The organism is Pseudoalteromonas sp. SCSIO 43201, assembly GCF_023716725.1.
Lineage (GTDB): Bacteria > Pseudomonadota > Gammaproteobacteria > Enterobacterales > Alteromonadaceae > Pseudoalteromonas > Pseudoalteromonas peptidolytica.
In genome coordinates, this window is the sequence record NZ_CP072683.1 from 2,866,871 (window position 1) to 2,982,213 (window position 115,343).

Sequence of the window (115,343 nt, forward strand, 5' to 3'; positions counted from 1 at the left end):
TAGGTAGCAGTGACTCGTTATTCGTTAACGCGTCAAGCTGGGGGCTATTAGTTACCGGTAAAATGGTGAACTACTCAGACAAAAATAAAGAAGAGCAATTTGGTGTGCTTAAGCGCACAATTGGTCGTCTTGGTGAGCCTGTTATTCGTAAGTCTGTGAACTACGCGATGAAGATCATGGGTAAGCAGTTTGTAATGGGTGAAACCATTCAAGACGCCATCGTTCGTGCAGCTGATAAAGAACAAAAAGGATATGTATACTCGTACGACATGCTAGGCGAAGGTGCACGTACGATGAAAGATGCGGATCGCTACTTCCAAAGTTATATGAGTGCAATCCACGCTATTGGTAAAGCGGCCAAAGGTCGTGGCCCGGTGAAAAGCCCAGGTATCTCAGTTAAACTTTCAGCGATTCATCCACGCTACGAATTTACACATCGCGATCGCGTGATGAGCGAGCTTGTGCCTAAGTTAAAAGAACTTGCCGTTGCCGCTAAACAATACGATATTGGATTTACGGTAGATGCTGAAGAAGCCGATCGCTTAGACATCTCATTAGATGTAATTGAAGCCGTATTCTCAGACGAAGCGCTTGGCGATTGGAACGGTTTTGGCCTTGCGGTACAAGCATACCAAAAGCGTGCTATTTTTGTAGTTGAGTGGGTTGCCGAACTGGCACGTCGCGTCGGCCGTAAATTAATGGTTCGCCTTGTAAAAGGTGCTTATTGGGATACTGAAATCAAAACCACACAACAAGATGGTCTTGAGCACTTCCCTGTTTTCACCCGTAAAGCAACTACAGACGTTTCTTATAAAGCCTGTGCTATCAAGCTACTAGAAGCCCGCGATGTATTGTTCCCACAATTTGCAACACATAATGCGTATACCGCTGCGACTATCTTAGAAGTTGCCAAAGGCGACAATAAGGGCTTTGAATTCCAGCGTCTACACGGCATGGGTGAGTCTCTTTATGATCAAATCGTCGAAAACGAAGGTATTCAATGCCGCGTTTATGCGCCGGTTGGTCAGCACGAAGATCTACTCGCGTATTTAGTGCGTCGCTTGCTTGAAAATGGTGCTAACTCATCATTCGTAAACGCGATTGTTGATACATCTAAGCCTGTTGAATCATTGCTCCCAGATCCTGTAGAAACACTGCAAGGTCTACGTAACCGTTATAATACACAGATTAAATTACCAATTGAGCTGTATGGTGATGAGCGTCCAAATTCAAAGGGTAAAGATTTAACCGACATCAACGATTTAGCGCCGTTCAAAGCAAACCTAGACAATTGGTTTAACGAGCACCTGATCGACGAAGCTCAAGTACCTGACGGCCATCTTGCAGTAAGAAATCCAGCCAACCACAAACAGGTTATTGGTGCTGTGCCTTTACACGATGAAGCATATATGCAGAGTGTATTAACAAATGCAGATGCTGCATTTGAAAGCTGGTCACAGACACCTGTAGAAGAGCGTGCAAATTTACTACGCCGCACGGCTGACATTCTTGAGCGTCATCATGACGAGTTAGTTGCCATCTGTATTAAAGAAGCAGGTAAAGTCACTCAAGACAGTATCGATGAAGTGCGTGAAGCTGTTGATTTTTGTCGCTACTATGCAGCCCGCGCTGAAGAGCTGTCTAAAGACGAGCGCTTTGAAGCCCGTGGCGTGATTTTATGTATTAGCCCATGGAACTTCCCACTGGCAATCTTCTTAGGTCAAGTGGCTGCGGCTATTGTGACTGGTAACACCGTTATTGCAAAACCTGCTGAACAAACCAGTATGATTGCACTACGCTGTATCGAGTTGATGCACACTGTTGGCTTACCTCAGCACGTGGTACAGCCTGTTATCGCTCGTGGTAGCGAAGTAGGTAAACATATTGTACCAGATGAACGTATTCAAGCTGTGATGTTCACCGGCTCAACTGAAACTGGTACGCTTATCTCTCAGATCCTTGCTGAGAGAAACGACATTCAGGTTCCGTTGATAGCGGAGACCGGTGGTCAAAACTGTATGATCGTTGATTCAACTGCACTGCCAGAGCAGGTTGTGGATGATGTGATTTCTTCAGGTTTCCAAAGTGCGGGTCAACGCTGCTCTGCCCTTCGCGTGTTGTTCTTACAAGACGATGTTGCCGACGGCATCATTGAAATGATCCAAGGCGCGCTTAAAGAGCTACATATCGGCGATCCATCGCTATTATCTACAGACGTAGGTCCAGTAATCGACGAAAAAGCACTGACGACATTAACCAAGCATGCAGAATACATGAAGGCTAATGGTAAGTTATTGTTTGAAGCGAAAATACCAGACAATAGTGAAAATGGCGCTTATTTCTTTGCTCCTCGCTTATATGAGATCTCTGATTTATCCGTATTGAAACGTGAAGTATTTGGTCCTATTGTTCACATTGTGCGCTTTAAGGCTGAAGACTTAGATAACGTTATCGATCAGATCAATGGAACCGGCTACGGCTTAACCATGGGTGTTCATTCTCGCATCGAAGAGCGCTGCGAATACCTAGCTAAGATGTCGCGTGCGGGTAACGTGTATGTAAACCGTAATATGATTGGTGCAATAGTAGGCGTACAGCCATTTGGTGGCCGTGGATTATCTGGTACGGGTCCAAAAGCAGGTGGTCCAAACTACCTACTTCGCCTAGTAAAAGAGAAAGCATCTCCTGACAACGTACAAATGACCGACCTCACACCGGATGAGCTGGAGATCCACCACTTCCCAGGTGCGGTTGAGCAGGTTGAAAAATTAATGCGAAACTCTATGCGTGACGAAAAAATTTGGCGTCGTACCGCATTGAATGATCGAGTTTCTGCGGTACGTCAGTTACTTGCCAAGGTAGCAACTGTCGATATTATCGACGAGTTAGCTGATGACCTTGCGCTAACCCTGTCTGATGCACGTGCTCAGTTGAACCGTTTAGAAAAGCGTATGCGTACTTACACTACACTACCGGGTCCTACAGGTGAATCGAATACCCTTCACCTTGAGCCTCGTGGTTGCGTTGTTGTGTATGCTGACAAGAGCACTTCATTTAACTTCTGGGCAATCTCTATTATCACCGCGCTTGCTGCTGGTAATACGGTTATTACCGTTGCATCAGACTTATTCTATGAAGAGGCATTAGCATTTAGAGATAAGTTTATCTCTACTGGTGTTGCTGAAGGTGTTTTCCAAGTAGCGAAGCAAAATCAGCTACAAGCAATCTTGGCACATCCGCACCTTTCTGGCGCAGTTGTGGCAGCACGTTCTTCTCGTTTAGGTTACTTCTCACAGCAACTAGCTGAGCGTAAGGGCGCAATTCTTCCAGTGATAAGTGCCGAGTATTACGATACCTTAATTAATCGCCTTGTGACTGAGAAAACCATCAGTATCGATACCACAGCCTCTGGTGGTAACACGTCACTGATGACACTCGTTGAAGACGAAGAGTAATACAGTGATCTCAATCGCTATGTCTACCATAGCGATGTCACCTACCGAAGCCAGCGAAAGCTGGCTTTAATTTTTTACGCAGCTGTTGCTGTTCTTAGCCCCACAATCACATGTACGATATCCATTAAATAGACATCTTCTACCAAAGCAACGACGTCGTTCCACTTAGGATTGTATTCATTATTTTCCCAGCGTCTTAATGTGCGCTCTTCTATACCATAGCTTGCCGCTGACTCTGCCTGAGTAAACCCGCGACTTTTACGGGCAAATCTTAAGATAGCTGCACCAAGTGGTGCACGTTCAGAAACTAATGGTTGGCTCATTAACATCACACTCATTCCTTAAAATATTGCGCAAATAAGCCAAAATAAAACTAATCACTTATTTACGCAAACACTGACTAACTGCATCAAATGCGTAATTTAATGAAGATAATAGATCCATTTTTTACGCATTACAACTAATAAGTGGATCTTTTTTGCGTCACAAATGATTTTACTTCGTAAAAAATAGCTCATATAATGAGGGACATGTATTATAACTAAAGAGGCAACGCATGGAACAAAGTCTCATGAGCCTAGCTGAGCGCGTAGAATATGCGATCAAGCCAGACAGCATTAGAGCTTTTGCGTTAAAAATTGATGTATCAGAAGGGACGCTGCGCAGAATATTAAAAGGCGAAGATCCTAAATTAAGTGTTATAGAGCGCATTGCAACGCAAGCAAATGTTGACCTAATGTGGTTAGTCACTGGCGTACCGGTTGACTGCAAAACGCCATCTCCAGTCATTCAGCAACATATTTCTCTAGATGAATTCAATGAAGACTTCGTTATTGTCCCTGGGTATCACGTTTCTGTTAGTACAGGACATGGTGCATTTAACCAAAGTGCAGAAGTCGCACGTTATCTCGCATTTAGAAAAAAGTGGATTGAATTTAAAAATCTCGACAAGTCACAACTCGTCGTGGTGTTTGCCAAGGGCGACTCTATGGAGCCCACCATTCATAACAACAACACTATACTAGTCGATCTCTCAGATAAAAAGCTCAGTGAAGGGCTGATTTACGTGGTGCGACTTGGTGAAGAGCTTTATGCCAAACGTTTGCAACAAAACTTTGATGGCTCAGTGCGCTTGATTAGTGATAATAAAGAGTACAAAGAGCAAGTCGTGATGCCGAATGAATTAGAGCAATTGGAGATCCTCGGCAAAGTGGTATGGATTGGTAAGGATCTCATATAACGATAAGCGCTATGATGCTAAACCCTGAATACTTATTCTCATTCTTAATCGCCAGCACCGTGATTGCCGTTGCGCCAGGCCCCTCTAACGCATTTTTGATGGCGCAAACTTTTACTAATGGCCGTGCTGCTGGCATGCAAAGCGCATTGGGCTTTGCACTCGGTGGCGTGATCCACACCATTTTTGCTGTGGTAGGTTTGTCAGCACTACTAAAAGCCTCAGAAGCAGCCTATACCACAGTACAATATCTCGGTGCAGCTTATCTTGCTTATCTTGGCATCATAACGATTAAGGATACGTTAGGCCAAGCCCAGCTGGCCTGTGAGGATAAACCGCATGTAAGCACAAAAAAGCCTAAAAATGTAATGCTGCAAGCCATGATGACTGAAGTGTTAAATCCAAAGGTTGCACTTTTTTTTATCGCTTTTATTCCTCAGTTTGTCGATAGTAATTTAGCAACTTCAACCACGATGCAGTTGGCGATGTTTGGCTTACTTTATCCTATCTTAGCCTTTCCAATAGACTGTATGTATATCTATGGCGGCGATAAAATTGCAGGATATTTTCGACAACACCCAGCCGCGCCCATTTGGATTGATCGTATTTCAGGATTAATTTTTATTGCGCTAGCTGTCAACTTATTACGCTAATTGATGGTACTTCTCGTTTTTAGGGGCTGTCATACCTATTAGCATTAATAGTTGCTCAATTTGAAGACGTAACACTGACGCTAACTGCGTTAAAAATTTCCTATTTAGAACAGCTAAATAGCAAAGTTTTCGCCTTGCCTACATCCATGTCGGCAAGGAAAGCTTCTTACCCCAAGTTCAGGTAAATACTAAGACACATTGATGGCCGTAAGCGTTACTTAAATATTTTATCCGCCCACTTAGTTAACCCTGCCGTCACACTGCCAAAGTTGTCACCGTTAACCATCTCAATATCACCAATTTGCTGCGCAAGGGTTGCTTTAAGCAATGGAGACTGCGCACTACCACCGGTTAAATAGATCACATCAGGCTTTGCGCCTGCTTGGCTTATCGCTTCTTTGGCAAGCGCTCCCATTTGCTCAAGATTTAACATCACGGCGTCAGCAAAATCTTGCTGTGTGATAGTTTGAGTTAAGTGTGCTCCAATAAAGCTCAGATCGGCGTTGAACTGCTCCTGCTCAGATAGCGCTATTTTGCCAAGCTCACCTTCGCGGACAACTTGATGGGTCAACTTATTTTGTTGAATGGTCAGTAAACGTGCCAATTTGTCTGGCTCGGCAACGTCACGAAGCATGCTTTTTAGTTCACGTGTTAGTTTATCGCTATAAAAATCTAGTTGTGACTGGATGTCATTAATTTTACATGCCTGCCAGTATAGTTGACTCGGCATTGGCAGGCCTGAATTCATCTTTGAACCTAGCCCGCATAGCGGCATTAACTGATGATAAGCAAGAGCAATATCTAAATCATTACCCCCTACACGCTTTCCCGTGTGTGCCAAAAAGTCCTGTTGTCGCTGGTCGTTGTCGCGATAGCTCGGCCCCATACGCACAAAAGAGCAGTCGCTAGTACCACCTCCAATATCGACAACTAACACCAACTTATCGCGCTCAAGGCGACTTTCATATTCAATTCCCGCAGCTAAAGGCTCAAACAAAAAATCTACCGCTTGAAATCCAGCCCGTTTGGCTGCTGTAGTTAAAATGCTGATAGCCTGCTGATTACTCTCTTCGCCTCCGACGGATTGAAAGTTAACCGGGCGACCGATAACTGTATCAGTAAGTGTTTGTTGTAATTGAGATTCGGCTCGCTGCTTAATCTCTAACATCATTGCCGTTGCGATGTCTTCAAAAAATGCAACTTGTTGTGGCTTGAGGCCAACAGCACCAAAAAAAGACTTGGGAGATTTAACGTAAAAACCTTCTTCGGGAAATTCAATGTATTCGTTAATGGCTTGCTGGCCAAAAAAAACGCCAGTCTCTTGCGCGGTAAGATCTAAATCACGTTTTGCCTGCTGAGCAACACTCAGTAAGCCTTGACGAGACTGAGCATAGTCGGTATCCGCAATAGCAGCGTGGTGATGCACAAAAGCGGGGATAAGTGCATTGTGCATAGCATACATAGTTGAAGGTAGGTAATGTTTATCTTGCTCAAGACGCAGTAATTCTACTTCACCATTTTTCATGACGCCCATTGCGCAATTGGAGCTACCGTAATCAAACCCGACTTTCATTCTCTACCTCGAACAACTGAAAAGTCGCGAAGTGTACCATGATTGAGGTTATTGTCAGATGAATTTATTAGCGCTGATTGGGTTAATGTTACACTCTAATTCATCTTGTTGAAAAATAATACACAACCCAGAAAACAGCGTCTGCGAAACAGAAAAGCATTTGACGAATCTCTATTAATTCCTATAATCGACAGCGCAACACTTTCCATGATGGAAGGTCATAACATAAATAAGGATGAATATGTCTTTCTTTAAAAAAGCCCTTGGGGCTGTCGGTATTGGCGCAGCAAAAGTTGACACCGTACTGGATCATCATCAAGCCGCTCCTGGCGAAGAAATCTCTGGCATTGTAAAAATCATTGGTGGCAAAGTTGCACAAGAGATCAACAAAATAGATCTAAAAGTAATGTGTAATTACACCGTTGAAAAAGAAGACAGTGAAGGTGAGACAATAACGGTTACTAAATCGCATACTCTCGCTGCATTTCATATAGATGAACAATTTACCATCGAACCTGGTGATGAAAAGCATATTCCATTTGCGCTCGATTTAGCAGAAGAGACTCCACTGACCGTGGGTCAATCTAAGACGTGGATTGCAACCAACCTCGACATTGATATGGCACTTGATAAATCTGACCGCGACTATCTGCACATTGTGCCTTCTGAGCTACAACAAGCCGTAATCGATGCGATGGAAGCCCTTGGTTTTAAACTTTATGAGTCTGATTGTGAAGGTATTGATGAAGTATCCTTTTCACGTCTTCCATTTGTGCAGGAGTTGGAGTTTAAAACCATCACAGGCGATTTTCACGGTCGCTTTGATGAAGTCGAGATGGTCTTTTTTACCCGTGGCGAACAGCTAGAAGTTATTTTCGAAATGGATAGAAAAGCTCGAGGATTAAAAGGCTTTTTTGCTGAAGCCCTCGATCTTGATGAGTCTAAGTCAAGGCTATTAATAAGTGCAGAAGACATCGAAGCACTTGAAGACATCATCTACGACATGCTCGAGCAACATAGCTGAGCGAGTTGAGTAACAAGCAACCTCAGGTTAAATAGGCAGTAGTAATATCAATTTGACTTAATACTTGCTCAATTTAAAGGAGTAAACCTAACGCTAACTGCGTTAAAAATTTTTTATTTAGAACAACTAAATAGCAAAATTTTTGCCTGGTTATCGACAAGATTTTTTCGCCTCAAAATAGACCACTTAATTAAGAAAATTGGTATAACCTAATAACTACTGCTTTTTTGCCATATTAACAACAATACTTATAACAATAGAGTCTGTATGACGATAGGTTTTACTGTAATGCCATGCGCTTGTCATAATCAGCTGCTTAATTGGACAATATTGATGTTAGGAGTATAAGTTAAGAAAACCCTCTCTCTGACTTATTGTTACAATTTAGGGCTTGGTATTATAAAGCTTAATAGTTGACTTAAAGGCAATAAGGCAGCACATTAACACGAATGGTCAAGGTAGATTAGGTGACATGAATGTCCAACTTTAAAATTTGGCAATTAGTTAGCCTGCTGTGTGTAATGAGCTTTCTGCTAGGCTGTGAATCAAAAGAAGAGCGCCTCCAGCAAACCATCACACATACACTTCAAGACGCCTCAACAGCGATTAATACGTTGGGTACTGCGCTTGATAAAAAGCAGCTAAGAAATGCCAACCTATTGATTGAGTATGGCAAAGTACTCGCTCAGCAAAAACCTCAACTTAGTGAAATCGCTAAAATCATCGCACAAGATGCAACGAGCAGTGGCACACTTTATCAGAGTTTATTGACTCGTTATCAATCCCTTAAATCTCCAGCTCCGACAATGAGCAGCGACGATATCATTAACCAAGCAATACTGTTAAAAGAGGCAGCCTCAATTAGTCTGTTTAATGATGCACTAACCGATCCTATCAATGTGTTAGCGGATATGTCTGATGGTAAATTAGCCCGTGTCGGTGCTATCAGCCAACAGGCAGAACACATAACAAACAATGGTCAGGCAGCGGTGGGTAACCAGCTTGTCGGTAATGCAAACTATGGTGAATGGCAAACTGACTCAAATGGAACAAGCTTTTGGGTGTGGTATGGTGTTTATCGCATGCTTGGCGACATTGTCGGCGACGTCGAATATGGCCGCTGGAGTAAACATCGGAGATATAGCTATTACAGCGACTATGGTCGCCACAGATATACCAGCTATAAGAGCTACAAACGCCAAACTGAATTAGTGAAACGCACTAAGCAGTCCTATCAACGCCAAGGCAAACAATTTACTAGTCCTTATGCGAAGAAAAAAGCTGGCGCATCAGGGCTAAGCCGAAGCAGTAATACCCCCTCGTCGGTTACGCGAAGCAGCTATTCAAGAGCTTCCAGTTCAGGCTCAATTCGCAATAGCTCAAGTAGAACCTCCCGCGGCGTAAGCCGGGGCAAATAGCGCATATATAGCGGAGTTAACACATGTATCAATTTAACGGATTAACAGCTTGGACTTTTCAAGCATTGCTAATAGATATGGCGGTGATCGTCGCGCTATTTGTTAGCTTAAAATATATTAAAGGCTTGGTGTCTAACCTCCACGCCAACGACGAGATCACAGAAAGAGACAATTTTGCTTTTGGCTTGAGCTTTGCAGCTGGGTTAACTGGTTTAGCTATCGTTATCTCAGGCATAACCAGTGGCGCATTTGCCAGTTCACTTGCTCAAGAAGCGATTCAAATGGCAGGTTATGGCATCGTGGGGATCGTACTGATTAAACTTGGTCACTTTTTTCAAGACAAAGTTGCGCTGCGAAAGGTCGACCTACATGATGAGATCATCAAAGGTAACGTCACAGCTGCACTTATCGACTTTGGCCATGTGGTAAGTGTTGCCATTGTGATACGCTCAGCCTTGTTATGGGTGCTTACTGAGGGATGGTATGGCTTACCCATCGTCGTTGCCGCTTTTGTTATCGGGAACATCTGTATGCTATTGGTAACTCAGTATCGTGTACAACTATTCAAACGCACCAACAAGAGTGGCGACTGCTTACAGCAGGCAATTAAAGACAACAATGTTGCTGTGGGGATCCGTTACGCTGGCTTTTTAATCGGCTCTGCTTTGGCGCTTACCGCAGCTTCGGGTATCGCTCCTTATGTTGCCGACGATATCAATGCTAGCCTGCTATATTGGAGCCTTTGTGCCCTTGGCAGTGTGCTGCTTTTTATTGTTCTACACTTGGTGATGATCAAAATCATCCTTGCTGGCAAAGATATTTCTGATGAAGTAAATAGACAAAAGAATGTTGGTGTTGCAGCCATTTCAGCGGCACTCTCTTTTGCGATTGGCTTAACGATGGCAAGTTTGCTAGGTGCCTAACTCTTGAGCGAAACAGCACCACAAACTTCAACAAAGGTGGCCGGCAACTGGTCGTTGCTCGGTCACGACACATTACTTATCGGCGTAATGGCTATTTTGGCTGGTTGCGGCCTTATTTACGAATACTTACTCTCCCACTATGCTGGACGCGTTTTAGGCTCTGTCGAAAGTGCAATTTATGCAATGATAGGCACCATGATAGTTGCCATGGGTATTGGCGCTTTCTTAGCTCGTTGGTTCAAGGATCCTTTTACAGCCTTTGCTTGGCTTGAAAGCTTAATCGCACTGCTGGGAATGAGTAGTATTTTGATCATTGCCAGCGTCATCGCGCTCACCTACACGCTGCCCCATACGTTATCTAGTATCTACAGCTTGCCGACAGACAGCCTGCTTGATGGCATGCCATTTGAGCAACTACAAGACTTTGCACGATTTCTTCCCTATGTATTTGGGTTAATCTTAGGTATTTTTATCGGCATGGAAATTCCACTGATAGCGAGGATCCGTCAACAAGTATATGGCCGTTTTCTTGAAAATAACGCTGGTACTATTTATGGCGCAGACTACATCGGGGCAGGCGTTGGTGCAGCGATATGGGTGACCATTATGCTGGCACTGCCAATCATGCAAGCCGCGGCATGGACAGCACTTTTCAATATTATTGCTGGATTGATTTTTTTATGGCGCTATCAAGCCCATGTAAAGCTATCTAAACTACTTTTTGTCTGTCATTTTCTGTTACTGGGGATCTTTTTTATCATCTTAAATAATGGCTCTATTTGGATGAAAGACCTAAGCAATGTCTTGTACAAAGACAAAGTAATTTACTCAGAAGCAACCAAGTATCAGCATGTTGTTATTACCGAGCGTTTGAGTCGCACACAGCCGACTCCCATTAATGACTTATTCCTAAATGGCCGACTGCAATTTTCGTCTGTGGATGAGCAAATCTACCATACCATGCTCGTCTACCCTGCCATGCTTGCTTCAAATCGTCGTGAAAATGTCTTGATCATTGGCGGTGGCGACGGGCTCGCATTACGCGATGTATTAGAATGGCCCGTAAAAAGTGCCACCTTGATAGATTTGGATGGGCAATTACTGTCACTATTTGGCTTGGCGGATCAACCGTTTCCTCAAAAACCAGAGATCACAGCCAAACTGACTACATTAAACAAGGGGGCGTTAAACGATCCGCGAGCTACTGTCATTGTTGCAGACGCATTTTTAGAAGTTGAAAAAATGCTCGATCAAGGGCGGCAGTTTGACACTATCATTATTGATTTACCCGATCCAAACCACCCTGATTTGAATAAATTGTACAGCGACTATTTTTACAACCATGTACGTCAGTTACTCGCACCAGACGGCGCCTTGGCAATTCAATCAACTTCGCCCTACCATGCTAAAAAAGCTTTTATTAGTATCGCTAAAACCGTCAAGCATGCAGGCTTCACCCATGTGGAACAATATCAGCAAAATATTCCCTCATTTGGCCAGTGGGGTTGGACAATTGCAACCAGAGCAGGACAACCAGCAAGTGAAAGAATTCGCATTGTCACGACGTTGCCTGTGGCAAGTAATTGGATCAATAAAAATTATTTATTGTCTACTTTTGCATTTCCAAATCACTTTTTTGATGACGCAAAAGATATAGAAGTCAATCAGTTAGGGACGGGAAAGCTCTATGATTACTATCGCCAAGCATGGCAAACTGAAGATGAGTTGTACAAAAATTAACGCGCGACCATTGACATAATATGTCTTACGTGCAAATCTTAACTCAGACATAATATGTCAATACGAAAAGGTAAATGAAGATGGAATTAAATGAACTATCAATCAAATTAGCATCATTTGAAACTGAAGGTGCTAACTTCGAATCATTCCTAATCGCTAATGAGGGCGAGCAGGATGTATTGCAAGTGATTGTTGACGGAAATGACGAATTACCGATTTTTGTAACTCAGACTGAAGAGCAACTAGTGTGTATTAGTTACTTGTTCAACGAAAATGAAGTGAAACCTGAGTTACTCAACGAGTTAAATGAAGCATTATTAAAACTCAATGTGCCTATTCCTCTGAGTGCGTTTGCTAAAATTGATGAGCAGTATGCAATATTTGGTGCTCTAGCTGTTTCCTCCTCAATTGATGAAATCACGCACGAACTTGTCACCTTAGCTGATAATGCCATTGAAGCTTTAGATGCTGTGACTATGTATTTGAATGATTAGTATTGGAGTTGTGAAATGAGTATTTTAAAGAAATTATTTACCGCGGTCCGTGGTGGTGCGAGAGAAGTTGGTGAATCAATTGTTGATGCAAACGGCATCCGTATTTTTGAGCAAGAGATTGCAGATGCTAAAAACGCGTTAGCCAAAGCGAAGAAAAGTCTTACTGAAGTGATGGCTAAAGAAATGCAAACTAAGCGCAAACTCGCATCGCTTGAAGACAGCATCATTGAACATGAAAACTACGCAGGTGAAGCACTAGAAAAGGGTAATGAAGCGCTTGCGGTTGAAATAGCAGAGAAAATCAGCGAATTTGAAGATGAGCGTGCAGAGCACCAACAAGTGCTAGATGGCTTTAGTAAACATGTAATCTTATTGAAGCAACAAATTAAAGAAGCCGAAAAGTCGATAAAGGAAAATCAACGCCAATTGACTATGGTTAAAACCACAGACAGCGTTCAAAAAGCGACCATGGCAGTGAACAGCACACTAAACACCAATGAGTCATCAATGGTAAATGCCCGTCAATCTCTTGAGCGTATCAAGCAGCGCCAACAAGATAGACAAGACCAACTCGCCGCAGCGAAAGAGCTAGAAGCAGCTGCCAGTGGTGCTGATTTAAAAGCAAAAATGGCTGAAGCTGGAATTGGCTCTACGCCAAAGAGCAACGATATTCTTGAGCGCATTAAAGCGAAGCAAAACAAGTAAACTTGCTATTTTTTAAGAAGGGAGGCCTAGCCTCCTTTTTATCATTTTTGATAACCCTATAGGTGCATCATGTTTGGTTTCTTTAAATCTAAAAAAACACCTGAGCGACAACTTGATCATGCCAAAGATCTAAAAGTTGGAGACATGCTCACTATCATTGATTCATTTGCATACCCAAGTTGGCTAAAAGGCAAAACACTCAAAGTGATTGGGGTGCAAACATACCAATATGAACGAAGTGCCGAATACGAATTTGTGCTTGAAAGTGATTCAAGCAAGGTTACTTTTTTACAGATAGAACAAAGCGATGGTGAAGAGTACGCCAACTTCTCAATCAAGATCCAACGAGAAGATGTCGACGCGATTTTCAGTCTTGATGAGTTCGCACGGATTTTTGATGAAGAGTCGCTGACTCACATTAATACCCAAGCCACACCTGAGCCGTTGGAACGATTTTTAGGAAAAAGTTATCAGCAAAGTGAAGCTCCCTATGTTTGCTATTTTTATGACAGCGATTATCGTGACCGCGCCTTACCACGCTATCAAGATGAAAGTGGTGAAGCCTGTGAAGTCATAGAGCTTATTTCAAGCGATGAAAAATATGCTATCAACATCGAAGTCTGGGATGGTGGTGAAACGGATGTATCACTGACCATGTGCCGACCACTTAGCGATATTATAGATTTGTTTCCTGGAGCCAACTCGTGACTGACAGAGAGAGTAAGTGGAAACGTCAGGAAGTTGCATTAAGGGCCACACAGATGGCCTTTGACTTAACCACTGAAGTGCAAAAAAGTATCAAAAAACAAGCAATAGATGAAGAGCTAACCCCATCGGATATGATAAGGAAGATCCTCGGTTTAGAAGTAAAATCTAAAAAAACGAGGCAACGGTTATCTTTCAATCTAACTGATGACGAAATCATGCTATTAGCTAAACGCTTTGATGTCGACCCTACCGATAAACGGGCCGTGAAGCAGCAAGTGGCCAGCATACTATTGAGTCGCTACACACAGAGCAAAACCAAGTAACTTGAGCTTTAGCGCTAACGGTGTTGGGCTCAGTGTCAATTCCCCGCTGTTGGTGCATAGACTCGCCTTGCCTACATAATGCAGGTAAATCGCATTCCCCACTCAGACCTCAGATTAATACCAATTTGACTTAATACTTGCTCAATTTGAAGGAGTAAATCTGACGCTAACAGCGTTAAAAATTTCTCATTTAGAACAACTAAATAGCAAAATTTTTGCCTAGTTATCGACAAGATTTTCTCGCCTCAAAATAGACCTCTTAATTACGCAAATTGGTATAAATAATGATTCGCGGCGCTTTTTATCAAATGCCCCAAAGAAAATAAGCCAGCTGTCTCATTTCCACGTCTAAACCTTAAATTGGCAACGACTTTATCTCTGTTACTCTTTTTGACACATATCTATCCAATTTTAATACTTTACGATCAGGTTCAGACTAAAGTCTAAGACGTACCTATATTTTCTTAGTTAGATTAGAGTGTGCTGGGCTAGATAATCGGAGCTTCAGATAATCAATGCCTTTCTAGCAGCCAGCAAAACAACAATACACATGTAAAGGACATTATAATGAAATCAATCAATTTAACTGCAGCCGCTGTGGCGGTAGGCCTTGGTATGAGTCAGGCACAAGCCATCACTTGTGATGGTATCAATACTTACCCTGACTGGCCACAAACAAACTGGCAAGGAGTCCCAACTCATGCCAATACCAATGATAAAATGCAACATCAAAATAAACTCTATCAAGCCAACTGGTGGACGCAGTCAGAGCCAGGAACCAGCTCGGCATGGCAATACTTAGGGCGTTGTGATAGCAATACTCGGATCACGCCTTTTGAACGTCATGGACAGCTTTCAGTTTGTGATACTGGGCTTTGTAACGAGCGCCAAGAAAAAATTCAGTTACGCGGTATGAGTAGTCATGGACTGCAATGGTATGGACTGGGAAAATGCTTAACAGATCTATCATTCGACACACTTGCTGTTGACTGGCAAGCGGATATTATTCGCCTAAGCATGTACGTGCAAGAAGGCGGATATGCTACGAATCCAGAGAAGTTCACGGATGAAATGAATAAACTGATTGATATGGCCAGTCAACGTGGCTTGTATGTATTAGTAGACTGGCACCAACTTACACCTGGCGATCCAAACGCTAACCTTGAGCTTGCAAAGCGATTTTTCACCGATATAGTGACAGCAAACAAACACCGTAAAAATATCATCTATGATATCGCGAACGAACCTAATAACGTCACATGGACTGCGGTACGTGAATATAGCGAACAGATTATTCCTGTGATCCGTGCCATTCAATCAGATGCTATCGTACTTGTTGGCACTCATGGCTGGGCAACCTTTGGTCATTCTAGCGGCGGCAGCGTTGAAGATGTGCTCAATGATCCGGTTCCATTCAATAACATCATGTATACCTTTCACTTTTACGCAGCATCACACCAAGACAGTTATCGCTCAGTCCTTGATAAGGCGTCAGATCTGCTGCCTGTATTTGTTAGTGAGTGGGGCGCACAAAACTATGACGGAGATGGTCCCAATGACCGAATTAGTACGCAAAAGTATATCGATCTGATGAAGCGCAAAAAGATCAGTTGGACCAACTGGAATTATTCTGATGACTTTCGCAGCGGCGCTATTTGGAAAAGAAATACGTGTGCCAATCAAAACTTCGTGGATAGTCAACTAAAAGAGTCCGGTGTCTGGCTTAAAGACTGGATTGGTGAAGGTAGATAATTGCCGCATTAAGTAACTCAGGTATACGCAGTGCTATGCGTATACCTTTATGATTGTAACCTTATTACTCTACCGCTAATAACTCGACTTCAAACACCAATAATGAACCGGGTTCGATTTTACCTGCAGCACGGTCACCATAGCCTAAATCAGGGCTAATCCAAAAGCGATATTTATCCCCTTCTGTCATCAGCTGCACCCCTTCTGTCCACCCTGGGATCACTTGATTAAGTCCAAAGCTAATTGGTTGGTCACGCAAAACAGAACTGTCAAATACGGAACCATCAAGTAAGGTGCCATGATAGTGCACTTTCACTTTGCTCGTTGCACTGGGTTGTTTGCCGCCTTCGGTTTGCGTAATGATTTCATACTGAAGACCTGAGTCAGTTTTATGTACTTCAGCACGCTTCTCATTCTCTTTTAAAAAGTCTATGGCTTGAACCCGATTAAGCTGGGCAAGTTGCTTTTGCTTTTGGCCACCTCGAAAAAACATTACCGCAATGACCAACGCTATAATAACAAGGATAATATTAGTTGTTGTCATGGCTTTCTTCTCCTTTGTCATCATCGCCGTTTACCACTTTTGCAATACGCTCTAGCTTCGCCATTGCAACCGCATTGATACTGTCTTCAGGATAGCCTTCTTCACTCAGCTCTCCTGCGGCTTTATTCATTAACAAACTAAGCGCTTCATCCACAGTAGCTACGGCATACACATGGAATAAGCCTTTTTCCACAGCGGCAATCACTTCGTCGTCTAATACTAAATTCACTGTATTTGACTCAGGAATGATAACCCCTTGCTTACCAGTTAGGCCGCGCATTTTGCAGAGTTTAAAAAAGCCCTCGATTTTTTCGTTGACACCACCAATAGCTTGCACTTCACCGTGTTGGTTAATAGACCCAGTTAGCGCCAGAGATTGATCGACCGGTAATTGCGTCACCGCCGATAGCAGCGCACAAAGTTCAGCAAGGGATGCACTATCACCATCGATAAAACCATAGTTTTGCTCAATGGCAATGTTTGCACTAAGCGTTAAACTAAAATCTTGCGCGTATTTATTACCTAGATACCCCGTCAGTAACATTACCCCTTTTGAGTGAATTGATTTACCTAAATCTACCTCACGTTCAACATCAATAACGCCATCTGCACCGGCGTATACCGTAGACGTAATACGAGCGGGAGTACCAAATGCGGTATCGCCAATATGCAGTACGGTTAGCCCGTTAACCTTACCGATAGCCGTACCTTCGGTTGCAATTAACGTATGTCCTTCTTGAATATCACTGAGCATATTTTCACTCAACTGACCTGTTCGATACTCTTTTCCAGCTATCGCCTCATCAATATGATTGGCAGCTATCTGATTGACACCGTCTTGTTTAGCATAAAAACTCGCTTCAGCCACCAGCTCTAAAACATCAGCAAAACGTGCAGAGAGTTTGCTATGATGCTCCGCTTGACGATAACTAAACTTGAGCATTCGTGCCAACGCCGAAGAACTCAGTTCAATCTTCAAAGTCTCATTACAATACTCCATCACTTTGGTGATGAATTGGTACTGCATTTTATCTGAACTCGGTAAATAGTAATCAAAGTCAGCCAATACTCTAAATAGCTCTGCAAACTCTTCATCGTATTCACCTATGGTGTAATACAAATCTCGCGAGCCAAGCAGGATTATTTTTACATCTAATGGTATCAACTGCGGCTTTAAGGTAAAGCTGCTACCAACAGAGTTATCTTGATATGGTAAATCATTTTTAATTTGATGGGTTTTTAGCGAGAGCTTGAGGCCATCCCATACTTGCGCGTTGGCCAACACTTTTTCCGCATCCATGATCAAATAGCCACCATTAGCGCGATGTAAGGCACCAGCCTGTATAGAGCGATAGCTGGTGATCAGGTTACCCTGAGACGTTGCGTACTCTACCTTGCCAAAGATATTGCCAAAGGTAGGGTTTGGCTCGTATACAACAGGAGCAGGATCGTCTTCTTTAAATTCAACCAAAATATTGGGGGCAAAAAAGTCTGTTAGCATCCCTTTTGAATCAAAGTCATCTTTATTTTCATCATTACTACTGTCGTCATCTAACCAGTCTAGTACCGCGTCAACAATTTCAACTTTGAGATCTTTGAGATAACGCAGCACACCGATGTGTGCGGCATACTTGTGCTCAAGGGCTTTTAAAAGTGGCTTGGTCGCCATTTCAATGGTGGTCTTTTTAAGATTACGCAATCGCTCTGAAGATTCACGCTTCCACCTTGGCAACTCAATAAGAGATTCAATTAACGCATCTTCTAACGTTTCTATCGCTGTCAAGAAATGCGCTTGAACGTGCTCATCTAGTGCCGAAAACTCTGTATCGCTGAGTTGCTTACCCTCGACCACAGGCGCAAAGCCCACTGTACCTGTGTCTTCAATCAGTGCCACGCTCATATTGGTAGCTTGCTGCTCAACAGCAGTGATCGCAGCATCGTATTTTTGCTCAAACTCTTTATCTAATGACTTTTTCTTGCGTTGATAACCTGGATTGTCAAAAGCGGCTGGAAAAGTATCTAAGATTTCATCAATAAATGCGTCTATATCAGCTTCAAGCTGCTTACTCTCACCTGCTTGCATAAATAGTGCAATTGGCTCGCGGTGGTCGTCGTAATTATTAACGTACAACCACTCCTTAGGCGTTGGCTTTGTTTTACTGTGCGCTTCTAATTTATCTTTTACCATAGTAAACCGGCCTAATGCCGCCTCACCCATCACATAGACATTATAACCTGGTAACTCCATACCCAGAGCAAAGTCTAATGCGGTTTGAGCGCGCTGTTGGCCAATAAAAGGAAGTGCCTCTGGATACGGATTTTGGATACAATTTTCAATGTGATTCAACGAAACCGATGGTGCAAGCTGGCTTGCCTGTAATGATTTTTCAGACGACAATTTGGATTTGGTCATTCTAACTTCTTTGTATTGTTCGCATACGTTGGTCTGCTCAGTTCAGGGCAACCAAGCTAAGCGCCTACTTTTTAGGGCGCTAATGCTTTTCTAGTATATTCCCCATGCCCACATTCACTGCACGCTGGGATCTTGATGGCATAATAAACATCTAATTTATAGCCACAATTCTTACACACTAATTGTCCCAATGCTATCCATTCGCCCTCTTTATAAATGCCTTGATGCTCAAAATCTTTTAAAAGGGCAGACCACTCAAGCTGCGTTCTATCTTCTAATTGAGATATTTCGAATAAGATATTGGCCTTGAGCTCACTCCAAGCTGCTTCATCATAGAAGGATTTGTTTTCAAGCAAATGTTCTAGGTCACGCTTTAAATAGTAGCTGTAATCATCAAAGGTCTGCTTGGTGTAATCTTTTAATGCCCGTTGCACCTCCCAAAATCGCTTGGATAAGTCATCCACCTCGTGTTCTTTTACATCTTTTAGCCAATCAGAGAATTGATCTAACCATTCTTGATAATCCGCCATTACTGCGCTCCTGTTTTTGCCTTTCATTTAAGTGTAGACCAGATATATCAAGCACTGTATCGTCTATTAGCCCCTCCAGCAGGGCAAGCAATATATTGGTAGCTTATGAACGTAGGCGGTTGTAATTAATCATCTTAATCAGTGGCCTACTTTAAAGCGAGAAAACCCTGTCGTTCACACCGCTACCGCGTCCTGCTCACGCCGATTTAGCTTCTGTAAATAAGAAGTTTTTAGTGCAGTTAACGTCCGATTTATTCCTTCAAATTGAGCAAGTATTAAGGCTAGTTGGTATGATGTTAAGCTTACGTTTTAAAGACCTTCACTAAGGCTTGTAACTTAGAGGCTAACGCCTTCATGTCATCAGAGTATATTTGTACCTGCTGAATTTTAGACATGCCCCCCTGCCCTGCTGTAACGGCTTCATTTATATTTTTACTTAACGCTTCAGCAACCGTACTTTGCTCCGATACAGCGGATGAAATATGGCTAGACATGTGCGTTATCGACTCAACAGAGCCTGTTATGCTCACCAATGACTCGCTTGCTAAATTAGCAGCTGACATACTTTCAGTGCCTTTCCCTTTACTCTTTTCCATTACCGCAACCGCTGATTGGGAACCGTGTTGTAACTGATTTATTGTATCGTGGATTTCGGCCGTACTGGATTGGGTTCGGCTTGCCAAAGAGCGCACTTCATCTGCAACCACCGCAAACCCTCGCCCCTGCTCGCCCGCTCTTGCAGCTTCTATCGCAGCATTGAGCGCCAGCAAATTAGTTTGTTCTGCAATCGATTGAATCACATCTAAAACTGAAACAATGCCCTGGACACTAGACTCCAGTGAACTTATTACGGTTGCAGCTTCGTCAAGTTGCTCGACAAGCTCTTCAATCGCATGAATCGATTGCTGAAAAGCCTCTCTTACCTTATTAGCTTCGGTATTTGCAGTCTCGGCGGACTCAAGAGTTAATTTTGCATTATTTTCAATCTCCAATGCAGAAGAGGCCATTTGCGTAATTGCGGTCGCTATCTGATCCGTTTCTGCCTGCTGTGACGTCAAAAAGTCAACGCCTTCGGAACTCACACTGTTGATGTTTTCCGATACAACAAAAGAATCATCAACCGACTTTTTAACATGGTTTATCAACTCGGCAATTTTGTGTTCAAATTCATTAAAGGATGAAGCCAGTCGGCCAATTTCGTCATCGCGTTTTACGACTATCTGTTGCGTTAAATCCCCCTCACCGCTGGCGATTGTCGCCATTTTTTCAGCCACTTCATTCAACGGTGAGACAACCAATCGTTGAAAAATGAACGACAGCACGGCAACAAGAATGGCTGCCAGTAATAAGACCTTTATAATCGAACTAAAGGCAAGCCCTCGTAACGCATCATCAATAGAGTTTGAGTCAACGTAGACAGTGAGCCAGCCGACTTCATTCTCGCTACCGCCATCATCAAATATCAGTTTGCTTTTCAACACACCGGCCGTTTCTGTACCTTCAGTTTGCGCAAATGTTGCGCCTTCCATATCGCTCACAACAACTTTGGAAATTTTGTCAGACTTTGCCTCTGCCTCTATAAACTTTTTAACTTGCTGCTCTTGAAAGTTCCAAACGGCGTTAGGCAATGCTAAGCCCATTCTCTCTTGCGCTAACGCAACATCAGTATCCAGTTTTTGTTTCAGAACCATACTTTGATTCACATAATCATATACTCCGAATAACAGCAAAACCGTTCCCATTGAAAGCAAGGTTGTCAGGATAAGACGGAACAATATTGATCGAGTCAAAGTAAGCCTCCTAGTTTAAAAACTTAGCCATAATACTCTGCACATCTATTTTCTTCAGGCCAGAGTTATAGATTTGCTGCCACTTTTTACCCTGTTCATCATTTCTAAATGCAATATATAGCTGCTTCTCTTGTAACAAGGTGGCATTCATTTCCACCGCGTCTTTAAAGCGTGCCAATGAGCTGTCTGTTTGCAGCAAATAGCGCAACACATTGGCATCAATCACCGCTGCTGGGATCCGTTTCGCCCCCACTTTTTTGACATTCAATACATCTGACGGCACGGCTTCACCTACAATCGCACCACTGGCTATCATGGCATCTAGCTCTTGTGTATTCACATAATCTTGTACAACGCCTATCTTCATTCCCTTAAGGTCATTTACTCCAGTAAAACTAATTGGCGCGCTTTTGTTTTGTACTAACCCAAGCGGCCCCGAACCCATTGGCTCAGAAAACACAAACTCTTGGGTGTCATAATAATACTCAGGAAAATAGCCGACGTATTTAGAGCCGGACGAGGAAGCCGTTTTAACCGCTCTCGACCATGGAAAAAACTCCACCTCCAACGTGTGTCCTTCAGCCGCAAATGCCGCTTTTGCAACGGCCACCGATGCCCCCTGCTCTTGTAGAGATTTATCTGAATAGGGTGGCCATGATAATGATGTCAGATAGACTGTTTCTGCGGTAGCAAGCCAAGACAAAGTAACGGCAAAGAATCCGATAATTAGCTTCATATTTCATCCCTCAGAAATTAAATGTTCTAGATACGGTCGCCAAAATAGTTGAATCACCCTGTGTATCGAGGTCGGTATCTTCATACCCTAACGACAAGTTCCACCCTTCAATGGCGTAATTAAACGTAGCCCGCCAATGGAGATAATCATCCCCAGACTCCCACTGCCATTTATCTTCATCGTGACTCATTGAGTAATCCACGCCGACACCAAACGATAAGCGCTCTGTTAACGGAAAGTCATGAGTAAGCATCACAATACTGTGCCCGGCTCCTGTTCCAAAGTAGTCCCAAGCATGCCAAAAGTTTAAATTCGTATTGCCGTAGTTAAATTTAGCGTACGCCTCTGCATAATTATAATCATCGCTAATGTCGCCGCCATGATAGGTATATTGAGCAATACCTATATCTATATTAATTGACGAAGTTAACGCGGTGTAATAGCCAACGTAGCCGTCAAACTCGATATCTGTATCATCACCAAAATCAACGTTAGAAGCCCATACACCTGCGTACAAGCCAGAGTCACCAGCCCAATCAAAGCTCGCTTGAAGCGCAGGGTCTTCACCTGTTTGACTTACCCCGTTAAAGAGATAGTCAGATACTAATGTTACGGTGGATGAAGTCGCAGCAGATACGCTAAAACAGGTAAACAGAGATGAGCACAGCAATAGTTTTTTCATATTTCCTCGCACAAAGAGCAATAAAAAATATTTAAATTAATGCTAGTACAGTTTTTTGTGATGTAAAATTTTTACAATTTCTGCCCTGTTCGAGTGAGCGTCGTTATATCCATTGCTGTAACGGTATAGTGGATAAAAATTAAGGTATTTTGGTGCTGTGATTGCAGGCTAAATTCGGGTATGCTATCGGGCAATTTTCTATTAAATTTGCCAGATGTTTGGAAACCTAGATGCAAGAGCAATATAACCCGCAAGATATCGAAGCCAAAGTACAGTCGTACTGGGAAGAAAACAACACCTTCAAAGTTGTCGAAGACGAAAGTAAAGAGAAGTACTACTGCCTCTCAATGTTCCCATACCCAAGTGGCCGCCTCCACATGGGTCACGTACGTAACTACACCATTGGTGATGTGGTTTCTCGTTTCCAACGCCTTCAAGGCAAAAACGTAATGCAGCCTATGGGTTGGGATGCGTTTGGCTTACCAGCTGAAAATGCGGCAATCAAAAATAACACTGCACCAGCTAAATGGACATATGAGAATATCGATTACATGCGTAACCAGCTAAAACAGCTTGGCTTTGGTTATGATTGGGATCGTGAAATTGCCACTTGTCACCCAGAATATTATAAATGGGAGCAGTGGTTCTTCACTAAGCTTTATGAGAAAGGCTTGGTGTACAAGAAAATGTCGACAGTAAACTGGGATCCAGTAGACCAAACTGTACTGGCTAACGAGCAAGTTATTGATGGTCGTGGCTGGCGCTCTGGTGCCATTGTTGAGCAAAAAGAAATTCCACAATGGTTCATTAAAATTACTGACTATGCTCAAGAGTTACTTGACGACTTAGACAAGCTTGAGCATTGGCCTGAGCAGGTTAAGACGATGCAGCGCAACTGGATCGGTCGCTCAGAAGGCGTCGAAATCGACTTTAAACGCGCTGATAATAACGAAAGCTTCACGGTATACACCACTCGCCCTGATACATTTATGGGTGTGACTTACGTCGCTGTTGCAGCAGGCCACCCTATCGCTCAGGAAGCTGCGAAAAACAGTGATGCAATTTCTCGCTTTGTTGAAGAATGCAAAAACACCAAGATTGCTGAAGCAGATATGGCAACAATGGAGAAAAAAGGCATCGCGACAGGCTTTACCGCTATTCACCCACTCACAGGGCAAGAAGTACCTATTTGGGTTGCTAACTTTGTCTTGATGGATTATGGTTCAGGCGCAGTCATGGCGGTTCCAGGCCACGACCAACGTGACTATGAGTTTGCAACCGCTTACGGTCTTGAGATCAAGCAAGTAATTCAGCCACTAGCAGGCGCTGAAGCAGAAGCAAACCTAGCAGAAGCAGCGTTTACTGAAAAAGGCACGCTAATAAACTCCGGTGAGTTTGATGGCTTAGATTTCGGAGCTGCTTTTAATGCTATTGCAACTAAGTTAGAAGCACTAGGTGTTGGTAAACGTAAAGTCAACTTCCGCCTTCGTGATTGGGGTGTGAGTCGTCAGCGTTATTGGGGTTCTCCTATCCCGATGTTAAACAAAGAAGGTGGTTCTGAGCTTGCAGCACCGGCTGATATGCTACCTGTTCGTCTACCTGAAGACGTGGTGATGAACGGCGTAACATCTCCAATTAAAGCAGATCCTGAATGGGCAAAAGCCACTGTAAATGGCGAAGCGGTATTCCACGAAACTGACACCTTTGATACCTTTATGGAATCGTCTTGGTATTATGCACGTTACTGTAGTCCGCGCTACGATGAGGGCATGCTTGAGCCTGGCGCTGCAAACTACTGGTTACCAGTCAACCAATACATTGGTGGTATCGAGCACGCTATTTTACATCTACTGTACGCACGCTTCTTCCACAAACTACTGCGTGACTTCGGGTTAGTAAACTCAGATGAGCCATTTGAGCGCCTTCTGTGTCAAGGTATGGTACTTGCCGATACTTACTATCGTAAGGACGAAAAAGGTGGAGACGTATGGATTTCACCAACTGACGTATTAACTGAGACTGACGACAAAGGCCGCATCACTAAAGCGTGGCATAAAGAAGACGGCGAGCCAGTATTCTCAGCAGGCATGAGCAAAATGTCTAAGTCGAAGAACAATGGTATTGACCCGCAAACGGTTATCAAACAATACGGCGCTGACACGGTTCGCTTATTCATGATGTTTACGGCACCACCTGAGCAAACACTAGAATGGTCTGACTCAGGCGTTGAAGGTGCACATCGCTTCCTTCGTCGTATTTGGAAATACGCGGTTGACGTAAAGCAAGCAGGTACTGCCGAGCTTGATTTAAGCAAACTAAATGCAGCGCAAAAGACGCTACGTCGCGACATCCACAAAGCCATTGCAAAAGTGACCGACGATATTGAGCGTCGTCAAACGTTTAATACGGCAATTGCGGCGGTGATGGAGCTTTCAAATAAGCTTATCAAAGCGCCACTTAATGATGAGCAGGACATTGCACTAGCAAACGAAGCACTAGAAGCTATGGTGATCATGCTTGCGCCTATCACACCGCACATGTGTCACGAGCTGTGGACTGAGCTTGGCAAGGCTGGTGATATTCTTGATGCGGCATGGCCCATCGTCGACCAAAGCGCACTAGTTGAAGATGAGAAGCTTATCGTGGTGCAAGTAAACGGTAAACTTCGCTCTAAAATCACCGTAGCGGCAGACGCAACACAAGAGCAAGTTGAAGCCATTGCATTTAGTGAAGAAAACGTTACTAAGTTTACCGACGGTAAGACCATCCGCAAGGTGATCTACGTCCCAGGTAAACTACTTAATGTGGTTGCAAACTAATATGCGTAGCCTGTTTTGGCAATTCAGTAAGCTAGCAATTTTGCTAGCTTGCTTCTTCGTAGCCAGCTGTGGTTTTCACCTCAAGCAAGCTTCTTATCTGCCTGATGACTTGAAAGAGATCACGTTAAGCGCGGATGATAAACGTTCAGCCTTGTTTGAACAGCTTCACAATGACTTGGTGCGCGCGCAAGTCTCTTTAACACCCAAAGACTCAAAGCAAGCCGCCGAGTTATACTTATATGCCGATGCACTCGAACGTCAAACACTGAGTTTGTTTAAAAATGGCCAAGTTGCGCAATACGAATTAGCCTATCGCGTTTCATATCGTTTAAGTCGACCTGGACAAGCGCCTGTAGAGCAAATGTTTGAGTTGTATCGTAATTATCAAGATGACCCTGATAACGCACTGGCAAAAGCCAAAGAACTTGAGCTTATTTTGACTGAAATGCGCCGCATTGCGAGTCAACGGATCATCAGAGAGTTGTCACAGCTGTAATGCGTTGTTATGCCAATCAACTATCCGGTTCTTTAGCAAAAGGGCTCGCTCCTTTTTACTTAGTTTTTGGCGAAGAACCCTTCCAGCAAGGTGAGTGTGTACTTGCTATTCGAAACGCCGCGAAACAGCAAGGCTTTGATGAAGTTATTAAATTTTCATTGTTGCCCGGGTTCGACTGGCAAGAATTGAGTGCACAGTACAACAGTATGTCACTGTTTAGCGCTCGTACCTTGATTGAGTTCGATTTCAATGAGCAAAAAGTCCCAACTCAGGGGGTCGCAGTACTAAAATCACTTGCAGAACAGGTTAACCCTGACGTCATTGTGATTTTTAAAGGACTGAGTGCAGGACAAGATATCCAACGCACAGCTTGGTTCAAAGCAATAGAAGCAAAGGGTTTGTTTGTACCTTGCTATGCGCTGACTGGTCGACATTTAGAGCGCTGGTTTGACGATGAGTGTAAGCGTTTAAAACTCACCATATCCCCACAAGCAAAGCGTGCTCTGCTAGTTGCAACTGAAGGCAACCTGCTTGCGACCCATCAAGAACTTGAAAAGCTTTCACTACTATTTGGTAAAAGTTCTGTTGACGAACAACAAATATTAAGCGGCCTGTTGAATCAATCTAAATTCGATATTTTTGATTTAAATACGGGGCTGCTAAACGGTAACTCAAAACAAATCATCAAGGTACTAAATAAGCTTGCAAGCGACAATGTAGAGCCTGCTAGCATTTTGTGGACACTACAAAATCAGGCTCGCACTTTATTAGGGGTTAAATCGCTTTGGCAAGCAGGTACAGCACTGCCAGAAGCCTTTAAAAAGTACAATGTCTGGAAAAATCAACAAGCACTTACGCAACGTGCGTTAGATAGGCTAACGATTGAGCAAATTAAGCAACTATTGAGCTTGATGGCCGATTTCGATAGCGCTTATAAAGAAGCAAGGATCACAGCTCCGTACCAAGCGCTTGCTCACATAGCACTGGCTTTTGCGACACCACTTATCATACCCTTGCCAATCAGTCAGAGCGAACATCTATGATAGCACTCTTTGGTGGCACCTTTGATCCGCCTCATTTAGGCCACCTAAATATGGCTGCTCGTTGTATTGATGCGCTGGGCCTTAACCAATTAAAACTGCTCCCTTGTGCTATTCCCGTACACAAACAGCGTCCTAAAATCAGTGATGAACACCGCCTGTCTATGCTTGCTAAAGTTATTTCTGGTCATGAGAAAATGACTATCGATACACGTGAGCTGTTACGCCAAGGGCCTTCATATACGTTATTAACATTGCGTGAGCTTCGCGCAGAGCACCCAAAGGCGGCGATTACCTTTTTAATGGGGATGGATTCGTTCAACAACTTACATACTTGGTTTGAGTGGCGTGAAATTACTACACTGTGCCATCTGGTCGTTTATCAGCGTCCCGGTGAAACATGTGCGCCAAGTGCCGAGGTTGCAGCCTATTTAACCAAGGCAACTACAACGGACACAAGTAAGTTACACACAACTCTTGCTGGCCATTGCTACTTCCTCTCTGGAGAGCAAAAAGACATTGCTTCAAGCACGGTAAGAGCGGCAATTTCACAACAAAACGTCGCATATTTGGAACAATGGCTACCAAACTCGGTCATAGACTACATAAATAGCCATGGCTTGTATGCTGATTAAGCCTATAAAGCGTGTTAAAATCACAGATTATTTAAATAACAGAGATAGAAATTTGGATTCACAACAGTTAGTAGACTTCGCGCTGGATAAAGTAGACGATATGAAAGCCCGTGACATTGTTAAACTTGATGTTCGCGACACCTCCTCAATTACCGATTACCTCGTTATCTGCACAGGCACTTCAAAGCGTCACGTTCAATCAATTGCTGATCACGTTGCAAAAGAAGCCCGTCACGCAGGTGAGTCGCCACTAGGCCATGAAGGACAAAACGTTGGTGAGTGGGTGCTGGTTGATTTAGGCGATGTTGTAGTCCACGTGATGCAAGATGAAACTCGCGGTTTCTATGATTTAGAAAAGCTGTGGGGTTAACGTGAAAATCCAACTCATCGCAGTAGGTACCAAAATGCCAAAATGGGTTGAGACCGGCTTCACTGAGTATCAAAGGCGCTTTCCTAAAGATATGCCTTTAGAGCTTGTCGAAATAAGTGCAGGCAAACGCGGGAAAAATGCAGATATAAAGCGTATTTTGCAACAAGAAGGGGAAAGAACCCTAGCCGCAATCCCCAAAGGTAACCGCATTGTGACACTCGAAGTGACAGGTAAACCATGGGATACACACCAACTTGCGAGCAATATGGAAAAGTGGCAACTAGATGGCCGCGATGTCAGCCTCCTTATTGGTGGACCAGAAGGTCTTGCTCCTGAATGTATTGCTGCTGCTGAGCAAAAGTGGTCTTTATCAAACTTAACGCTCCCCCACCCTTTAGTACGAATAGTGGTTGCCGAGAGCCTGTATCGCGGCTGGAGTTTAAATAACAACCATCCTTATCACAGAGAATAATAATGATAAAAAAACGGCCGACGATTAGGGATCATTCTGCCGAGGCGAATCTCTTTGCAAGAAGAGCCTTTGTCGGCTTTGTTTTTGTTGTTGTTATCATCGGTATCTTGTTTCACAACGTGTATAAGCTACAAATTGTTGAACACGAAACTTACCGCACTCGCTCCAATGATAATCGTATCAAAGTGATCCCAGTGGCTCCTAATAGGGGCTTGATCTACGATCGAAATGGCGTGCTACTTGCTGAAAATCGCCCCGTGTACAACCTTGAAGTGATCCCTGAAGATGTTGACGATCTAGAGGTAGCACTTGCCACGGTGCGCCAGCTGATTGATATCTCTGATCAACAGATTGAAGACTTCAAAAAAGAGATCCGTCATAACCGCCGATTCAAAAGCCAAGTATTAAAAGGCAGGCTAAATGAAGAAGAAGTTGCTATCCTCTCCGTAAACCAGCATCGCCTGCCAGGGTTTAGTGTTGAGGCTCGACTCTCTCGTTATTACCCTTATGGCGACACACTAACCCATGCGTTAGGTTATGTTGCTAAACTCAACAAGCAAGAGTTACAACAATTAGAGCTTGATGGTAAAGCCACCAACTACCGTGCAACCCATGACATCGGTAAGCTCGGAATTGAAAAGTTTTACGAAGAGACGCTTCACGGTACCGTAGGCTCTCGTCGTGTTGAAGTAAATAATCGTGGTCGCATCATTCGCACCCTGAGTATGGAAGCACCGCAGCCAGGCAAAGATTTAGTACTTACCTTAGACATTGGCCTGCAACAAATTGTTCAGCACGTCCTAAAAGATACTCGTGGTGCAATTGTGGTAATGGATCCAAGAGATGGGGGCATTTTGGCGCTATACTCAAACCCTAGTTACGATCCTAATCTGTTTGTGCACGGGATCAGCTCAAAAGATTACCGCGCGTTGCTCAACCCTAATAGACCACTTATTAATCGTGCAACTCAAGGTCGATACGCCCCCGCTTCAACAGTTAAACCACACTTAGCTATACTCGCACTAGAAGAAGGCATTGTCACCGAGACGACCAAAATTTGGGATCCAGGCTTTTTTCAAATTCCTAATGTTAAACACAAGTGGCGAGACTGGCGCCCATGGGGACACGAACATGTAGATGTTTACAAAGCCATTGAACAATCATGTGATACCTATTTTTATGAAACAGCCTATAAGCTTGGAATAACCAAGATCAGCGACTTTATGACTCAATTTGGTTTTGGTGAGTTATCTGGGATCGACATTCACGAAGAAACCTCCGCAATTTTACCCTCTGTTGAATGGAAACGGGCACGTTTTAAGGAGGCTTGGTATCCAGGAGATACTATCTCTGTTGGCATTGGCCAAGGTTATTGGACAGCGACCCCAATGCAAATAGCAAACTCACTGAGCATTCTTGTGAACAAAGGCAAGCATAAACAGCCACATCTGGTGCAAATTTCTAAACAAGATAGCGAAGTCGAACAACTGTTTACCGAAGAAAAAGCGCCTGTAGAGCTGCAAAATCCCTACCATTGGGATATTGCGCTAAAAGCCATGCACAATACAGTAAAAATCGGTACTGCAAAAAGTGCCTTTGAAGGCGCGACGTACGACCATGCAGGCAAAACTGGTACAGCTCAGGTCATCAGTATCGCTCAAGGTGAAAAATATGATGCCAAGAAACTAAAAGAAAAACATCGAGATAACGGTATCTATGTTGGCTTTGCTCCTTTTGACGATCCGCAACTTGTGATTACTGTAGTTGTTGAAAACCAAGGTGGTGGTACCGCCATCGCAGCTCCGATGGCACGCCAAGTAATGGACTATTACTTTTCTGCCTATCCTCTCGAACAGGAGGTACAACCATGAGCCCCCTAAACAAACCGCGTTCGCTACTCGAAAAAGTCCATATAGACTTACCATTATTTGCTGCATTAATGACGATGATGATTGCCAGCCTCGCCATTGTCTATAGCGCAAGTGGACAAGATATGGGGATGATGATGCGTCACGCAACCCGAATGTTTGGTGCAGTTATTGCTATGGTATTCGTGGCTCAGTTTTCACCCAGTACGCTAAAACGCGTGGCTATTCCAATCTACTTGGTGGGCCTTGGGATGTTGATAGCCGTACTTTTTGTCGGCGTCAGCAGCAAAGGAGCGCAGCGCTGGTTAGATTTAGGTGTTACCCGCTTTCAGCCCTCAGAAATTATGAAATTAGCTGTACCTATGACCGTCGCTTGGTTTATTGGTCGCTCTCATCTGCCTCCTAGTATACTAAATCTCATCACTGGCTTTACCATAGTGTTAGTACCAACTATTTTAATTAAAGAGCAACCAGATCTCGGCACCTCTATCCTCATCGCCAGCTCAGGGATTTTTGTACTTTTTTTAGCTGGCCTTAGCTGGCGTCTAATCGGTTCGGGGATACTGTTGGCAGTACCAGGCGTATATGCGTTTTGGCACTACGGGATGCATGCCTATCAAAAGCAGCGAGTGCTGACATTTCTTAATCCAGAGAGCGATCCACTAGGATCGGGTTATCATATTATTCAATCTAAAATCGCCATTGGCTCCGGTGGAGTTGAAGGTAAAGGTTGGTTGCATGGTACTCAGTCGCAGTTAGAGTTTTTACCAGAGCGCCATACTGATTTTATTTTTTCTGTTCTCAGTGAGGAGTTTGGCTTACTTGGTGTAACCATGTTACTCAGTTTGTACTTGTTTATTATTGGCCGAGGTTTATATATTGCAGTACAAGCGCAAGACGCTTTTAGTAAGTTGCTAGCAGGCGCACTGACATTAACTTTCTTTGTCTACGTTTTTGTTAATATTGGCATGGTGTCTGGTTTACTCCCCGTCGTCGGCGTCCCACTTCCGCTTATTAGTTATGGTGGTACGTCTATGGTGACGCTGATGGCTGGATTTGGCATTATTATGGCAATCGCAACAGATAAGAGGATGCTGTTAAAATAATGACTGCACGTTTTCGCTTTATTTATAGAACCATCATGACCCTAGTCTTGGCTAGTTTATTAACGGCTTGTGGTAGCCGTTATCATATTCGCCATGACAAAGCGCCATTGCGAGAACCAACCGCACTCGAAATGCAAGACGCCATCGTCACTAATGAGAAAAAAAGTGTCAGTGCTAACCGCCCCTATACCGTACTTGGTAAACGCTATACCCCTATTTCTGACGAACGCGGTTACCAAAAAGAAGGGATAGCCTCATGGTATGGCAGAAAGTTCCACGGTTACCATACCTCAAATGGCGAAATATTTAACATGTTTGATATGACGGCTGCACACAAAACTTTGCCACTACCTAGTTTCGCTCGAGTCACCAATCTTGAGAATGGCCGCACAGCAATCGTTAGAATCAACGATCGAGGACCATTTCATGAAGATAGGCTAATTGACCTATCTTATGCAGCCGCCTATAAGCTAGGCTATCATCTCAAAGGTACAGCCCGTGTTAAGGTCGAAGCGATTACTCTGACGCGCGAGTCTCCAAGGCTAACCTATGTACAAGTCGCAGCAGGTAGCAACCTCGAGAACATACAGGTTCTCGCAAACCAGCTACAACAAGAATTAGGACTAGGTACTGCGATCACCTTTGAAGATGACTTGTACAAACTGAGAGTCGGTCCTATTACCGATGACAATCAAGCACAATCTTTGCTAAAAACCTTACAACAGGGTCAATTTAGTCGTGCTTTCTTGCTTTACAGTGAGCAGGAACTTTAGAATAACCGTAATGAATGCCGATAATCAAAAAAGCGAGCATAATGACTTCTATCAAACCAAAAATCGTTAAAAAAGTCCTTGGACTAGTGTGCACTTTCTCTATCATGAGTGCCAGTGCACAAATTATTCCTTCACCGCCTCAAGTTAGTGCAAAAGGCTATTTTCTAATGGACTTTACTACAGGTAAAGTGATAGCTGAAGGAAACGCTGATACAAAGCTTGCTCCAGCAAGCCTGACGAAAATGATGACTAGCTACGTCATTGGTACTGAAATTGAGGCTGGAAATATTTCCCCGACTGACATGGTTACCATTAGCGAAAAAGCCTGGGCTAAGAACTTTCCTGGCTCTTCGGTGATGTTTATTGAAGTCGGCAAACAGGTGAGCGTCGATGACCTTAACCACGGTATAATCATTCAATCGGGTAATGATGCCTGTGTTGCTATGGCTGAACATATTGCTGGCAGTGAGTCTGCATTTGCTGACTTGATGAATGCTCATGCCAAAAAGCTGGGAATGGATAATACTCACTTTGTTAATAGTCATGGCCTTGACACCGATGAGCATTTTACCACACCAAGAGATATGGCAACCCTTGGAGCTGCACTTATCAGCGATGTGCCGGATGAATACGCCCTATACAAGATAAAATCATTTACCTATAACGGTATCAAACAATATAACCGTAACTCTCTTCTTTGGGATGCAAGTCTTGAAGTCGACGGCATTAAAACAGGCCACACCTCGGAAGCGGGCTTTAGCCTTGTTACTTCTGCTGTAAAAGACGATATGCGCTTAGTTGCAGTGGTTATGGGTACCGAAAGTGAACGGGCGCGAAAAGTAGAGAGTAAAAAGCTACTTAACTATGGTTTCCGCTTCTTTGAAACGATTACTCCGTATCAAGCTGGTGATGCGTTTGCCGATCAGCGCGTATGGATGGGCAATAAAGAAACGGTTTCTCTGGGCATTATGGAAGATACGCCTATTACTATCCCTCGTGGACAAAGCAAAAACCTAAAAGCGAACTTTGAGCTAGACAAAACACTTGAAGCTCCGTTAGCTAAAGGAACAAAAGTGGGCACATTATTTTTGCAGCTTGATGGCGAAGACATTGCACAATATCCACTTGTTACGTTAGAAGAAATTCAAGAAGGTGGCTTCTTCAGTAAGATTTACGACTACCTACGTCTACAGATCTCACAATAATCCATATCAGAAATGCCAATCAGTTATTGCGCACTGGTTGGCATTTACCTCCTCAAGGCAATAACTGCCAAACTCTATAAATTTTATCCCCGTACTGAAGCCCTCCACTTTCTAGCTGCGGCTGTAGAAAGGCGGAGCGCTAGTTATATGCTTATTTTTAGCAGCTATTTACCGTACTTGAAGCATATCTCAATGATGGATATTTTTACTGCTGATTAAAGTAGTTTACAGATCTCACAATAACCCCATTTTATGTAAGTGAACGCCCAGGGATGAGGCGTTTTTTTTTGCGCTAAAAATGATAGAATGCGGCAATATCGTAGTGCCCGTAGGGTTTCGGTGTTTTTAGATAACCGAGGAATACCGATGAGTCTTAAATTTAAGCGAATTGGTATAACTCGGCAAAAGCACATGCAAGTAGTTTGTTGTGAGGATGCCGTCATGGTAAAACCAGTAAAAAACACTAAGTTTGATGAATACTTAGAATTTCCTTGCCCATTTACATTCAAAATTATGGGTCTAGCCAATGTCAATTTGACGGATCAAATCCTAGCTAAGTTGCAAGTAATTGCACCAGGTGATTATGCACCTAAAGTAAAGCCAAGTAGTAAAGGTAATTATGAAGCGGTTTCTATTGTTGCTACCGTCACTAGCAAAGAACACATAGAACAGATTTATACCGAGATCGGTGGCATAGAAGACGTCCGTTACATACTGTAACCAGTAAGGATCCCCAATAATGGAACCACGTAAGTTAATCGTGCGTCAATTAGGCCTTCGTGAGTACGAACCTATCTGGCATAAAATGCAATCTTTTACCGATGAGCGGGACGATAGCACAGCAGATGAGCTTTGGCTGGTGGAACATGAACCTGTGTTTACCCAAGGTCAAGCTGGTAAAGAGGAGCACCTGTTAGCACCTGGAGATATTCCCGTTGTTAAAGTCGATCGAGGCGGCCAAGTCACATACCACGGCCCTGGTCAACAAATGCTCTATGTTTTACTGAACTTACGACGCTTGAAAATTGGGGTGCGAGAGCTTGTTACTTGGTTAGAACAGAGCATTATCGACTCACTTAAAGAGTACGGGATAGCTGCTTACGCTAAAGCCGATGCGCCAGGCGTATATGTCAACGATAGCAAAATTGCATCATTAGGACTAAGAGTCCGCCGAGGCTGCTCATTTCATGGTCTAGCCCTTAACGTAAATATGGATTTAAGTCCATTTTTACGAATTAACCCATGTGGTTATGCTGGTATGAATATGGTGCAAAGTAGCGAAATCAATGGACCTCAAACCGTCGCTGATGCGGGGGCTGGTCTGGTAAAACACATGCTAGAGCGTATTAAAGCCGAGCATGTTGAATACACTGAAGGGTTTGAAAACGAATGAGTAAACCAGTCAAAATGGAGCCAGGGGTAAAGCTCCGCGATGCTGAAAAAATGGCATTGATCCCTGTAAAAGTCATGCCAACAGAACGCGAAGAGATGCTAAGAAAACCTGAATGGTTAAAGATCCGCTTGCCTAAATCAAGTGAGCGTATCGACGGGATTAAGCAGGCAATGCGTAAGCATGGGTTACATTCTGTATGTGAAGAAGCATCTTGCCCGAACTTGTCTGAATGCTTTAACCACGGTACAGCCACCTTTATGATTTTAGGTGCTATTTGTACTCGTCGCTGCCCTTTCTGTGATGTTGCCCATGGTCGTCCATTAAAGCCAGACGCACAAGAACCTGAAAAGCTCGCGCTGACTATCAAAGACATGAAATTAAGCTATGTCGTTATTACTTCAGTTGACAGAGATGATCTTCGTGACGGCGGCGCGCAACACTTTGCCGACTGTATACGTGAGATCCGTAAGCATAATCCAGGTATTACAATCGAAATTCTGGTGCCAGACTTTCGGGGTCGTATGGACAGAGCACTAGAAATTTTAAGTGAAACACCGCCTGATGTCTTCAACCACAACCTTGAAACTGCTCCAAGGCTATATAAATTAGCGCGTCCTGGCGCCGATTATAAGTGGTCATTAGAATTGCTACGCCGCTTCAAAGAAGCTCACCCTGAAGTGAGAACAAAATCTGGACTCATGGTTGGACTTGGCGAGGAAATCTCTGAGATAGAGGAAGTATTAAGAGACTTACGCGAGCATAATGTAGACATGTTGACGGTAGGCCAATATCTACAGCCATCAAAACACCACTTACCAGTAAAGCGTTATGTCCCGCCAGCAGAGTTTGACGGTTTAAAAGCTTATGCTGATGAGATTGGTTTTAGTCATGCCGCCTGTGGTCCATTTGTACGCTCAAGCTACCATGCAGATCAACAAGCAGCAGGAAAAGAGGTAAAATAAATTAGCCTCTGTCGCTGCAACTCAATGCTTGCAGCGACTATCTCCTCATCATTTTACAAGTCATACCCATACAGTCAGTCATTTCAGTTCTTATCACCATTAACAGCAAAACGGTTTCATTTCCATGCTATTCGTTATATCTTGCCTCACCAGATAATAATAATGAGAGGCTAAACGTGCTTAAGAATAAAACTTTGGGTAGCATGCTAATTGTCGCTGGCACCACCATTGGTGCGGGCATGCTAGCACTTCCTATTGCATCAGCAGGGCTAGGGTTTTCTACCGCTATCGTATTGTTAATGATAACTTGGTTACTCATGACATATACCGCATTACTCATGCTTGAGGTGCATCAATATGCAGACCAAGACGCGACATTAAACACACTGGCAAAAAGCCTACTTGGTAAAACAGGTCAATATGTCGCTAACTTCTCAATGGTGTTTTTATTCTACGCTTTGTGTGCAGCCTATATTGCAGGGGGAGGCGCACAACTTCAAACAAAGCTCGTTGGCGTACTTGGTGAGGAGATCACCCCGCAGTTAGGCTCTGTATTACTGGCTGTAATTATTGCCACAATAGTTACTTTAGGTACCAGCACCGTCGATAAACTCAATCAGCTACTGTTTTCAATTAAAGTCGTCGTATTGGCAGGCTTATTTTTTATTCTTACCCCTTATGTGCACGGGCAGCACCTAATTGACATGCCAATTGAACAAGGTCTAATTATCGCCGCAATCCCAGTAATTTTCACTTCATTTGGATTTCATGGCTCGATCCCATCTATCGTCAAGTATGTAGGTGTAGATATTCATCAATTGCGAAAAGTAATGATGTTTGGTGCATCTTTGCCACTTATTATCTATGTATTTTGGCAGTTATTAAGTCAGGGAGTCATGGGACAAGCAAACTTAATGGCAAGCGATGGACTACCGGGGTTTGTCGCCAGTATTTCATCGATAGCACACAACAACAACGTTCAGGTATTTGTCACTGTGTTTGCCGACCTTGCACTCGCAACGTCATTTTTAGGGGTCAGCTTGGGCTTATTTGACTTTTTTGCCGATGCGTTGAAACAAAAAGATACCAAGAAAGACCGCATTAAAACGGCATTCATTACGTTTTTACCACCGCTAGGATTTGCACTATTTTATCCTGAGGGGTTTATCATGGCACTTGGTTACGCAGCCATTGCACTTGTGGTGCTAGCCGTCTTCCTACCGGTTGCAATGGTCTGGAAACAAAGAAAGACGCGAGTGGGTAATGGTTATCAAGTAAAAGGGGGTAAGTTGGCGCTTGGATTAGCAACTGTTTTTGGTGTCATGATAATTACCTCTCAGCTGATGCAAATGGCAGGGGTCATACCAAGCTTAGGATAGTGTTAAATAATACTTGTGGGTTAGCGCTTAATATCAATTTTTTATTAAGTGACATATTTTGAAGCGAAAAAGTCTTGCCGATAACACAGCGACTCGCTCTGTTATCGTCAAGGCGGTTGAATACTTGTAGGTAAGGCTAAAATTCGCTTAGGTAGTTGTTCTACCCAAGGAAGTTTTTGATGTGGTTAACGCGAATTCATTACTTAGAATTGAGCAAGTAAGCATCAAGAAAGCTGATACAGTCCACATCAATAACACTAGAGTAATTCTTCCCGTAACTTTCTATGTCTCAATTGAAAATAGCCAACAACAGGAACAAACGCTAAACACAGAGTAGCGAAATTGATGATAGGAATAACGGTGACATATAAATAAGAAGAGTAACTAAGTTCCATCAAATGCCTGTCAACTAAGCGGAACATTTGCAAAATAGGGGCTGGTATTATGATGAGCTGTGCAACCACACTTTGCCACATATAGACTTTATCTTTAATCGCCCAAACAGCAATGATAGCCATAAACAGAATATCATTGAAAGCCCAAAATATATAACGATACACTCTATCACTGTCCACTGCTCTGACGATATCACTTGTGAAGTGACCGATGATATAAAAAGCAGCAATCAAAATTGCATATCTAGCGGCTTTAATATCCCGCAAAAATACGCAAGAAAATACAGCAACCAATGAAAGTGGTATACTGTATTGAATATAAAAGAGTCGTACTGACTCCCAAGCGTCTAACATATCTTCTATGTCAACGAGTTATGAAGGCTTCTTCTCAGCTTCCTCATCACCACCCTCGCCGTTACCACCGGGAAGTCTAAAGTTTTGAGGTTTTTTTACTAAAATCATTCTATTTCTCCTTTAAGTAGAACCAGCAGGAACAATAGCGAATTCCCTGTAATTTGGCAACAAACTCTCACTAATTTTCCCTCACTTCAATGGGATCAGACTCTTTTGGTTTTCCCTGTAAAATAGAGATTTCAACGCGCCTGTTGCGGCGTCTATCGAGGTCACTATCATTCGGTACTAGCGGTCTAGTATCAGCATGCCCTACGACTAACATTCTATTTTTATCAAAGCCTCGTACTTTTTCCATTACAGTCGCCACGGCTACAGCCCGAGTTGCTGACAGATCCCAATTGTTAGAGTAAAGCTCATTCGTTACCCTAAAATCGTCAGTGTGACCGGATACCGTGATCTCTCCTGGCACATCCTTTAACAGCTCTGCTATTTCTTCAATTACAGGCTCAAATTTAGGCTGCAAAAATGCACTACCCGCAGGGAAAGAGCCATTCTCTTGAATGCGAATGATGATTTGTTGTCCTAAAGACTCTAGTTCGATAGCACCGTCCATGATTTGCTTTTCAAGTTGCTGCGCTATTTTTTTGACTAACTCATTTACCTGCTCTTGCTCTGCTGAAGCAATTGCTTGAGTCGATGCCATTTCTTGCGCTGTACTGGCTGATTCACCACCGCGCTTATTACCACGCTGCTCCTGCCTTCCCCCCGCAGACGCTTCGTCTCCAGCTTGGAACTCAAGCATTTGTTGTGTCATTTCGACGGTTTGCTGCTGGATTGTTTCAATTGGGGTAGGCTCTGGTTTTCCTGGTGTGAATTCCATTGCAATCACACTCGTACCTTTGGGTATATCTTTGACTTCAATTTTATTTTGTACGCCGAATGCAAACTTCATAGAGCCTGCAATTTGTTTAAATTTGAGTACATCCATCTCGGAAAAGGCGAGCAGCAATACAAAGAAGCACATGAGCAGTGACATCAAGTCAGCAAATGTTCCCATCCAAGCGGGCAAACCTGGCGGGGGACATTTACATTCGTTCTCATCAGACATGATTATTCCTCAGCTTCTGAACCACGTTTTGACTCAGGTAGATAGTTTTTCAAAATGCCCTCGATAACCTTGGGGTTTTGGCCATCTTGAATGCCCAAGATAGCATCAAGTATTAACCGCTGATTACGCTCCTCTTCGTCTTTACGTAATTCGAGTTTTACCTGTATTGGAATAGCCACAACATTCGCTAAGAATGCACCATATAGCGTTGTTAAAAGTGCAACAGCCATCGCTGGCCCTATCGCTTTCGGGTCATCCATATTTGATAACATGGCTACTAAGCCGATAAGTGTACCTATCATCCCCATTGCAGGGGCTATATCGGCAAGCGATTTGAACAGGCCAGCGCCAAGTTCATGGCGAGATGAGGTAAGTGCAATGTCTTTTTGCAAGGTGGCTCTCACAACATCAGCATCATGACCATCAACGAGCATATCCACGCCTTTGCGCATAAATTGATTTGGAATTTCAGCTTCTTCAAGCGCAAGAAAGCCGCCTTTACGCGCTGAATCAGCAAGTTCTACCGCTTTTTCAATCAGTTCTTCAGGTGTTTCAATTTTAAACATGAAGGCCTTTCCGGCCACTTTCCCAATCCCGAAAAATTGTCCAAGTGTAAAGTTAGACAATACAATGAAGATTGAACCACCAAATACGATAACGACGGACGGCGTGTTATAGAACATAGCGATCTGGCCATCACTACTTAATACCATAGACATTACAATCAGACCTATGGCACCCAGGATCCCTATTACCGTTGCTAAATCCACATGTCCTCCGAGGGAAGTTATTTGTGATAAATCACGCAGTTATTGTTGTTTGAGTTATCGGCAAGTTTTTCTACAACTTAACACTATTATATTAAAAAGTGTTTAAAATGCGAGTTTATAGCAGATCTTGCAAAGCTGATACGCTCCGTTGTCAAAAACTCGCTGGTTTTTTTGACCTTAGCCCTCAATCCCCCTAAAATTGCGTCACTTTTACTTTTCGAGTCAACGTGACATATGGCAGTAAAAAAACCTGATAACTTAAGCTTTGAAGAAGCAATGCAAGAGTTAGAACAAATCGTAGCAGAGATGGAAAACGGCAGTTTAGCGCTAGATCAAGCCCTTAAGCAATTTGAGCGTGGAATAAAACTTGCCAAAGCATCGAACCAAAAACTTCAGCAAGCTGAGCAACAAGTCGCAATTTTGATGGGCGAAGGTGAGCAAGCACAATTACAGCCATTTGATAACGAAGCCTAATGTCAGCAAAATTAAAAGAACAACTGCAGCATGCTAAAACGCGGGTAGAAACCACGCTTTTACGCAGCTTTGATAACATGCTAGACACAGAAGAAAATGTCTTAGCGGCAACTCGCTACAGCGTAGAAAATGGTGGCAAGCGCTTACGGCCTTTTCTAGTCTACTGTACCGGAGAACTCTTTGGCGCAGCAGCAGCAGATCTCGATAACGCAGCTGCGGCCATCGAGTGTATTCACAGCTATTCTTTGGTACACGACGATTTACCAGCGATGGATGATGATGAGCTAAGGCGCGGTCGACCTACGTGCCATATTCAATTTGATGAAGCTACCGCAATATTAGCGGGCGATGCGCTACAGACTCTGGCTTTTGAGCTGCTAAGTACACCAAACTTTACCATCAGCCCACAGTCCCAGTTACAGATGATAAGTGCCCTAGCAAAAGCTTCAGGATTACAAGGGATGGTAGGCGGTCAAGCGCTAGACATTGCCGCAACTGACCGCACCGTAACACTCACAGAGCTTGAGCGTATACATAAGCTCAAAACAGGTGCGCTTTTAAGTTGCGCAATTGAATTAGGTATGTTGTGCGCACAACCAGAGCGCCTCACTGATGAAACGCGTCAAGCAATGCGAACTTACGGTCAAGCCATTGGACTTGCATTCCAAGTACGCGATGACATCCTAGATGTCGAAGGCGATACGGCTGTACTTGGCAAACCTCAAGGCTCAGATGTAGAACATAATAAATCTACTTATCCAGCATTACTTGGTTTAACGCAGGCCAAAGAAAAAGCCGAACAGTTAATACATGAGGCGCTCAACGCGCTAGAAACGATCAATGGTGATACAGAAGTGCTTGCCGATTTAGCAAAATACATCATAGATCGAGAACATTAAGTGTGCGTATAACCTGTATACGCCAAGCTAAGAAAATGTTCACAAGTACTTTGTAAAAACTGGCTAACATAATATTATGACCAGTTAGTAAAGCATTTTAATAATTATGAAGTGAGCTGCGTAACGAACTTACGCTGAGATTCACTTAGGACTCTGATAAATAACATGAAACTTGATAGTAGCAAGTATCCTTTACTCGCGTTAATTGACGAGCCAAGTCAGCTTCGTCAATTACCCCAGCACAAGTTAACCGCCTTTAGTGATGAGCTTCGCGAATATTTGCTGAACTCAGTCTCTCAAAGTAGCGGTCATTTTGCGTCTGGCCTAGGCACTGTAGAGCTTACCGTGGCCTTGCATTATGTATATAACACACCAAATGATAGATTGGTGTGGGATGTAGGTCATCAAGCATATCCTCATAAACTACTGACAGGTAGAAGAGAGAGGATGCACACTATTCGTCAAAAAGACGGGTTACACCCTTTCCCTTATCGGGAAGAAAGTGAATACGATACTTTTAGCGTTGGTCACTCTAGCACCTCTATTTCTGCTGCACTTGGTATGGCGATTGCAGCCGAAAAAGAAGGAATTGGGCGTAAAACCGTCGCTGTAATTGGTGATGGCGCGATGACCGCAGGAATGGCATTTGAAGCCATGAACCACGCAGGTGATGTCAACCCTGACATGCTCGTTATTCTCAATGATAACGAGATGTCGATCTCCGAGAATGTAGGTGCACTGAATAACCATTTCGCTAAAATTCTATCTGGAAGTTTTTATACCAATATTCGTGAAGGCAGTAAAAAACTGCTGTCTGGCGTCCCCCCGGTCAAAGAGCTAGCAGGTCGTATGGAAGAGCACCTGAAGGGTATGATAATCCCAGGCACCTTCTTTGAAGAGTTAGGTTTTAACTACATTGGTCCAATTGACGGGCATGACGTAGATACCCTAGTAGATACGCTGCGCAATATGCGCAACTTAAAAGGACCTCAACTACTTCACGTTAAGACCCAAAAAGGAAAAGGCTATAAACCAGCAGAAGCCGACCCTATCGGTTATCATGCAGTGCCTAAGTTTGACCCTAACGTGCACAGCTTACCTAAATCAAAACCAAGCGCACCGACCTTCTCAAAGGTATTTGGTGATTGGCTATGTGATATGGCAGCACAGGACAATAAACTGATGGCAATCACACCTGCAATGCGTGAAGGCTCAGGTATGGTTCGTTTTTCAAAAGAATATCCAGCTCAGTATTTTGACGTTGCTATTGCTGAACAGCATGCAGTTACATTGGCAGCAGGCTTTGCATGTGAAGACTTAAACCCAGTTGTGGCAATTTATTCAAGCTTCCTACAGCGGGCGTATGATCAGCTTATTCATGATGTTGCTTTACAGAACCTACCTGTACTATTTGCAATTGATCGCGCTGGCGTTGTTGGCGCTGACGGTGAAACACATCAAGGCGCTTACGATCTCAGCTTTTTACGTTGTATTCCAAATATGGTGATCATGGCACCAAGCGACCTAAATGAATGCCGTCAAATGCTCTATACCGGTCACCGTCTTAATCAACCAGCAGCGGTCAGATACCCAAGAGGAAGTGCAGGCAGTGCTGAAATTGCAACTGAAATGACCGAGCTAGAAATTGGTAAAGGCAAACTAGTCAGAACAGGTGAAAAGCTTGCCATTTTAAGCTTTGGAACGTTACTTGAGAGCGCTGCAGTGGTTGCTGAGCAGCTTAACGCGACTTTGGTTGATATGCGCTTTGTTAAGCCATTAGATACTGAGTTAATTGAGGAGTTAGTGGTCACTCACGAACGTTTTGTGACGCTTGAAGATAACGCTATTGCTGGTGGTGCAGGCTCGGCCGTTAGTGAGTATTTGGCAGCTCAAGGACACTTGAAGCCAATTAAATTACTTGGTTTACCTGACGAGTTCATTAAGCATGGTTCACAAGCTGAAATCCACGCTGAGCTTGGTCTGAGTAGCGAGGGTATTGCCCAACAAATTAACGACTGGCTTAAATAAACAGCCGGAGGTTACTTCTCAAATTTATGCGTTAATAGCCAATTGTAAACAAATTTAACGCGATAATAAAAAAGGCTTCTATCAAGAAGCCTTTTTTGATCTTATACCAATTACCTTATTTAAGTGGTCTATTTTGAGGCGAGAAAATCTTGTCGATAACTCCGCTACCGCGTCCTGCTATCGCTAAGGTACCTACATCCATATAGGCAAGGCAAAAATTTTGCTATTTAGTGGTTCTAAATAAGAAATTTTTAACGCGGTTAGCGTCAGATTTACTCCTTCAAATTGAGCAAGTATTAAGGCTAATTGGTATTAGACCAATCATCTTAATTAACTGGTCTATTTTGAGGCGAGAAAAGCAGTAATAAAGGCGTAAATCATCCTTAACGTAAGGGTTATCTCATCCACACATTTACTTCAGCCAGTCCATTGCTTTGCAATAACTGTAATTGTGACTCGATATTTGCACTTTGCTCAAACTCGAACGCATCAAGCTGTTCATCAAAAATAATTGTTGCAGCGCCATCACCACCACGCTGTTTAACCTGATGTAAGGCAATATCGGCCAGATTCACCGATGATTCCCAACCAATCACTTTGCCGCCGAGTAACGGCAATGGATAGTACGACCACCCCATAGACACGGTCAGATTAGTGGTTTTACCGTTAGGTAAGCGATATTCTGTCTCAGCAATTGCTTTACACAAGTCACTCACATACTCTTCAATATAATCCCTGCTGAAGTCTCGCAGCAGCAATAAAAATTCATCTCCACTCCAACGTACAACATAATCAGATCCTTGAGTCCGAGTATTAAGTAACGTGGCCAACTGCTGCAAGCAACTATCACCACCAATTGGGCCGTAGGAGTCATTGATTTTACTGAAGTCATCAATGTTCATTATCATCAACACTAGGCTTTTATTCTGCGCCTGTAGTGACTGAGCATTACGTTGATAATGCTCTACATCTTTTGGTAGCTGATCAAACAAGAAGCGGCGGCTTCGCAGCCCTGTTAATTCATCAGAGTGACTCACCAACTTCAGCTGTGTATTCACTTGATTGAGTTTTTCATTCGCTTTTCTAAGCTCCGTGGTACGCTCAGCGATGAGACTTTCTAACGCCGCCTGCTTTCTTCTTTCCTGTGCTCTGAACACCCAGAAAATTAAATAAAACATGAAGATAAAGGCACATGTAATAAATAGCCTAAAGTAAATTGTCTCATCAAAACGACGCGGTAGTGTAACCGGTAACGCCAGTGTTTTTGCTTGCTCCCAGTCTTGCCCTTGACGTTTCGCTTCTAAAATAAACGTAAAGTTTCCTGGTGGTAAATTAGTATAAATTGCTTCTCGACGAGACTGCGCATCACGCCACTGATTATCATGCCCTTCAAGCATATATCTAAACTCGATGCTTTGCGGTGCATAGAAATCAATAGCCGTATAGTTAATCGTCAAATCTCTTTCTGACGTATCGAGTGAAATAACCTGATTCAATGAATCAGCACTAAACACTCTATCGTGGGTTGTGAGCGATTCCAAACGAGGCTGTAATCCTCCCCCTCCGAATAGCTGTACATTTTTAGGGATCTCTACCACCCCTTGCAAACTTGGATAAAAAATCGCAGATTCAGTTTCCACAACCGCATCATGCCCAAGCCCAGAGCAGCACTGACTCGGCCTACCATCAAGCTGCTTGTCAAACGGACTTATCACTTGCTCAACTTGCAAACTCTCTATCACATGAGAAAACTGTGCCACAGGCATCCTGTAAACACCTTTCATCGTACTTACCCAAATTAATTTATTGAGTTTGTCAAAATGTAACGAAAAAATGGAGCCGTATGGCAGGCCATTGGAGGCATCTAATTGATACCAATCTCCAGCCGATGTTCGATAAAATAGGCCATCATTTAGTGAGCCAACTAACGTCGTCACAGTGTCTAGGTGCAAAATACTCGTGACATAAGCTGAATCGAGAGACGTTTGTGAGCCTATTTTTTCAATGCCCTTGTCATTGTACCTGTAAGCCCCTTTGTTAGTACCAAGAAAGCCATACCTTGGAAAATCTTCAACAAAAGTCACAAATTGGCTGCCTAAGAAGGCATTGTACGCAAAGGGTGTAATACCTTTATAATCGAGTCTATACAATCCTCGCCCCGTACCAAACCACATGCCACCTCGGTTTGAAGGGCTGAGCGAAAAAACAGGATTCTGTCTCAGCTCTCGCTCATTAATTTTTTGCAAAGTACCATTTTCGTATAGTAGCGCACCGCGATCGGTGCCCAAAATTAACCTGTCGCCAATAAATTCTAAGTCATGAATCACCGAGCGGTTTAATTGGGCACTGGTTAATACCGGTTGATAGCTATCCTTTAAACTGATAATTCCCAACCCCTCACGGCTAGCCACCCATAATTTTCCGTTAGGCCCTTGAGTAATGGCGGAAATAGCTTGGTTAGTTTTTAAGCCTATATGATGACGCTCAACTTTCCCCGCATGGGCAAGCCATAACCCTTCATTTAGACTAGCAAGCCAGATATTATTATCTTTGTCCAAAAAGATGTCGGCAAACCAAATACTTTGATCTAACTGAATGGGTTCTACAGCCTGCCACACACCATTATTTTGGCGGTACAATAAACGCCCATAAGTAGAAACCCACAGCCCACCTTCCTTATCATTAAGAAACTTATAGACCGCATTGTTTCCTACTTCTTGATAGCGCCGAAGTACTTCATCAAAATCAAGAAAGTAAGCTCCCAACTCTGAGGCTAAATAGAGCTTTCCATCGACCCAAGCTAAATCGTGGATAATCGTTTGAGCCAGTTGCTCTGGCATAGAGACCTTACTGGCCAGTTCAAGCCTTACGCCATCGCCGTTTCGATTACTAGATTCACTGATTTTTAGTAAGTGACGTTCGTTCACTAACCAAATGCCATCAGGAACTAATGCCATTTTGGTAACTGAGCCAACGATCTGATTGATCTGAGTTACATCTAATGTACTTTGCTCGATATGATTTGCTGCAAGCGTAAGCTTTTTGGCGGATACATAGTACAACCCATTTGCTGCAATCCAAATACCACCATCTTTATCTTGTAATATATCTCTTACTGGGCCTTGTAGGTCAAAGCGTCTGGCTTCCAACGTTTTTGGATTAAGTCGAAGTAAGCCACGGCGGGTGCCAACCCAAAGCATACCAAAACGATCAACGATGAGCTTATTGATGGCATTACTATTTAAAAAGTCAGCATTTTGGGTGTTAAAATTTTGAAATTGGTGACCGTCAAAGCGACTCAAGCCAAATTGTGTACCAAGCCAGATATAACCTTGATCATCCTGAACCACACTTTTGACACTCTGTGATGGCAATCCACTTTGGATATTCCACTGTTTAACGACGTAATCATCAATTGCCGCATGAGTCATAAACGGTAACAGCAAAGTGAAAATGAAAAACAATAGCCTTGTCATCTTTATTCCATCACATCAGTATTATTAGACTAAGATGCCAGTTTTAAACAAAGCTTGCACGCAAATCAATGAAAAAACACCAGCTAATACATCATCTAACATAATTCCAGACCCACCATGTAAGCGTTTATCTAGCCATCTTATTGGTCCGGGCTTAAAAATATCGAAAAAGCGGAACAATATAAAACCAACAACTAAAGATTGCCAGCTTATCGCCGCACCAATCATTGTGATATAGAAGCCTGCGACTTCATCCCAAACGATTGCGGGATGATCATGTACATTAACATCGGTTGCAGTTTTTCCACATAGCCAAATACCAAGCAAAGTCATCACTATTGCCACCAAGCACTGCAACCAAACAGGTGCACTTTGGGTGAGCAAAATAAATGGTAATGCGGCAAAAGTCCCTACCGTGCCGGGCGCTTTTTTTGCCAGCCCTAACCCAAAGCCTAACGCCAAAAATTGGTGTGGCTTCTTTAAATTAAATTTGTACTGCTTAGCCAAACCTACTCCTAGCTAAAGTGCTCAAAACCTTGGCCACTTAATTGATAAGGTTGACCTTTATTAACCAATTGAACTTCACCATTATGCGCCGTAATTTGGCCAATACAAACAGGTTCAACACCATATTGTTTTAGCCGAGTTTCAACTGCATTTTTATTGTTATCATTAACGGTAAATAATAACTCATAATCATCTCCAAAACTGAGCGCTAACCGCAGTCGAGCAGCTTCATCTAGACTAGCACGTAAAGCATTCGACATTGGGACTTTATCAACGTGAATTTTGGCACCGACTAATGAGGCCTTTAAAATATGCTGTAAATCAGCCAATAAGCCGTCGGAAATATCTATTGCTGATGTCGCCAAACCACGCAACACTTGTCCTGCGGCCACACGTGGGGCTGGATAATGAAACTTATCAAGTGCTGCTTTATAATGCAGAGGATCCAGCATCAACTCCTGTTTGCGAGCTTCGATCGCTAAACCCGCATCGCCCAACGATCCGGTGACATATATCCAATCACCAACACGCGCGCTCGAGCGTTTTAAGGCTTTACCATTTGGCACTATCCCTTTTGCACACACAGTAATAGTCAGCGGCCCTTGTGTCGTGTCGCCACCAATTACTTGTACATTGTAGTACTCTGCAATTTCATGCATGCCTTCTGTAAAAGCTTCTAGCCACTCCATATCAGCTGTCGGTAATGTCAGCCCCAAAGAGATCCAGGTTGGTTCCGCTCCCATTGCTGCCAAATCACTAAGATTCACTGCAATGACCCGATGTCCTAATGCTCTTGGAGGAATGTCTTCAAAGAAATGAACGCCAGAAACCAGCGTATCAGTAGTCACTGCTAGTTGGTGACCAGTAGGTACAGATACCAGTGCACAGTCGTCTCCAATGCCAAGTTCCACATCTCGACGAATAATACCACGTCCCTTAAAATAACGATTGATTAGCTCAAATTCTTTCATACACAAAAAAGCCGGCCTAAGCCGGCTATTCCTATCGTAAAACTTATTTACGAATAAACTTAACCGCTTTGTCCAGCACACCATTGACAAACTTGTGGCTCTCTTCTGCGCCAAACATTTTTGCCAACTCTATGCCTTCATTGATCGCCACTTTATATGGTACATCTTCACGGAACTTAAGTTCATAAGCACTAACACGTAGCACAGCCAACTCAACCATATCTAATTCTTCAAGTGGACGTGCTAAATGTGGTTTGACAGCTTCATCAAGCTGCTTTTGATTAACCACTACGCCACGAGCCAAGTCTTTAAAGTACTCAACATCCACTTTAGATACGTCATTTTCGATCAACATCTGCTGTTCGATGTCGGCAATTGGGTTACCACTTAACTGCCAAGAATAAATAGCTTGTAAAGCAAGTACACGTGCTTTGCGTCTAGCTGCTGGTTTCACTGAGATTCCTCTTAAATTTGCTCTAGCACGTTCACCATTTCTAGTGCACCAAGGGCAGCTTCACCGCCTTTGTTACCCATTTTAGTGCCCGCGCGCTCTATAGCTTGCTCAATGCTCTCAGTAGTTAACACCCCAAAAGCAACTGGAATATCATAATCTAATGAAACACAAGCCAAACCTTTGTTTGACTCATTCGCCACTAAATCGAAGTGTGGCGTACCACCACGGATGATCACACCTAAGGCAATGATTGCATCATGCTCTTTTTTCATTGCTATGCGCTTTGCTGCTAGTGGTAGTTCAACCGCTCCCGGTACATACACTACCGTGATGTCCTCATCACTAACACCACCAGTACGCTTTAACTCATCTACCGCACCCTCAAGTAGGCTGCTACCAATGAAATCATTAAAACGTGAAATGACAATGGCAAATTTTTTGCCAGGAGCGTACTTATTACCTTCGATTACTTTCATTAGATGTTCCTAATCTGTATGAGCAATTGCCAAATTGAGGCGCATGATAGCACAGTAATATGGTAATCGCCTACTATCTGACTATAGGCGATTACAATCAATTTGGCTTTTTGAAATTAATTTGGTTCGACGTATTCAACGACTTCTAAATGGAAGCCTGACAGAGCATGGTACTTTTTCGGAAGACTCATTAGGCGCATCTTCTGAATACCTAAATCAGCCAAGATTTGAGAGCCAATACCAACGGTACGTGATGTGCCTTGGAATTTACGATAATTAACTTGCTCTCCAGCATCTTCTGCGGCAAAAGCTTTCACCAAGGCTTCCATATCTTCGCTGCGCTCTTGTTTACCAAGGATCACTAAAACCCCATCATTTTCAGCGATATGCTTCATAGCGCTTTGCAGCGTCCAACTTCTATCCGCGCTGCGATCAGAATGGAGAATATCGTTAAACGTGCTTTGTAGATGCACACGTACCAAGTTTGCATCTTCCGTTTTAATGTCACCTTTGACCATTGCATAATGAAGTTGATTATCAATAGTATCTTTGTAAGTTACTAAATTAAACTCACCAAATTCAGTAGGTAATCGACATTCCGCCACTTTTTCAATGGTAGTTTCATTTAAGTTACGATATTCAATTAAGTCTGCAATGGTACCGATTTTTATATCGTGCTCTTTGGCGAATACTTCTAGTTGTGGGCGACGTGCCATGGTGCCATCTGGATTTAGAATTTCAACAATCACAGAGGCAGGCTCCAGTCCTGCCAAACGCGCTAAATCACATCCAGCTTCAGTATGACCTGCGCGCGTTAAAACGCCGCCCGGCTGCGCCATAATTGGGAAGATATGACCTGGCTGTACAATATCCTCAGGTACTGCACCTTTAGCGACCGCAGCTTGCACGGTACGAGCACGATCAGCAGCGGAAATACCTGTTGTTACGCCCTTCGCAGCCTCAATAGACAAAGTAAAGTTGGTAGAAAACTGAGCACCGTTAGTTTTCACCATCAATGGTAAGTTAAGCTGCTCACAACGCTCTTGCGTCATGGTCAAACAGATTAGCCCACGACCATACGTTGCCATGAAATTAATTGCATCTGGTGTAATGTGCTCTGCTGCAACGATCAGATCACCTTCATTTTCTCGGTCTTCATCATCCATCAAAATAACCATTTTACCGGCTTTAATATCGGCGATGATTTCCTCAGCACTATTCAAACTCATAGTTTTCCCATTTTTACTTTGTCTGTGGCTACTTTATAAAGCCAGCTTTCGCCAATAGACTTGTTGTGAGAGTGGTCTCGCTGGCAGCGCTTGGCTCCCCCTGAATTAGTCTTTCGAGGTAGCGGGCGATTTGATCGACTTCAAGATTTAATTCTGAGCCAACTTGAAACCCTGCAATCGTAGTTTCTTGCGCCGTATGCGGCACAATCGTTAATTTAAATCGATTTTGTTCAACTGCGTTAACGGTCAAGCTAATACCATCAATGGCAACAGAACCTTTATAAGGTATATATTTCATTAGTGATGCGGGGGCAGATAACCAATAGTCGGTCGCTCTAGCATTCGGGGTTATCTCTACCACTTTAGCTATCCCATCAACATGGCCGGACACTAAATGGCCGCCCAAACGCGATGCCGGTTGTAACGCCTTTTCAAGATTGACCGTTTGCCCTTTTTTATATTCGGCAAAGCGCGTCAAACTTAAGGTTTCATTAGAAACATCAGCTTTAAATCCATCTTGAAACTTCTCAGTTACAGTAAGGCAAACACCATTGGTTGCAATACTGTCCCCTAAGTTTACATCACTCATATCAAGTGACGATGAGCTCACTCGGACAACTAAATCACCACCCTTTGGCTGCAATTGAGTTAGTGTCCCTGTCGCTTCGATAATGCCTGTAAACATGTTACTTCTCTTTAGTCGCAGTAATTTTAAGGTCAGGCCCCACTGGCCTCACATCGTCAAATACCAATTCAGGTATTTGCGCCATCGACTGTAACGGCACGGTATTAAACAACCCGCTCCCTGAGCCAATGATTTTTGGTGCTAAATAGACAATATACTCATCAATCAGCCCCTGCTCGTGCATCACTCCGGCAAGGGTTGCTCCGGCTTCTAACCACACATAATTATGTTGTTTTTCAGCCAATGTGCTAAGCACCGCTCGTAGGTCGAGTTTGCCATTAATTTCAGGTACGACTACTTGTTCTACGAAATAAGGCCAATCTTTTGAATTATCAATAGTACGGCGAAAAATAATCACAGGAGATGTAATGCTAAATAGTGCAAGGTCAGGAGTCAGTCGATTTTGAGAATCAATGATTGCGCGTACAGGTTGACGTAACTCTGATTGCGGGTAATCGCAGTCTTCTAACAGCGCCTCACGCACATTCAGCCTTGCATTATCGACAATTACAGTATCGGCTCCGCTCAGGACAACACAACTTTGCGCGCGATGATGCTGCACATCCAAGCGTGCTGCGTCAGAGGTGATCCACTTGCTTTGACCATTATTTAATGCTGTTTTGCCGTCAATAGAGGCTGCAAGCTTACAGGTTACGAACGGCAATCCCTGTTCCATTCGTTTCAAAAAGCCATTATTTAGCGCTCTAGCTTGTGGTTCTAGCAAACCAAAGGCCGTTTCAATACCCGCAGCTTCTAGCATTGCCAATCCACGCCCTGCAACTTGCGGGTTAGGGTCAACCATAGCTGCAACCACTTTACTGATACCTGCGTCAATCAGACCTTTTGCACACGGTGGCGTTCTACCGTAATGACTACAAGGTTCGAGTGTTACATAAGCCGTGGCACCAGCAGCTTTAGCTCCAGCTTGCTTAAGCGCATGTACTTCAGCATGGCCTTCACCTGCTTTTAAATGCGCGCCTTCACCAACGATTTCACCGTCTTTTACGATCACACAACCTACGTTGGGGTTTGGGGTTGTGGTGTATTTACCGCGCTTTGCGAGCGTGATAGCTCGGCTCATATATTCATGATCTTGTGATTTGAACTGGCTCAATCCCCCAACCTCGCAATCTCTTCACCAAACTCACGAATATCCTCAAACGAGCGATACACTGAGGCAAATCGCACGTAAGCCACTTTATCAAGTTTTTTGAGGGCTTCCATAATACATTCACCAATCATGTCACTTGGAACTTCACGCTCGCCTGTACCACGAATTTGAGATTTAATCTGATGTACTACTTCTTCTATTTGTTCTGTACTAACAGGGCGCTTTTCCAGCGCTCGGTGCATGCCATTAAGCAGTTTGTCTTCGTTGAACGGCTCTCTGGTGCCATCTTGTTTTATTACTCTTGGCATCAGAAGTTCCGCGCCTTCAAAAGTAGTAAAGCGTTCGTGGCATAAAATACACTCACGGCGACGACGGACTTGATGGCCGGAAGCAACCAATCGTGAATCTATCACTTTGGTATCTTTGGCTGTACAAAATGGACAATGCATAGACGCTCTCGTTGAGTTAAAAACAAAAAAGGCCGCTTGAATGCGGCCTTAATCATAACAAAAAACTGCTTTTTTGTGAGCGAAATTATGCGTAAACAGGTAATTTAGCGCAAATTGCTTTTACTTTTTCTTTCACTTGTGCTTGTACAGACTCATCATTGATGTTGTCTAGTACATCACAGATCCAGCCAGCAAGCTCTTTCGATTCAGCTTCTTTAAAGCCACGACGAGTGATCGCAGGAGAACCGATACGAAGACCTGAAGTAACAAACGGTGAACGAGGGTCGTTTGGTACAGAGTTTTTATTTACTGTGATGTTTGCACGGCCAAGCGCAGCATCTGCATCTTTACCTGTGATGTCTTTGTCAATCAGGTCAAGTAGGAACAGGTGGTTTTCAGTTTTGCCAGAAACCACTTTATAACCACGTTCCTGAAGTACCGCAACCATCGCTTGTGCGTTTTTAACCACTTGCTCTTGGTAAGACTTGAACTCTGGCTGTAGTGCTTCTTTGAACGCAACTGCTTTCGCAGCGATAACGTGACATAGAGGACCACCTTGGCCACCAGGGAATACGGCAGAGTTTAGCTTTTTGTAGATCTCTTCATCATCACAAGCAGAGATGATAAGACCACCACGAGGACCCGCTAGCGTTTTGTGCGTTGTTGTTGTTACAACATGTGCATGAGGCACTGGGCTTGGGTAAATACCAGCAGCAACGAGACCTGCAACATGCGCCATATCAACAAGTAGGTAAGCACCTACTTTGTCAGCGATTTCGCGGAACTTAGCCCAGTCAACGATACCTGAATACGCAGAGAAACCGCCGATGATCATTTTTGGTTTGTGCTCAAGTGCTAATGCTTCAACCTGAGCGTAATCAATTTCGCCAGTTTCTTCGTTTAGACCGTACTGGATAGCATTGTACGTTTTACCAGAAAAGTTTACGTGTGAACCGTGTGTTAAGTGACCACCGTGAGCAAGACTCATACCTAGCACTGTATCATGTGGCTGAAGTAGCGCTTGGAATACCGCCGCATTTGCTTGTGAACCAGCATGAGGCTGAACGTTTGCGTAAGTCGAACCAAATAGCTCGTTGGCACGGTCAATGGCAAGCTGCTCAACCACGTCAACGTGCTCACAACCACCATAGTAACGCTTACCTGGGTAACCTTCAGCATACTTGTTTGTTAGCTGAGAACCCTGGGCTTCAAGTACACGTGGGCTACAGTAGTTCTCAGAAGCGATAAGCTCGATGTGCTCTTCTTGACGTGAAGTTTCTGCTTCAATCGCTGCAGACAATTCTGGGTCAAAATCTGCAATATTCATGTTACGTTCTAACATGGTTTCTCCTAGGTAAACGTAAGGGTATTTTTAAAGACAAACTAGCGCCGGTAAGTGGCCAGTGTGTCTATGAAATCAGCATGGGTATATTTAATCAGGGATTGAATTTATTTCACACCCCTATCGCGATGATATTTTTTTATTTAAACATTAATATTTTAAATGAGACAACCTAAGTTGCATTTGAAAAGCTAATATAGTTACGAAATTGAACATACCTAAGTGAGCTATTTACCCACTTAGGTCCCCGTTCTGATCTAGTTCAACTTTGCCAATATCGCCGTCTTCAGGGCGTTATAATCGGCACTAAGTGACTCAGCTAAACAGGTCTTTTTCAGCGCATCAGCCAACGGTTTCGGCATATCAAGCTTATGATTTAAAACATCTTCTACAGACTCTTTGAATTTTGCAGGATGTGCAGTTGCAAGGAAAATCCCGGTTTCATCCGCTTGAGAGTCAAGCGCTAATCCCTCGTAAGCGATCGCTGTATGCGGTTCAGCCAAATAGCCTTTGTCATGTAATTCTTGCATGACTGTTTGAGTGCGCGCTTCCGACACTGAACGTGAATAAAAGTCATGTTTGTTAAAATCACCTCTTTCCAACATGATTTCAACTCTAGGCCAGTTATTAGGTTTGCTCACGTCCATCGCATTAGAGAGTGACTCCAACGTATCGTTTGGCTGCCACTCACCTGATGTAACATAACGAGGCACAGTATCATTCTGGTTTGTCGTCGCACTTAGCTTAGCGATCGGTAATCCTATTGCTGCCGCTATCATCGCTGCGCAAACATTACCAAAGTTACCACTTGGCACTGAAACATGCACTTTATCACGCTGCGACTTAGGTAATTGTGCTAGTGCTTCAAAGTAATAACACACTTGCGCCACTAAACGGCTGATGTTGATTGAGTTTGCCGAATTAAGACCAAGTTTTTGCTTCACCTCGTCATCAAGAAATGCAGACTTCACCATCGCTTGGCAGTCATCAAAGCTACCATCTACAGCATAGCAATGAATGTTTTTCCCAAGTGTTGTAAACAGCTTTTGTTGAGCAAGTGAAATTTTGCCATGGGGATACAGGATCACTACATCAACGTTTTCTTTTTCGTAAAAGGCATGGGCAACGGCAGCACCTGTATCACCACTTGTCGCTGTGAGGATAGTTACACGTTCACCTTGATTAAACATGCTGATACATTCAGCCATAAAGCGACCGCCAAAGTCTTTAAACGCTAACGTTGGACCATGAAATAACTCTAAGCAATACTGGTTGTCAGCAACCTCCACAAGCTTAGCTGGAAAGTTAAATGCGCGCTTTACCATGTCATCTAGTGTGTCTTGTGGTAATTCATCACCGATAAGGTGGTGAAGTACTCTGGCACTGCGCTCAGCAAAAGGTAGTGCAAGTAATGCGTCAATATCCGCAATACGCTCAAAAGATGGTGGAAAGAAAACACCCTGATTGCGACCTAGGCCAATTTTGACCGCTTCGACGAATGAGACGACCTGCTGCTCGTCCTTTAAATTTACTAACTTCATTATTTCTGATCCTTTAATTCTCTTGTACCTTGCGTATCTAGTCGGCAAATATGGCTAAACCCTGCATCATTAATATAGTGTTGCTGCAACCATTGCTGTACGGCATTTGCCTGTTGCTCAGACTTACAAATTGCAAATAATGTAGGTCCTGCTCCGGAAATACTCACCAGCTCGGCTCCTAGGGCTGGTAGCGCCTTTTTCGCTTCGCTAAACCCGGCAATGAGTGGCGCTCTCGCTTCCTCGGCAATACTGTCTTTCATCATCGACAGTGCGTTATCAAATTGCCCTGACTGCATCAGTAAACAAAAACCAGATAGTCGCTGGGCAAATTCCACCGTATCATGCAATGAAAACTGCTGCGGTAGTGCTTGTCTTGCTTTTGCTGTGTTTAGTGCAAAGCCTGGATAAGCAATGACATAAAACCAGTTTTCATCATACGCAACACTGATTGCTTTGCTCGGAATGCAGTCCGCAGTCAGTTGCAGTCCACCAAGGTAGCATGGCGTGATGTTGTCGTAGTGACGACCGCCACTGACCTTAGCTTCAAAGTCGGCCATCAGTTCAATAAGCGCCTCTTGGCTTAATTGCGTATCGGCAAAATCATTAAGTGCAGCAAAAGCAGCAACTACAGAGCATGCGCTTGAACCTAACCCAGAACCAACAGGAAGACCTTTATATAAAGTCATGGCAACCGCTGGCATGTTTGGTGCTACATGCTGCTTGAAGTGCAGTAAACACTGAAACGCCAAATTGTCCTTGGGATCGGCTGAGAGCTTTTCAGCATATGGGCCAATACAATTGAACGTATCATACTCTGCAGCTTCAACACTGACCTGATCACCCAGTAAACTGCCATCAATGGGTTCAAGTGCGGCGCCCAGTGCGTCAAAGCCAACACAAAAATTTCCGATAGATGCAGGTGCATAAAATGTTTTCATCATTACCCCTACCTCGACAGCGTTTTTAGAATATCTGTAAACACGCCAGCAGAGGTCACTTCCGCACCGGCGCCATACCCTCTGATCACAAAAGGTTTTGGCTGATAGTACTGGCTTAAGATTGCGAGTGCGTTTTCACCATCACGAATATCATACAAAGCGTGCTCCTTATCTACGGCTTCAATACCAACGCGGCATTTGCCATCAACAATTGAACCAACATAGCGTAGCACTTGGTCTTGTGCTTTTGCCGCTGTTATACGGGCTGAAAATGCGTCATCTAATTGAGGTAATTGCGCCATAAATTCATCAACACTGGCACCCTCTGCAAACCCTTCAGGCAACACTGACTCAACTTCAATATCGTCCAGTTCCAATGGCAATCCCGATTCGCGGGCAATGATGAGCAGCTTACGCGCGACATCCGTTCCAGATAAATCATCGCGTGGATCAGGCTCTGTAAAGCCATTTTGTTTGGCTTTCTCTGTTGCTTCCGATAGCGATAAACCATCTGATAATACGCCGAAAATATATGACAGCGAGCCAGACAAAATACCACTGAATGACAGCAGTTCATCTCCTGCGCCAAACAGCAATTTAAGGTTGTCTAGTACAGGTAGACCTGCTCCAACGTTAGTTTCATATAAAAAGTGACGGCGCTTAGCTTGTGCAGCTTGTTGCAGCGACTGATAATACTCATAACTGCCTGTATTTGCTTTTTTGTTAGCCGCAACGACATGAAACCCAGCATTTAGAAAGTTTAAATAGTTGTCTGCGACAAATTGGGCAGCACTACAATCGACAATCACAGGGTTTATTAAATGGTTTTGCTTAACAAACTGGCTAACGTGTTGTAAATCAAAACCCGATTCAGCTTTTTCAAGTGCCAATTCCCAGTTATCAAATGGCACACCTTCAGGGTCTAAATAACATTTACTCGAGTTGGCAATACCATAGAGATTCAAGCGAATATTACGCTTTTCGAGCCATGCTTGCTGTTTATGAAATTGCTTCATTAATTCTTGACCCACTAAACCACAGCCAATCAAGAAAACATCAATGGAAGGTACGTGCGTGAAGAAGTTTTCGTGACACACCTTTACTGCATCTTGGCAAAGCTCACCATCAACCACCGCCGAAATTGAACTTTCTGTTGAGTCCTGCGCGATGGCAACAATATTCACCTGGGCTTGAGCGAGCGAAGCAAAGAATTTGGCAGCAAGACCTTTGTGCGCTCTCATGTTGTCGCCAACCAAAGTAACGATAGCAAGATTACGCTGCACTTCAATTGGGTCGATTAACCCAGCTTGGGTTTCAAGCTCAAATGCCTGTTCCAGCGCAGCCAGCGCGAGACTTAGGTCTTGCTCATGGACACAAAAACTAATACTAAATTCACAAGAAGATTGTGTAATCAGTACGATAGAGACATTGTCTGCTGCCAGTGCAGAAAAAACCCGGGCAGCCATGCCTACCTTGCCTTTCATTCCAGGCCCTGCCACAGTTAACATAGCCAGTTTGTCTAGACTCGAAAGCGCTTTTACTGGAGCCTCGCCACCACCTTGTGCACAAATCAGTGAGCCGGGCACTTCTGGGTCATGAGTATTTTTAATTTCGCACGGCACATCCGCTTTGGCGCAAGGTAAAATGGTTTTTGGGTGCAGCACTTTAGCGCCAAAATAAGACAATTCCATTGCTTCTTTATAAGACAGCACATCAACTTTAGTTGCCTTTTTAATAAGACGAGGATCGGCACTATAAACACCATCAACATCAGTCCAGATTTGGCAGATTTCGGCTTCAAGACAAGCTGCTGCAACTGCCGCAGAATAGTCAGAACCATTACGACCAAGCGTTGTCAGCTCACCCGCTTCATTACTGCCTGTGAAACCCGCCATAATATAAAAACGCGATGCGTTGGCACGAACCATCTCTGCAAAACATAATTTACTCAACCTAAGGTCAACTTCCGCATCAAGGTATCCGCCTTGTGTTTTTACGCACGCTTCAGCACTTAACGAAACCGCATCGGATTGCAGCATGGTATCCATTAGCGCGACACTTATCCGCTCACCAAAGCTAATGACATAAGCTCTGGCTTGACTTGGGCAGTGCCCCAGTAGCTTTGCACCATCTAGTTTATTCTTCAGTAATTCAAAGTCAGGCCAGCCCGAAACACTACCGTACACAGCTTGTACTTCATCGTGTAAGCCTTGGCTACGAGATGCAAATGACTGCCATTGAGTGTCAAATTCAACTCCTTGCCCTGCTAATTCAGCAAGCTCAACTAATTGATCTGTCATGCCACCAGGGGCGGAAAGCACGACGAGTGCTTGTTGTTGCCCATGATCTTTAATGAGCTGTCTTACTCTTTGTAAACAGGCAAAATCTTTGAGGGAAGACCCTCCAAACTTTAGTACTCGCATCATTTTTCCTCATTCCAAAAACAAAAAAAGCCTGTGTTCTTAGTGAACACAGGCCTTTTTTAAACTCGCACTGACCTATGCCACTATCCAGTTAGGATGGTGGTTGTAATAATGGTCGTAGTGATGATATTCGTTTTCATAAAATTAGATTGCCTGAAGTGTAGTCATACTGTCAATACGAAATAGCAAAATAGATTATGCAAATTTCTAATAGTGGCATTTGTAATCTGCATAGATAAGTTATCTTATCCCAAATTTATGCAATAGTTCCAAAAGCTGTTCAGCTTTGGCTGGCTTTTCTAGAAACCCCAGCGCGCCCAAGCTTGCAACTCTTTCTTTCATTTGCGCCTGAATATCGGCTGAAATTACCACTACATAACATTCAATTTTATTGGTTTTTATTGCTTCAAGCACACCAATGCCGTCTAATATTGGCATGGTCAGATCAAGACACAACAAATCGATTTGTTGTGCTTGCAGTATCTCCATTGCTTGTTGGCCATCCTTTGCTTGGTGCAACACGATATCTAAATTGCTCTGCAAGTGTTTTATTACTTGCTTTCGGGCTACAGCCGAATCATCGCAAACTAAGACGGAATAACTCATAAAGTGGCCAGTCTTGTACTTAATAAAACGGTCATTGGATAACACTAACTTATAACACATTAAACTTTGCTTAGTAAGGCGCTAAAAAACATATTTAATTAAGATATTTATTTATTTTTAACCATTTATTGGCTAACTTTAAAGGCAGATTATACAAAGGCGATGAACTAACCGTAGGAGCTCAGCTTAATTCATGCTGCAAAAAAGCCTCTCAAAAAAATTGCTCACTAATGTGTTGTCGGTTTACTTCCTTCTAACCTTTGTCGTCACATGCGGTCAAGTGATTGCTGAATACGTCAACACAAAAGACTATATTCGTAATGAGCTGACGATGTTACAAAAAACATTCAGTAGGAGCCTGACGCGCGCTATTTGGGAACTCAACACCAAACAGACAGTCACCACAGCTGAAGGCTTGCTGGCAATTCCCATGATTGAAGGGATCATTGTACGTGATGACAGTGGTGAAATTATTTCTCAGCTTGGACGTTCGCTGGATATTCACGAGCTTTACAGTCAACAGCTTGTTCAAGAAGAAGCAATAATTGAGGACACACCGTCAGGTCTATTCGGTTACACCTTTCCGCTGATATTCGAGTTTTCAGGTCGCGCTACACAGGTTGGAGATGTGACGTTATTTTCAAGCCGAGAAGTCGTGCTTAGTAGGATCATGATATCGATTTACTTCTTAATCGGTAACGCCATGATTAAAACCACCTTTTTGATTATTTTGTTCTTAATTGCATTTAGAAAGCTGCTGACTGAGCCGCTGAGTGAACTTACCGAACAGATAGAAGAGTTCGAAATAGACAATGTTGATGGCCATAGAATAGACATTGGAACGAAGGAGCGTAACGAATTAAAGATAATGGAAGAAGCGTTTAACAAGTTGATCGATAAAATTTCTGAATACCGTAAAAAATTAGACCAAACACAAAAAGAGCTCATCATTAGTAATGAAAAGCTAGATCAACACAACATCCAGCTTGAACAAGAGGTCGCGCGTAAAACTTCTAATCTCAGCCAAGCGATGATGGATTTACAACAACAAAAATACGAGTTAGAAAAACAAAAGCTAACACTGACCGAAGAAATTGATCTTAGAAAGCAAACAGAAGAAGAGCTGTTAACGAAACAAAAAGAGCTCGAAAAATATGTTGATGAGCTAAACATGGCGCAAGAGCGCTTAGTGGGTTCGGAAAAAATGGCCGCGCTTGGTGGACTTGTCGCGGGTATTACTCACGACATCAACACCCCAGTGGGAATAGGCGTTACTGCCACCTCGTTTCTACAAGAGCGATTGGATCAGCTAGAGTCTGCTTATAATGCCAAGACCCTTTCTCCTAAAGCATTAGAGGAATTTATTAGCGAAGCCAAACAGAGCGCTAGCCTGCTTACCACCAATTTAGATAGGGCATCTGAGCTCGTTGCAAGCTTTAAACAAATTGCCGTTGACCAAGCCAGTGAAGCGATAAGAACGATTAATATGAAGCAATACCTTGGTGAGGTTATTCGTTCTTTGCACCCAAAACTGAAAAAAACACATCACCAGGTCAATATCGAATGTCCAGAGGACATGACGCTTAACTTACCAGCTGGCGCAATTAGCCAAATTTTTACTAACCTTATTATGAATTCGCTGATCCATGGCTTTGAGAATCAAGATAAAGGTAATATCGATATAAAAATCACCGAAGATAATGGTGCTGTTAATATTGTTTATCAAGATGATGGTAAGGGCGTGACAAAAGCACAACTTGAGCGCCTGTTTGACCCATTTTTCACTACCAAACGTGATCAAGGCGGTAGCGGATTGGGCACACATATTACCTTAAACTTGGTGAAACAAACATTGAATGGCGATATTGAAGTAACAAGCGAAGAAGGAAAAGGCTTGACTTACTATATTAGCTTTCCCAAAGATCTTCAAAAACCAATGGCTATGTTCCACTAGCCATTGGTTTTTGGCCCTTGCCAAGCAGGTACAACAGTTGAACGGCTGCCACCAGTTTTGTTTTTTTAGAGCCTCGCAGAAATGTACACTATCCCCTTGTACAAATACCAAACAAACCAACGTAAAAAAGATTTTAAGGTAAATGATTTCGACTTATACCAATTACCTTAATGTAAGTGGTCTATTTTGAGGCGAGAAAATTTTGTCAATAACCCCGCTACCGCGTCCTGCTATCGCCACAGTACCCACATTCGTGTAGGCAAGGCAAAAATTTTGCTATTTAGTTGTTCTAAATAAGAAATTTTTAACGCTGTTAGCGTCAGATTCACTCCTTCAAATTGAGCAAGTATTAAGTCAGATTGGTATTATATGAATTGATTAGCGAATATCTTCTGGAATACAAGCTTACGCCTTTTTGCTATGATGAGCGCAATTTAATTCCAAATGAGCTTAATTCTATGTGGTTCAGTAACTTAATCTGCTATAAATTCAAACAAGATGTCAACTACACACAAGAGGACTTTGAAAAAGCGCTAGAGCAGGATATTTTCCGCCCATGTGGCAGCCAAGATATGACAACTTTTGGCTGGACAAAAGCTTTTGGTAAACATGGCCAGATGCTTTCGCATTTTTCACAAGACAGCATTTTAGTCTGTGCTAAGCGTGAAGAAAAAGTGCTACCAGCAGCCGTTGTCAATGAAATGGTTGCAGAAAAAATTGAGCAAATAGAACAGCAAGAAAATCGTCCAGTAAAGAAAAAAGAAAAAGACGACATCAAAGAAAATATTCTTGCTACGTTATTACCTCAAGCGTTCAAAAAATCTAGCTTACAGTTTGCTTTTATCGACCAAAAATCAGGTTGGGTGATTGTAAATAGCGCCAGCTTCAACAAAGCAGAAGAGCTACTTGCGCTGCTACGTAAGTCTCTAGGCACACTCCCTGTTGTACCAGCGTTTGCGAACTATGATTTAGACTTACAGCTAACACACTGGCTAACCGAATTTACCGCGCCCGAAGGCTTTGCAATAGGCACCGATGCTGAGTTGCAAGAGCCTGACGACAACGGCGCTCAAGTCAAGTTAAAACAACATGACCTTTCATCAGATGAAATCAAAACGCATTTAGAAAACGGTAAACGTGTAACTAAACTCGCATTAGATTGGCGTGAGCGTGTGAAATTCGTCTTACAAAACGACGGTACATTAAAACGTTTAAGCTATGCAGAGGCACTTAAAGACCAAAATGCGGATATTCCAAAAGAAGATCTAGCCGTTAAACTGGATGCTGACTTTATTTTGGTATCAGAAGAAATCAAAGAGTTGTTAGAAGACCTAACCAAAGGTCTTGGTGACGACGAAGGCCTAGAGTCTTAATTTTAGAGTCATCATCTAGAGCTTGTTGAGCTTTGGATACGAAAAATTGATAGCGGATATGGCTATCAATTTTTCTTTATCCAGTTCAATACTCTATCTTCACAAGGTTACTTTACGCCAATAGCGAACGGACGGCACGCTCTCAAATGCAAGCGTTTAGTTACTGGCTGGCCACCTTATTTGCACTAACCAACGCATTTGTAGCGCTTTATTTACTCTTCAATGGCATGATAGGAGCTCGGCTTTGGCAGTAACGCTTTGCTAACCTGAATTTCAGGCCTTGAAGACAATTTACATCAGTAGTCCGATACCCGAAGCAGTAATAAGTACAATTAAACGGAGTTTGACGCGCGTGAATGTAAAAAGCATTTCATTGGCTTTAATAGTAGTGATAATTTGGGGGCTTAACTTTTCGGTCATTAAATTTGGCCTAGCAGAGCTGCCTCCTATTTTATTCTCAGGCTTGCGTTTTTTGGTAGTCGCGATCCCTGCAGTATTCTTTATTCCTTTTCCTAAAACGTCGATATGGAACGTACTCAGTGTTGGGCTATTTTTAGGTGTGCTTAAGTTTAGCTTGCTGTTTATTGCGATGGAATCAAATGCGTCAGCTGGCATTGCTTCTTTGCTGCTTCAAGCCCAAGTTATTTTCACGATTTTGCTAAGTGTTTTGTTGTTAAAGGAAACCATGAATCGCTTTCAAGTGGTGGGGATCAGCATCGCAACGTTTGGGTTTAGTTTGTTTTTTATCAACTCGTCTGGGTCAACGACAATATTGGGCGCGGTGCTCATTCTGTTCGCGGCATTATTTTGGTCGTTTTCAAACCTCATCATGAAGCGCCTGCAAAACGTTAATTTACTCCATTTTATTGTTTGGGTAAGTCTAGTGCCGCCATTGCCACTTTTTACACTGTCTTATTTTATTGAAACAGACTCTCCATTGACCTTACTAATGAACACCACAACACAGTCTTGGTTATCCATTGCCTATGTGGGTTATATCTCAACACTGATTGCATTCGCAATATGGGGTTGGCTACTTAAAAATCACAAGGCTGCAGCAGTAACGCCTTTTGCCTTATTAATCCCTATTGTCGGCATTATAGGTTCAGCCTTATTACTTAATGAGCAGTTGATGCTAATGGAAGCTATTGGGGGTGGTTTTATTTTATGTGGCTTAACGATTTCTGTTACAGGTGCTCGGATAAGCAAAATATTTAGCAAGCCCCGAGCCGATGTTTTGCCCTAAACGCCAAAGACCTCGACAGAGGCCTTTGTATTCACGAGAAGCAAAAGGAGCTAAGCAAACATTGTTTTGACATCTTCGAGCACACTTAAATAAGTGTCATCGGCAAACATACTCACTTCCTTAATTATTCCTTTTTCTTCATATTGTTTTAATGCTGCAGACTTATCAGACACCTGTAAAATACCTTCTACGATTGCACCCACACGAATAAAGTCGACATAACAGACATGTTCTGGTCGGTAATTTGGATTTGCCCAGCTTTCTGCGACTTCAACGAACTCGTCGGTAAATTCCCACTCACGCATTATCGCTCCCCCAATTTTGCCACCTAATTTCTGGATGGCATGGGCCAAAAAGCTTGGATTGGCAAACACTTCGGGGTGACGCTCGGCCTCTGTCAAAATAGGCAAAACACCGATATTAAACACCAAAGAAGCTAACGTGATTGTATCTCTGTTGAGCGAAGTGTGCTTATTGACGCGAAGATAAAAATCCATCGTTGTTATCGCTTGGCAAGCGACTTTTAACGTCTTCTGCCAAGCTTTGTCCATGTATGTTTTTATGAGCTTATTATTAGAGACAAATAGCTGCTCCATGGCCATCGCAGTTGCAATATTCTTGATTTGTCTTAGACCAATTCGCGTTACCGCTTGGTTTAAGGTATTGACCTTAACCGAACGCCCCATAAAAGCGCTGTTAGCAACTTTAATCATACGCGCAGCGAGGGCTGGGTCATGAGAAATAACGTCTGACATCTGCATCAGGTTAATTTCAGGGTCGTCTGCCGCTTGCCTTACACGCACTGCGATTTCAGGTAATGTCGGCAATACCAAGGTATCGTTATTGATCCTATCAGTTAGAATCGTGAGCAAAGCATTTTCTGTAGACATGAAACCAAATCCCTTAATAACTGAATAAAAGACCCGACTGCAAACGTAAGTTTATAATAAAAGTAGGCACTGCGCTTGCTGGTGGTCACACTGCTGATTTTTAGTATCTATGACATAAGTATTGTCTAACTTTCGGATAAAGTTAAGAAAATCTAGGAAAATAATATTTTATTTATATACCCCCAATAATTAGCAAGTTAGAATTCAAGGTATACCGTACTTTGCGGCTAGCTTTAACATAAAAATATTGGAAAAAGCCCACATCTGGGCATAAATGGTAACCCTTCACATTAACTGCGACTTGAATACCACATATCAATTTAGGTTAACTAGGCACAGTAATACAAAATCGTGTAGGGTAATCTCAACATAATCAGGATCTGTTTATCTTTTAAGTTTGTTTTTGGAGTAGTTTGATTGGTATTTATACAAGGCAGAGTCTGCGTAGCATAGTTACTCTATGTCAGTCAGACGATAAAGACTTTGTAGAAATGCCAACCAAACGCTGCTCTAGGGGTTCACCTAAGTGCGACTTGCTCATTGTTGCTCAACTTTTGCCTAGCTCACTGGGCTGAAAGCCGAGCGTCGCGATCAAAACATACTCAGGAAAACAAAAGTCAAACAGCAAAGGTCAACAGACCCAAGAACACAGACAACAAGGGAGCATTATGAAACACTCTACGATTTCAGTTGCAATCGCGCTTGCAACAGGTCTCACCCTCACTGGCTGCTCTGAGCCATCAACCTCTTCTGAAAAACCTAGTGCACAAACTGAGCAAGCCCAAGCTGATAACAAACAATCAGGCTACAAGCTTGTGAATGCGTCTCAAGACCGACTAAATATTTATACCCCAGTAACGCTAGAAACAGACCTAGGTCACCTAAGTGATAACCAGAAAAAAATGCTGGCTTTACTTATCGACGCTTCCGTTATTATGGATAATTTATTTTGGCAGCAAGCATTTGGCGAAGACAAAACAACCTTCCTAGGCAAAATCTCAGATGAAAAAGTGCGTCAGTTCGCCGACATCAACTATGGGCCTTGGGATCGTTTGAACGGCGACCAAGTTTTTCTTTCTGGTTTTGAAGATAAAGCGCTTGGCGCGGAGTTTTACCCAAGCGACATCACTAAGGATGAGCTAAACAACGCTGAAGTAAAAGACAAAACAGGACTTTATTCTCTTATTCGACGCGATGAAAATGGAAAGCTATACAGTATCCCCTACTCTTCAGCCTACAAAGCCGAGCTAGACCAAGCCGCAGCGCTATTACGCCAAGCAAGTAAACTGGCACAAGACAAAGAGTTTGCGCATTACTTAAACCTACGTGCAGATGCCTTGGTGAACAACAGCTATCAAGCATCTGATTTTGCGTGGATGGACATGAAAAATAATCCAATTGATGTGGTAATCGGCCCGATCGAAACCTATGAAGATCAACTATTTGGCTACCGCACCGCTTTTGAATCTTACGTTCTGGTTAAAGACTTGGCGTGGAGTGAACGCCTCGCTAAGTTTGCCGCTTTCTTACCTGAGCTTCAAACAGGCTTACCTGTTGAGGATAAATACAAGCAAGAAGTGCCAGGCTCTGATGCCGACCTAAACGCATATGACGTCATTTATTATGCCGGTCATTCAAACGCAGGTAGTAAAACCATTGCGATTAACCTGCCAAATGACGAGGAAGTACAACTACAAAAAGGTACCCGTCGCCTGCAACTTAAAAACGCAATGCGTGCAAAATTCGACAAGATCTTAGTGCCAATCGCAGATCAACTTATTGTCCCTGAGCAACGTAAGCACATCACCTTTGATGCTTTCTTTGCTAATACCATGTTCCATGAGGTGGCCCATGGCCTAGGCATTAAAAATACTATTACGGGTAAAGGTACTGTTCGTCAGTCACTACAAGAACACGCCAGTGCGCTTGAAGAAGGTAAAGCCGATATCCTAGGCCTATACATGGTTGAGCAACTACTTAAAAAAGGCGAGATCACCGAAGGTACGCTTGAGGATTATTACATCACCTTTATGGCGGGGATCTTCCGCTCAGTACGCTTTGGTGCATCTAGTGCACACGGTAAGGCGAATATGATCCGATTTAACTTCTTTAAGCAAGAAGGCGCATTCTCTAAAAACACGGACGGCTTATATCAAGTGAATATGGAGAAGATGGGCGCAGCGATGGAGAAACTGTCTAACCTTATCCTAACGCTACAAGGTGACGGTGACTATCAAAAAGTCGATCAACTAATCGCAACGCACGGCGATATCAAAGCGGAACTACAAAAAGACCTAGATAAGCTCTCTGAAGCAAACATTCCTGTTGATGTTACCTTTAAGCAAGGTAAACAAGTACTTGGACTCTAGTACGAACTAGAACACCATGCCATAGTGACTGAAGCGACAAGCTGAAAGCCTATGGCATGACTTACCGTATCACACAACTGGTTGAATAAAAGTCGCGAAATCACCTAAGGTAAATCAAAAGCAAGGCCGATACATATTAAACATTGTGTTGAAACAAAAAGGAGTTTTTATAACAATGAATTTTCGTATCCACTCTGACTCAGTGATTTTCACACCTGTGAAAACACCATCTTAAGCAGACAACCCCAAGAGAGATGACTTACAACAACAGCCCGACGAATCAACAACTATCGCGGCGTATATTGGTGATACGCGTAACAGCTCACCACACAGTGCGCTACTAAATCCCGATGGCTTCGACTTTGATAACATGTCTATTAACGAATTTACCGGTATTGTCGATGCTATTCGAACTTTAGAATCGGATATGGCTCGCGCTAGCGGATATTCGGGTAGCTTGCGTGACACTTTTTGGGATGATGTGATGGGCGTTAAAGGAGCACTAGATAATACTGACTTTTCTGAGCTTGATTACCGCGCTGATGATAAGATAGAGATCAGCGATTTTTTTGCCGAAAGTGTAGAGAGAACAGCCAAGATGGAGCAAGAAAATTATCGCGCATTTCATGGTTCACATGGCATCGCCCAGCAAAAACAACAAACAGTAGCCAAAATCACTTCCGAACCCTTCCTTCGAGAGTACCAAGAAAAAGCGGTAGCATTTTTAAAAACTCGTGAAACCCAACTAATTGATAGGCAGGCTTAAGTGACCTGCGCAATATTGAGTACCTATTGAATTAATTCTTTCGGTATTCGTAACGTACACCACCGCAAGTGGTAACCTCGCCTCCATGATTCATTAACGCTACTGGGTAGCTATCACGGAGTAAATATCTACACAAAATTTGCTTTTATTTTTGCAATTTCTTTATCTTCATAAGGCTTTGCAGAAAACAGCCCCCAAACAGGTTTCGGCCAAGCAATATCAGTTTTAAATCGTGCGATGTGGTGCACATGTAATTGCGGCACCATATTACCAAGCGCTGCTACATTCAATTTATCTGGCGTAAAGGTGTCTTGTAACAAACGACTCAGCTTGGCCGACTCTTGCCAAAACTGGATTTGCTGTGGCTCAGGTAAATCAATAACTTCTTTTGCTCCCGCTACTCTTGGCACTAAGATAAACCAAGGATATTGTGAGTCATTCATCAATAATACAGTACAAAGCGGCCATTCTGCCATTAGAATACAGTCTCGCTGTAATTCTTTCGCTAATTCAAACATCATAATGCACTTCTTTAAATCCGATTTACTCGGCACTCTATCCGAATTTGTTGCTATTGCAAAGTAGCTTCATTACCATCCACAAAGACTTTAAAAATACAACAAGGTGGCTACCGTGCATTCTCGCATTAAACACTACACAATAGCCCTTCCGTTAGCATTTGCATCTGTTGCCGCTAACGCAGAGCAGCTAACTCTTGAGCGACTTTTTGACGACCCATCCCTATCAGGTAAAGCGCCTGTAAAACTGCAATTTTCTCCTGACGGTTCTCGTGTTACTTACCTTCAAGGAAAAAAAGAAGACTATAACCGTTACGACCTTTGGGAATACAATCTAAAAGACAATACCAACCGTTTATTGGTAGACTCAGCAGCGCTATTTTCTGGCCCAGAGAACCTCTCAGATGAAGAAAAAGCACGACGTGAGCGTCAACGTATTTTTGGCCGTGGTATTTTAGAATACAAATGGTCAAAAGATGGCAAAGCGCTACTTTTCCCACTCAATGGCGACTTGTACTACTATGAAATCGCTTCAGGTAAGAGCATAAAGCTAACAGAAACCGAGGCATTCGAAACCGATGCTCGCTTCTCACCAAAAGGTAACTTTGTTTCATTTATTCGTGAGCAAAACCTCTATACCATCAATCTCAAGTCAGGCAAAGAAACGCAATTAACTAAAGACGGCGGTGGCGTAATTAAAAACGGCATGGCTGAGTTTGTTGCCCAAGAAGAGATGAGCCGCATGACGGGCTACTGGTGGTCGGGTGATGAGCAACAAATTGCTTTTACTCGCATTGATGAAAGTCCAGTTCAAGAAGCCATTCGTAACGAAATCTATGCCGAAGAAGTCAAGCTATTCAATCAACGATACCCATACACCGGGACTGCCAACGTTGAGATTGAATTAGGTGTTGTAAAAATCAATGACCAAAAGGTGGATTGGATTGATCTAGGCGAAGATAAAGACATTTACATCGCCCGTGCAAACTGGTTGAAAGACAACAAAACATTGTCATATCAGTGGCAAAATCGCTCGCAGCAAAAACTAGAACTGCGCTTTTACGATACCAAAAGCAAAAAACAGCAAGTTGCCCTAACCGAAACCAGTGATACCTGGATTAACCTGCATTTTGACCTTGAGTTCTTAAAAGACAAAAAACACTTTGTATGGGCTTCTGAGCGCGATGGCTTTAAACACCTTTACCTATACAGAACCAATGGCCAACTTGTGCGCCAAATCACTAAAGGCGAGTGGATTGTTGAAAGCCTTCAAGGCGTTGACGAAAAAAAGGGTATTGTATACTTTTCAGGTCGCAAAGACACGCCGCTTGAGAGCCACCTATACAGCGTGCCACTTTTCAAAGAAGGCGATGCAAAACGTATTACCGAAAAAGGTAGCTTCCATAAAGTAGTACTTGCAAAAGATAACCGTACTTTTATTGATAAAGCGTCTTCAGTCAATCGTCCACCAGCTGTTGCACTGCGCAAAGTAAACGGCGAATTTGTCACTTGGCTTGAAGAAAATGCTTTAGACAACCAGCACCCGCTTACACCGTACTTGAGCAATCTAGCCACGCCAGAGTACGGCACACTGAAAGCTGAAGATGGTCAAACCATGTATTACCGTTTATTTAAGCCAGCAAAGCTTGAAAGTGGTAAGAAATACCCTGTGATTGTAAACGTTTACGGTGGCCCTCACGCGCAGCGTGTTACCAACAGCTGGCGTAGTAAAAACTTGTACTTCCAATATCTAGCACAGCAGGGTTATGTGATTTTCCAGCTTGATAACCGCGGCTCCTACAACCGAGGTAAAAAGTTTGAAGACCCTATCTACAAACACTTAGGTGAAGTAGAGGTGGCCGACCAAATTAAAGGCGTTGAATTCTTACGTACACTGGACTACGTAGATCCTGAGCGTATCGGTATTTACGGTCACAGCTATGGTGGTTATATGGCGCTGATGACAATGTTTAAAGCAGGCGACTACTTTAAAGCCGGTGTTTCTGGTGCGCCAGTAACCGATTGGGCACTGTATGACACCCATTACACTGAGCGTTACCTAGGTCACCCAGATACAAATGCCAAGGGCTATGAACAAAGTGCTGTCTTCCCTTATGCCGATGGCCTAAAAGGCCCGCTGATGATCTATCACGGTATGGCCGATGACAACGTACTATTTACCCATGCAACTAAGTTATTTAAGCAGTTGCAGGACGAAGTTAAGCCATTTGAAATGATGACTTACCCGGGCTCTAAACACAGTTTACGAGGCAAAAAAGTACAAACCCACTTACACCAAACCATTACTGACTTCTTCAACCGTCACTTTGACGTTGACCCTAAGTAAACACTTAATCACGCCCAGCCTCGCTGGCTGGGCGTGATGACACTCTCAAAGTAATTTGTCTCTACTCCTTTAGTCTAATTGTTTATTCTTATGGACTACGAAAAACTACAATTATTATGCAAGCGCGATTTACGCCAGTTAGCTTGCTTATTGCCTGTGCAACCAAAGCCTAGACAAGGAATGACTAGCCAACTTTTTAGGCTACTTTTACATTATTCTTTTATCTAGTTACAAGCCATTGGGATATCCAGGCTAAGCAATTTTACTGTTTTGAAGTAAGTCACTTTTAACATAGCGAGCATCAGGTTTGCACTCTTGGAGTACTTGAGCTGTAAGCCCCACGCACGTTTTGTTACTTACGTATTCGCGCCTAGATTCTTTCGACAATAAGAACGACATAAGGATCACATTATGTCCAAGCAGTTTTTAAGACATCTCACCATTTTTCAGCGGCTCGCATTATTAATCATTGTGGTTATTATCGGTGTTATTTTGCAAAGTGTTGTCAGTTTAACCCAGCAGTATGAAGCGTTGGAAAAACAACAATATAACAAAACCCAAAGTCTCGTAGAAAACGCGTACAGCTTAGTTGCTTACTTTCATCAACAGTACGCTTCAGGTGCGATAACCGAAACGCAGGCTAAACTAAATGCACTGGATGCCGTTGCAGCATTGCGCTATGAGGGAGACAACTATTTTTGGATTAATGATTACCAACCCAAAATGGTGATGCACCCGTTTAAACCCGAGCTTAATGGCAAAGACTTAAGCCAATCTAAAGACCCTAATGGTAAGCGTCTTTTTGTTGAAATGGTGAATGTTGCAAAAGCCAGTGGTTCAGGATTTGTGCCTTATTTATGGCCAAAACCAGGCAAACAAGCTCCGGTAGAAAAGATCTCGTATGTTAAAGCATTTACACCATGGGGGTGGATCGTAGGCTCCGGCGTATACCTTGATACCATAGATGCAGAGTTTGCAAATATTCGCAATCTCCTGTTAATTGAGTTAGCGCTCCTCATCATTTTATTATTCCCTTTCAGCGCCATAATTAGCAAAAGTATTATTGACCCTATCAATCAAGCAAAGGACATGATGAAAGATATCGCTCAAGGAGAGGGAGACCTTACCCGAACATTAAATGAAAGTGGTAAGGATGAAATAACCGCTTTGGCAAAATATTTTAACCTTTATACCGAAAAAATGCGCCACTCCATTGCCACAGTAGCGCACAATGCAAAAGAAGTAGAAACACTTGCCAACCAGGTAAAGTCAGCAGGTGAAGAAAATCTAGCATTCATCGAGTCACAAAATGACAACAGCCGCCAGGTAGCTACCGCTGCTGAACAAATGACCATGCAAGTGCGAGAAATTAGCAATAATGCAGATACAGCTGAGCACTCAGCAACCGATGCCCGCAATTATAGTCAAAAAGGTAAGCATACAATTTCTCAAACCATTGCCGCCATTAAAAAACTATCAGAGCAGATCCAATCCGTTAGTATGACAACCTCTAGCTTAGATCAAGAAAGTCAGCATATTGGCTCTGTACTGGATGTGATCCGAGGCATTGCCGAGCAAACCAATTTACTTGCATTAAATGCTGCAATAGAAGCCGCACGAGCTGGCGAACAAGGGCGCGGATTTGCTGTTGTCGCTGATGAAGTACGCACGCTGGCCAGTCGTACAGGACAGAGCACGGATGAGATCCACAACATGATTGAACGTCTGCAAAAAGAAGCACAGCAAGCCGTCGCAGCGGTAAAAATTAGTCAGCAGATCTCAGAGCAAACCGTAGAGCAAGTGCAATTAGCCGATACCGCCTTAACGGAAATTGAAAAACTTATTGATGATATTTCTGATATGAATACGCATATTGCCAAAGCCACTGATGAACAAAGCCTTGCAGCACAAGAGGTCAATGAGCGAATTGCACAACTTTCAGACTCAACTCATCACTCTCTCGATACCACTCACTCGTTGAATAAAACCAGTGAGCAATTAACCCGTGCTAGTCATGAGCTCAGTGACATCGTTGAGCGCTTTAAAGTATAAGACCAAGCAGGCAGAGCATCATCAGCACGCTCTGCCTCATACCATCTATAGATGATTAATACTATTTATCTTGTCGATAAAAATAATCCGTGCGTCGGATAATTAACGCCTTTCTAACTACCAGGTTTAGTACTAACTGCTCGGAATTCTCTTCCAATAGCCAGCTATTGGAAGAGAATTCGCCTTATTATCACCAAAATACTCCAGAGAACAAAAGCTAGACCACAAAGGTTAACAGACCTTAGTTTGTAGTAAATGGTTTCATTATGGTTATACTTGTATTATCTGTAATAACCATAAAGGCGTTCTTTTGGATCAACAGGATATTGAGATACTCACCGATACATTAGCAAATTTAAGACTTCAAGCAGACATTAATCTGGCACCTAAATTTCCCCATTTTGCTGGTAAACCTTATCCACTAGGGCGTTGCCTAGAGATCCGCGATGAAATGTTTACACTCATTACAGCTGAGTTTAAGTCAAACACTCAACGTTTAGCCATACTCAAAAATTATATGCGCACAAAACGTACTGAACTAAAAAAAGTGTGGGGGTCATTACGCGATGAATATTTCCAAAATGCCATACTAGTTGGTGATTGGTATATTGACACTGCAAATGATACTGTAAATGCCAATAAGCCAAGGGTAGAAATTAAGCCAATTTCTCAGTCAGGTTTTACTGCCATCTCGCACTTTGAACAGTTTGTAAAAATTGCCAGGTCTTACTGGCAAGTTGATATATATAGAAACACTGCTTTTCCTGCTATTGCCCCATATTTACCGCTGATCTGTGTAAATGAACAAGGTGCTACATGGTTAGCAGCTGCCAATGATGACATGATAAAGGTCGCAACCGAGAGCCAGTTTTTGTTATCTGAAGATATTCTTAAGCAGCTACCAGAGCCCACTGAATCCATAGTCTCTCGCTGGCAAAACACCCTACTCACGCTGCATGAACCCGACGAGTTGCTATTAAAAACGGGAAGTCCGCAAGCATACTGCAAAAAGTACAGAGATACCGAGAAAGCAGCGGATATTGTTTTTAGAGATAAGGTTGTTCGCGCTTACATGAGCTTACCAAAAGGGGCATAATTAGCCTTGCTCTATTCTAGTCAAACTGACGTTAACTAGGTTAAGCGCTTTGAGGGTCACCCTGAATGTCAGGGGGACTCTCATACCATAGGACTTTTAGAATGACACTGGATAAGTAGGGTTTTCGCTCGAAATCTCCCATGTATCCTCATTAGGCCTATCAACATTGCACTGGTTTTGTTGTACAAAACAACGATCCTGGCAGGCTTGAACTTGCATAGGATCAGAGTAGTCTTGATGACAACGTTGGGCGCACGAACGTGAGTCACTGTCGCAATCAACAGGGACATTACTCACTTTGGTTGTAAAATTGCCACTGCATCCACTAATAAAAACCGCAGTAAACACGGTTGCTAACATCATTTTTATTGTCATTGTTCAGCCCTCAAAAATACCGGCTCTTGTACTTTTTGCGTCGCTTCTTCGCTAAAATAGTACCCTGCATGATTAAACGCTTTTAAGCTGTCCAAGTCCGACACCTTATTTTCAATCATGTACCTAGCCATCATGCCTCGTGCTTTCTTCGCATAAAAACTAATGACTTTGTATTGACCATTTTTACAGTCTTTAAAGACAGGAGTAATAATCTCTCCATTAAAGGCTTTTTTATCAACTGCTTTAAAGTACTCATTAGAAGCTAAGTTCACCAAGTAACGTGTTTGTGCTGATGCCAATACCTCATTTAACTGCTCAGCAATAACACTACCCCAAAATTCATAGAGATTTTTGCCACGAGAATTACTTAACTTTGTCCCCATTTCTAAACGATAAGCTTGCATCAAGTCAAGTGGTTTTAAAATGCCGTATAACCCCGACAAAATACGTAAATGACTTTGCGCGTAATCTAAATCGGCTTCATTTAAGCTTTGTGCTTCTAAACCAACGTACACATCACCATTAAAGGCAAAGATAGCTTGCTTAGCATTACTCTCATTAAAAGGAGGTGACCACTCGGCAAACCTCGCTGCATTTAGTCCCGCTAGCTTATCACTGATTTTCATCAAGCTTGAGATCTGCTGCGGTGTCAGGTCACGACAAACATCGATTAATAATTCACTATGCGCTAGCAACTCTGGCTGCGTATATGTGTTAATTGGCGCTGGAGTTTCGTAGTCTAGGTTTTTCGCTGGAGAGATAACGGTGATCATAGTTTGCCTATTGACTTAGCTATTAATTAATGTCAATTTCAACACTATCCCTACGTAACTTCAAGTGTTTGTCCACTTTGTACGAGGGCTTAAGCTATTCGTGGCTTCGCTTTACAACTCGACCTTATATAACAATAACCTTAAATCACAAGAGTGATATGTCACCTAATACGGACATATGACCTATCCAGCTATTTAATGGTGTTGCAACATAAGGCGTCTAATATCACTTCGCTGTTATCAAAATTGGAATGAGGAACACATGACTTCAGCATTAGATAGGCTAAAACAACATTCATCAATCGTCGCTGACACCGGTGACATTGAAGCTATCCGCAAGCTACAGCCTGAGGATGCAACAACAAACCCTTCTCTTTTACTTAAAGCGGCTGAGACGCCTGCTTATCAGCCTTATCTAACAGAAGCTTGGGATTATGCCAAAGCCAATGAAAGTGATGCTGACAAGCAGCTAGAGCTTGCTTGTGACTATTTTGCTGTAGTGATTGGTAAAGAAATCGCCAACTCTGTGCCAGGCTATATCTCGACCGAAGTAGACGCACGTTTATCTTTTGATACCGAAGCGACTATCGCAAAAGCCAAAACACTACTAAGCCTGTATGAAGCACAAGGCGTGAGCAAAGACAAAATCTTGATCAAAATAGCGTCAACTTGGGAAGGCATCAAAGCTGCTGAAGCCCTTGAGAAAGAAGGGATTAAGTGCAACTTAACACTATTATTTAGTGAAGCACAAGCGCGTGCCTGTGCCGATGCTAATGTGTTCTTAATCTCACCATTTGTCGGTCGTATTTTGGATTGGCACGTCGCCAATGGCCTAGAAAAGCCAACAGACCCACTACAAGATCCTGGCGTACAATCTGTTCGTAGTATTTTTGAGTTTTATAAGCAACATGGTTATAAAACCGTAGTTATGGGCGCAAGCTTCAGAAATACTGGAGAAATCTTAGCCCTAACGGGTTGTGATAAGTTAACGATTAGCCCAGCTTTACTAGAAGAGCTTGCTGCAATGCCGGCAAACGACGAGTACTTGCTTGCAGCTGACTTTGAGCCACAGGAAAAACCAGCCGCACTGACAGAAAATGAATTCCGCTGGTTGCATAATCAAGATGCAATGGCGACTGAAAAGCTCGCTGAAGGCATTCGCTCATTTGCAGATGCGCAAGAAACGCTTGTAGCTCGCTTTAAGGCTCTATAACGCATTTAGCAAACTAAATTCAGCATCAAAACGTCGCATTATGCGGCGTTTTTTTATAACTTTAAATCCTGCTCCACACTCTGCGTTAAGAGCCTCCTCTACGCCTTTTTGACTTTCATCAAACTGTCACTTGCTTTTAACCCAAAAGACACAATTGTGTTTTATTTTTGTTCCGACTGTGGTATATCAATATCACTTGAAGTGAAAATTGATACCGCTACATTCCGGTTTTGGTATAAAAAGCGAGCAACATGGGGTTGCTTGTAGCGTACTTTAACTATCAGACTTTTAACGGTTCCTCCCCTGAGGCTTACCATATAGTGTGAAAAATCAACGGTGTCATTGCAGTTGTCGTGCTCATCGAAGCCAAAACAAGTGCCACTTTAGGTTGTTTTTATCAATAGGAGATTTTCATGGATACCCTAGACGAGTTATTAGAACTATTAGAAAGTCCAGAGGCTAAGAAAAAAACTTCATCTAAGGGCAAAAAACGAAAATGGCGCGAGATTGAAGCGCTTAAAGATAAACAGCGACTACGCAAAGAACTACAGGAACTAGATATTTTCGCAGACAGTGTTGATTTAGACGAATTTGATTTAAGCTAAAAAGAGCGCCCTTCACGGCGCTCTTTTTGGTTTTTATTATTATAGTTCAGCCAGTCGCCAATCGATTGGCTGCTTCCCCATTTGTGTCAGCAGTTGATTTGTTTTACTGAAGTGGCCACAGCCAAAAAAACCACGATGTGCAGAGAGCGGTGAGGGATGAGGTGCGTGTAAAACATGGTGACGATTTTTGTCTATGTTTTTACCTTTTTTTTGTGCATGTGAGCCCCAAAGTAAAAAAATGATCCCTTCACTGTTGGCATTGAGTTTCTCGATCACTACATCGGTAAAGCGCTCCCACCCGAGGCTTTTGTGCGAGTGAGCTTGTCCTTGCTCTACTGTCAAAACCGTATTTAACAGCAGTACCCCCTGTTTCGCCCAGTCAATTAGATAACCATGATTGGGGACGGTAAAACCCTCAATATCTTGCAGCAACTCTTTATACATATTATTTAATGACGGTGGTGGCTTGATACCCGGCAGTACAGAAAAACATAAACCGTGAGCTTGGTTGGGGCCATGGTAAGGATCTTGCCCAAGAATTACCACTTTAACTTGGTCAAATGGAGTGACTTTAAACGCCTCAAATACTTGCTCTTGTGGCGGAAATACGTTGACACCTTGTGCCCGACGCTCTGCCACGTACTCCATGGTTTGTTTAAAGTACTCTTGTTGTTTTTCTTGACCTAGTACGTCACTCCACGTTGTCATGTTCTACCTTCATCGTTTTATAATGCGCTCGAGAGACGTTAAGTTTACCACATAAATCCGATATTCCCTCGAGCATACGATAGCTATAACGATGGAGCAGATCAGCATCAACAGATATGTATTGCTTGTGCTTTACCGCAGGGACAGAAGGCCATTGCTGCCATTTAATCGACTCTCTGTCTTGCTCACTCTTTTCTTTGGGGATCACAATCACTTGTGGTGATTTCAACAAAACGTTCTCAATGCTAATTTGCGGATAGTCTGTGGTGGCGTCGGCAAAAACATTTTTCACATTACACACGTTAAAGACTTGCTGTAACCAACTTTTTCCCCCCACGGTCATCAGCGGTGATGGCCACAATTGATAAAATACAGCTAAGCTAGCACTTTGTTCATACTGAGCTTTTAGCTCATCTAAACGCTTAGTAAACAAATCAGCCTGTTGTTGTGCTTGAGATCCAAGCCCAGTAATTTTACCAAAGCGTAGCAACTCATCGGGTAATTTATCTAAATATTTTGCTTCGCTATAGATCACATCAACGCCAAAACTCTCGAGCTTTTCAAGCATGGGAGCGTGACTTGCGTTTTTCCATGCAATGATAAGATCAGGCTTAAGTGCCAAAATTTTTTCAACCGAAATGCCCTGATAATCGCCTATCTGAGGCAGTTGCTTGGCTGCTTCTGGATAATCCGCATAGGCGACCGTGCCTACAATCCGCTCCCCAGCGCCTATTGCATAAAGATTTTCGACAATATGAGGGGCAAGGGCGATGATCCGCTCTGCAGGCTTAGCGCTAACACTAAAGGCAAAAGCTAAAACAATAGAAAAAGTGAGCTTTAGCATCAGTAGTCAAACCCCTTTTGCGCTTTAATACCTGCGTCAAAGGCATGCTTCACGTTGCGCACTTCACTCACAGTATCTGCAAGCTCGGTCAGACGTCGATGTGCTCCGCGTCCAGTTACAATCACTGACTGCATAGTTGGGCGATTTTCTAGCACCGTTATGACTTCATCCAAATCTAGATAGTCATAGCTCAACATATAGGTAATTTCATCGAGCAATACCAAGTCGATGCTTTCATCTTGTAGCCATACTTTTGCTTGCTGCCATGTCGCCTGCGCGGCAGCAGTATCGGTTTCACGGTTTTGCGTTTCCCATGTGAAACCCGTTTTCATGACCGCAAATGACACATCGACTTTTTCGAGCAAGTTGCGCTCTCCACACTCCCAAGTTCCTTTGATAAACTGCACAACCGCAGCATTCATACCATGACCGACACAACGCGCAACGGTGCCAAAACCAGATGTTGACTTACCTTTACCGTTACCTGTGATCACTTGCAAAATGCCCTGCTCTTGCTGGGCAGCAGCGATTTTTTCATCGACTTGTTGTTTTACTTTTTGCTGTCGTTGCTGATGCTTATCTTGTTGTCCGCTCATGTTATTCCTCAATTATTTTCATCAATTTTTGCCAATCTAAATGTGCTTCACAGCTGTCGGCAAGACGCGTAATTTGCAGTTCTCTGTGCTTCGCTAAATCAATCGCGGCAGTACCTGCTTGCTTACTACCTACCCAAGACAAGATAGCCTGTGTCGCGGCAACCGTATCAAATAAACCATGTAAATAGGTGCCTGCAATTTGATTATCTCGAGAGATAAAACCATCTTTCACACTGTTATTTGGATGTGTGTTAAATAGTAGGAGTGGCATCTCTAGCGCCGCTCCAGAAGAAATCCCGGCATGGATCTCGTAACCACACATTTCAGCACTTTGCTCATCTAATTGGCAAATGCCAGACACTTGCGTCAGTACTTTTTGCTCTGAGAGTGTAGTCTCAAAGTCAGCCAGACCAAGCCCAGCGACTTCACCAAGTGTAGATTCCACCGCATTTGGATCTCTAATGAACTTACCTAACATTTGCAAACCGCCGCACACACCTAGTACCTTACCACCGTACCTCAGGTGCCGTTTGATTTCTTCCGCCCAACCTTGTTTGCGTAAGAAAGCTAAATCACTCAACACATTTTTACTACCAGGCAGTATGATTAAATCACAAGGGCCGATAGATTCTTGATAGCGCACATAACGCAAATCCACTTCAGGGTTTAAGCGCAAGGTGTCAAAGTCGGTGTGATTGCTAATATGAGGAAATAGTAAAACCCTAACGCTTAACGATCCCCGTTCACAGATATTGTCTACCGTCACCGCATCTTCTGCATCGAGCGCTAAGCCATGCAAATAGGGCAATACCCCAAGTACAGGCTTACCCGTTTTTTGCTCAAGCCAGTCAAGTCCTGATTGCAATAACGCAATATCACCACGGAAGCGATTGATCACAAACCCTTTAACCAAGCTTTGTTCATAGTCACTTAATAGCGCAAGTGTGCCAACCAAATGTGCGAATACCCCGCCTTTGTCGATATCAGCGATAATGATCACGGGGCACGCCACCTCACAGGCAAACCCCATATTGGCAATGTCATTTTCACGCAGATTGATCTCAGCAGGGCTCCCCGCCCCTTCCACTATGCACAGCTCAAATTGGTCGCTGAGGCGCTGATGTGAGGAAAGTACAGCCTCCATCGCTACCTTTTTGTAATCATGATAAGCAGCTGCTTCCATATTACTAATGGCTTTCCCGTGAATAATAACTTGTGCACCAGTGTCTGAATTTGGCTTAAGTAAAATAGGATTAAAGTCTGTGGATAGTGGGACTTTTGCAGCCTCAGCTTGCAGTGCTTGTGCCCGACCAATTTCACCGCCGCAAGGTGTGACAGCACTATTTAGTGCCATATTTTGCGGCTTAAAAGGCGCAACCGATAACCCCTTACGCTGTAGCACACGGCAAAGTCCTGCAACCAGTGTACTTTTACCCGCATCCGACGTAGTGCCCTGCACCATTAAGGTCTTCATGCTCCTTCACCTCTTAAGCATTGTGATACGCCTGCAATAATAAACAGAGCTGGGAGCGTTATCGCTAAGTGCGTCAACTGTAACTGGGTTTGCCTTGGTGACAGGATCTGCACTAGCTGCACAGTCAAGGATTTAAATTTACCAAAGGCGCCTAACGGTTTGGCTTTTAAGTCAATAAGCTGTTGAATATGCACATTTATAAGAGTGGCTAACGGTTTAACCACGACTTCCTCCTATTCCAGCAGAGCGGCGATTTTTGACAATAAGCAATACTAAAAAGAACACGCTGCCAATGGCTGCGGTGATCACTCCAACGGGAAGTTCCTGATTGTCAATAAGTGTGCGTGACAACACGTCCACCCAGAGCATTAAAAGTGCGCCACAAAGCGCGGTGGCAACCACTCCACTGACCTTTGCCTGCGAGATAAAAAAGCGCACGATGTGTGGGATCATTAAACCAACAAATCCGACTCCGCCACACGCAGCGACAAGTACTGCGGTGAGCAAAGAACTTAACAACAACATACCTATTCGTACTCGTCCTACGTTCACACCAAGCGTAGTGGCACTCTCATCTCCGAGTAACAGCGCATTGAGCGGGCGGCGCATGATTAAAAGCATAATAAAACTCAGTATTACCACCAAGCACACAAACCAGAGCCATTGACAGCTAGCCCTTGCAAACGAGCCAAGATTCCAAAATAAGATTGCACTAATCGCTTGTGGGTCACTCCAATAAAGCAGCAAACTGGTAAATGCACTGAATAGAAAAGAAAGTGCAACGCCGGCTAACAACATGGTTTCCACTTGCTGCAGTGCATTACGCTTTGCCACGAATAACAGCAACAAAATTGATAGCACGCTTCCAATAAATGCAGCCCCAGACATTGCGAAGCCAGACTGCGCACCGAACAACGTGATAAGTACCACTACACCAAACGATGCACCTGAAGAAATCCCAAATAAATAAGGATCGGCAAGTGGATTGCGCGTTACGGTTTGCAATATAAGCCCAGCGATTGCCAATCCCGCTCCCGCACTCATTGCCAAAAGCGTTCTTGGTAAGCGAAGTTCAACCACGACACGCTGTTGAATTACATTGGGATCAAAATTAATAATCGCTTGAATAACAAGATGCCAAGATAAATCAATTGCACCTATCTTTAGTGCCATCAACATACTGAAGCAACACAAACTCAACAGTAACAGTGAGCTCAACCAGACTCGCTTTGCTGCTATCATAGCTGATACCCATAATGAAAGCGTATATGCGGGATCTCACTATTATTTGGCGGGTGGCGGACAGTATAAACCTCCGCACACACTCCAAAAACTTGGCTTAACAGCGCTTCATTAATGACTTCAAGTGGCGCACCATCTGCAACAAGCTCGCCATTGCTCAATATTAATAACCGATCACACAAGGCGCTGGCTAAATTTAAATCATGAAAAGACGCGATGATAGTTACACCAAGCTGTTTAGCTAGCTCCATAATTTGAATTTGATATTTAATATCCAAATGGCTAGTAGGTTCATCCATTATCAATACTTGCGGCGCCTGAACCATAGCACGAGCGATCATCGCCCTTTGCTTCTCCCCACCTGATAACGAACTGTAACATTGCTCACACTTGTGACTTAATCCAACCTGCTCTATGGCCCGGAATATAGTTTGCTTTTCAGCAGCAGTAATGGTTGCTAGCAATGATTTGTTAGGGGTTAATCCCATCAACACCATATCAAATAGTGGTAGATTAAACTCAACGGGAATATCTTGTAGCACCACCGCGACATTTCTTGCGTAGGCCTTGCGCCCATAGCCGTTAAGAGGATTGCCATTGAAGAGTAACTGCCCTGAGCTTGGCGATATGTATTGATATAATGTGCGCAGCAAGGTCGACTTTCCAGCTCCATTCGGCCCGAGCAAACCAATAAATTCGCCTGGATTAATCGTGAAGCTAAGCGCTTTCAAGATAGCTTTGCCACCAAGCTGTACGCTAAGTTTATCAACTTGAAACTGCGGTGTGACTGCCATAGCACCTCTGATTGGGCATGGCAAAGCAGTCGCTTGTAGCATAGGCGACTGCTTTGACTTAAGTCTGCCCGCTTAAGTAAACAACCTGAACTTTGGATAATCTTGCTCTTATCCAACCCTCAGATTAAATAAATAGACCTTGGTATCTGACTTATGCAAGAGATACACTCCAGCACTTACAGTTGCGGGGACAGTTGAGGACTCACACCTCATTCCCAATATCTGCCTATTACGAAATGTGCATTATTATGAAGTCTAGACGTCTAAAATACAACTTTTGCCCGAGCGCTTTAATTGATGTTGTAAAATACATCGACTTTAATGACACCTACATAAGGAACACCTATCCTCGACTGATACTTATTACCTTAATTAAGTGGTCTATGTTGAGGCGAGAAAATATTATCGATAACACCGCTCCCGCGTGGTGCTCACGCCGACGTATCAGCACCCTTTAGGCAAGGCGAATTTACGCTCCTATAGCTGGCTATTGGAAATGAATGCAACGCAGTTAGCGTCAGATTTACTCCTTCAAATTGAGCAAGTATTAAGGCTAATTGGTATTAAAATGAATCTGTTGCCCAAAATGCAAAAACGCAAGCTAGGCCTGCGTTTTTAGTGAATATCATTCTGTGGCTCAAAGGATCTGGTTTTCTTTCCACATTTCTTCTTTTGCCAACCGCTTTTTGCGTTTATCACATGGATCGTCGCAATCACAAATTTTGTCAATGCCCATTGAACCTAAACCACCACAGCTACTAGCCATTGATTTTTTTTGTACGATAACGCCTACTGCCATCGCAACAGCGATAAGCATGAGTAAACCGAAAGTAAGGAGGAATAAAGACATTATCTAGCCCCTTTTTATTGCTACATGATATGAGTGACGACGCACAAATTATACGCTTTCACGACGCCACTAACAATTAAATTATGGATATTAGGGCAAGTTTATAGCTATCGCTTTTACATCAAAGCAGGTATTCAGGCACTAAAAAGCCGCTTGCGCGGCTTTTACTTTTATCAATTATTGATCTATCCAAATCAAATTGCCTTCAGGGCCAACTGCACACACTTTCATGGTCGAGTCTTGTTCCATAACCGCACCTTTCGAATATTCTAAGTCAGCATAATAGCAATATTGTTTACTATCATAAGTTTTTACCACATCTTTTTTGCTGCTGTCTGGATCAACATGTGTACCTTCATTTGCCAACGCGAAACTTGGCATGGCAATCAGTGTAGCCCCCAGTAATACTATTTTCATCACTGCAATGTACCTCCTTGATACAGTGTAAAGTTTTAAAGGGTGTTCGATAATTATACTACACCCTTTTTATCGATTTAACACCTGAAGTTAACCCTTTCATATAAAGCAGTAAATCATCCCAGAATAATTATTATACCAATTTCATTAAGTGGTCTATTTTGAGGCGAGAAAATCTTGTCGATAACACCGCTTCCGCGTCCTGCTATCGCCAAGGTACCTACATCCGTGTAGGCAAGGCAAAAATTTTGCTATTTAGTTGTTCTAAATAAAAAATTTTAAAAGCTGTTAGCGTCAGATTTACTCCTTCAAATTGAGCAAGTATTAAGTCAAATTGGTATTAGTTCAGGTAAGGTTTGAACTCGTCACTTGCATACGTCTTTATCCCCTCTGCACTCTTATACATAAGATAAACAGGCAACTGATGTTGCTGAGCATAAGCTTTCGCACGCTCAGTTCCCATCACCGTTAACGCTGTCGCGAGACCATCAGCAACCATTGCAGAAGGATGTAGCACTGTCACCGATACCAGCTCATGCTTTACAGGGCGACCAGTCATAGGATCAATTAAGTGAGTGAAAGTTTCGCCATCCATTTCATAAAAAATACGATAATCTCCCGAGGTCGCAATACCATTTTTGCCAGGTTCGATTACACGATGAATTTGACGTTGACCAACAGGCGCATCTGGCTTTTCTATCGCAATACGCCAATTACCGTCCGGCTTCTTACCTGATACACGCAGCTCTCCACCAATTTCCACCATATAATCGTGAATATCGTGACTTTCAATGACTGTCGCGACTTTATCAATGCCATAACCCTTAGCCGTGGCAGAAAAAGATAGTTCTAGTCCAGGGATAGTCTTTGCTAACCCAGCATCGGTAAGGGCAAGCTTATCTATACCAATGCGTGAGCGCATATCATCAAGTGCCAGCTGTGATGGACGTTTAGTTGGCCTTTTATCGGGCCCAAATCCCCATAAGTCAATTAAGGGCCCCATAGTTACATCTAATGTTTCCGTGGATTGTCCTAACCGAATTGATTCTTCGATCACAGTGCGGAAGTCTTCGCTAATTGGCATCACAGTATTAGCTGGTAACGCATTAAATTGATTTATCTCAGAGTCAGGAATATAAGTCGACATAGACTGATTTACCGCTTTTAGCGCTTGCTCTACTTCATCGTGCAGCTGTGCTTGAGAAAGGCTGTTTTGGCCCGGAAATACCTTGATATTATAGGTAGTTCCCATTGTTTTACCCGATAACACGATTTCAGTTGGCGGTTGCTGTTTTTCTTGGCAGGCGCTTAGAAAAAAGAAAAAAAACGAAACTATAAAAATTTTAGAGATTAAATTACCACTTATCTTCATCACAATTCCCTGAGTTTAATAAAAAAGCCCTCAAACAAAATAGGTTGTTTGAGGGCTTATATTTTATCTTAAGTTCATTATCAGACTAAAACCTAATTAACCACCGAAGTCATCAAGTAGGATGTTCTCGTCTTCAACACCTAAGTCTTTAAGCATGTTGATAACCGCCGCATTCATCATCGGAGGACCACACATATAGAACTCACAATCTTCTGGTGCTTCATGATCTTTCAAGTAGTTTTCAAGAAGTACATTGTGGATGAAGCCTGTATAGCCGTCCCAGTTATCCTCTGGTTGAGGATCTGAAAGTGCTACATGCCATTCAAAGTTGTCGTTGTCAGCAGCTAAGCCGTCAAAGTCTTCTACGTAGAACATTTCACGCTTAGAGCGCGCACCGTACCAGAAAGAAATCTTACGCTTAGAGTTGATACGCTTAAGCTGGTCGAAGATATGTGAACGCATTGGCGCCATACCAGCACCACCACCTACGAATACCATTTCTGCATCAGTTTCTTTTGCAAAGAACTCACCGAATGGGCCAGAAATCATAACCTTATCACCTTCTTTAAGTGACCAAATGTACGAAGACATTTTACCACATGGTAGCGTAAGGTTATTTGGTGGCGGAGTAGCGATACGCACGTTAAGCATAATAATACCAAACTCTTCTGGGTAGTTTGCCATTGAGTATGCACGGATCGTTTCTTCGTCAACTTTAGACTCTAGATTGAAAAAGCCAAAACGCTCCCAATCTGAACGGTATTCTTCTGGAATATCGTAGTCTGCATATTTAACGTGGTGAGCAGGGGCTTCAATTTGGATATAACCACCCGCACGGAAAGGTACAACTTCACCTTCAGGAATAGCTAGCTTTAGCTCCTTGATGAAAGTTGCTTTGTTATCATTAGAGATAACAGTACATTCCCACTTTTTAACACCGAAGATTGAGTCTTCAACTTCGATTTCCATGTCAGTTTTAACATTAACCTGACACGCTAATCGGCAACCTTCACGCGCTTCACCTTTAGAAATATGGTCAAGCTCGGTAGGTAGGATATCGCCACCACCTTCTTTAATGTGTACTCGACATTGGCCACATGAGCCACCGCCACCACATGCAGATGATACGAAAATCCCCGCGTTTGCAAGCGCACCTAGAAGCTTACCGCCCGCTGGGGTTTTAATCGCTTTTTCAGGATCGCCGTTTATATCAATTGTCACGTCACCGCTTGCTACAAGCTTAGACTTCGCTGCAATGATGATAAGCACCAACATCACAACGATAGCGATGAACATGCTTACGCCTAATACAATAGTTTCCATCGTATAGTTTCCTCGCTACCCTTACAGTGAAATACCAGAGAATGACATGAAGCCAAAGCCCATCAGACCTACAGTAACAAAGGTAATACCTAAGCCACGTAAACCATCTGGTACATCTGCGTATTTCATTTTCTCACGAATACCCGCTAACAACACGATAGCAAGCGCCCAACCCACACCAGAACCTAGACCATAAACTACTGATTCACCAAAGTTTAGGTTACGTTCAACCATGAATGATACTGCACCGAAAATCGCGCAGTTTACTGTGATCAATGGTAAGAAAATACCAAGCGCGTTGTATAGTGCAGGGAAAAACTTGTCCAGAGTCATTTCTAGAATTTGAACAAGTGCTGCGATAACACCGATGAACGTCAAGAAGCGTAAGAAGCTTAGGTCTACCTCAGGGAAACCTAGCCATTCAAGTGCGCCTGGTGCTAGTACAGCGTGATAAACTAAGTTGTTCACTGGTACTGAAATACCAAGTACAACGATTACCGCGATCCCTAAGCCTAGTGACGTCGTTACTTTCTTAGATACTGCCAAGAAAGTACACATACCTAAGAAGAAAGATAAAGCTAAGTTTTCAATGAAAACCGCTTTTATGAATAAGTTGATATATTGTTCCATCTCTCTCCCCTTATGCCTTTGCTTCTACTTGCTCTTTCTTCCAAGTACGTAGTGCCCAAATGAAAGCACCTACGATGAAGAATGAACTGAATGGCATAACTAGTAGACCCATAGGCTGGTACCAACCACCTTCAGAGATAAGTGGTAGGATTTCTACACCGAATAACGTACCAGAACCAAATAGTTCACGAATGAAGCCTACAGTTAATAGTACAACAGAGTAGCCTAAACCATTACCGATACCGTCAAGGAATGACATAGCCGGTGGTGACTTCATTGCATAAGCTTCTGCACGACCCATTACGATACAGTTAGTAATGATAAGGCCGATGAAGGTCGATAGCTCTTTTGCTGTGGTATACACAACCGCTTGTAGTACTTGGTCTACTACAATTACTAGCGATGCAATGATCGTCATTTGTACAATGATACGCACACTCGAAGGAATGTGATTACGGATCATCGAGATGAATAAACTTGAGAATGCACAAACTAATGTCAATGCAATTGACATGATAAGCGCATTTTTAAGGCTTGATGTAACTGCTAGTGCAGAACAAATACCCAAAACTTGCAGAGCAATCGGGTTGTTTGCAAAAACAGGACCAAACAAGACTTCCTTCATTTCTTTTGCATTAGCCATTAGTTCAATGCTCCATTACGTACTTTCGCAAGGAATGGACCAAACGCTTTGTCGCTCGTCCAAAAATCAACAGTATTATCAACACCGTTCGACGTTAGTGTCGCACCAGATAAACCATCTATCTTGTGCTCATTACCGCCAGCACTACCTTTCACTACATCGATAGGAAGCTCTTTATCATCCCAAAGTGCTGTCCACTTAGGATTTTGGATTTCCGCACCTAGGCCTGGAGTTTCCATATGCTTGTAGAAGTTAATAGACTTGATTGTCTCGCCATTCGGTTCTAAAGCTAAGAAACCATACATAATCCCCCACAGACCGTAGCCTTGGATTGGAAGAATAATAGTAGATAGCTGACCTTGGTCGTCTTTTGCAAAGTAAACTGGTGAGTTATAGGTAATACGCTGAATACCTGCAACGTCTTCTTCTTTAGACAGCTTGTAGCTACGCTTAGCGTCAAACTTGGTCGCTTCAAAGTCGAAAGACTCAGGTTGTACGTCTTCAACAAACTCACCGCTTTCAAGGTTAACAACACGTGCTTCGATGTTCTGATTAAATACTTCAGAAACATCTTTCACTTTGTCAAAACCTGCAACAGCAAGTATGTTGCGCTGAATATCTTCGTTTTTGTTAGCTTGCTGCATAGGGCGAAGCTGTACAGAAGCAAAAGATACAACGATTGCACACACTAGACATAAGCCAACAACTACGCCGAGCGTTTTGCCCATTGATTCATTATTAGTTGACACGTGCCAATCTCCTCTTCACATTAGATTGAACTACGAAGTGGTCGAACAGAGGCGCAAATAAGTTAGCGAATAGAATAGCTAACATCATGCCTTCTGGGTATGCAGGGTTAACAACACGGATAAGTACAACCATTACACCAATAAGTGCACCGTATAACCACTTACCTTTGTCTGTAAATGACGCAGATACTGGGTCTGTTGCCATAAAGAACATACCAAATGCAAAACCACCAAGTACAAGGTGCCAATGCCAAGGCATTGCAAATGCAGCGTTAGTTTCAGAACCAATTGCATTAAGAAGGAATGACATCACAACCATACCGATGAATGTACCCAGAACGATACGCCATGACGCGATACGAACATAGATCAAGAACAAACCACCGATCATAATTGCAAGTGTAGATGTCTCACCCATTGAACCTTGAATGAAGCCATAAAACGCATTCCACCAAAGTTCCATGTTACTGTAATCTAGCGAACCTGCTACTGCTTGACCTAAGTATGTTGCGCCAGAGAACGAGTCAACTGCTGTCCATACAGTGTCACCTGAAATGTCTGCTGGATATGCAAAGAACAAGAAAGCACGACCTGCAAGCGCTGGGTTTAAGAAGTTACGGCCCGTGCCACCAAAGATTTCTTTTGCAACTACAACACCAAATGTAATACCTAGTGCAGCTTGCCACAACGGAATCGTAGCTGGCAGGATAAGTGCAAATAAAACAGATGTAACGAAGAAACCTTCGTTAACTTCGTGCTTACGAACCGATGCAAATAGGATCTCCCAAAAAGCACCGACAGCAAAGACAGTACCATATATGGGTAAGAAGAAACATGCACCATAAAACATCTTGGCACCCCAACCTGCATCAGCAGTGAGTACACCGCCAAGTGATTGGAAAATAGTAACCTGCCATGTATTTGCAAGTTCAAAACCGTTACCTAGCGCTACTGCTGCTTGGTGACCGATGTTAAACATACCAAAGAACATCGCTGGGAATGTCGCCATCCACACTAAAATCATAATACGTTTTAGGTCGATGTTATCACGGACGTGAGTTCCGCCTTTGTTTACGTAACCTGGCGTATAGAAAATTGTTGCCACCGCTTCATACAGGGCATACCACTTTTCGTGTTTACCACCAGGTTCAAAGTGAGGTTCAATGTCTTCTAAAAATTTCTTTAAGGCCATTTTTAACCTTCCTTCTCGATAGTAGTAAGGCAATCACGCAGGATTGAACCGTACTCATATTTGCCCGGACATACAAATGTACATAGCGCTAAATCTTCTTCATCTAGCTCTAATGCACCTAATGCAATCGCGCCATCTAAATCACGTGCAACCAAGTCACGTAGCAATAGTGTTGGCAAAATATCGAGTGGCATAATACGCTCATAGTTACCGATTGGTACCATCGCACGCTTAGAGCCACCTGTAGACGTTGTCATTTTAAACAAACGGCTAGGCGCCATATGCGCGATAAAAGTACGTGTTACAGAGAACTTGTTACTGCCTGGAGCAATCCAGCCAAATAGTTCCTTTTCACGACCTTCAAGTAGTACCGATACTTGGTTATGATAGCGGCCAAGGTAAGCATGAGGGCCGGTTGCTGTTTTACCAGCTAACACAGAGCCAGAAATGACTCGGTTATCACCGTCTTCAAGCTCGCCTGCAACTAAATCTGTTAGCGACGCACCAATTTGAGTTTTTACTAAGCGAGGATTTTTAACACGAGGTCCTGCCAGCGCAACCACTCTATCTGTATAGATTTCACCTGTCAGGAACAACTTACCAAACGCGATGACGTCTTGGTAACCAAGATGCCAAACTTGCTTGTTTGCGCCTACAGAATCTAAGAAGTGAATGTGAGTACCCACGTTACCTGCTGGGTGAGCACCTGAAAACTCGTGAACTTCTACTTGTGAGATAGAAGAGCTTGGCACGTTGGCACCGGCTTTCTTACACACAAATACTTTGCCTTCAGTCAGACGTGACACTACCGCTAGACCGGCTTCAAACGCTTCCACGTTTTCAGCGATAATAACAGCAGGATCTGCTGCTAACGGGTTAGTATCTGTCGCTGTCACAAAGATCGAGCTAGGTGTTGCACTCGGCACAGCGACACGGCTGAATGGACGCGCTCTAAGTGCTGGCCATTGACCAGACTCGATTAGCACTTCCTTCACTTTTTCAGAGTCTAAGTTGCTTAATTCAGCAGCTGAAAACTTCTCAAAAGTGATTTGCTCGTCGCCTTGAACTTCAATAACAACTGATTGAAGAACACGCTTAGCACCACGGTTGATTTCTTTAACTACACCAGAAGCTGGCGCAGTAAACTTGACGCCTGGGTTCTTTTTGTCTTCAAAAAGAACTTGGCCTTTTTTGACTTGGTCATCCACACGAATTTGCATGGTAGGACGCATACCAATGAACTCTTCACCTAGCACAGCCACTCGTTTGACGGCAGAGCCATCATGAATAACTTGCTGAGGTGCGCCCTCTATTGGTAAATCCAGACCTTTTTTTATGTTGATCATACGCACTTGCATTACATTAACGGAAAGAAACTGAAAATATCTTTAGTCATCACTGCGCCACCTCGTTTGTACCAAGTTTTGGGTATATAAAGAGCAGAAAGTTATGAGTCCGGTTAGGGTTCTCAAAAGCCCCTTAAAACACCGCTCAACGCGAACAAAAAAGCAGCGTCGTGATAAAAGTCCTCACATATTTCTCTGATTTTAACATTAATCGTACTGAGTATGCGAGTGGAATTATGAAATTAATACGACTTTAACGTGGATTTAGATTAGTTGAAAAGCGTCAAACTTCAAGTCACGGAGCTAGGCGATTTGGCAATTATTCTTTAGTCGAAGAATAAGCTAACTAACCTGAACGCTGGATAAGAAGTTAGTTAATCAAAGGACGAGGTGAAGATTAAACAAACTCATTGGGTCAAACTTAATCACTTATCACAACATAGCGCATGGCCTGTACCATGCGCTACAATATCAGTGAACACTGTTACTTTTACCTACCTTGCATCCTCCTCTTTAAAAGGAGGGAGCGTATCGATAAATGTCCTTGCTGGATGCTTTTTCCTGAGTTTAGCCATAAACCCAAGCATAGGTACATCCACATACTCAGAATCGTCCTCTTGTAAAATACGCTGTCTCACTTTTGATAACCGATAAAATGGCACAGATGGGTATAAGTGATGCTCGACATGTAAATTAAAATTGAACATCGAATACAAAGATAACCAACCGGGTTTCATCGAACTTGAGCGAGAAACAGAATCCTGTTCATATACACGTAGCGGCTTAGTTCGCGTCGCCATACTATGCACATATAAACCGGAATGTGGTGGTGCAGTTACAGCTTCATAAAAGAAAAAGTGGATTAGCGCCGCAATCGTAATGAAAGTAAAATAAGTCTGAACACCAACATACATGCACACCAATACGTGAGGTGTTAGCATCACGATGACAGAAAACAGTGCCTTCAGTGCCAGTTTGTAATTTTTGTTCATAAATTCTACCAATGGATTAAGCCACAGAACCGCAAAGAAGAACTGAATAGTAGGAAACGGCAACCATAGACGCCACACCACATTAAACATCTGTAATGTAACGGCTGAAACACTCTTAATTTTTCGCAACTGAGTTGACGATGGATCTTTATCCGCAAACCCAGTCCAACGATGATGGCCCTGATGAATATGCACCCACGACGTATATGGGATTAAGGCCAATGGACTGACAGCAAAACCAAAAAAGTCATTTACACGTTTGTTTGTAAACACGGTGCGATGTCCAAACTCATGAATAAGCACCGAAGATCTAAACATTAGCCAACCGAGTAATAGCTGCAGCACAAAAAAGCCAAACGAAAACGCTTCAACCTTTGTCAGTCCCCACAGCACGGCGGCAATAAAAACCGCTTCGACAAGGACAGTGATCAAACCAACTTTGTTGGATATTTTAAATGCCCCTTCATCATTCAGCCGCTTTTTTATTATCTTATAACTTTCCACTTTCATTGTTTTTTCCTTAAATACTGGATACAGATGATATGCCTTATCTTATTTTTCTAACAAATAAGGTATCGATTGCTTGCCACCAAAAGGCTCTTATTAAGACCCATGGCTCAATAACTCCTTAAGCTTTTTCACTAATACCACGATATTAGGTGGCTGTATTAAAGAGAAATGATTGCCAGGAATATGTGCGCATTGAACCTTGGATACACACTCTTTCCAATGAGCCTCAAGCGGTACCGTTAGGCTCAACACACTTCCCTCTTCAGCCATAAGTAGGTCGACGTTACCGTGGTAGCGTGACGGCTTATGAGTGGCAAAAAGCTGTAGATTTTTTGCAAAAATATCAAAGCGCTCTTGCACTATTGACTCAGGAATATGCTGAAACATATGCCCCTTATCTTTCGCTAGTTGTAATAGGCTTCTGGGCAAATCCTCAAACTTAGCACCGCTGATATACTGAGTTACTTCGTGCTGCTCAATTACAATGTCCAGCTCGCGAGCAAAAAAGTACAGTAGCCACTCTGGGTCGCGATAAATCTCGATATTATGCTGTTCAAACACAGGGTTTCGGCTATCAATTAAAATAGTTTTATCTATTTTCACATCAAACTCATCACCAAGTGCAGCCATTTCCACTGCCACTGTACCACCTAGTGACCAACCAGCTACAACATATTGCTGGGCACCAATATGTTGATTGAGAAGCGCTAAATACGAGCGAGCTAAGTCGCTGAGTGAGTCTGTCGGATTTTTCTCGTAGTGCTTTAAATCCGAAGCAATAGCGTAGATTGCACGATCTGAGGACAATAGTTGAGCTAGTGGAACATAACTTAAAATACTCCCACCAACAGGGTGGATGAGTACCACTGGTGGTAAGTCTGAAGCGTGCTTATTCAAACACACGAGAGGTGATTCAGCGCCATTTTCTTCATTAGATTGAATAAACTCAGCAATGTCTATGATGGTATCGTAGCGTAGCAAGTCCACAACATTGATGGGTTTGTTCACCAAAGCGGAAATCATATTGGCAGCTTTTACCGCATTAAGTGAGTTAGCGCCTTGATTCCATAAACTCTCGGCAGCACTCAACTGAACCTGCCCAAGCACTGTTGTCCAAATATCAAAGATGCTTTGCTCAAGTGTGTTTAATGTTCTGTTTTGCCGAGCTTCCTCTGCTTCCATCGAGACAACAGGCAACCTCTTGGTATCAATTTTACCATTTTTATTTAATGGCATTTCAGGTAGTTGTATTACCTGCTTTGGCAGCATAGCCGGAGATAGGCGACTTTTAAGTAACACAACGATGTCTTGTCGCAACTGATAATCCGTTGTAAGTGCATTATCACTTGTACAGTAAGCTACTAGGCGCTTATCGCCGTTGTCTGTAGTGTATACATGAACGAATACCTCTCTTACTCCTGGACACTGATGTATCGCCGCTGTCACTTCACCCAACTCAATTGTGAAGCCATTGATTTTGACCATGTCATCGCGACGACCGATAAACTCTATTTCACCAACATTGTTGTATCGAACAAAGTCTCCCGTTGCATATAAAGTTTGACCATCGGCCAAATGAGGTAATACACGGAACTTAGCCTCTGACAGTGCTTTGTTGTTTATATAGCCTTGCGATAGCCCTACTCCACCTAGGAAGAGTTCACCACCAACACCTATACCAGACATCTCTCCGTGCTTATCAACAACATACATTTGTGTGCCACTAACCGCTTTGCCGATTGGGATCGTTGTTGCACTCAAATCTTTTTCAGACACGATATGATAAGTTGCAACCGTGGTGCACTCTGTCGGACCATAGCCATGGATCAGTTTGCCACTAAAGCGGCTTTCTAAAGCCCTTGCTACAGCTGCCATATTGACTTTTTCGCCACCAAATATAATTTGCTTTACAGATGCCAGAGGGAAATGCTGCGTATCTGCCAAACGATTAAGTAAAGCGGTCGTCACCAGAATGATCGTCACTTCATGATAATCAATGGTTGATGCCAGTAACTCAGGGTTTAGCAGAACATTTTTACTGATGCACACCACTGCCGCACCATTGAGCAGTCCGCCCCACAGCTCAAACGAAGAAGGGTCAAAGCTAAGGCTAGAGACATGAGCCACTCTATCTTTTGGCTTAATATCGATGTAGTTTGCATCAACAACACGGCTGATGATTGCCTGATGAGAAACTGGCACTCCTTTTGGATTTCCGGTTGACCCTGAGGTATAAAAGATACATGCGGTGTCAGCAGCAAAAGTATGAATTGGCATATTTGACTTGCTGTAATCTTTTGTCACCTCAGCCAAGTGGCTTAGTGCTATCACCTTAGCCTCAACATCTAATTGTTCGGCCAAAGTGTCTGCCGCGACCAGCAAACTTAACTGTGCGCCCTCAACAATAGTTTTTACTCGTTCAATCGCATCTTCAGCACTAATCGGTACGTAAACACCACTACATTTTGCAATTGCCAATATAACCGTGATCACTTGTACACTTGATGGCGCGTAAAAACCAACCCTGACTCCAGGTGCAACTCCTTGAGATTTTAGATAGTGTGCAATTTGGTTTGCTGACTCATTTAATTCGGCAAAGCTAACGGTTTCGTCTTGTGCAATAAGTGCTGCGCTTTGTGGTGTTTTAGCAGCTTGAGCCTCAAAAAGTAGTGCCAAGTTTGACATTTCATGTGGCAATGAAACGGGATCAGGGCTTTGTCCCCAAGCGACTATTTTTGCGCGTTCAGCGTCATCCAGCATGTTGAGCTTAGAGATTTGTGTTGTGCTGTTGCAAAGCACCGACTCAATCATATTTTGTAGATGGCTCAGCATATACTCAATCGTCGCTTGTTCAAATAGCGCCGTATCAAAGTGCATACTCAACTTATATTGTTCATTTGTGCCAAAGACAGCCAAGCCTAAATCGTCAAACGAGCCTCTTTGCCCTGATAGCGGATGAATTTCTTCAAAGATCCCCGTACCATTTTTTCTCATCAGCTCGCCGACCTTAGTTAAGGTCATAGAGGTTTGGAACACTGGTGAGCGACTCACTTCCCGAGATTTATACAGCTCATTCACTATCTGAGTGAATGGGAATGTTTTGTGCTCAAAAGCGTTGATTAGGGCGTGTTTACAAATCTCTGCCAGTTCATCAAAACTAATTTCATCTGAAGCTTGAACGCGGGTTGCCAGTGGATTAACAAAATTGCCGACCGCAAAGTCATTGTCTACTAATTCTCTGCCCGCATTTGAAATACCTATCACAATATCATCTTGACCGGTATACCTATTCAATAGTGCAAAGTACACACTCTGGAAAAAGACAAATGGCGTGATCCCTTTGCGCTTGCTAAATTCATCAATCCTACTTGATAGACCAGCTGGCAAAGCAACATTGACCCTCCCCCCTTTATACTGCTTAACTGCTGGCCTAACTTTATTTGGTGTCAATTCCAACACCGGCAAACTATCAGTTACTAATGTTTGCCAGTACTGTTTGTCTTTTTCCGCTTGAGGGCTTGCTAAGTAGGTCTTTTCACTTAGCACATAATCAGCAATATCATAGGGCTTCGCAAGCGTCAGTTCACGCCCTTCAGCCGCATTTAGATATAGTGCTTCAAGCTGCTCCATCAAAATTGCGATTGAGTAAATCTCAGTAACAATATGATGGGTGAGAAGTACAAACCATGATTGCTGGCTTTGACCGTCATTTAGCGACACGATATAAGCACGAAAAGGGCGTTCCAAGGATAAGTTAAAAGGTTGATCGGCAATCCACTCAAGTTTGTGGTTGAACTCATCTGAGCCACCCTGTAGCTGAATGTGTTCTATCTCGTAGTCTTCATTCGGATTGCGTAATTGGTAAAATCCTTCCTCACATTCATGGAATGTTGAAGACATTACATCTTGGTGCTTCAACACGGCATTAAATGCGTGTTGTAGCTTTGTATGGCAAGTACTGTGACTTAATTTATACGCAGTGATCAGATTGTACGCTGAGCTATGCGGATGCAATTTAAAATCAGCCCAATAACCCAGCTGATTGGCCGACATTCCAGACACACGTTTGCCTGTACTTAAAAAGTCAACCAACTCTGCCTTTTGCGCTTTTAGCTCAGCCAGCTCCTGTTCGCTCAATGCCCCACTGGCACTGCGATATTTAAGCTTGTCTCCATCAAGCCAAAGTTTTACACCACTTTTTTCAAATCTTAAAATTGTTTCGATAGCCATTAAATTTCTCCTTCAACCAGCGATGACTGCTCAACGTCAGCGGTATGCGCCTGACGATCCGATGACTGGTGCTCCATGTCTTCCAGAATTAATACAGCAAGTTCCTGAATAGACGCTCCTTTTAAGATTTCTGAAATAGGCAGTTCACGATTGAGCTGCTTTTTGATACCGGTATTGACCTCAAATGCCGTAAGTGAGTCCAAGCCCAAGTTCATCAATGGCGTGTCGGTTTGTATTTTTTCAATGCCAGTGCCAAGTGACTCAGAGACAAACTGTCGTAATAACTCCATCAACATCTGCTTTTTGTCATCCTCACTCACTGTGGGCTGTAGTAATGCTGCGATTAAATCCGATTTACCATCATCGCTTGTGGTTTGCTCAGTAGCAGCTCGAAGCTGCTCAAAAATGGCTAATGGGCGACGAAACTCCATGACATCCAAGAATTTAGAAATATTAATATTTGCAATCACTGGGTTGAGCATTCGATTTTCAATGACACTGCCCATTGCTTGTAGTGCCTCATTGTGTGACATTAATTGGAGCCCTACTTTTTCAGCTAACTGAGCATTGTCTCCGGCGACTGCCATACCAGAGTCAGCCCATGGTCCCCAGTTTATCGACGTAGCCGGTAACGCTAACGCATTACGGTAATAAGCAAGACTATCTAAGAAACTGTTACCCGCGGCATAAGCGGCCATGCCTCCAGATCCCCATACCGACGCCACCGAAGAAAACAGCACAAAATACCGAGCTTGAGAAGCAAGTTGGTGTAAGTGCCAAGCACCTTGTACTTTTGCAGCTAGCACATTTAACATCTCAGACTCTGACAACGACTCGAATGCTGTCACTTGGTTAACACCTGCAGTATGGAAAACACCATCAATGGCGCCATATCGGTTTGAAACATCAGACAAGACTGACTCAAGCTCAGTGTAGTTAGTAACATCGACAGAGATGTAGTCCGCCACGGTAACATGCGTGCGAAGACGCTGTAGTGCTGCGGCAATATTTCCACTCTCATCTCGCGCAATAGCCTGCTGCTCAGTGCTTCTACCAAGTAATATGATATGTTGCGCACCTTGCTCTGCTAGCCACTTGGCAGTACTCAAGCCAAGTGCTCCAAGACCACCGGTGACAACATACGCTTTGTCTTTTGCGACGCGTAAATGTGAAAGCGTTGGCGCATTCAACTCAGACACTCTAGGGGCATAAGATACACAGCCACGAACCGCAAGCTGGGTCTCATTATTTGCGGCAAACAGTGCAGATGATAAGCCAGCCAACGCTGCGCTATCAGATAATTCATCACAATCTACCTGCCTTTGCCATACTTCGGGGGCTTCAAGAGCGATGGATTTACACAACCCAGCAATTGCCCCTTGTAAAGGATCGTAACGATATTGCGTACCAGCAATAGATGCAGCAAACTGGGTAATAACTGCCAGTGATACTCCAGCTTTGAGTGTGCAAATATCACGTAATTGACCAAATAAAGACGTTAACCGAGTTAATACGTCTGATGTTGGCTGTTCGCCACACAGATCCAGCCCCCAGCCAAATACGATGCGTGTTACCGCACTATTACGATGAATAAGTGACTCATCCAGTGCAGCCACGTCGCTAATAACCTGGTAACTTTGCGCACTCAAATCACCGTAGCCTGTTGGTATCGTCTTATCGAATATTAAGGTATAGGTGTAACCTTGACTGCTTAGCCATTTTGTCCAAGGTGCAAGCTTGCCGTGTTGATCAGCAAAAATGAGTATATTACCGACGGCTCCGGGTTCAACCAAGGTATCGGTTGGGCGTGTTTGCCATTGTAGCTGATAAAATTTATCTGGATTATTCAGCGCCACATCCGAGTGAAGATGCGGTTGTACTTTAGGCAAAGGGTAATGCTTTGGCTCCATTGGATAAGCCGGTGTGTCAAGGCGCACATGGCGACTATCTTGATAATATCTCTGCCAGTCTATGTCAGCGCCCGATTGATAAGCACTGTGTAGCGCTTTTACCAGCGCATGATACAATGTTTGCGCATCTGACACTTCAATACTCCACGCGCCAAATTCATTAGCACTGGACAACATCATTGTGCGGTACTTCAGCGCACCTTCCCCAGCTTCAAACGTGGCATTGGCATGCTCCATTAGTTGCCTTGCTAACTCGGTATTCGCCAATTTGAATATACTCGGTAACACACCAAGCACTTTGCCCCCTGCGCTAGATTGCAAGCAATTGACTATGGCTGACTGCGCTTGGGCTTGTTCTATCTGACCACAGCTTAAGCGCGCAGATACATACATCAGGTCAAGTGACGCTTTAAACGGTAAGCGCTGAGTCGCCAAACTCAGCATTGGTAGATCACCCGCTTCTGCGTTAATTTCGCTGAGCATAACGCCAAGCGAAGCCACATGCGATAACCACAGCCCTGATAGTAATGAGTTTGCCAACAGACATTGCAGCGGATCTGTCCACTCTATTTTTTCCGGCCAGTGGGCAAATGTATGCTGCTCCTGAACGCGATAGTATTCACTCGCCTTACTCAACATTTGTTTGGCTTTGTTATTGTTGAGCACCCATGTGTGTAAAACAGGTAAAAAGTGATGGTCGCGCTCGGTGAGTGTGCAGCTAATCACAGGCTCTGCTGTCCCCTGTGCCACACGGTTATTCAAAGCAGGTGTAAACTCTGTAAGTTGCGCTAGTAAGTCGGCAGTGCTGCTAGCCATAAAGCACGCTCGCATAGGCCAATGCTCACTGCTAGTATTGGCAGAGAAGCACACCGAATGAAGGTCAAGCGCGCCTTGCGTAATATAGTCTTGAAATTGCTCAATCCGAGCTGCTAGCTGGACTTCAGATTTAGCCGATAACGCCAATATCACGCTACCCTTTTGCTCAGGTTCAGTCGCAGGCTGTTGTGATGAATTAAACTCATCTGACACAATCAGGTGCGCGTTCGAGCCACAAAATCCAAATGCGCTCAACCCCACATATTTAACTGGGTCATCATCCCATGCCGCGAGTGTTTTCGGTAAGGTGATTGACGTTTTTTCTAATTCTAGCTTCGGATTGGGTGTATCTAAATTAACGTTAGCTGGAATTTGTTGGTGCTTAAACATCAGCAACACTTTTATCATAGAAGCGATGCCTGCGGCACTTTCTAAATGACCAATATTTGGTTTTACCGAGCCAACCAGTAACTTTTTGCTACTTGGTGTATCGCGTTTGTAGGCTTTAGAAATCGCCTCAATTTCTATGGGATCGCCCAGTGGCGTTCCGGTTCCATGAGATTCTACATAGCAGACTTGCTCTGGAGTTAATGCACTTTTTTGTAACGCAGCCTGAATCACCTCAACCTGCGCTTTACCGTTAGGTACTGGTAATGCGCTACTTCGGCCATCATGATTAATCGCAGAAGCCTGAATAACACCAATAATATTGTCGTTATTTTCGAGCGCATCACTTAGGCGTTTTAGCACTACAATTCCAGCACCTTCGCCGCGTACATAACCATCTGCTTTTTCATCAAAAGTACTACACACTCCAGAGGGGGACAGCGCTTTTGCTTTACACATAATCATGGTCATGGCAGGGGTAAGCATCATATTGACACCACCAGCTAGTGCCAAATTACACTCACCATTAAGCAGCCCTTGCGCTGCCATATGAATACTAGTAAGTGAGGATGAACAGTTTGTATCTACTGATAATGAAGGCCCATGTAACCCTAAGGCATGAGATAATCGCCCAGAGGCAATCCCAATCCCATTGCCAGCTGCGGTATACATATCTATGGAAGCAGGATTTTCGACACTAAATTGGCCATTATCCTGATTCATAATACCTATATATACCCCACTAGCGCTGCCTTTAAGCTTACTGGCCGGAATACCCGCATTACCAAGCGCTTGCCAACAGACTTCCAATAACAGGCGGTGTTGTGGATCCATATACTGCGCTTCTCGAGGCACAATACCAAAAAAGTCATTATCAAATTGGTCGATGTCAGTTAAAAACCCACCGGCCTTGGTATACACCTTTCCATCGGCATCCTGATCCGCATCAAAGTATTGCTCAGCATCCCAGCGCTCACTTGGCACATCAGTAATATGGCATTCGCCATTTTTAAGTAGCTGCCAAAATGCCTGAGGATCATTCGCACCAGGGAAGCGGCAGCCCATGCCTATTACCGCTATTTTTTCTTCATTTTTCGCTTGTAGCGTACTAATTTGTGCCTTCTGCTTTTGAATGGTATTCAGGGCATTGGCCATTAACTTCTGATAATTATTTGGCTTTGTTTTATCCATCATCGTCCCTTAATTCAGTTCCAGTTCTTGCTCAAGCAGTGCCGCTAAGTCATCCAGCTCCATATCTTGCAACTCGTCTGTTGGTGACTCGATTTCTATCTCACTTGAATACTCAACTTCAGCCACCCCGGTGTCCAATTGCAGGACATCGTTGACAATATGGTCAACCAGCAAGTTAAGGTTTGAGTAATTGAAAATCACTGTTGAAGGCAATGAGATCCCAAGCTCAGCATCAATGTCCTTTTTGAGATCCATCGCGGCTATTGAGTCGGTTCCCATTTCAAAGAAACCTTTCTCTGGGTCTATCGTAGCTGGCGAGTCAATTTTTAATACTTTAGCCAGTGTCTCTCTCACAAACTCAAAGATTTTTTCGTACCTGAGCTCTGGCGACATATCGCAAATTTCTTCAATGAAGCGGATCTGACCGGCTCTTGAACTAGTCGGTGCCAACTCATCATATAAGTGGTCATGCTGTGCACCTGGGAAATTCTCTCTAAATACACGCCAATCTGCTTTTAGAGCCACGACTGAGTGTAACTCTGAACGTGCAATCTGCTCGAATAAAGCCATTCCCTGATTAAGGGTAAATGGCTTCATACCAACGGCCTCAAACAAATCAGATTGACTATGGCTTTCAGCCGCCATACCCACCGAGCCCCACGGTCCCCATTGGACGGCAAGCGCAGGCAACCCTGAATGCTTTCTATGCTCAACGATATAATCAATAAAGCTGTTCGCGGCGGCATAAATGGCTTGCCCTGGTGTACCCAATACAGCTGATGCCGATGAAAAACAGTAAAAATGATCTAAATCGATGTCTTTGGTCAATTGATGTAGATTCCAAGTACCTTCAACTTTCGAGCGGCTGACCTGCGTCACGGATCCCATATCAAACTTGTGTAATGGTGAGTCTTGAACAACGCCCGCAGCATGTATAACACTACCAAGGGATGGTAAATCATCACCAAAACGTTGGAATAACTGCTCCATACTGGATTGATCGGCAATATCTACCGCAACCACCTCGACACCAACCTGTTGTGCTCGTATCGCTTGTAAAGTGTGCTCCACCTCATCTGACCAAGTCGTTCTTCGCGACAACAACGTTAGATGCTTGGCTCCTTTACCAACCAGCCATTGACTGAGCTGAAGTCCCAATCCGCCTAAACCTCCAGTGATGAGTGTGGTCTTCTCACCAGCCACAGTATACTTATCAAGCTCAGACGTTGGCCGTGTTTTAGTCAGCCTCATGACCTTACGCATACCATTGTCAAGCAGTACTCTCGGTTCTTTGTCTTGATAGCGGCTATGCTCAATCACACCTGCAACAAGGTCTGATAGGTTTTCAGCATTGAGATCAAGAGTTTGACAACTGAACTCAGGATGCTCGGTTCTGACGACTTCAGCAATTCCCCAATGTGGTTTAGGTGCCCCAAGTAATGCCACATCACTTGTGCCATAATTAACAAACAGCAAGCGGCTATAAAGCTCCTGACCAATTAGGTTTTTGACCAGTGTGATAATGCTATTCACACTGTCGTAGTAGTTTGTTACGCAAACGCCTTGCTCTGCATTTTTTAAAGCGAAGATGATCTGATCTGGTTTCGTCGTTAACTGAGTCAGTGCTTCACTTAATTCATGCTGATCCAATAAATTGAGTCGACGTACTCCCGCTACCACTCCTTTGTCTTTGTTTGCATGCTTGAAAACCTGACATTCACCGAGGGTGTGAGATGCAAATGTTTGATGTGAGATAATATCTTGGTCATCGTCAAGTATAAGCCACAAGCGCGCTAAGTCCTGCTCTGTATATGCCGTATCGTCGCTGTGGGCCTGTGTACTTTCTATCCACTCTCGCTGGAACAAAAAGCTTCCTTCTTCAGACTTTGACAAGAAAGTACTGGCATTGGTTTTATGTACCGAGAAAGAATCGATGGTAGCAACTGGCTCGCCTGAATCTGAAAATAGTGCAATATCTCCTTTGAGTATCGCCTTATCCTCAGCAATATCATCATCTAACTTGGCAAAACACCAAAGGGTTTGTGGCGCGCTTAATTGCTCACTGTGTGTATGAAGTTTATTAAAGCCAAATGGTACCGCGGTGATTTCTTTATTGTCGCCCATCTGGTTGACTGCCAATGCACCAAATACCTGGAAACATGAGTCAACTAGCCCTGGGTGCATACAATATCGCTCAGGTGCAATTATCGCTTTTGGTGTGTTTAATTTGGCAATGATATAGCCATCACCAAACCAACAGCTTTCCACCCACCTAAATGTGTCTCCATGGGCAATTTTTGTCATCTGCTCGATGCGCTCATAAAACTCAGGCATTTCCCACTGTTTTGTCGCGGCTGTAACCAAAGCGCTGGGGTCTATAGCAGCATTGGAGACAGACTCTGATGAAGTGAAGTAGCGTCCATGGGCATGAGTTAAAGCCCCCTGTTCAGACTGCGTTGAATTGACGGCAAAATCAGCATGGTTTAACGTTGTTGTTAACTGTGTACTCTCATTACCATCCGCAAGTAGAATTGGTGCACCAAAAAAGACATTTTCAAGTACCAGCTGTGACTCAGTACTGTGATTTGCCAAGGCATTGAGTACCAGAGAAACGTGGTAACCGCCAGGTACCACTACTTCGTCATAGACTAAATGGTCTTTAAGCAGTGGCTGACTTTGTACGTTACACTGGGTTTTAAATGATGATGAGTGCGATCCCTTTTGAACATCCACAAAAAATGGGTCTTGCACTGACGCGTGGCGCGCATGTACTCGTTTTTTACCTAACCAAAAAGACTCTCTCGTAAATGGATAACTAGGTATTGCTGTTGCTGCGACCACTTGGTGATTAAAAACGCTCAGCCAGTTTATATCATGCCCTGTGCGATATAACGTGGCTAGCGTATTAGTGATATAGGTGGCTTGAGGTTGCTCTTTATCTTGTGAGCACAACCATTGATAGTGCACGAAGTCGAGAGTAGACTGGAGTGCTAATTTCGTCAGTACCGGATGCGGGCCGACTTCTATAACATCTACTTTTTTATTCGCCGCTAACGTGCGCAAACCCTCAACAAAATTAACGGGTAACTCAACATGCTGTACCCAGTATTCTGGATCTGTTAGCTTTTGATATTCTTGCTTTCCTGTACAGGTAGAAATGAAATCGAGCTTTGGTGTACTGTAGTTAACTTGCTGTGCTATGACTCTAAATTCTGCCAACATTGGTCGCATTAAAGGCGAATGGAAGGCGTGTGAGACATCGAGCATCACACATGTGATGCCTTTGTCCTTTCCTCGTTCAGCCACAACTTTAATGAGGGATTTATCTCCTGATAAAACCGTTTGCCTTACTGAATTGTAAGAGGCAACGGCAATCTTCTCTGCTGGTAAGTCCGCCATCAATTCCTTGACGACATTACCATTTGCAACAACAGCCAGCATGGCACCATCACTAGGTAACTTTTGCATTAAACGGCCACGCGCAAGCACCATTTTCAGTGCATCTTGCAATGAAAATACACCTGCGATACATGCCGCTGCATATTCACCAATGCTGTGCCCCATCACGATTGAAGGCTGTACGCCCCAAGATTGCCACATTTTTGCTAGTGCATATTCAAGCACAAATAAACTCGGTTGCGTAAATTCAGTTTGTGACAAACGTTTGGCATCTGCTCCCCACATTACCGCTTTGATAGAAAAGCCTGCTGCTTTTTCGATGAATGCTTCACATTCGTCCACAGTACTTTTAAATACGCGGTTTATGCCATAAAGGGCTTGTCCCATACCTTTGTACTGTGACCCTTGCCCTGTAAACATAAAGGCAATCTGCTCACTTTTTACTGGTAATTTTGATGCTGTTAGTGGCCTAGTTATCTGCGCTTGAAGCGCATCACAGAGCGCTTGTTTATTCGCTCCGGTAACCGCTAACCTATAAGGATAATGAGCCCGCCTCATCGCTGCATTTGCAACAACCTGTTCAAGGTTATCACTGCGTTCTAGCAGCGATAAATAGCGTTGTGCTAATACAGCGAGTTGTTGCTCAGACTTCGCTGAAATAGGTAACAATAAGGCATCATTATTGATCTCAGTGTTGCTTTGCTCAGACGGCGTATGAGAGGCCAAGATCAGGTGTACATTCGTACCAGAAAACCCAAAAGCACTGACCGCGGTATGTATTTGAGTCTGCTCAGATAAATCAACAGTTTGTTTCGTGACCTGTATTTGCTGCTCATCGATTTCGATGAACTGATTTAGCGTATCGTAATGTACTTGTGGCGGCAGTTGTTTGTTTGCGGCGATCAACGCAGCTTTAATCACAGAAGCGACACCAGATGCTGCTTCTGTATGTCCTAAATTTGCTTTCACTGATCCCACATAAAGAGGATTATCCGCATCACGAGCAGGTGTATATACCGCTTTAAGGGCGTGCATTTCAATCGGATCACCAAGAGGTGTCCCAGTTCCATGAGCTTCTACATAATGTAATGCCTGCGGCGTCACTTTGGCATTTTTCAATGCTTGCTTGATCACCTGTTGCTGCGAATTGCCATTTGGTGCGGTAAGGCTTGAGCTGTGGCCATCATGGTTCATAGCGCCACCTTTGATCACAGCCAAGATCGTATCTTGATCTCTAATGGCGTCACGTAAACGCTTCAACGCAATAACACCGCAGCCTTCACTACGTACATAACCATCCGCACGATTATCAAATGCCTGACATAGCCCTGAAGGCGACAACATCTGTGCTTTTTGTAACGGTACGAAAGTATCGGTTGTCAGCATTAGGTTTACACCACCAGCAAGCGCCACATCGACCTCATGATTTTGCAAAGTTCGCATGGCTTGATATATCGCTGTCGCCGCTGAAGAACATGCTGTATCAAATGTCATCGCAGGCCCATGAAGCCCTAAACAGTATGCAACTCGCCCTGCGATCGTATTAACTGCATTTCCCGTAGCCCAATATGCTGAATCAGCAATATCACCGTACTGATAACACAGATCAGCGTATTCATTAGCCGCTGAGCCAATAAATACACCAATAGCAGCTGTATTTTTTGCTTCGCCAGCATAGCCTGACTGCTCCAGCGCTTGATACGCAGTTTCAAGTACCAGTCGCTGCTGCGGATCCATGGATTCTGCTTCTCGTTTTGAGATATTAAAAAACGCGGCATCGAATAAGTCGACATCACTAATAAGTCCGCCATGTAATTTGGCATGGCTTTGGCCTTTTAATGTTTCGTGAATTGTTTCAAGCGATCCTTCAATATTTTGCTCTACGACAGATTTACCGGCCATCAAAGCTTGCCAGTAATCATCTAGCGAATTGATGTTACCAGGGAACTTACAACCCGCACCGATAATCGCAATCTGATCTGCGCCTTGCTCTAATTCTTCGACGCGAGATTGCAGCTTTTCTATGGCTTTGTATGCAAGCTTTAATGTTGAATTTGTTTTACTTTCCATTTTTACAACTCTACTTCTAAAGTTTCTAACTTATTCCGTAATAGCGACTCTAACTCTGCTTCATTAAGGTCATCCCACTCAGGCTCTTCTTCACCTTCTGACACCGAATGTGCCGACGTTTCAATATCAACTAGAGTGACATGCTCAATATCGAATAACTCGTCATATAAGAAATTGCTTAATAGGTTGGCAGTGGGGTAGTCAAAGGATGCCGACACTGGAATGTTGATATGAAATATTGCCTCTAACCCTTCTTTGAACTCGATTGCTTTTAAGCTATTCATGCCCAAATCGGTAAAACCATCATCAGCTGAAATAGTCGCGCTGGCGACATTCAGTGTTGCAGCAAGCTGCTCCATTACTCGTTCTACAATCTCTTTGTGACGTGAGGTCTCGGGAAGCGCTAATAGCGTCTCTTTAAGCGGTGAACTTGAACGTGAATTTGCTTGTTGGTGTGACCCAAAAACAGACTCTGAAATGGTAGCAAATAGGCGATTTTCACCATGTAGCTCAATCAGCGGCAGAAACTTCGACCAGTCCATACAAGTAATCGTGAATTGTGTTTGTTCACTCGTCATAGCCTGCAGCATTTGTGCAAACATCTGCTCAGCTGGTGCTGGCAAAATACCACTTTGCAATAGCGTCTCTTGTTCATGAGCAGACGCTGCCATACCGGTGTTTAGCCAAGGGCCCCAGTTTAAGCATTGGGCATTGATCTTTACTGTATTTAAGTAATGACAGTAAGATTCCAAGAACCCATTGGCAAGTGCGTAACTTGCTTGATATGACGCCCCCCAAGTTGCAGCGATTGAGGAGAAGGCAACGAATTGAGGAATGTTGTAAGCTTGAACCTGCTCACCAACATATAACGTCCCTTGTATTTTTACATTCAAGGTCGCCAGCACAGCATCATCGTGACATTCTGAGAAGTGTTGGATCTCACCTTTTACCCCCGCTAAGTGATAAACACCATCAACACGGACTTCACGGTAGGTTTCAGCAAAAAGTTGCTGGACACTGTTTTTATCTGTGAAATCACATTGCTGTATGAGAACCTTGCAGCCTAGTGCTCTGAGTGACTCTACAACATTGCTATCTTGCTCACTAAAGCGTGTATCTCTGCAAGCTAATATCAACTGGCTTGCACCTTGCTGAGCCAAAAAGCTTGCCAGTTTGAGCGCAATACTGCCCCTGCCTCCAGTGATAAGATACTTACCCGTCAACACCGCTGGATTTACCGCAACAGCCTCTTCAACCTGTACCAAGCGCGGAACGCGAAGAGTATTATCACGCGTTGCGACCCAGCGCTCCTGACCATAACCATGCAAAACAAAATCCGTCATTGTTTGCAATTCACGGTCGTTGACATCAACCGAGTTTATATCCAGCAAGCTACAGTGTAGTGATGGACATTCCATATCTATGGACTTAAGTAGCGACCACATTCCACCTTGACTGAGATTGACAGTGTCATCTGAATCCACGCAAAGTGCACCTGTCGTAATCGCCTTTAAGCGCATGTGCGAATTAGCACTCAGCACTTTGATACATGCCTTTAACATCAGTGCTTGCTGTGATATGGCGGAAAATACCGACACTTCTTCAAGACCTTGTGATGCTATGAATATGACCTGACCTTTATCAGCAACTTGCTCTACCCAACACTGGAGCGCTTGCTCAAATGCAGCACTGTTCATCTCTGGATGAACGAAGGAGCTAAGGTCAATATGGGTTACCCTTATTGTATTGTGAGTTTCATTCAGCTTGGTACTTAACAAGTGTGGTAGTAAAGTATCAAAGCCGAGCAACAATACATCATCAATCACTGTGGTAGCGTTTTGCTCTTCTGTGTCTATATACTGCTCCCAAGCGTAATTAAGCAGCTCCATCACCGACTCAGAATCATTCGCCGAATTACCTTCAAGGAAGCTAAAAATTTCAGGTAAGCTGGCTTTTGCAGCATCAGATAAATCAGCATCATTGAGCAAGTTTTTAAATACATCAGCAGAGCTCTGCGCCTTTGTTAAAGGCGATACTTGCTCACGTAATGGGTTATGGCGCTCAAAATGTGTTCTTTGGAACGGATAGAGAGGAAGCCTTACTTTATTGGTTGGAATTGAATGTAAAACGGCGTCAAAGTGAATCGACTCCCCAACTTCATACAATGACGCTAGACACGCATACAGGGTGTTAATCTGCTCATTAATCACGATGTAGTGCGTCTCTGTTTGCTCACTGCGAGGTACTGATAACATCGCGTTTTGCATCCCAACAACCAACACATTGGCATCTTGTAACTCCTGTAGCATAGCCGTTTGTGGTCGCGCTACAGTCGCATCAACGGAAGTTAATGACTCTTCGCTTAGCAACACAAACTCAACTTGTGCTTTGTCAAAGCTAAGTACGTTGTTAAGTATTTCGTTACTGGCAGCGAGACTTGCGGGCTCACCTAATAATGACCTTATCACTTCTTGAATTGTCAAAAGGCCGACAAAATGCGCAGCGAGCACATGTGCCAAATCAGAGTCTCCGCCTACCCCTTTTAGGGTCACTCCATAATCATCTAGACATCTGACTAAAGCATAAAAGTGACACGCAGTGAGGACTTGATGTACTTGCGGTGATAATTCACTTTGCGCAACATACCATGCTAGTGGCTGTGTTAAATCTGATGCAACCCAAGCTGAAACTTGATTAAAGTGAGTAGCATAAACAGGAAGCTGTGTCTGCATTGCTGCGATAACGGCTTGTAGGTCAGCTAAAGCGTGAAATTCAGTTAGCTGTATATAATTTTCACGCTTTCCTAAAGCACTTGGTGCTGTCGGCGCTTTCTCTTTTAAGCGCGCAAGTAGACTTTCTCGACTATGAGCAAAGGTCGCAAAACGATATTTATAATGATTATTTGCCCGTACCGTGGATGCGCAAATATCAGCAAAGCTATCAGAGTCCCTCGAAATAACATCAATATAATCTGCTCGAAGTTGCTGTAATGCGCCCTCACACTTGGCGGATAAAATAAACGGATGCACAGTCCTGTCAGTATTGTCAGGTTGCGCTGCTACCTCTGATGATTGATACTCTGAAAGAATACAGTGTACGTTGGTGCCGCTCATCCCAAAGCCGCTTACTCCGGCAGATTTGTTAGTGCATGCTGGCCATGCCATGCCTTCACTCACCACAGATAGCGGGTAACGTTGCCAATTAATATACGGGTTTGCAGACTCAAAGTGTAAACTTGGTGGCAGATAGTGATGATGGATCGCAAGTGCGGTTTTAAAAAATGAAGAAATACCCGCTGCGGCCTCTAAATGCCCCATGTTTGTTTTTACAGCGCCGATGTAAAGTGGATTTTCTGCTGATTTGGCTGACTTAAAAATAGTACCGAGCGCATTTACTTCAATTGGATCACCCAATGAAGTGCCTGTACCATGTGCTTCAATGTATTGAATATCTTCAGCTGTTTTATTTGCGTTGTGTAGCGCACTTTTAATCAAAGCCGCTTGTGCTGAACCGTTGGGCGCTGTTAAACCGTTACTTCTACCATCATGATTGACCGCGGAACCTGAAATCACGCAGATGATGTTATCCTTGTCTTTGATTGCATCACTCAAGCGTTTAAACACCGCAACACCACCGCCTTCCCCTCTAACATAGCCATCAGCAGACTGATCGAAAGTATGGCACTTACCGCTGGTTGAAAGCGCACCAATCTGGCTAAATCCGATGTAGCCATTAGGTGCTAGCATGAGGTTGACCCCAGCAGCTAAGCCAATATCACACTCTCGACTGCGTAGACTTTGACATGCTAAGTGGATGGCAAGCAAAGAAGAAGAGCAGGAAGTGTCGAGTTGCATCACAGGGCCGTGCACGTTGAGAAAGTGCGCCAGCCTACCTGCTGCAATCGCACGGTTTGTGCCTAAGCCAATTTGCGAATCTATTGTATCAGCAGCGGCAAGGTGCAATAACTCATAATCCGCCGAACCTATACCGACAAAAATACCCGCTGCGGCACCTGATATTTGTTTAAATGAAATGCCAGCATGTTCAAGGGCATGAACACTTAGCTCCAGTAACAAGCGCTGTTGTGGGTCAAGATTTTCAGCTTCAGCTGCTGACATGCCAAAAAAGCGCTCATCAAACCCGAAAACATCATCAACAAAGCCACCATAATCAGTATTATAGTGGCCAGTTTTAAACGGTGTTGAATCATAAAAACGCTCAGTATTCCAACGATTTCGAGGCACCTTTGAGATGACATCTTTGCCATCTTTGAGTAATGTCCAAAACTCATCTAAGCTGCTTACACCACCTGGTAATCGGCAGCTGCCGCCAATCAAGGCTATCGGCTCATGTTTGGCTGCCCGCTCAAGTGCTAATTCCTGCTTTAGGCTCGATATTTTCTCTAACGACTTTTTTAAGACGCCATTTATTTTTTCGTCATTGATATTCGACATCAAACAATATCCTTGCTGTCAGCTAAAACTTGTATTAATCCTTCTGTTAGAAAGCGTGCTTAAAGCTCGCTTTCTAACATAGCTAGTAGTTCTTCATTAGATAATTCTGAAGTACTTGCCGGTTGCTCCTGAACTTGTTTTGCAAAGCCCTGCGGCGCGCTGCCAGCTCCCGTGCTCGCCACAGGTTCCGGAGGCGTCGTTATGTATTGTTTGATGTAATTTGCTAAAGTTTGAATGGTTGGATAAGACCACGCAGCAGTGGCATCTATATCTAATTGATACTGGTTCTCAATCGCTTCAATTAGTTCAACGGCATCAACCGAGTCCAACCCATATGCCGCAAACTGCTCATGCTCATCTATCTCACTCAGTGGCTTTTTCGCTTTATTCGCAATCCACTTTTTCAAGAAACTCGCAATCTCAGCGCTGTTGCTTTGAGTACTAAGTTGCTCATCAATAGTATTTTGCTGCGTTTGCTCCATGTGAGACACGTTAGCATCTGACAATATTTGTTTAGCGCTTGGCGTATCCGACGATCTTAACAACACATCCAAAGTATAATCGCCACCCGGTGCGCTTTGCTCTGAGTCTAAGGTTTGACTTTGCGCTTTTTTGAGTAGCTGAGTGACAACAGCCATCTCGCTCTTTTCATACACAGTCGCTATATTTTTCTGTAGCACAAAAATCTCTTTTTCTATCTGCATATCGAGCCAATTGGCCACAAGCGCTTTGGCACTGTCATCGACTTGAGTCGACACGCTCAGCGCCGCTTTTGCACAGTACAACCCTGCCAACCACCCTATAGTGTGATTCAATAACAGCTCTTTTTTCTTAGCGGGAACACTGGTGTTTTGTAGTGCACGTTCAACTTCTAAAATGTGAGCCTTAAAAGCAGACTGTAATTTATCGGAGCCATCAGCATCAGCAATAAAGACACTTAAGTTATCAGGGTTTGCAAGGTAACTTGCACCAACAAACACTTGTAATGTTTCTGTGGGGCCCTCAAAGACTCTTAGTAGTCGAGTATCACGGTATACTTGAGCAAAACCATTACTCTCGATATATCCTCGACCACCTAGCATCTGCATCGCATCGTCAACACAATGCCAAGCAAACTCAGTGACAATATATTTAACAATAGCGAACATCTCATCAGGTACATTTTGCTGCAAATCTGTCAGCATTGAGACTCTTTCTAACAGTGCTTCTGATGCCGATAATGCAAAAGCATGAGCGGTTATCTTTTTCTGAGTTTCAGGGTTATCTGACAAGCGACCAGTAGAAATAATACGTTTGCTAGCATACCTCTGCATCACCGCAAGACTTCGACGCATAGTACCTATTGCCATCGCAGCGATACCTGCACGGCCAAGCATCATCGCGTCTTTTGCGACATCAAATCCTTTACCTAATGTGCCAAGCATGCGTTCATCAGGTACAAACACATCATTGAAGTAAATTTTATTTTGTACCATGCCACGGAAACCCATGGTTAATGCTTCTGGGCCTTGCTGTATACCGACAGAGTTACTATCAACAACAAACCCTGTCATCCCCAGAGCTTGCTCATTATCAAAAGCAAGGGCGAACACATTAATGAGGTTTGACCAAGCGGCATTTCCTGACCAAATTTTCTCACCTGATAAGCGCCAACCGCCGTCTACTTTTTTCGCAGTAAGCTTAATCTGGCGAGGATCAGAACCTGCACTGGGCTCGGTGAGGGCAAAAGCGGCAAGCATGCGGCCTTGCGCCAACTCTGAGACGAATTGTGAGCGGATAGCTGGTTTTGCAGACATTAATATTGGACGGATCCCCAATACTTGGTGTAGTCCTACAAATAATGCCAAGGTAAGGTCTACTGATGCTAATGCAGAGACCACTTTAAATGTATCTGTGGTACTTAGACCAACCCCGCCTTGCTCTGGTGGCACAAGCAATCCTAGTATTCCTTGAGTGCTAAAATCCATGACAACATAAGGCGGAATACAGCGACGCTCATCAATCAATTGCGAGTTAATACGGCGGCTTGAATAATCTTGCAACCATTCAATTAATTCATTTGCTTTGTGCTGACTTTGCTGTAAATCGATGGCTGTTGCCGGGCGCTGTTGCACCTCAGCAGTCGCGGTTTCATTTACAAGACAAATAATATCAAGCTCATTTGCTTCATACATTTGTCTGATTTTTGTGCGTTGAATTTTACCACTGGTGGTTTTCGGGATGCGTTTAACAATCACAAGTTCAGCCACTTGAAGACCATGGTGTACAGATAGCGCCACCGATATTTTTTTCAACAAGGCATGTGCTTCAGCTTCACTCACTTTAACTGTATTTAATTTTTGAACGACCACCACTTTTTCTTCATCTTGATGAGATGAACTAAACACGGCACATTCATTCACTTTACAAAGCGCATCAACTTTAGTGACCGACGCTTCAATATCGTGAGGATAGAAGTTTTTGCCTCGTATAATAATGGTTTCTTTGATCCTGCCGGTGATATAAAGCTTAGCTTCGGACTTAAATCCAAGATCACCGGTTCTAAAAAACTGGTTGCTATTGCCCGCTACTGTGTTATTAAAAACGGCGTTTATTGTCTCTGACTTTTTATAGTATCCAGAGCAAACCGAAGGACCTGCAATCCAAATTTCGCCGATATTACCATCGCCACATACTTCGTGTGTTTCAGGGTCAACAATGAGAATTTCATGCTGGTCTTGAGAAATACCACAACTCACCCTGCCAATCCCTTGATATGGTACCGATTGACCAGTGTATCGCTCAGCTGATGTAAATAACACACACTCTGCCATACCATAACTGGCATAAAACACATCACTTCTCAGCCCTAATGGCTTAAATACCTCAATAAATCGATTTAGTGTTTCTGCTTTAACAGGCTCTGCACCGTTAATCATTTTGTCTAACGTCGATAGATTGATATGGCTGAGATCTTTTCCGGCAGCTTTACGAACACAATAATCAAAAGAGAAGTTTGGACCGGCCAGATAAGTGCCTTTAAATTTTGAAATAGCCTCTAGCCACATCAACGGGCGTTTTAAGAAGTTAGTACTAGAAAATACCACTGACTTCCCGCCATTATAAGTTGGGGTTAAATAACACCCTACGAGTCCCATATCATGGAAAGGTGGTAACCAAGAAACGCAAACAAGCGAGCTATCAAACCCATATGCCGATTTGATACTCTCCAAATTCGCGATCAGATTTTCATGCTTAATGATCACGCCCTTCGGTGATCCAGTTGAGCCTGATGTGTACTGAAGATAGGCGATGTCTTGTGGATGAATGATAGGAAGATCAAAGCTCTCATCAGATAGCCCTTCAAAGCTCAACTCATCAATAATCAATATTGAAAGTGCACCTGTAATAAGCTGCTGCTCAAATTGGGATTTAAGCTTATCTTCATGTTGACGCAGGCAAACAATAGTCGTCGCACCTGCATCTTCCACTACTTTTTCAAGATTCGTCAAATTAGCGGCTGAATCTGGTAACACTTGAGGAATGGCAATACGCTTGGAAATAAAACATCCCAGTAAACTCGTAATAAAGAATTTTCCGGTCGGCACAGCGATAACCACCGCACCTAGCTTTGGCTGTTTAAGCAGTACTGAACTTATCTGTTTTGAATACTGGAGTAATTGCAAGAAGCTCAATGACTCAACATCATCGATATCTTTAGATCGGATAAATTCAAAGGCTGTGTCGTGCGGTTTGTTTTTGGCATGCTCTTGTATAAGAGAGACGTAAGTTAAGGCTTTACTATCACCTACAAATTCATTCTCGTTACTACGATTATTATAATTCATAACTTATACTACTTTATAATTCCTTGCCTAATTAGCAATAATACATATAGAGCCGAAATACTTAATACATAAAAATGTAAAAATGATAATTACGACCATCCCTCCCTCTCCAACACTTTAATCAGAAAAAACTAAGAAAATATAGCTAATTCATCACCCTTTTTAGTGTCTCGAGAATTATGAAAAATTAAGCTAACCGATAGGCAAAAAAGTGTCAACAAAAACAAAACAAACCAAACACAAAAAAAATAAACCGTTGACTTAAAAAAAACCGAGTGCAATCATAAAACCATATAAAACACCAAGTAAACAAACAAACTGTTGCAAATAGCAAAATAAAACAAAA

90 protein-coding genes and 1 riboswitch (1 of these 91 cut by a window edge) are annotated in these 115,343 nt (G+C 43.3%); of the genes, 39 read left to right on the forward strand and 51 right to left on the reverse strand.

The features are described from left to right. A protein-coding gene (putA, locus tag J8Z24_RS12405; protein WP_147390728.1) for a bifunctional proline dehydrogenase/L-glutamate gamma-semialdehyde dehydrogenase PutA crosses the window boundary here: on the forward strand, window positions 1-3,455 show its 3' portion. 349 nt of this gene lie to the left of the window's left edge; the window shows 3,455 of its 3,804 coding nt (coding positions 350-3,804); its start codon lies off the left edge, out of view; the stop codon is at window positions 3,453-3,455. A 74-nt stretch (window positions 3,456-3,529) separates the two neighbouring features. On the opposite strand, the gene J8Z24_RS12410 is transcribed toward putA, so the two are convergent. After that, window positions 3,530-3,784 (reverse strand): helix-turn-helix domain-containing protein, encoded by a 255-nt coding sequence (locus J8Z24_RS12410; RefSeq protein WP_125250973.1) that lies wholly within the window; start codon window positions 3,782-3,784, stop codon window positions 3,530-3,532. Between the two features lie 227 nt (window positions 3,785-4,011). Here J8Z24_RS12410 and J8Z24_RS12415 point away from each other — a divergent pair, with 227 nt between their 5' ends. Together J8Z24_RS12415 and J8Z24_RS12420 are read left to right on the forward strand one after the other, a co-directional pair. Further along, the gene (locus tag J8Z24_RS12415) at window positions 4,012-4,695 is read left to right on the forward strand and encodes an XRE family transcriptional regulator (protein ID WP_125250859.1); all 684 of its coding nucleotides are present in this window, start codon (window positions 4,012-4,014) and stop codon (window positions 4,693-4,695) included. Window positions 4,696-4,709: 14 nt separating this feature from the next. After that, a complete protein-coding gene (locus tag J8Z24_RS12420; protein WP_128732619.1) occupies window positions 4,710-5,345 on the forward strand; it encodes a LysE family translocator in 636 nt (211 codons plus the stop codon). A 214-nt stretch (window positions 5,346-5,559) separates the two neighbouring features. On the opposite strand, the gene yegD is transcribed toward J8Z24_RS12420, so the two are convergent. Then, entirely contained in the window at window positions 5,560-6,918 is a 1,359-nt protein-coding gene (yegD, locus tag J8Z24_RS12425) for a molecular chaperone (protein ID WP_252094780.1), read from the reverse strand. A gap of 241 nt (window positions 6,919-7,159) precedes the next feature. On the opposite strand from yegD, the gene J8Z24_RS12430 reads away from it, so the two are divergent. The 9 genes from J8Z24_RS12430 (at window position 7,160) to J8Z24_RS12470 (ending at window position 16,005) form a co-directional block, all read left to right on the forward strand. Beyond that, window positions 7,160-7,942 (forward strand): sporulation protein, encoded by a 783-nt coding sequence (locus J8Z24_RS12430; protein WP_176031921.1) that lies wholly within the window; start codon window positions 7,160-7,162, stop codon window positions 7,940-7,942. A 476-nt stretch (window positions 7,943-8,418) separates the two neighbouring features. Further along, complete coding sequence (locus J8Z24_RS12435) at window positions 8,419-9,360, forward strand: CHAD domain-containing protein (RefSeq protein WP_252094781.1); 942 nt, start codon at window positions 8,419-8,421, stop codon at window positions 9,358-9,360. A gap of 23 nt (window positions 9,361-9,383) precedes the next feature. Beyond that, window positions 9,384-10,283, forward strand: coding sequence for a DUF350 domain-containing protein (locus J8Z24_RS12440; protein WP_125250863.1), 900 nt, complete (start codon window positions 9,384-9,386; stop codon window positions 10,281-10,283). Window positions 10,284-10,370: 87 nt separating this feature from the next. Further along, window positions 10,371-12,023, forward strand: coding sequence for a polyamine aminopropyltransferase (locus J8Z24_RS12445; RefSeq protein WP_252095637.1), 1,653 nt, complete (start codon window positions 10,371-10,373; stop codon window positions 12,021-12,023). Window positions 12,024-12,103: 80 nt separating this feature from the next. Then, on the forward strand, window positions 12,104-12,517 hold the full coding sequence (locus J8Z24_RS12450) for a DUF2170 family protein (RefSeq protein ID WP_125250865.1): 414 nt from the start codon (window positions 12,104-12,106) through the stop codon (window positions 12,515-12,517). A gap of 15 nt (window positions 12,518-12,532) precedes the next feature. Beyond that, complete coding sequence (locus J8Z24_RS12455; protein ID WP_147391321.1) at window positions 12,533-13,222, forward strand: PspA/IM30 family protein; 690 nt, start codon at window positions 12,533-12,535, stop codon at window positions 13,220-13,222. Between the two features lie 69 nt (window positions 13,223-13,291). After that, window positions 13,292-13,930, forward strand: coding sequence for a DUF4178 domain-containing protein (locus J8Z24_RS12460; protein ID WP_252094782.1), 639 nt, complete (start codon window positions 13,292-13,294; stop codon window positions 13,928-13,930). Continuing rightward, on the forward strand, window positions 13,927-14,253 hold the full coding sequence (locus tag J8Z24_RS12465; RefSeq protein WP_125250868.1) for a hypothetical protein: 327 nt from the start codon (window positions 13,927-13,929) through the stop codon (window positions 14,251-14,253). Before J8Z24_RS12460 ends, J8Z24_RS12465 begins: the two co-directional genes overlap by 4 nt. A gap of 567 nt (window positions 14,254-14,820) precedes the next feature. Further along, window positions 14,821-16,005, forward strand: a complete 1,185-nt coding sequence (locus J8Z24_RS12470; RefSeq protein ID WP_252094783.1) for a cellulase family glycosylhydrolase — start codon at window positions 14,821-14,823, stop codon at window positions 16,003-16,005. Between the two features lie 64 nt (window positions 16,006-16,069). On the opposite strand, the gene J8Z24_RS12475 is transcribed toward J8Z24_RS12470, so the two are convergent. From J8Z24_RS12475 to J8Z24_RS12500, 6 genes are all read right to left on the reverse strand, one after another. Continuing rightward, window positions 16,070-16,549 (reverse strand): FKBP-type peptidyl-prolyl cis-trans isomerase, encoded by a 480-nt coding sequence (locus tag J8Z24_RS12475; protein WP_147389336.1) that lies wholly within the window; start codon window positions 16,547-16,549, stop codon window positions 16,070-16,072. After that, a complete protein-coding gene (locus J8Z24_RS12480) occupies window positions 16,536-18,962 on the reverse strand; it encodes a Lon protease family protein (protein WP_147389337.1) in 2,427 nt (808 codons plus the stop codon). The genes J8Z24_RS12475 and J8Z24_RS12480 overlap by 14 nt, the downstream gene beginning before the upstream one ends. Before the next feature lie 71 nt (window positions 18,963-19,033). Next, the gene (locus J8Z24_RS12485; RefSeq protein ID WP_252094784.1) at window positions 19,034-19,492 is read right to left on the reverse strand and encodes a zinc ribbon-containing protein; all 459 of its coding nucleotides are present in this window, start codon (window positions 19,490-19,492) and stop codon (window positions 19,034-19,036) included. Window positions 19,493-19,794: 302 nt separating this feature from the next. Beyond that, window positions 19,795-21,282 (reverse strand): methyl-accepting chemotaxis protein, encoded by a 1,488-nt coding sequence (locus J8Z24_RS12490; protein ID WP_176031926.1) that lies wholly within the window; start codon window positions 21,280-21,282, stop codon window positions 19,795-19,797. A 10-nt stretch (window positions 21,283-21,292) separates the two neighbouring features. Continuing rightward, on the reverse strand, window positions 21,293-22,018 hold the full coding sequence (locus tag J8Z24_RS12495) for a substrate-binding periplasmic protein (RefSeq protein ID WP_176031927.1): 726 nt from the start codon (window positions 22,016-22,018) through the stop codon (window positions 21,293-21,295). 10 nt (window positions 22,019-22,028) lie between these two features. After that, complete coding sequence (locus tag J8Z24_RS12500; protein ID WP_176031928.1) at window positions 22,029-22,700, reverse strand: TorF family putative porin; 672 nt, start codon at window positions 22,698-22,700, stop codon at window positions 22,029-22,031. A 230-nt stretch (window positions 22,701-22,930) separates the two neighbouring features. On the opposite strand from J8Z24_RS12500, the gene leuS reads away from it, so the two are divergent. The 14 genes from leuS to J8Z24_RS12570 all read left to right on the forward strand — a co-directional run bounded on the left by leuS (window position 22,931) and on the right by J8Z24_RS12570 (window position 37,218). Next, window positions 22,931-25,519 carry a leucine--tRNA ligase gene (gene leuS, locus J8Z24_RS12505; protein ID WP_252094785.1) on the forward strand — a complete coding sequence of 863 codons (2,589 nt, stop codon included), beginning with the start codon at window positions 22,931-22,933 and terminating at the stop codon, window positions 25,517-25,519. Then, on the forward strand, window positions 25,503-26,015 hold the full coding sequence (locus J8Z24_RS12510; RefSeq protein WP_176031929.1) for an LPS-assembly lipoprotein LptE: 513 nt from the start codon (window positions 25,503-25,505) through the stop codon (window positions 26,013-26,015). The genes leuS and J8Z24_RS12510 overlap by 17 nt, the downstream gene beginning before the upstream one ends. Next, the gene (gene holA, locus J8Z24_RS12515) at window positions 26,015-27,058 is read left to right on the forward strand and encodes a DNA polymerase III subunit delta (RefSeq protein WP_176031930.1); all 1,044 of its coding nucleotides are present in this window, start codon (window positions 26,015-26,017) and stop codon (window positions 27,056-27,058) included. Before J8Z24_RS12510 ends, holA begins: the two co-directional genes overlap by 1 nt. Then, window positions 27,055-27,690 carry a nicotinate-nucleotide adenylyltransferase gene (gene nadD / locus J8Z24_RS12520; RefSeq protein WP_128729764.1) on the forward strand — a complete coding sequence of 212 codons (636 nt, stop codon included), beginning with the start codon at window positions 27,055-27,057 and terminating at the stop codon, window positions 27,688-27,690. Before holA ends, nadD begins: the two co-directional genes overlap by 4 nt. A 52-nt stretch (window positions 27,691-27,742) precedes the next feature. Beyond that, window positions 27,743-28,060 (forward strand): ribosome silencing factor, encoded by a 318-nt coding sequence (gene rsfS / locus J8Z24_RS12525; RefSeq protein WP_125250879.1) that lies wholly within the window; start codon window positions 27,743-27,745, stop codon window positions 28,058-28,060. 1 nt (window position 28,061) lies between these two features. Next, window positions 28,062-28,532 (forward strand): 23S rRNA (pseudouridine(1915)-N(3))-methyltransferase RlmH, encoded by a 471-nt coding sequence (gene rlmH, locus J8Z24_RS12530; protein WP_125250880.1) that lies wholly within the window; start codon window positions 28,062-28,064, stop codon window positions 28,530-28,532. 2 nt (window positions 28,533-28,534) lie between these two features. Beyond that, entirely contained in the window at window positions 28,535-30,403 is a 1,869-nt protein-coding gene (mrdA, locus tag J8Z24_RS12535; RefSeq protein WP_176031932.1) for a penicillin-binding protein 2, read from the forward strand. Beyond that, window positions 30,400-31,506: a rod shape-determining protein RodA gene (gene rodA, locus J8Z24_RS12540; protein ID WP_176031933.1), complete on the forward strand. Its 1,107-nt coding sequence runs from the start codon at window positions 30,400-30,402 to the stop codon at window positions 31,504-31,506. Before mrdA ends, rodA begins: the two co-directional genes overlap by 4 nt. Beyond that, window positions 31,506-32,279 (forward strand): septal ring lytic transglycosylase RlpA family protein, encoded by a 774-nt coding sequence (locus J8Z24_RS12545; RefSeq protein WP_147389345.1) that lies wholly within the window; start codon window positions 31,506-31,508, stop codon window positions 32,277-32,279. The genes rodA and J8Z24_RS12545 overlap by 1 nt, the downstream gene beginning before the upstream one ends. 41 nt (window positions 32,280-32,320) lie before the next feature. Then, on the forward strand, window positions 32,321-33,484 hold the full coding sequence (locus J8Z24_RS12550) for a serine hydrolase (protein ID WP_125250884.1): 1,164 nt from the start codon (window positions 32,321-32,323) through the stop codon (window positions 33,482-33,484). A 441-nt stretch (window positions 33,485-33,925) separates the two neighbouring features. Beyond that, window positions 33,926-34,204, forward strand: a complete 279-nt coding sequence (gene ybeD, locus J8Z24_RS12555) for a DUF493 family protein YbeD (RefSeq protein WP_099641858.1) — start codon at window positions 33,926-33,928, stop codon at window positions 34,202-34,204. 19 nt (window positions 34,205-34,223) lie between these two features. Then, entirely contained in the window at window positions 34,224-34,877 is a 654-nt protein-coding gene (gene lipB, locus J8Z24_RS12560) for a lipoyl(octanoyl) transferase LipB (protein WP_176031935.1), read from the forward strand. Continuing rightward, a complete protein-coding gene (lipA, locus tag J8Z24_RS12565) occupies window positions 34,874-35,839 on the forward strand; it encodes a lipoyl synthase (RefSeq protein ID WP_125250887.1) in 966 nt (321 codons plus the stop codon). Before lipB ends, lipA begins: the two co-directional genes overlap by 4 nt. Before the next feature lie 176 nt (window positions 35,840-36,015). After that, on the forward strand, window positions 36,016-37,218 hold the full coding sequence (locus J8Z24_RS12570) for an aromatic amino acid transport family protein (RefSeq protein ID WP_252094786.1): 1,203 nt from the start codon (window positions 36,016-36,018) through the stop codon (window positions 37,216-37,218). Between the two features lie 257 nt (window positions 37,219-37,475). On the opposite strand, the gene J8Z24_RS12575 is transcribed toward J8Z24_RS12570, so the two are convergent. The 3 genes from J8Z24_RS12575 to pomA all read right to left on the reverse strand — a co-directional run bounded on the left by J8Z24_RS12575 (window position 37,476) and on the right by pomA (window position 39,845). Then, entirely contained in the window at window positions 37,476-37,967 is a 492-nt protein-coding gene (locus tag J8Z24_RS12575) for a hypothetical protein (protein ID WP_176031937.1), read from the reverse strand. A gap of 178 nt (window positions 37,968-38,145) precedes the next feature. Beyond that, the gene (locus tag J8Z24_RS12580) at window positions 38,146-39,075 is read right to left on the reverse strand and encodes a flagellar motor protein MotB (RefSeq protein WP_176031938.1); all 930 of its coding nucleotides are present in this window, start codon (window positions 39,073-39,075) and stop codon (window positions 38,146-38,148) included. A gap of 2 nt (window positions 39,076-39,077) precedes the next feature. Next, window positions 39,078-39,845: a flagellar motor protein PomA gene (pomA, locus tag J8Z24_RS12585; protein WP_125250891.1), complete on the reverse strand. Its 768-nt coding sequence runs from the start codon at window positions 39,843-39,845 to the stop codon at window positions 39,078-39,080. Between the two features lie 234 nt (window positions 39,846-40,079). Between pomA and xseB the strand changes: the two genes are divergently transcribed. From xseB to dxs, 3 genes are all read left to right on the forward strand, one after another. Next, complete coding sequence (xseB, locus tag J8Z24_RS12590) at window positions 40,080-40,319, forward strand: exodeoxyribonuclease VII small subunit (protein ID WP_125250892.1); 240 nt, start codon at window positions 40,080-40,082, stop codon at window positions 40,317-40,319. Further along, on the forward strand, window positions 40,319-41,218 hold the full coding sequence (gene ispA, locus J8Z24_RS12595) for a (2E,6E)-farnesyl diphosphate synthase (RefSeq protein WP_176031939.1): 900 nt from the start codon (window positions 40,319-40,321) through the stop codon (window positions 41,216-41,218). The genes xseB and ispA overlap by 1 nt, the downstream gene beginning before the upstream one ends. Before the next feature lie 165 nt (window positions 41,219-41,383). Further along, complete coding sequence (gene dxs, locus J8Z24_RS12600; protein ID WP_176031940.1) at window positions 41,384-43,246, forward strand: 1-deoxy-D-xylulose-5-phosphate synthase; 1,863 nt, start codon at window positions 41,384-41,386, stop codon at window positions 43,244-43,246. Between the two features lie 395 nt (window positions 43,247-43,641). Here dxs and J8Z24_RS12605 read toward each other — a convergent pair whose 3' ends face one another. The 14 genes from J8Z24_RS12605 to J8Z24_RS12670 form a co-directional block, all read right to left on the reverse strand. Beyond that, window positions 43,642-46,722 (reverse strand): ligand-binding sensor domain-containing diguanylate cyclase, encoded by a 3,081-nt coding sequence (locus tag J8Z24_RS12605; protein ID WP_128732741.1) that lies wholly within the window; start codon window positions 46,720-46,722, stop codon window positions 43,642-43,644. A 24-nt stretch (window positions 46,723-46,746) separates the two neighbouring features. Further along, entirely contained in the window at window positions 46,747-47,229 is a 483-nt protein-coding gene (locus tag J8Z24_RS12610; protein WP_125250896.1) for a phosphatidylglycerophosphatase A family protein, read from the reverse strand. Window positions 47,230-47,237: 8 nt separating this feature from the next. Continuing rightward, window positions 47,238-48,200 (reverse strand): thiamine-phosphate kinase, encoded by a 963-nt coding sequence (thiL, locus tag J8Z24_RS12615; protein WP_128732742.1) that lies wholly within the window; start codon window positions 48,198-48,200, stop codon window positions 47,238-47,240. A 43-nt stretch (window positions 48,201-48,243) separates the two neighbouring features. Then, window positions 48,244-48,654 carry a transcription antitermination factor NusB gene (nusB, locus tag J8Z24_RS12620; protein WP_125250898.1) on the reverse strand — a complete coding sequence of 137 codons (411 nt, stop codon included), beginning with the start codon at window positions 48,652-48,654 and terminating at the stop codon, window positions 48,244-48,246. Between the two features lie 11 nt (window positions 48,655-48,665). Then, window positions 48,666-49,130: a 6,7-dimethyl-8-ribityllumazine synthase gene (gene ribH, locus J8Z24_RS12625; RefSeq protein ID WP_125250899.1), complete on the reverse strand. Its 465-nt coding sequence runs from the start codon at window positions 49,128-49,130 to the stop codon at window positions 48,666-48,668. 116 nt (window positions 49,131-49,246) lie between these two features. Next, a complete protein-coding gene (ribBA, locus tag J8Z24_RS12630; protein ID WP_125250900.1) occupies window positions 49,247-50,359 on the reverse strand; it encodes a bifunctional 3,4-dihydroxy-2-butanone-4-phosphate synthase/GTP cyclohydrolase II in 1,113 nt (370 codons plus the stop codon). A gap of 28 nt (window positions 50,360-50,387) precedes the next feature. After that, window positions 50,388-51,044, reverse strand: coding sequence for a riboflavin synthase (locus J8Z24_RS12635; protein WP_176031941.1), 657 nt, complete (start codon window positions 51,042-51,044; stop codon window positions 50,388-50,390). 1 nt (window position 51,045) lies between these two features. Beyond that, on the reverse strand, window positions 51,046-52,158 hold the full coding sequence (gene ribD, locus J8Z24_RS12640; RefSeq protein ID WP_176031942.1) for a bifunctional diaminohydroxyphosphoribosylaminopyrimidine deaminase/5-amino-6-(5-phosphoribosylamino)uracil reductase RibD: 1,113 nt from the start codon (window positions 52,156-52,158) through the stop codon (window positions 51,046-51,048). Beyond that, the gene (nrdR, locus tag J8Z24_RS12645) at window positions 52,155-52,604 is read right to left on the reverse strand and encodes a transcriptional regulator NrdR (RefSeq protein ID WP_010372109.1); all 450 of its coding nucleotides are present in this window, start codon (window positions 52,602-52,604) and stop codon (window positions 52,155-52,157) included. The genes ribD and nrdR overlap by 4 nt, the downstream gene beginning before the upstream one ends. Window positions 52,605-52,689: 85 nt before the next feature. Then, window positions 52,690-53,946 (reverse strand): serine hydroxymethyltransferase, encoded by a 1,257-nt coding sequence (gene glyA, locus J8Z24_RS12650; RefSeq protein WP_125250903.1) that lies wholly within the window; start codon window positions 53,944-53,946, stop codon window positions 52,690-52,692. 257 nt (window positions 53,947-54,203) lie between these two features. Beyond that, window positions 54,204-55,487 (reverse strand): threonine synthase, encoded by a 1,284-nt coding sequence (gene thrC, locus J8Z24_RS12655; protein ID WP_147389354.1) that lies wholly within the window; start codon window positions 55,485-55,487, stop codon window positions 54,204-54,206. Continuing rightward, a complete protein-coding gene (gene thrB / locus J8Z24_RS12660; RefSeq protein ID WP_252095638.1) occupies window positions 55,487-56,425 on the reverse strand; it encodes a homoserine kinase in 939 nt (312 codons plus the stop codon). The genes thrC and thrB overlap by 1 nt, the downstream gene beginning before the upstream one ends. 8 nt (window positions 56,426-56,433) lie before the next feature. Continuing rightward, a complete protein-coding gene (gene thrA, locus J8Z24_RS12665; RefSeq protein WP_147389358.1) occupies window positions 56,434-58,848 on the reverse strand; it encodes a bifunctional aspartate kinase/homoserine dehydrogenase I in 2,415 nt (804 codons plus the stop codon). A gap of 240 nt (window positions 58,849-59,088) precedes the next feature. After that, a complete protein-coding gene (locus J8Z24_RS12670; RefSeq protein WP_125250979.1) occupies window positions 59,089-59,454 on the reverse strand; it encodes a response regulator in 366 nt (121 codons plus the stop codon). Window positions 59,455-59,647: 193 nt separating this feature from the next. Here J8Z24_RS12670 and J8Z24_RS12675 point away from each other — a divergent pair, with 193 nt between their 5' ends. The 3 genes from J8Z24_RS12675 (at window position 59,648) to J8Z24_RS12685 (ending at window position 64,027) form a co-directional block, all read left to right on the forward strand. Further along, entirely contained in the window at window positions 59,648-61,408 is a 1,761-nt protein-coding gene (locus tag J8Z24_RS12675) for a sensor histidine kinase (RefSeq protein WP_147389355.1), read from the forward strand. A 458-nt stretch (window positions 61,409-61,866) separates the two neighbouring features. Continuing rightward, window positions 61,867-62,781, forward strand: coding sequence for a recombination-associated protein RdgC (gene rdgC / locus J8Z24_RS12680; RefSeq protein ID WP_125250907.1), 915 nt, complete (start codon window positions 61,867-61,869; stop codon window positions 62,779-62,781). 352 nt (window positions 62,782-63,133) lie between these two features. Then, a complete protein-coding gene (locus tag J8Z24_RS12685; protein WP_252094787.1) occupies window positions 63,134-64,027 on the forward strand; it encodes an EamA family transporter in 894 nt (297 codons plus the stop codon). A 50-nt stretch (window positions 64,028-64,077) separates the two neighbouring features. Here the strand turns inward: J8Z24_RS12685 and J8Z24_RS12690 are convergent, their stop codons facing one another. Further along, on the reverse strand, window positions 64,078-64,917 hold the full coding sequence (locus J8Z24_RS12690) for an HDOD domain-containing protein (protein ID WP_125250909.1): 840 nt from the start codon (window positions 64,915-64,917) through the stop codon (window positions 64,078-64,080). Between the two features lie 668 nt (window positions 64,918-65,585). Here J8Z24_RS12690 and J8Z24_RS12695 point away from each other — a divergent pair. Next, window positions 65,586-67,286 carry a DUF8614 domain-containing protein gene (locus J8Z24_RS12695; protein WP_176031944.1) on the forward strand — a complete coding sequence of 567 codons (1,701 nt, stop codon included), beginning with the start codon at window positions 65,586-65,588 and terminating at the stop codon, window positions 67,284-67,286. Window positions 67,287-67,656: 370 nt separating this feature from the next. Continuing rightward, window positions 67,657-68,052, forward strand: a complete 396-nt coding sequence (locus J8Z24_RS12700; RefSeq protein WP_147390366.1) for a hypothetical protein — start codon at window positions 67,657-67,659, stop codon at window positions 68,050-68,052. Between the two features lie 128 nt (window positions 68,053-68,180). On the opposite strand, the gene J8Z24_RS12705 is transcribed toward J8Z24_RS12700, so the two are convergent. After that, window positions 68,181-68,573, reverse strand: a complete 393-nt coding sequence (locus J8Z24_RS12705) for an HIT domain-containing protein (RefSeq protein WP_252094788.1) — start codon at window positions 68,571-68,573, stop codon at window positions 68,181-68,183. Between the two features lie 112 nt (window positions 68,574-68,685). Here J8Z24_RS12705 and J8Z24_RS12710 point away from each other — a divergent pair, with 112 nt between their 5' ends. The 3 genes from J8Z24_RS12710 (at window position 68,686) to J8Z24_RS12720 (ending at window position 74,065) form a co-directional block, all read left to right on the forward strand. Next, a complete protein-coding gene (locus tag J8Z24_RS12710; protein WP_252094789.1) occupies window positions 68,686-70,917 on the forward strand; it encodes a S9 family peptidase in 2,232 nt (743 codons plus the stop codon). A 411-nt stretch (window positions 70,918-71,328) separates the two neighbouring features. Next, on the forward strand, window positions 71,329-72,969 hold the full coding sequence (locus J8Z24_RS12715) for a methyl-accepting chemotaxis protein (RefSeq protein WP_147390369.1): 1,641 nt from the start codon (window positions 71,329-71,331) through the stop codon (window positions 72,967-72,969). Between the two features lie 310 nt (window positions 72,970-73,279). Next, window positions 73,280-74,065 carry a hypothetical protein gene (locus J8Z24_RS12720; RefSeq protein ID WP_147390370.1) on the forward strand — a complete coding sequence of 262 codons (786 nt, stop codon included), beginning with the start codon at window positions 73,280-73,282 and terminating at the stop codon, window positions 74,063-74,065. A gap of 96 nt (window positions 74,066-74,161) precedes the next feature. Here J8Z24_RS12720 and J8Z24_RS12725 read toward each other — a convergent pair whose 3' ends face one another. Together J8Z24_RS12725 and yaaA are read right to left on the reverse strand one after the other, a co-directional pair. Next, window positions 74,162-74,440, reverse strand: coding sequence for a hypothetical protein (locus J8Z24_RS12725; protein ID WP_125250915.1), 279 nt, complete (start codon window positions 74,438-74,440; stop codon window positions 74,162-74,164). Further along, entirely contained in the window at window positions 74,437-75,213 is a 777-nt protein-coding gene (yaaA, locus tag J8Z24_RS12730; protein ID WP_125250916.1) for a peroxide stress protein YaaA, read from the reverse strand. The genes J8Z24_RS12725 and yaaA overlap by 4 nt, the downstream gene beginning before the upstream one ends. Before the next feature lie 262 nt (window positions 75,214-75,475). On the opposite strand from yaaA, the gene tal reads away from it, so the two are divergent. Both tal and J8Z24_RS12740 read left to right on the forward strand, forming a co-directional pair. After that, window positions 75,476-76,426 (forward strand): transaldolase, encoded by a 951-nt coding sequence (gene tal / locus J8Z24_RS12735; RefSeq protein ID WP_125250917.1) that lies wholly within the window; start codon window positions 75,476-75,478, stop codon window positions 76,424-76,426. Between the two features lie 413 nt (window positions 76,427-76,839). Next, the gene (locus J8Z24_RS12740; RefSeq protein ID WP_125250918.1) at window positions 76,840-77,031 is read left to right on the forward strand and encodes a DUF3545 family protein; all 192 of its coding nucleotides are present in this window, start codon (window positions 76,840-76,842) and stop codon (window positions 77,029-77,031) included. A 39-nt stretch (window positions 77,032-77,070) separates the two neighbouring features. On the opposite strand, the gene ung is transcribed toward J8Z24_RS12740, so the two are convergent. The 22 genes from ung to J8Z24_RS12850 all read right to left on the reverse strand — a co-directional run bounded on the left by ung (window position 77,071) and on the right by J8Z24_RS12850 (window position 114,997). Next, the gene (gene ung / locus J8Z24_RS12745; RefSeq protein WP_176031951.1) at window positions 77,071-77,739 is read right to left on the reverse strand and encodes a uracil-DNA glycosylase; all 669 of its coding nucleotides are present in this window, start codon (window positions 77,737-77,739) and stop codon (window positions 77,071-77,073) included. Then, complete coding sequence (locus tag J8Z24_RS12750; RefSeq protein WP_252094790.1) at window positions 77,723-78,583, reverse strand: cobalamin-binding protein; 861 nt, start codon at window positions 78,581-78,583, stop codon at window positions 77,723-77,725. Before J8Z24_RS12750 ends, ung begins: the two co-directional genes overlap by 17 nt. Beyond that, on the reverse strand, window positions 78,583-79,179 hold the full coding sequence (gene cobO / locus J8Z24_RS12755; protein ID WP_252094792.1) for a cob(I)yrinic acid a,c-diamide adenosyltransferase: 597 nt from the start codon (window positions 79,177-79,179) through the stop codon (window positions 78,583-78,585). The genes J8Z24_RS12750 and cobO overlap by 1 nt, the downstream gene beginning before the upstream one ends. 1 nt (window position 79,180) lies before the next feature. Further along, window positions 79,181-80,653 (reverse strand): cobyric acid synthase, encoded by a 1,473-nt coding sequence (locus tag J8Z24_RS12760; protein WP_252094793.1) that lies wholly within the window; start codon window positions 80,651-80,653, stop codon window positions 79,181-79,183. Beyond that, window positions 80,650-80,877: a hypothetical protein gene (locus tag J8Z24_RS12765; RefSeq protein WP_128731896.1), complete on the reverse strand. Its 228-nt coding sequence runs from the start codon at window positions 80,875-80,877 to the stop codon at window positions 80,650-80,652. The genes J8Z24_RS12760 and J8Z24_RS12765 overlap by 4 nt, the downstream gene beginning before the upstream one ends. Then, window positions 80,870-81,895: a FecCD family ABC transporter permease gene (locus J8Z24_RS12770; RefSeq protein ID WP_176031954.1), complete on the reverse strand. Its 1,026-nt coding sequence runs from the start codon at window positions 81,893-81,895 to the stop codon at window positions 80,870-80,872. The genes J8Z24_RS12765 and J8Z24_RS12770 overlap by 8 nt, the downstream gene beginning before the upstream one ends. Next, entirely contained in the window at window positions 81,892-82,689 is a 798-nt protein-coding gene (locus J8Z24_RS12775; protein WP_176032024.1) for an ABC transporter ATP-binding protein, read from the reverse strand. Before J8Z24_RS12775 ends, J8Z24_RS12770 begins: the two co-directional genes overlap by 4 nt. Window positions 82,690-82,809: 120 nt before the next feature. Continuing rightward, window positions 82,810-82,945: riboswitch (cobalamin riboswitch) on the reverse strand. A 381-nt stretch (window positions 82,946-83,326) separates the two neighbouring features. Next, complete coding sequence (nqrM, locus tag J8Z24_RS12780) at window positions 83,327-83,539, reverse strand: (Na+)-NQR maturation NqrM (protein ID WP_010372193.1); 213 nt, start codon at window positions 83,537-83,539, stop codon at window positions 83,327-83,329. Between the two features lie 177 nt (window positions 83,540-83,716). Next, complete coding sequence (locus tag J8Z24_RS12785; RefSeq protein WP_252095639.1) at window positions 83,717-83,956, reverse strand: DUF1496 domain-containing protein; 240 nt, start codon at window positions 83,954-83,956, stop codon at window positions 83,717-83,719. Between the two features lie 340 nt (window positions 83,957-84,296). After that, window positions 84,297-85,328, reverse strand: coding sequence for an FAD:protein FMN transferase (locus J8Z24_RS12790; protein WP_176031956.1), 1,032 nt, complete (start codon window positions 85,326-85,328; stop codon window positions 84,297-84,299). A gap of 96 nt (window positions 85,329-85,424) precedes the next feature. Continuing rightward, on the reverse strand, window positions 85,425-86,651 hold the full coding sequence (gene nqrF, locus J8Z24_RS12795; protein ID WP_128729715.1) for an NADH:ubiquinone reductase (Na(+)-transporting) subunit F: 1,227 nt from the start codon (window positions 86,649-86,651) through the stop codon (window positions 85,425-85,427). Between the two features lie 21 nt (window positions 86,652-86,672). Continuing rightward, on the reverse strand, window positions 86,673-87,281 hold the full coding sequence (gene nqrE / locus J8Z24_RS12800; RefSeq protein WP_088529916.1) for an NADH:ubiquinone reductase (Na(+)-transporting) subunit E: 609 nt from the start codon (window positions 87,279-87,281) through the stop codon (window positions 86,673-86,675). Between the two features lie 10 nt (window positions 87,282-87,291). Continuing rightward, window positions 87,292-87,924: an NADH:ubiquinone reductase (Na(+)-transporting) subunit D gene (locus J8Z24_RS12805; protein WP_125250928.1), complete on the reverse strand. Its 633-nt coding sequence runs from the start codon at window positions 87,922-87,924 to the stop codon at window positions 87,292-87,294. Beyond that, window positions 87,924-88,673: a Na(+)-translocating NADH-quinone reductase subunit C gene (locus J8Z24_RS12810; RefSeq protein WP_125250929.1), complete on the reverse strand. Its 750-nt coding sequence runs from the start codon at window positions 88,671-88,673 to the stop codon at window positions 87,924-87,926. The genes J8Z24_RS12805 and J8Z24_RS12810 overlap by 1 nt, the downstream gene beginning before the upstream one ends. Next, on the reverse strand, window positions 88,663-89,865 hold the full coding sequence (locus tag J8Z24_RS12815; protein WP_125250930.1) for an NADH:ubiquinone reductase (Na(+)-transporting) subunit B: 1,203 nt from the start codon (window positions 89,863-89,865) through the stop codon (window positions 88,663-88,665). Before J8Z24_RS12815 ends, J8Z24_RS12810 begins: the two co-directional genes overlap by 11 nt. A 2-nt stretch (window positions 89,866-89,867) precedes the next feature. Next, a complete protein-coding gene (locus J8Z24_RS12820; protein ID WP_176031957.1) occupies window positions 89,868-91,211 on the reverse strand; it encodes a Na(+)-translocating NADH-quinone reductase subunit A in 1,344 nt (447 codons plus the stop codon). 494 nt (window positions 91,212-91,705) lie between these two features. Beyond that, window positions 91,706-92,713: a fatty acid desaturase family protein gene (locus J8Z24_RS12825; protein WP_128729717.1), complete on the reverse strand. Its 1,008-nt coding sequence runs from the start codon at window positions 92,711-92,713 to the stop codon at window positions 91,706-91,708. A gap of 93 nt (window positions 92,714-92,806) precedes the next feature. Further along, a complete protein-coding gene (locus J8Z24_RS12830) occupies window positions 92,807-96,943 on the reverse strand; it encodes a non-ribosomal peptide synthetase (RefSeq protein ID WP_252094794.1) in 4,137 nt (1,378 codons plus the stop codon). Continuing rightward, window positions 96,943-101,247 carry a type I polyketide synthase gene (locus J8Z24_RS12835; protein ID WP_252094795.1) on the reverse strand — a complete coding sequence of 1,435 codons (4,305 nt, stop codon included), beginning with the start codon at window positions 101,245-101,247 and terminating at the stop codon, window positions 96,943-96,945. Before J8Z24_RS12835 ends, J8Z24_RS12830 begins: the two co-directional genes overlap by 1 nt. A 9-nt stretch (window positions 101,248-101,256) precedes the next feature. Beyond that, the gene (locus tag J8Z24_RS12840; RefSeq protein ID WP_252094796.1) at window positions 101,257-106,716 is read right to left on the reverse strand and encodes a type I polyketide synthase; all 5,460 of its coding nucleotides are present in this window, start codon (window positions 106,714-106,716) and stop codon (window positions 101,257-101,259) included. Between the two features lie 2 nt (window positions 106,717-106,718). Further along, window positions 106,719-111,170 (reverse strand): type I polyketide synthase, encoded by a 4,452-nt coding sequence (locus tag J8Z24_RS12845; RefSeq protein WP_252094798.1) that lies wholly within the window; start codon window positions 111,168-111,170, stop codon window positions 106,719-106,721. Window positions 111,171-111,229: 59 nt separating this feature from the next. Then, entirely contained in the window at window positions 111,230-114,997 is a 3,768-nt protein-coding gene (locus tag J8Z24_RS12850) for an AMP-binding protein (protein ID WP_147388996.1), read from the reverse strand. Window positions 114,998-115,343: the final 346 nt, after the last annotated feature.

Bases quoted from the DNA above. Each gene is read 5' to 3' on its own strand.
- rodA (WP_176031933.1), top strand. From the start codon at position 30,400: ATGAGCCCCCTAAACAAACCGCGTTCGCTACTCGAAAAAGTCCATATA.
- nadD (WP_128729764.1), top strand. From the start codon at position 27,055: ATGATAGCACTCTTTGGTGGCACCTTTGATCCGCCTCATTTAGGCCAC.
- J8Z24_RS12775 (WP_176032024.1), bottom strand. From the start codon at position 82,689: ATGGCAGTCACACCGCAGTTTCAAGTTGATAAACTTAGCGTACAGCTT.
- J8Z24_RS12790 (WP_176031956.1), bottom strand. From the start codon at position 85,328: ATGAAGATAAGTGGTAATTTAATCTCTAAAATTTTTATAGTTTCGTTT.
- J8Z24_RS12770 (WP_176031954.1), bottom strand. From the start codon at position 81,895: ATGATAGCAGCAAAGCGAGTCTGGTTGAGCTCACTGTTACTGTTGAGT.
- J8Z24_RS12705 (WP_252094788.1), bottom strand. From the start codon at position 68,573: ATGATGTTTGAATTAGCGAAAGAATTACAGCGAGACTGTATTCTAATG.
- J8Z24_RS12675 (WP_147389355.1), top strand. From the start codon at position 59,648: ATGCTGCAAAAAAGCCTCTCAAAAAAATTGCTCACTAATGTGTTGTCG.
- mrdA (WP_176031932.1), top strand. From the start codon at position 28,535: ATGATAAAAAAACGGCCGACGATTAGGGATCATTCTGCCGAGGCGAAT.
- J8Z24_RS12605 (WP_128732741.1), bottom strand. From the start codon at position 46,722: ATGACAAGGCTATTGTTTTTCATTTTCACTTTGCTGTTACCGTTTATG.
- lipB (WP_176031935.1), top strand. From the start codon at position 34,224: ATGGAACCACGTAAGTTAATCGTGCGTCAATTAGGCCTTCGTGAGTAC.
- lipA (WP_125250887.1), top strand. From the start codon at position 34,874: ATGAGTAAACCAGTCAAAATGGAGCCAGGGGTAAAGCTCCGCGATGCT.
- cobO (WP_252094792.1), bottom strand. From the start codon at position 79,179: ATGAGCGGACAACAAGATAAGCATCAGCAACGACAGCAAAAAGTAAAA.
- J8Z24_RS12430 (WP_176031921.1), top strand. From the start codon at position 7,160: ATGTCTTTCTTTAAAAAAGCCCTTGGGGCTGTCGGTATTGGCGCAGCA.
- ispA (WP_176031939.1), top strand. From the start codon at position 40,319: ATGTCAGCAAAATTAAAAGAACAACTGCAGCATGCTAAAACGCGGGTA.
- J8Z24_RS12740 (WP_125250918.1), top strand. From the start codon at position 76,840: ATGGATACCCTAGACGAGTTATTAGAACTATTAGAAAGTCCAGAGGCT.
- dxs (WP_176031940.1), top strand. From the start codon at position 41,384: ATGAAACTTGATAGTAGCAAGTATCCTTTACTCGCGTTAATTGACGAG.
- thrA (WP_147389358.1), bottom strand. From the start codon at position 58,848: ATGCGAGTACTAAAGTTTGGAGGGTCTTCCCTCAAAGATTTTGCCTGT.
- J8Z24_RS12825 (WP_128729717.1), bottom strand. From the start codon at position 92,713: ATGAAAGTGGAAAGTTATAAGATAATAAAAAAGCGGCTGAATGATGAA.
- leuS (WP_252094785.1), top strand. From the start codon at position 22,931: ATGCAAGAGCAATATAACCCGCAAGATATCGAAGCCAAAGTACAGTCG.
- J8Z24_RS12805 (WP_125250928.1), bottom strand. From the start codon at position 87,924: ATGGCTAATGCAAAAGAAATGAAGGAAGTCTTGTTTGGTCCTGTTTTT.
- J8Z24_RS12690 (WP_125250909.1), bottom strand. From the start codon at position 64,917: ATGTCTACAGAAAATGCTTTGCTCACGATTCTAACTGATAGGATCAAT.
- J8Z24_RS12440 (WP_125250863.1), top strand. From the start codon at position 9,384: ATGTATCAATTTAACGGATTAACAGCTTGGACTTTTCAAGCATTGCTA.
- holA (WP_176031930.1), top strand. From the start codon at position 26,015: ATGCGTTGTTATGCCAATCAACTATCCGGTTCTTTAGCAAAAGGGCTC.
- J8Z24_RS12510 (WP_176031929.1), top strand. From the start codon at position 25,503: ATGTGGTTGCAAACTAATATGCGTAGCCTGTTTTGGCAATTCAGTAAG.
- J8Z24_RS12700 (WP_147390366.1), top strand. From the start codon at position 67,657: ATGTCTATTAACGAATTTACCGGTATTGTCGATGCTATTCGAACTTTA.
- J8Z24_RS12455 (WP_147391321.1), top strand. From the start codon at position 12,533: ATGAGTATTTTAAAGAAATTATTTACCGCGGTCCGTGGTGGTGCGAGA.
- J8Z24_RS12580 (WP_176031938.1), bottom strand. From the start codon at position 39,075: ATGTCTGATGAGAACGAATGTAAATGTCCCCCGCCAGGTTTGCCCGCT.
- J8Z24_RS12835 (WP_252094795.1), bottom strand. From the start codon at position 101,247: ATGGATAAAACAAAGCCAAATAATTATCAGAAGTTAATGGCCAATGCC.
- J8Z24_RS12500 (WP_176031928.1), bottom strand. From the start codon at position 22,700: ATGAAAAAACTATTGCTGTGCTCATCTCTGTTTACCTGTTTTAGCGTA.
- nqrE (WP_088529916.1), bottom strand. From the start codon at position 87,281: ATGGAACAATATATCAACTTATTCATAAAAGCGGTTTTCATTGAAAAC.
- J8Z24_RS12545 (WP_147389345.1), top strand. From the start codon at position 31,506: ATGACTGCACGTTTTCGCTTTATTTATAGAACCATCATGACCCTAGTC.
- nqrM (WP_010372193.1), bottom strand. From the start codon at position 83,539: ATGTCTTTATTCCTCCTTACTTTCGGTTTACTCATGCTTATCGCTGTT.
- J8Z24_RS12475 (WP_147389336.1), bottom strand. From the start codon at position 16,549: ATGACAACAACTAATATTATCCTTGTTATTATAGCGTTGGTCATTGCG.
- J8Z24_RS12845 (WP_252094798.1), bottom strand. From the start codon at position 111,170: ATGTCGAATATCAATGACGAAAAAATAAATGGCGTCTTAAAAAAGTCG.
- J8Z24_RS12725 (WP_125250915.1), bottom strand. From the start codon at position 74,440: ATGACAATAAAAATGATGTTAGCAACCGTGTTTACTGCGGTTTTTATT.
- ribH (WP_125250899.1), bottom strand. From the start codon at position 49,130: ATGAAAGTAATCGAAGGTAATAAGTACGCTCCTGGCAAAAAATTTGCC.
- J8Z24_RS12760 (WP_252094793.1), bottom strand. From the start codon at position 80,653: ATGAAGACCTTAATGGTGCAGGGCACTACGTCGGATGCGGGTAAAAGT.
- yegD (WP_252094780.1), bottom strand. From the start codon at position 6,918: ATGAAAGTCGGGTTTGATTACGGTAGCTCCAATTGCGCAATGGGCGTC.
- J8Z24_RS12830 (WP_252094794.1), bottom strand. From the start codon at position 96,943: ATGGCTATCGAAACAATTTTAAGATTTGAAAAAAGTGGTGTAAAACTT.
- tal (WP_125250917.1), top strand. From the start codon at position 75,476: ATGACTTCAGCATTAGATAGGCTAAAACAACATTCATCAATCGTCGCT.
- J8Z24_RS12575 (WP_176031937.1), bottom strand. From the start codon at position 37,967: ATGTTAGACGCTTGGGAGTCAGTACGACTCTTTTATATTCAATACAGT.
- J8Z24_RS12840 (WP_252094796.1), bottom strand. From the start codon at position 106,716: ATGGAAAGTAAAACAAATTCAACATTAAAGCTTGCATACAAAGCCATA.
- J8Z24_RS12485 (WP_252094784.1), bottom strand. From the start codon at position 19,492: ATGGCGGATTATCAAGAATGGTTAGATCAATTCTCTGATTGGCTAAAA.
- J8Z24_RS12670 (WP_125250979.1), bottom strand. From the start codon at position 59,454: ATGAGTTATTCCGTCTTAGTTTGCGATGATTCGGCTGTAGCCCGAAAG.
- thrB (WP_252095638.1), bottom strand. From the start codon at position 56,425: ATGAAAACATTTTATGCACCTGCATCTATCGGAAATTTTTGTGTTGGC.
- nrdR (WP_010372109.1), bottom strand. From the start codon at position 52,604: ATGCATTGTCCATTTTGTACAGCCAAAGATACCAAAGTGATAGATTCA.
- J8Z24_RS12420 (WP_128732619.1), top strand. From the start codon at position 4,710: ATGCTAAACCCTGAATACTTATTCTCATTCTTAATCGCCAGCACCGTG.
- J8Z24_RS12480 (WP_147389337.1), bottom strand. From the start codon at position 18,962: ATGACCAAATCCAAATTGTCGTCTGAAAAATCATTACAGGCAAGCCAG.
- thiL (WP_128732742.1), bottom strand. From the start codon at position 48,200: ATGAAAGAATTTGAGCTAATCAATCGTTATTTTAAGGGACGTGGTATT.
- thrC (WP_147389354.1), bottom strand. From the start codon at position 55,487: ATGAAGTTAGTAAATTTAAAGGACGAGCAGCAGGTCGTCTCATTCGTC.
- rdgC (WP_125250907.1), top strand. From the start codon at position 61,867: ATGTGGTTCAGTAACTTAATCTGCTATAAATTCAAACAAGATGTCAAC.
- ung (WP_176031951.1), bottom strand. From the start codon at position 77,739: ATGACAACGTGGAGTGACGTACTAGGTCAAGAAAAACAACAAGAGTAC.
- J8Z24_RS12635 (WP_176031941.1), bottom strand. From the start codon at position 51,044: ATGTTTACAGGCATTATCGAAGCGACAGGGACACTAACTCAATTGCAG.
- J8Z24_RS12850 (WP_147388996.1), bottom strand. From the start codon at position 114,997: ATGAATTATAATAATCGTAGTAACGAGAATGAATTTGTAGGTGATAGT.
- J8Z24_RS12445 (WP_252095637.1), top strand. From the start codon at position 10,371: ATGGCTATTTTGGCTGGTTGCGGCCTTATTTACGAATACTTACTCTCC.
- J8Z24_RS12820 (WP_176031957.1), bottom strand. From the start codon at position 91,211: ATGATCAACATAAAAAAAGGTCTGGATTTACCAATAGAGGGCGCACCT.
- J8Z24_RS12415 (WP_125250859.1), top strand. From the start codon at position 4,012: ATGGAACAAAGTCTCATGAGCCTAGCTGAGCGCGTAGAATATGCGATC.
- J8Z24_RS12815 (WP_125250930.1), bottom strand. From the start codon at position 89,865: ATGGCCTTAAAGAAATTTTTAGAAGACATTGAACCTCACTTTGAACCT.
- xseB (WP_125250892.1), top strand. From the start codon at position 40,080: ATGGCAGTAAAAAAACCTGATAACTTAAGCTTTGAAGAAGCAATGCAA.
- J8Z24_RS12495 (WP_176031927.1), bottom strand. From the start codon at position 22,018: ATGAAGCTAATTATCGGATTCTTTGCCGTTACTTTGTCTTGGCTTGCT.
- J8Z24_RS12550 (WP_125250884.1), top strand. From the start codon at position 32,321: ATGACTTCTATCAAACCAAAAATCGTTAAAAAAGTCCTTGGACTAGTG.
- J8Z24_RS12785 (WP_252095639.1), bottom strand. From the start codon at position 83,956: ATGAAAATAGTATTACTGGGGGCTACACTGATTGCCATGCCAAGTTTC.
- nqrF (WP_128729715.1), bottom strand. From the start codon at position 86,651: ATGGAAACTATTGTATTAGGCGTAAGCATGTTCATCGCTATCGTTGTG.
- J8Z24_RS12460 (WP_252094782.1), top strand. From the start codon at position 13,292: ATGTTTGGTTTCTTTAAATCTAAAAAAACACCTGAGCGACAACTTGAT.
- yaaA (WP_125250916.1), bottom strand. From the start codon at position 75,213: ATGATCACCGTTATCTCTCCAGCGAAAAACCTAGACTACGAAACTCCA.
- J8Z24_RS12470 (WP_252094783.1), top strand. From the start codon at position 14,821: ATGAAATCAATCAATTTAACTGCAGCCGCTGTGGCGGTAGGCCTTGGT.
- J8Z24_RS12695 (WP_176031944.1), top strand. From the start codon at position 65,586: ATGAAACACTCTACGATTTCAGTTGCAATCGCGCTTGCAACAGGTCTC.
- J8Z24_RS12410 (WP_125250973.1), bottom strand. From the start codon at position 3,784: ATGTTAATGAGCCAACCATTAGTTTCTGAACGTGCACCACTTGGTGCA.
- J8Z24_RS12715 (WP_147390369.1), top strand. From the start codon at position 71,329: ATGTCCAAGCAGTTTTTAAGACATCTCACCATTTTTCAGCGGCTCGCA.
- ybeD (WP_099641858.1), top strand. From the start codon at position 33,926: ATGGTAAAACCAGTAAAAAACACTAAGTTTGATGAATACTTAGAATTT.
- ribBA (WP_125250900.1), bottom strand. From the start codon at position 50,359: ATGAGTTTGAATAGTGCTGAGGAAATCATCGCCGATATTAAAGCCGGT.
- glyA (WP_125250903.1), bottom strand. From the start codon at position 53,946: ATGTTAGAACGTAACATGAATATTGCAGATTTTGACCCAGAATTGTCT.
- J8Z24_RS12750 (WP_252094790.1), bottom strand. From the start codon at position 78,583: ATGCTAAAGCTCACTTTTTCTATTGTTTTAGCTTTTGCCTTTAGTGTT.
- J8Z24_RS12435 (WP_252094781.1), top strand. From the start codon at position 8,419: ATGTCCAACTTTAAAATTTGGCAATTAGTTAGCCTGCTGTGTGTAATG.
- J8Z24_RS12450 (WP_125250865.1), top strand. From the start codon at position 12,104: ATGGAATTAAATGAACTATCAATCAAATTAGCATCATTTGAAACTGAA.